General features: G+C 55.9%; 87 protein-coding genes. 32 read left to right on the forward strand and 55 right to left on the reverse strand.

Annotation, left to right across the window (positions count from 1 at the left end; genetic code table 11):
• Positions 1–94 precede the first annotated feature (94 nt).
• From FFB58_RS21040 to FFB58_RS21050, 3 genes are all read left to right on the forward strand, one after another.
• Complete coding sequence (locus tag FFB58_RS21040) at positions 95–1,000, forward strand: DMT family transporter (protein ID WP_138370919.1); 906 nt, start codon at positions 95–97, stop codon at positions 998–1,000.
• A 258-nt stretch (positions 1,001–1,258) separates the two neighbouring features.
• Positions 1,259–2,794, forward strand: a complete 1,536-nt coding sequence (locus FFB58_RS21045) for a hypothetical protein (RefSeq protein WP_138370920.1) — start codon at positions 1,259–1,261, stop codon at positions 2,792–2,794.
• Positions 2,791–3,897, forward strand: coding sequence for a T6SS immunity protein Tli4 family protein (locus FFB58_RS21050; protein ID WP_138370921.1), 1,107 nt, complete (start codon positions 2,791–2,793; stop codon positions 3,895–3,897). The genes FFB58_RS21045 and FFB58_RS21050 overlap by 4 nt, the downstream gene beginning before the upstream one ends.
• A gap of 105 nt (positions 3,898–4,002) precedes the next feature.
• Here the strand turns inward: FFB58_RS21050 and nepI are convergent, their stop codons facing one another.
• The 7 genes from nepI to rbsK (FFB58_RS21085) all read right to left on the reverse strand — a co-directional run bounded on the left by nepI (position 4,003) and on the right by rbsK (FFB58_RS21085) (position 11,057).
• On the reverse strand, positions 4,003–5,193 hold the full coding sequence (gene nepI / locus FFB58_RS21055) for a purine ribonucleoside efflux pump NepI (protein ID WP_039032268.1): 1,191 nt from the start codon (positions 5,191–5,193) through the stop codon (positions 4,003–4,005).
• 168 nt (positions 5,194–5,361) lie between these two features.
• Positions 5,362–5,871, reverse strand: a complete 510-nt coding sequence (locus tag FFB58_RS21060; protein ID WP_039032267.1) for an SRPBCC domain-containing protein — start codon at positions 5,869–5,871, stop codon at positions 5,362–5,364.
• Between the two features lie 97 nt (positions 5,872–5,968).
• Positions 5,969–6,421, reverse strand: a complete 453-nt coding sequence (locus tag FFB58_RS21065; protein WP_039032266.1) for a DUF1198 domain-containing protein — start codon at positions 6,419–6,421, stop codon at positions 5,969–5,971.
• A gap of 182 nt (positions 6,422–6,603) precedes the next feature.
• Complete coding sequence (locus FFB58_RS21070; RefSeq protein WP_138370922.1) at positions 6,604–7,608, reverse strand: alpha/beta hydrolase; 1,005 nt, start codon at positions 7,606–7,608, stop codon at positions 6,604–6,606.
• A 160-nt stretch (positions 7,609–7,768) separates the two neighbouring features.
• Positions 7,769–8,779, reverse strand: a complete 1,011-nt coding sequence (locus tag FFB58_RS21075) for an aldose 1-epimerase family protein (RefSeq protein WP_138370923.1) — start codon at positions 8,777–8,779, stop codon at positions 7,769–7,771.
• Between the two features lie 11 nt (positions 8,780–8,790).
• Positions 8,791–10,107 carry an L-fucose:H+ symporter permease gene (fucP, locus tag FFB58_RS21080; protein WP_039032262.1) on the reverse strand — a complete coding sequence of 439 codons (1,317 nt, stop codon included), beginning with the start codon at positions 10,105–10,107 and terminating at the stop codon, positions 8,791–8,793.
• Between the two features lie 29 nt (positions 10,108–10,136).
• A complete protein-coding gene (gene rbsK, locus FFB58_RS21085) occupies positions 10,137–11,057 on the reverse strand; it encodes a ribokinase (protein WP_039032261.1) in 921 nt (306 codons plus the stop codon).
• A gap of 323 nt (positions 11,058–11,380) precedes the next feature.
• Between rbsK (FFB58_RS21085) and FFB58_RS21090 the strand changes: the two genes are divergently transcribed.
• On the forward strand, positions 11,381–12,172 hold the full coding sequence (locus FFB58_RS21090) for a DeoR family transcriptional regulator (RefSeq protein WP_039032260.1): 792 nt from the start codon (positions 11,381–11,383) through the stop codon (positions 12,170–12,172).
• A gap of 1 nt (position 12,173) precedes the next feature.
• Here the strand turns inward: FFB58_RS21090 and ilvN are convergent, their stop codons facing one another.
• The 5 genes from ilvN to FFB58_RS21120 all read right to left on the reverse strand — a co-directional run bounded on the left by ilvN (position 12,174) and on the right by FFB58_RS21120 (position 15,848).
• The gene (gene ilvN / locus FFB58_RS21095) at positions 12,174–12,461 is read right to left on the reverse strand and encodes an acetolactate synthase small subunit (protein WP_039032259.1); all 288 of its coding nucleotides are present in this window, start codon (positions 12,459–12,461) and stop codon (positions 12,174–12,176) included.
• Positions 12,462–12,464: 3 nt separating this feature from the next.
• Complete coding sequence (gene ilvB / locus FFB58_RS21100) at positions 12,465–14,153, reverse strand: acetolactate synthase large subunit (protein ID WP_138370924.1); 1,689 nt, start codon at positions 14,151–14,153, stop codon at positions 12,465–12,467.
• Positions 14,154–14,252: 99 nt separating this feature from the next.
• Positions 14,253–14,351: an ilvB operon leader peptide IvbL gene (ivbL, locus tag FFB58_RS21105; protein WP_138370925.1), complete on the reverse strand. Its 99-nt coding sequence runs from the start codon at positions 14,349–14,351 to the stop codon at positions 14,253–14,255.
• A 107-nt stretch (positions 14,352–14,458) separates the two neighbouring features.
• The gene (tssD, locus tag FFB58_RS21110) at positions 14,459–14,938 is read right to left on the reverse strand and encodes a type VI secretion system tube protein TssD (RefSeq protein WP_138370926.1); all 480 of its coding nucleotides are present in this window, start codon (positions 14,936–14,938) and stop codon (positions 14,459–14,461) included.
• A gap of 196 nt (positions 14,939–15,134) precedes the next feature.
• Positions 15,135–15,848: a hypothetical protein gene (locus FFB58_RS21120; RefSeq protein ID WP_138370928.1), complete on the reverse strand. Its 714-nt coding sequence runs from the start codon at positions 15,846–15,848 to the stop codon at positions 15,135–15,137.
• A gap of 700 nt (positions 15,849–16,548) precedes the next feature.
• Here FFB58_RS21120 and tisB point away from each other — a divergent pair.
• The 4 genes from tisB to emrD all read left to right on the forward strand — a co-directional run bounded on the left by tisB (position 16,549) and on the right by emrD (position 19,407).
• Positions 16,549–16,638 carry a type I toxin-antitoxin system toxin TisB gene (gene tisB / locus FFB58_RS21125; protein WP_039032257.1) on the forward strand — a complete coding sequence of 30 codons (90 nt, stop codon included), beginning with the start codon at positions 16,549–16,551 and terminating at the stop codon, positions 16,636–16,638.
• A 66-nt stretch (positions 16,639–16,704) separates the two neighbouring features.
• Entirely contained in the window at positions 16,705–17,151 is a 447-nt protein-coding gene (locus FFB58_RS21130; RefSeq protein ID WP_039032256.1) for a GNAT family N-acetyltransferase, read from the forward strand.
• 62 nt (positions 17,152–17,213) lie between these two features.
• Positions 17,214–18,047, forward strand: coding sequence for a DMT family transporter (locus tag FFB58_RS21135; protein WP_138370929.1), 834 nt, complete (start codon positions 17,214–17,216; stop codon positions 18,045–18,047).
• 175 nt (positions 18,048–18,222) lie between these two features.
• Positions 18,223–19,407, forward strand: coding sequence for a multidrug efflux MFS transporter EmrD (gene emrD / locus FFB58_RS21140; protein ID WP_138370930.1), 1,185 nt, complete (start codon positions 18,223–18,225; stop codon positions 19,405–19,407).
• Here emrD and dsdC read toward each other — a convergent pair whose 3' ends face one another.
• On the reverse strand, positions 19,408–20,334 hold the full coding sequence (gene dsdC / locus FFB58_RS21145) for a DNA-binding transcriptional regulator DsdC (protein ID WP_138370931.1): 927 nt from the start codon (positions 20,332–20,334) through the stop codon (positions 19,408–19,410). It lies immediately after the preceding gene.
• A gap of 211 nt (positions 20,335–20,545) precedes the next feature.
• Between dsdC and dsdA the strand changes: the two genes are divergently transcribed.
• Positions 20,546–21,847: a D-serine ammonia-lyase gene (gene dsdA, locus FFB58_RS21150; protein ID WP_138370932.1), complete on the forward strand. Its 1,302-nt coding sequence runs from the start codon at positions 20,546–20,548 to the stop codon at positions 21,845–21,847.
• Position 21,848: 1 nt separating this feature from the next.
• Here dsdA and FFB58_RS21155 read toward each other — a convergent pair whose 3' ends face one another.
• From FFB58_RS21155 to ibpA, 6 genes are all read right to left on the reverse strand, one after another.
• Positions 21,849–22,343, reverse strand: coding sequence for a radical SAM protein (locus FFB58_RS21155; RefSeq protein ID WP_039032252.1), 495 nt, complete (start codon positions 22,341–22,343; stop codon positions 21,849–21,851).
• Positions 22,340–22,702, reverse strand: a complete 363-nt coding sequence (locus FFB58_RS21160; protein ID WP_039032251.1) for a DUF202 domain-containing protein — start codon at positions 22,700–22,702, stop codon at positions 22,340–22,342. The genes FFB58_RS21155 and FFB58_RS21160 overlap by 4 nt, the downstream gene beginning before the upstream one ends.
• Positions 22,692–23,039, reverse strand: coding sequence for a YidH family protein (locus tag FFB58_RS21165; RefSeq protein ID WP_039032250.1), 348 nt, complete (start codon positions 23,037–23,039; stop codon positions 22,692–22,694). Before FFB58_RS21165 ends, FFB58_RS21160 begins: the two co-directional genes overlap by 11 nt.
• A 72-nt stretch (positions 23,040–23,111) precedes the next feature.
• The gene (locus FFB58_RS21170; RefSeq protein WP_138370933.1) at positions 23,112–24,773 is read right to left on the reverse strand and encodes a putative transporter; all 1,662 of its coding nucleotides are present in this window, start codon (positions 24,771–24,773) and stop codon (positions 23,112–23,114) included.
• Positions 24,774–24,967: 194 nt separating this feature from the next.
• Entirely contained in the window at positions 24,968–25,396 is a 429-nt protein-coding gene (gene ibpB / locus FFB58_RS21175) for a small heat shock chaperone IbpB (protein ID WP_039032248.1), read from the reverse strand.
• A 137-nt stretch (positions 25,397–25,533) separates the two neighbouring features.
• Positions 25,534–25,944, reverse strand: coding sequence for a small heat shock chaperone IbpA (gene ibpA / locus FFB58_RS21180; RefSeq protein ID WP_039032247.1), 411 nt, complete (start codon positions 25,942–25,944; stop codon positions 25,534–25,536).
• A 308-nt stretch (positions 25,945–26,252) separates the two neighbouring features.
• Between ibpA and FFB58_RS21185 the strand changes: the two genes are divergently transcribed.
• On the forward strand, positions 26,253–26,585 hold the full coding sequence (locus FFB58_RS21185; protein ID WP_039032246.1) for a YceK/YidQ family lipoprotein: 333 nt from the start codon (positions 26,253–26,255) through the stop codon (positions 26,583–26,585).
• Here the strand turns inward: FFB58_RS21185 and FFB58_RS21190 are convergent, their stop codons facing one another.
• From FFB58_RS21190 to dnaA, 11 genes are all read right to left on the reverse strand, one after another.
• On the reverse strand, positions 26,586–27,812 hold the full coding sequence (locus tag FFB58_RS21190; RefSeq protein ID WP_171029983.1) for a DUF3748 domain-containing protein: 1,227 nt from the start codon (positions 27,810–27,812) through the stop codon (positions 26,586–26,588).
• Positions 27,813–27,863: 51 nt separating this feature from the next.
• Positions 27,864–29,201, reverse strand: a complete 1,338-nt coding sequence (locus FFB58_RS21195) for an MFS transporter (protein WP_138370935.1) — start codon at positions 29,199–29,201, stop codon at positions 27,864–27,866.
• A 180-nt stretch (positions 29,202–29,381) separates the two neighbouring features.
• Positions 29,382–30,530 (reverse strand): galactonate dehydratase, encoded by a 1,149-nt coding sequence (dgoD, locus tag FFB58_RS21200; protein ID WP_138370936.1) that lies wholly within the window; start codon positions 30,528–30,530, stop codon positions 29,382–29,384.
• Positions 30,527–31,144, reverse strand: coding sequence for a 2-dehydro-3-deoxy-6-phosphogalactonate aldolase (locus tag FFB58_RS21205; protein WP_039032242.1), 618 nt, complete (start codon positions 31,142–31,144; stop codon positions 30,527–30,529). Before FFB58_RS21205 ends, dgoD begins: the two co-directional genes overlap by 4 nt.
• Positions 31,128–32,006: a 2-dehydro-3-deoxygalactonokinase gene (locus tag FFB58_RS21210; protein ID WP_138370937.1), complete on the reverse strand. Its 879-nt coding sequence runs from the start codon at positions 32,004–32,006 to the stop codon at positions 31,128–31,130. The genes FFB58_RS21205 and FFB58_RS21210 overlap by 17 nt, the downstream gene beginning before the upstream one ends.
• Positions 32,003–32,692: a D-galactonate utilization transcriptional regulator DgoR gene (dgoR, locus tag FFB58_RS21215; protein WP_064324218.1), complete on the reverse strand. Its 690-nt coding sequence runs from the start codon at positions 32,690–32,692 to the stop codon at positions 32,003–32,005. The genes FFB58_RS21210 and dgoR overlap by 4 nt, the downstream gene beginning before the upstream one ends.
• A 250-nt stretch (positions 32,693–32,942) precedes the next feature.
• Positions 32,943–33,755, reverse strand: a complete 813-nt coding sequence (gene yidA / locus FFB58_RS21220) for a sugar-phosphatase (RefSeq protein ID WP_138370938.1) — start codon at positions 33,753–33,755, stop codon at positions 32,943–32,945.
• Positions 33,756–33,974: 219 nt separating this feature from the next.
• Positions 33,975–36,389 (reverse strand): DNA topoisomerase (ATP-hydrolyzing) subunit B, encoded by a 2,415-nt coding sequence (gene gyrB, locus FFB58_RS21225; protein WP_039032238.1) that lies wholly within the window; start codon positions 36,387–36,389, stop codon positions 33,975–33,977.
• Positions 36,390–36,417: 28 nt separating this feature from the next.
• Positions 36,418–37,491 (reverse strand): DNA replication/repair protein RecF, encoded by a 1,074-nt coding sequence (gene recF / locus FFB58_RS21230; RefSeq protein WP_138370939.1) that lies wholly within the window; start codon positions 37,489–37,491, stop codon positions 36,418–36,420.
• Positions 37,491–38,594, reverse strand: a complete 1,104-nt coding sequence (gene dnaN / locus FFB58_RS21235; RefSeq protein WP_103177630.1) for a DNA polymerase III subunit beta — start codon at positions 38,592–38,594, stop codon at positions 37,491–37,493. Before dnaN ends, recF begins: the two co-directional genes overlap by 1 nt.
• A 4-nt stretch (positions 38,595–38,598) precedes the next feature.
• Positions 38,599–39,999 carry a chromosomal replication initiator protein DnaA gene (gene dnaA / locus FFB58_RS21240; protein WP_039032235.1) on the reverse strand — a complete coding sequence of 467 codons (1,401 nt, stop codon included), beginning with the start codon at positions 39,997–39,999 and terminating at the stop codon, positions 38,599–38,601.
• Positions 40,000–40,603: 604 nt separating this feature from the next.
• Here dnaA and rpmH point away from each other — a divergent pair.
• The 12 genes from rpmH to FFB58_RS21300 all read left to right on the forward strand — a co-directional run bounded on the left by rpmH (position 40,604) and on the right by FFB58_RS21300 (position 51,429).
• Entirely contained in the window at positions 40,604–40,744 is a 141-nt protein-coding gene (gene rpmH, locus FFB58_RS21245) for a 50S ribosomal protein L34 (RefSeq protein WP_003849659.1), read from the forward strand.
• A 16-nt stretch (positions 40,745–40,760) separates the two neighbouring features.
• Positions 40,761–41,120 carry a ribonuclease P protein component gene (rnpA, locus tag FFB58_RS21250; RefSeq protein ID WP_014072458.1) on the forward strand — a complete coding sequence of 120 codons (360 nt, stop codon included), beginning with the start codon at positions 40,761–40,763 and terminating at the stop codon, positions 41,118–41,120.
• Entirely contained in the window at positions 41,084–41,341 is a 258-nt protein-coding gene (gene yidD, locus FFB58_RS21255) for a membrane protein insertion efficiency factor YidD (protein WP_072036746.1), read from the forward strand. Before rnpA ends, yidD begins: the two co-directional genes overlap by 37 nt.
• A 2-nt stretch (positions 41,342–41,343) precedes the next feature.
• Positions 41,344–42,987 carry a membrane protein insertase YidC gene (gene yidC, locus FFB58_RS21260; RefSeq protein WP_039032234.1) on the forward strand — a complete coding sequence of 548 codons (1,644 nt, stop codon included), beginning with the start codon at positions 41,344–41,346 and terminating at the stop codon, positions 42,985–42,987.
• Between the two features lie 103 nt (positions 42,988–43,090).
• Positions 43,091–44,455, forward strand: coding sequence for a tRNA uridine-5-carboxymethylaminomethyl(34) synthesis GTPase MnmE (gene mnmE / locus FFB58_RS21265; RefSeq protein ID WP_039032233.1), 1,365 nt, complete (start codon positions 43,091–43,093; stop codon positions 44,453–44,455).
• A 194-nt stretch (positions 44,456–44,649) separates the two neighbouring features.
• Entirely contained in the window at positions 44,650–44,727 is a 78-nt protein-coding gene (gene tnaC, locus FFB58_RS23170) for a tryptophanase leader peptide (protein ID WP_138370951.1), read from the forward strand.
• Between the two features lie 229 nt (positions 44,728–44,956).
• Positions 44,957–46,372: a tryptophanase gene (gene tnaA, locus FFB58_RS21275; protein ID WP_138370940.1), complete on the forward strand. Its 1,416-nt coding sequence runs from the start codon at positions 44,957–44,959 to the stop codon at positions 46,370–46,372.
• 85 nt (positions 46,373–46,457) lie between these two features.
• Positions 46,458–47,714: a low affinity tryptophan permease TnaB gene (tnaB, locus tag FFB58_RS21280; RefSeq protein ID WP_072036744.1), complete on the forward strand. Its 1,257-nt coding sequence runs from the start codon at positions 46,458–46,460 to the stop codon at positions 47,712–47,714.
• A 113-nt stretch (positions 47,715–47,827) separates the two neighbouring features.
• Entirely contained in the window at positions 47,828–49,003 is a 1,176-nt protein-coding gene (locus FFB58_RS21285; protein WP_039032230.1) for an MFS transporter, read from the forward strand.
• The gene (gene yidZ, locus FFB58_RS21290; protein WP_138370941.1) at positions 48,972–49,934 is read left to right on the forward strand and encodes an HTH-type transcriptional regulator YidZ; all 963 of its coding nucleotides are present in this window, start codon (positions 48,972–48,974) and stop codon (positions 49,932–49,934) included. Before FFB58_RS21285 ends, yidZ begins: the two co-directional genes overlap by 32 nt.
• A 143-nt stretch (positions 49,935–50,077) precedes the next feature.
• On the forward strand, positions 50,078–50,824 hold the full coding sequence (locus tag FFB58_RS21295; RefSeq protein WP_039032228.1) for a 4'-phosphopantetheinyl transferase: 747 nt from the start codon (positions 50,078–50,080) through the stop codon (positions 50,822–50,824).
• A gap of 38 nt (positions 50,825–50,862) precedes the next feature.
• A complete protein-coding gene (locus tag FFB58_RS21300) occupies positions 50,863–51,429 on the forward strand; it encodes an NADPH-dependent FMN reductase (RefSeq protein WP_039032227.1) in 567 nt (188 codons plus the stop codon).
• A 114-nt stretch (positions 51,430–51,543) separates the two neighbouring features.
• Here FFB58_RS21300 and adeP read toward each other — a convergent pair whose 3' ends face one another.
• Positions 51,544–52,878 carry an adenine permease AdeP gene (adeP, locus tag FFB58_RS21305; protein ID WP_138370942.1) on the reverse strand — a complete coding sequence of 445 codons (1,335 nt, stop codon included), beginning with the start codon at positions 52,876–52,878 and terminating at the stop codon, positions 51,544–51,546.
• Positions 52,879–53,047: 169 nt separating this feature from the next.
• Here adeP and yieH point away from each other — a divergent pair, with 169 nt between their 5' ends.
• Positions 53,048–53,713 (forward strand): 6-phosphogluconate phosphatase, encoded by a 666-nt coding sequence (gene yieH / locus FFB58_RS21310; protein ID WP_039032225.1) that lies wholly within the window; start codon positions 53,048–53,050, stop codon positions 53,711–53,713.
• 90 nt (positions 53,714–53,803) lie between these two features.
• On the opposite strand, the gene phoU is transcribed toward yieH, so the two are convergent.
• The 7 genes from phoU to glmU form a co-directional block, all read right to left on the reverse strand.
• Positions 53,804–54,529, reverse strand: coding sequence for a phosphate signaling complex protein PhoU (gene phoU, locus FFB58_RS21315; RefSeq protein ID WP_039032224.1), 726 nt, complete (start codon positions 54,527–54,529; stop codon positions 53,804–53,806).
• Positions 54,530–54,543: 14 nt separating this feature from the next.
• A complete protein-coding gene (gene pstB, locus FFB58_RS21320) occupies positions 54,544–55,317 on the reverse strand; it encodes a phosphate ABC transporter ATP-binding protein PstB (RefSeq protein ID WP_039032223.1) in 774 nt (257 codons plus the stop codon).
• A 47-nt stretch (positions 55,318–55,364) separates the two neighbouring features.
• Positions 55,365–56,255, reverse strand: a complete 891-nt coding sequence (gene pstA, locus FFB58_RS21325; RefSeq protein ID WP_039032222.1) for a phosphate ABC transporter permease PstA — start codon at positions 56,253–56,255, stop codon at positions 55,365–55,367.
• Positions 56,255–57,214 carry a phosphate ABC transporter permease PstC gene (pstC, locus tag FFB58_RS21330; RefSeq protein WP_032615515.1) on the reverse strand — a complete coding sequence of 320 codons (960 nt, stop codon included), beginning with the start codon at positions 57,212–57,214 and terminating at the stop codon, positions 56,255–56,257. The genes pstA and pstC overlap by 1 nt, the downstream gene beginning before the upstream one ends.
• Positions 57,215–57,342: 128 nt before the next feature.
• Positions 57,343–58,383 carry a phosphate ABC transporter substrate-binding protein PstS gene (gene pstS / locus FFB58_RS21335; protein ID WP_039032221.1) on the reverse strand — a complete coding sequence of 347 codons (1,041 nt, stop codon included), beginning with the start codon at positions 58,381–58,383 and terminating at the stop codon, positions 57,343–57,345.
• Positions 58,384–58,683: 300 nt separating this feature from the next.
• The gene (gene glmS / locus FFB58_RS21340) at positions 58,684–60,513 is read right to left on the reverse strand and encodes a glutamine--fructose-6-phosphate transaminase (isomerizing) (protein ID WP_039032220.1); all 1,830 of its coding nucleotides are present in this window, start codon (positions 60,511–60,513) and stop codon (positions 58,684–58,686) included.
• Between the two features lie 189 nt (positions 60,514–60,702).
• The gene (gene glmU, locus FFB58_RS21345) at positions 60,703–62,070 is read right to left on the reverse strand and encodes a bifunctional UDP-N-acetylglucosamine diphosphorylase/glucosamine-1-phosphate N-acetyltransferase GlmU (protein ID WP_039032219.1); all 1,368 of its coding nucleotides are present in this window, start codon (positions 62,068–62,070) and stop codon (positions 60,703–60,705) included.
• Positions 62,071–62,413: 343 nt separating this feature from the next.
• Between glmU and FFB58_RS21350 the strand changes: the two genes are divergently transcribed.
• Complete coding sequence (locus FFB58_RS21350; RefSeq protein ID WP_138370943.1) at positions 62,414–64,504, forward strand: right-handed parallel beta-helix repeat-containing protein; 2,091 nt, start codon at positions 62,414–62,416, stop codon at positions 64,502–64,504.
• A 340-nt stretch (positions 64,505–64,844) separates the two neighbouring features.
• On the opposite strand, the gene FFB58_RS21355 is transcribed toward FFB58_RS21350, so the two are convergent.
• The 13 genes from FFB58_RS21355 to asnC all read right to left on the reverse strand — a co-directional run bounded on the left by FFB58_RS21355 (position 64,845) and on the right by asnC (position 76,332).
• Entirely contained in the window at positions 64,845–65,264 is a 420-nt protein-coding gene (locus FFB58_RS21355) for a F0F1 ATP synthase subunit epsilon (RefSeq protein WP_039032217.1), read from the reverse strand.
• A gap of 20 nt (positions 65,265–65,284) precedes the next feature.
• On the reverse strand, positions 65,285–66,667 hold the full coding sequence (gene atpD / locus FFB58_RS21360) for a F0F1 ATP synthase subunit beta (RefSeq protein ID WP_039032216.1): 1,383 nt from the start codon (positions 66,665–66,667) through the stop codon (positions 65,285–65,287).
• 26 nt (positions 66,668–66,693) lie between these two features.
• On the reverse strand, positions 66,694–67,557 hold the full coding sequence (atpG, locus tag FFB58_RS21365; protein ID WP_039032215.1) for a F0F1 ATP synthase subunit gamma: 864 nt from the start codon (positions 67,555–67,557) through the stop codon (positions 66,694–66,696).
• A 50-nt stretch (positions 67,558–67,607) separates the two neighbouring features.
• Positions 67,608–69,149 carry a F0F1 ATP synthase subunit alpha gene (gene atpA, locus FFB58_RS21370; protein WP_039032214.1) on the reverse strand — a complete coding sequence of 514 codons (1,542 nt, stop codon included), beginning with the start codon at positions 69,147–69,149 and terminating at the stop codon, positions 67,608–67,610.
• Between the two features lie 12 nt (positions 69,150–69,161).
• Positions 69,162–69,695: a F0F1 ATP synthase subunit delta gene (atpH, locus tag FFB58_RS21375; protein WP_039032213.1), complete on the reverse strand. Its 534-nt coding sequence runs from the start codon at positions 69,693–69,695 to the stop codon at positions 69,162–69,164.
• Positions 69,696–69,709: 14 nt separating this feature from the next.
• The gene (atpF, locus tag FFB58_RS21380) at positions 69,710–70,180 is read right to left on the reverse strand and encodes a F0F1 ATP synthase subunit B (RefSeq protein ID WP_032615498.1); all 471 of its coding nucleotides are present in this window, start codon (positions 70,178–70,180) and stop codon (positions 69,710–69,712) included.
• A gap of 52 nt (positions 70,181–70,232) precedes the next feature.
• Positions 70,233–70,472, reverse strand: a complete 240-nt coding sequence (gene atpE, locus FFB58_RS21385; protein ID WP_000429386.1) for a F0F1 ATP synthase subunit C — start codon at positions 70,470–70,472, stop codon at positions 70,233–70,235.
• Between the two features lie 49 nt (positions 70,473–70,521).
• On the reverse strand, positions 70,522–71,337 hold the full coding sequence (gene atpB, locus FFB58_RS21390) for a F0F1 ATP synthase subunit A (RefSeq protein WP_039032212.1): 816 nt from the start codon (positions 71,335–71,337) through the stop codon (positions 70,522–70,524).
• An 8-nt stretch (positions 71,338–71,345) separates the two neighbouring features.
• The gene (gene atpI, locus FFB58_RS21395; RefSeq protein ID WP_039032211.1) at positions 71,346–71,726 is read right to left on the reverse strand and encodes a F0F1 ATP synthase subunit I; all 381 of its coding nucleotides are present in this window, start codon (positions 71,724–71,726) and stop codon (positions 71,346–71,348) included.
• Between the two features lie 615 nt (positions 71,727–72,341).
• On the reverse strand, positions 72,342–72,965 hold the full coding sequence (rsmG, locus tag FFB58_RS21400; protein ID WP_138370944.1) for a 16S rRNA (guanine(527)-N(7))-methyltransferase RsmG: 624 nt from the start codon (positions 72,963–72,965) through the stop codon (positions 72,342–72,344).
• Between the two features lie 105 nt (positions 72,966–73,070).
• The gene (gene mnmG / locus FFB58_RS21405) at positions 73,071–74,960 is read right to left on the reverse strand and encodes a tRNA uridine-5-carboxymethylaminomethyl(34) synthesis enzyme MnmG (RefSeq protein ID WP_138370945.1); all 1,890 of its coding nucleotides are present in this window, start codon (positions 74,958–74,960) and stop codon (positions 73,071–73,073) included.
• A gap of 373 nt (positions 74,961–75,333) precedes the next feature.
• Complete coding sequence (gene mioC / locus FFB58_RS21410) at positions 75,334–75,783, reverse strand: FMN-binding protein MioC (RefSeq protein ID WP_039032208.1); 450 nt, start codon at positions 75,781–75,783, stop codon at positions 75,334–75,336.
• 90 nt (positions 75,784–75,873) lie between these two features.
• Positions 75,874–76,332, reverse strand: coding sequence for a transcriptional regulator AsnC (asnC, locus tag FFB58_RS21415; protein WP_032615488.1), 459 nt, complete (start codon positions 76,330–76,332; stop codon positions 75,874–75,876).
• A 150-nt stretch (positions 76,333–76,482) separates the two neighbouring features.
• Between asnC and asnA the strand changes: the two genes are divergently transcribed.
• Positions 76,483–77,475 (forward strand): aspartate--ammonia ligase, encoded by a 993-nt coding sequence (asnA, locus tag FFB58_RS21420; RefSeq protein WP_138370946.1) that lies wholly within the window; start codon positions 76,483–76,485, stop codon positions 77,473–77,475.
• Here the strand turns inward: asnA and viaA are convergent, their stop codons facing one another.
• Together viaA and ravA are read right to left on the reverse strand one after the other, a co-directional pair.
• Positions 77,476–78,927, reverse strand: a complete 1,452-nt coding sequence (viaA, locus tag FFB58_RS21425) for an ATPase RavA stimulator ViaA (protein ID WP_039032206.1) — start codon at positions 78,925–78,927, stop codon at positions 77,476–77,478.
• A complete protein-coding gene (gene ravA, locus FFB58_RS21430; RefSeq protein WP_138370947.1) occupies positions 78,921–80,417 on the reverse strand; it encodes an ATPase RavA in 1,497 nt (498 codons plus the stop codon). The genes viaA and ravA overlap by 7 nt, the downstream gene beginning before the upstream one ends.
• Before the next feature lie 222 nt (positions 80,418–80,639).
• Between ravA and kup the strand changes: the two genes are divergently transcribed.
• The 7 genes from kup to rbsR all read left to right on the forward strand — a co-directional run bounded on the left by kup (position 80,640) and on the right by rbsR (position 88,575).
• On the forward strand, positions 80,640–82,508 hold the full coding sequence (kup, locus tag FFB58_RS21435) for a low affinity potassium transporter Kup (RefSeq protein ID WP_039032204.1): 1,869 nt from the start codon (positions 80,640–80,642) through the stop codon (positions 82,506–82,508).
• 213 nt (positions 82,509–82,721) lie between these two features.
• A complete protein-coding gene (gene rbsD, locus FFB58_RS21440; RefSeq protein ID WP_138370948.1) occupies positions 82,722–83,141 on the forward strand; it encodes a D-ribose pyranase in 420 nt (139 codons plus the stop codon).
• A 7-nt stretch (positions 83,142–83,148) separates the two neighbouring features.
• Positions 83,149–84,654 (forward strand): ribose ABC transporter ATP-binding protein RbsA, encoded by a 1,506-nt coding sequence (rbsA, locus tag FFB58_RS21445; RefSeq protein WP_138370952.1) that lies wholly within the window; start codon positions 83,149–83,151, stop codon positions 84,652–84,654.
• A 4-nt stretch (positions 84,655–84,658) separates the two neighbouring features.
• Complete coding sequence (rbsC, locus tag FFB58_RS21450) at positions 84,659–85,624, forward strand: ribose ABC transporter permease (protein WP_138370949.1); 966 nt, start codon at positions 84,659–84,661, stop codon at positions 85,622–85,624.
• 27 nt (positions 85,625–85,651) lie between these two features.
• Positions 85,652–86,542, forward strand: a complete 891-nt coding sequence (rbsB, locus tag FFB58_RS21455) for a ribose ABC transporter substrate-binding protein RbsB (protein WP_039032200.1) — start codon at positions 85,652–85,654, stop codon at positions 86,540–86,542.
• Between the two features lie 107 nt (positions 86,543–86,649).
• Positions 86,650–87,579 carry a ribokinase gene (gene rbsK, locus FFB58_RS21460; protein WP_138370953.1) on the forward strand — a complete coding sequence of 310 codons (930 nt, stop codon included), beginning with the start codon at positions 86,650–86,652 and terminating at the stop codon, positions 87,577–87,579.
• 3 nt (positions 87,580–87,582) lie between these two features.
• Complete coding sequence (rbsR, locus tag FFB58_RS21465) at positions 87,583–88,575, forward strand: ribose operon transcriptional repressor RbsR (RefSeq protein WP_138370950.1); 993 nt, start codon at positions 87,583–87,585, stop codon at positions 88,573–88,575.
• On the opposite strand, the gene mdtD is transcribed toward rbsR, so the two are convergent.
• Positions 88,541–89,968: a multidrug transporter subunit MdtD gene (gene mdtD, locus FFB58_RS21470; RefSeq protein WP_039032198.1), complete on the reverse strand. Its 1,428-nt coding sequence runs from the start codon at positions 89,966–89,968 to the stop codon at positions 88,541–88,543. The genes rbsR and mdtD overlap by 35 nt on opposite strands.
• A gap of 20 nt (positions 89,969–89,988) precedes the next feature.
• On the reverse strand, positions 89,989–90,681 hold the full coding sequence (locus FFB58_RS21475; RefSeq protein WP_039032197.1) for a FadR/GntR family transcriptional regulator: 693 nt from the start codon (positions 90,679–90,681) through the stop codon (positions 89,989–89,991).
• Positions 90,682–90,857 lie beyond the last annotated feature (176 nt).

Raw genomic sequence — 90,857 nt, forward strand, 5'->3', positions numbered from 1 at the left:
CTACTAAATTCGTAGGCCGGGTAAGCGTAGCGCCACCCGGCAAGACCCGTGTTATGCTGCTGGCCTTTGAAAAGCCAATATTGCAGGGGAGAACATGGGTGCCACAAAAAAAGGGATGCTGAACGTCCTGATCGCCGCCATTTTATGGGGCAGTTCGGGGGTTTGCGCGCAGTACATCATGGAGAAAAGTCAGATCCCTTCGCCGTATCTGACCATGATCCGCCTGCTGTTTGCCGGCGTGATCCTGCTGACACTCTCATTCGTCCACGGTGACAAGATTTTCACGGTCATCAAAAATCGCAAAGACGCCCTCAGCCTGCTGATTTTTTCCCTGTTCGGGGCGCTGATCGTCCAGCTCACCTTCCTGGTGACGATTGAAAAATCCAACGCCGCTACCGCCACCGTGCTGCAGTTCCTGTCGCCGACCATTATCGTGGCGTGGTTCGCGCTGGCGCGCAAAAAGCGACCGGGCATCTTTGTGCTGGCGGCGATCATGACCTCGCTTATCGGCACCTTTTTACTGGTCACCCACGGCGATCCCACCTCGCTGACCATCTCCCCAGCCGCGCTGGCCTGGGGTATCGCCTCCGCCTTCGCCGCGGCGTTTTATACCACCTACCCGTCCACGCTGATCGCCCGCTACGGCACGCTGCCGATTGTCGGCTGGAGTATGCTGCTGGCCGGGTTAATGCTGACGCCCTTCTATGCCGGGCGCGGCACCACCTTCGTCATCGACGGCAGCATACTGCTGGCGTTCTTCTATCTGGTGGTGATCGGCACAGCGGTGACCTTCAGCCTGTATCTGAAAGGCGCCCAGATGATTGGCGGGCCGAAAGCGAGCATTCTGAGCTGCGCCGAGCCGCTGAGCAGCGCTCTGCTGTCGGTAATTTTACTGGGCGTGGCGTTTACCCTGCCGGACTGGCTGGGCACGCTGCTGATTGTGTCGTCGGTGGTGCTGATTTCGATGGATTCACGCAGACATGGGCGGACATCAGCGTAGCTGGATGCCCTTACCCAAAAAGCGTTCTCTTATACATAATCCCCTGCATTTATCGCTGGGGATTTTTTTATTCTGTTTGTCTCTGAATACCCCACCTTGTAGCACCCTAAATTGACTCTTAAAGCATAAATCATGGGTAATACAAAGGTTCACAAGCGAACAATAACAAAGCGAAAGTAAGTTGATTTTGGTTAAGTTGTAAGTGTCGATATTGTGAGCTAATGCTTTTCACCACCAGGAATATCAGGCATTTATTACATGGATGACTACAAAAGCGATAACCGATCTTATCATCGGCCCTTATGGGATGAAAACGGTCAGGTTCATTACAAAATAACCCCTCAGGCAAAAGAAAAAAATTACGTGGCAGTCTGCCTCATGCCCCCCGTGAAGGTGATCCCGGTGATTTTTATTCCGGGGGTTATGGGGTCAAACCTGAAAAATGAGGACGATGAGGTCTGGCAGTTCAGCGCTTCGTCGCTAAAAAAATGGCCGCTTGCTAACGCAAAAAAAAGAAAGCAGCTTCTGGATCCAAAGACCACGACGGTTGATGACTCGGGGGAAATTTTAAATGACGGCGCGGATGGCAATAAATTCCCGTCCCGGCGGGCGCGTGGATGGGGAAGCGCCTTCTACAAGAGCTACGGGGAGGCGCTCGACCGATTGCAATACCTGCTCAGCGACGACGACATCCTGCTGGATAACTATTTCAGGGAAGCGCAGATGCAGACGGCACGGCAGCGTTTTACCGGCGTCAGGATAGGCGACGAGCCGGCAGAACAAGTGCTGACGGAAGCAGAAACGGCGCACGGCCATCAGTTTTTATACCCGCTGCATGTGTTTGGTTACAACTGGCTGCAGTCCAATGCGGACTCAGCGATACGGCTGGGCGCGTATATCCGCAAGGTGCAGGGGGATTATCACGGCCGTCTGGCGGTGAACAAAGTCATTCTGGTCACCCATTCCATGGGAGGGCTGGTTGCCCGGCACTACTCGGAAAACATGGACGGACAGAAAAACATTCTGGGGATTGTGCACGGGGTAATGCCCGACCTCGGCTCACCAGCGGCGTACCGGCGGATGAAAACCGGTGAGCGGGGCGTGATCGGGATGATTATCGGGGATAATGCAGAAAAGCTGATGCCGGTACTGGCCCAGTCCCCTGGTCCCCTCCAGCTATTGCCAGGCATAGCCTACGGTCCGGGCTGGCTGAGAATCGAGGGAAGCAATACCAAAATGTCCCTGCCGGTTGATGATCCGTATAAGGATATTTACCTGAACAAAACCGCCTGGTGGCGGCTGTGTGAGCAGGATTTGCTGCTGGGGGATACGGAAAAAGAGTGGGGTACATATCAGGATCGGATAAAAGTCGATGTTAAAAAATTCATTGAAAAATTGAACGGTAAATACCACCCGCAGACCTGGCTCTTTTACGGTGCCAGTGCGGACAATCCGTCTGATGCGTTCTTGACCTGGAAAGAACGTCTCCCTCAGCGAGTAAGGGAGGCGCAGAGGGTCCGGGAGGACGCCGGCGAACGTCTTGAGCTGTCCCCGTTGAGAACTCATGCGCTAATTTCCGGCGGGACACCCGGCGATGGCACGGTGCCTGTGACGGCCGTCCGGACCGTCTCCCCCCATATTCGTGGTGTGCTGGCGACCGATGTTGACCATGAAGGTGCCTATGCCGTTGCTCCAGTGGATCGCTCTCGTTCGGTTTACAGCGACCTGTCTGATGCCCTGGTGTTCACGGTCCGCTCGGTGATGAAAATCGTGCAGCAGGTGCCGACACCATGAAAAAATCCCCTCTTCCCTGGCTTATCCCGCTGGCGATGGTACTGCTGGCGGCAGCATTCTATATTCACAACTATGTGACGTTTGTGCATACGCCACCGGCGTTAACGGACAAGGAAAAACGTATGGTCGATACTCTGTTTGCCACCACCAAAGTCCAGTGCGTGGGGCGCTACGTATTTGAGGTTCCCGCCTCTTTTGAAAACACACTGACGGACCGCGCCCGCATTAATGAGGTGAGCATCAGCAGCAAGCGGCTCTACCGTCCGGCGTTTGCGCAGCGTATCCGGTTGCGGGAGGAAGAGCTGCAGAACAGCCGCACGGTTGATCCAATAGATCAGCCTTTTCTCAAGCAGGTGTACCGGGTCAGTGAGAATGCGGTGATATTTGACCGTAATAAAAATGAGAGTGCTGCGGGGTTTGGTCGTGTTTTGGAAGGGCATCTGTACGTTGACGGGGTGGCGTTCATTGTTTCCTCGGAGATAAGAGATGTATCCGACCTAAAATATAAGCAGGAGCGAACCGAATATTTGAATGGAGGAATGGCTGAATATCAACTTAACACCAAACCCCAGAAACTTGCGGAGCTACAGGACTTAATGTCCCGCCTGAGCGGGCGAAAAAATGATGAAATTCCGACACAGCCAGGAACCTGTATTGCTGAGGGTTTTATCCGCGACGGGCAAGAGAAACCAAAGGAAGATATAACCTTCATTTATCGGCACAATCCGGTCTTTTCCCTGTCGGTTTCCACAAACACTTTTCTTGGCGATCCAAAGAGCATGCTGGAGCGGAGCCATGAAATTCAGCCTTATCTGACAGAGGTTAAGGCGAATACGCTGCGGAAGGGTAAAACACAGATAGCCAGCTTTGAAGCAGATGAATGGCTTAACACCGCCCCGTCAGAAAAATTTCCTGATAATCCAACCGGGCAGCTACTTTTTAACGTCATCGCTAATGAAAAAATAGTGGATTTCCGGCATCCGATTATTGATCTGACATTACGTAACCATGCCCTGCCCCCACCTTCCTACAGCGATGCCGAACTGGTGGAAATCTGGGATCGCATCACCCGTTCTTTCCGCATTCGGAACGGGGCATTCTGAGGTGAATTTCATGCCTGCAATAGTAACCCCGCCTTATGGCGGGGTTATCTCAGAGTCAGGGAGGCTGGTACGTCAAATATAAACCAGCATAAAAAGCAGGCTCCGCTATTGCGCCTTCACTTTCCCCGCCACCAGCAGGGCCGTCAGCAGCATCAGCGTACCGGAAATCACCAGCGGTGATGTCAGCCCCAAATTATCCAGCGCGATACCGCCCACCGCCGCGCCGCAGGTGTTCGCCAGCTGGATCACCGCCACCTGAATGGAACCGGCTTTTTCGGCCTGATCGGCAAGGGAACGGGTGATCCACGTCGACCAGCCCACCGGGATCAGCGCAAAGGCAAAGCCCCAGATAATGGCAATCGCCGAGGCCACCCACTTGTCACTCCCCCACAGGATCAGCACGGCAGCGCTAATGGCCAGTACCAGCGGTGCGCCCGCCAGCGCCACTTTCAGGGAGCGTTTCAGGAACTGCGCCGAGAGCGAAGTGCCGACAAAGCTGGCGATACCGAAGCTTAAAAGCACCAGCGTCAGGCCGTCGACGTTAAATCCGGCCAGGGTCGTAAACACCGGGCGGATATAGGTAAAGAAGGCGAACTGCCCGGCGAAGGCCATAAAGATGGCGGTCATCCCCGCCAGCACGCCGGGGCGTTTCAGCAGGCTGAACATGTTCTGCTTGTGATGCGCGGCTTCGCCCGGCAGCGACGGCAGCGCTTTCCACACCCACAGAATACAGAGCACGCCCATCACCGCCGCGCCGTTAAAGACGTTGCGCCAGCCGATGATGCCCCCGAGGAAACTGCCCAGCGGCGCGGCAATCACCAGCGCGATGGAGACAGCACCGAAGATCACCGACAGCGCTTTTGGCACGGTACGCGCCGGCACCAGGCGCATGGTGAGCGAGGCGGACATCGCCCAGAACCCGCCGAGTCCCAGCCCGAGGCAGGCACGCCCTAACAGCAGCAGGGTGAAGTTATCGGCAAACGAGACCAGCAGACAGGAGAGCGTCAGCAGGACAGAAAAGAGGATCACCACCTTGCGGCGATCGGTGGTACCAATCGCCTGAGTGATGAACAGGCTGGCAAACATGGCGACAAAGGCGGTAACGGTGACGGACTGACCCGCCAACCCTTCGGAAATGCCCAGATCCTGCGCCATCGGCGTCAGCAGGCTGACCGGCAAAAACTCCACGGTAATCAGGCAGGCGACGCAAAACGCCACGGAAAAAACCGCCGACCAGTTTGGGCGGGAGACCGCCTTGGCGTGGGGCGAAGGGGCGGATTGGATCTGTTCTGTCATGGCATCACCTGAGGAGAAAACGAGCGGGAAAGCCGTGCAGTTTAACAGTTAAAGTGTGATCTATTTAACGTTTAGACAACTTTTGGCACTTTTTGCCGGGCGGCGCTGCGCTTGCACCGGCCTACAGGTCTCGTAGGCCCGGTAAGCGTAGCGCCACCGGGCAAAAAATTACCCTCGCGCCGCCTTCGCCAGCCCGACAATCCACTCCTGATGGCCGTTGATCATCGGATTCGGCACGGTGCGCGCCAACTCCTGCGCCGGAACGCCTTTCTGCGACTCCTGGGTCAGGATGCGTACCCGGTTGCCGGGCAAGTCTTCAAACAGCCAGGCGTGGATAACGTCGAGGCGCGAATTCGCATCCCCTTCCACCCAGCCGTGCCAGGCAATACGCGCGGCCTGCCCTGCCACCGGCGGCACGTATTCAGTGATCTGCGCTTCTACCGGGAAGCCAAAGGTAGTGAAGCGAAAGCGGGCGTTGGCGCTTAACGCCGGGCCGCTGCCGTCGTGAAAGCGAATGTCTTCGGCATTGCTGTAGTATCCCGGCCACCGGGAGGTGTCATTGAGCTGATCCCAGACTGCCTGGGCGGTCAGCCCGGCGACGATGATTTCGTTGGATGCAAAGTTGTCGGTCGTGCCTGGCAGGAAGTCCTGCGGCCAGATAATGGCTGATTGTTTCATGGTTCACCTCATCCTGTTGTTGATGAGGCAATGGTGCGCCGGGCAGTGGTATAAATCTAATGACGATGATTTATAATCCTCATCACGGTTGGTGATATCAGTGCAGGAAAAAGACCCCCTCTTCCGGCAGGAAGAGCTGGTTATAGCGCAGCTGGAAGGCGTTAAGGTCGTACGGATCGGGCTCCATTTCGCGCATAAAGCCGAGCGCCAGGCGAACCTGGGCATCGGTGATGGGCGCGGCGAGACGCGCCTTGCGCAGCAGGCGATACCAGGTAAGAAGATTATTTTCGCTGCTGTCGACAATGCACACCTGCCAGATCAGCAGCACCTGGGCGGCATTTTGCAGATGCGCTTCGTCGGGGCGTTCAAGGTAGCGGATAAACTCATTGCCGGCGCTTTTGCCAAACTGGTCGATCATCGACTCCAGCGGCACAGGGGTGATCCCCAGACGTTCGCTGAGACGACGAATGGCGCGCCGGGAACCCGACGTCATTACGCGAAAGCCCACCACAAACACCACGGCAAGCGTAGCCAGCATTATCCAGACCATGCACTCTCCTTACGATTAGGCGAGCATAATATCGGGAAACGCAGCGCGTCGACAGCGTACAAAGTCGTATTAATGCGCACAAAACAGGTGGTACAAGGCGATGAAAACGGATATCCGCACCCTGGAAGAACGCACCGCAATCCCGCGCAGGCGTGGCTGCGCGGGTTGCTGCTGGAGACCAGTCAGCGCGTCTGAAGCCCCTTCAGCAGCGCCTCATGGAAACGCGAAGGATCCTGCATCTGCGGGGCGTGACCCATATCGTTAAACTCGACAAGCGTGGCCTGTGGGATCCGCTTCGCCGTCTCTTTGCCCAGCACCGCGTAGTTGCCAAGGGTTTTGCGGATCTCAGGCGGGGCGAGATCTTTTCCGATGGCGGTATTGTCCTTCGTGCCGATCATCAATAACACCGGCATCTTCAGCTCGCTGAATTCATAGATAACCGGCTGGGTGTAGATCATGTCGTAGAGCAGCGCCGAGTTCCAGGCCACGCGCTCTTTGCCCGGCCCGTTATTCAGCCCGGCGAGCATAGTGACCCAGCGTTCATATTCCGGCTTCCACTCCCCGGCGTAGTAGGTGTTTTTCTCGTACTGGCGGATGCCGTCGGCGCTGGTTTTCAGCTCGCGCTGATACCACTGGTCAACGGTGATATGCGGCACGCCGCGCGCCTTCCAGTCCTCAAGGCCAATCGGGTTGACCATCACCAGTTGCTCTACCTGCTGCGGCCACATCAGCGCATAGCGGGTGGCCAGCATGCCGCCAGTGGAGTGCCCGATGACGGTGACACGATCGATACCCAGCTCTTTCAGCAAGGCATGGGTGTTATCCGCCAACTGCTGGAAAGTGTACTGATACCGCTCGGGCTTGGTGGATTTGCAAAAACCGATCTGATCGGGAGCCACCACGCGGTAGCCGCTGGCGGTAAGGGCCCGGATGGTGGCATCCCAGGTACCGGCGCAGAAGTTTTTACCGTGCATCAGCACTACGGTGCGGCCGTTGGCTTTTTCCGGCTTCACGTCCAGATAAGCCATATCCAGAGACTGGTTTTGCGAGGTAAAGGTGAAGTGTTTCACCGGCCAGGCGTAGTCAAAACCTTCCAGCTTCTCGCCGTAGGCGGGGGTATCCGCAGCCATCGCGGGTGAGGCAAGCGCCACCAGCAGCGCCAGGCAGGACAATCGTCGGGTCAACATGCAAGCTCTCCATTAGCAAAGGGGCTAAGGCTGCGCGAAAGGCGGCAGCGAAATAAAACTGTAGAGCATGAGGCAGGGCGGGTGTGTAAAGCGGGGTAAAGCCAGGGCAAGGGTGTGAAAGCGCCGGATGGCGGCGTAACGCCATCCGGCACTGTCGCCGTCAGAGGATCCCGGTTGTCACCGTAAAACGGCGGGTTTCAGCCGGAGCCAGTTCAATAAGGCTGCCGCTACGCCGGGCCGCGAGGAACCCTTCCGGACGACAGGTGGCGGGGAGCACGAAGGCCGCCACCTGCTGGTCGCCGTTGTAGAGGATCCAGCGGGTGGCGTAATTCAGCTCCGCGCTGGCAAAGCGGGTCACGAACGTGACGCCATCCGGGGCGGTCATGCGAAACTCCGGTTGTGCGGTGTAGCGATCGAGCCTGTCGGCAAAAAAGACGATTTCCGGATCGTAATAGTGCGGCTCGTCCAGCGCCTTCAGGGAGGCTTCGCCCTGCTGCAAACGCTGATTGAACGCCAGCCACTGTTCTGTGGGCTTCACGTGTGCCGGAATCGACTCCCGCAGCGCGATCGCCTCATCCGGCACGTTCTGGCTGAAGGTCGCCCCCGCCACGTAGGCATAGTTCATGTGGCACATGTACTGGAGCGGCATCGGCACCGACGCCAGGTTGGTTACTGACATGGCGATATCGAACAGGGCGCTGTCCTTGCGCAGCGTGACGGCGGGCTGCGCCTGGTAGTGATGACCAAATCCCATCACATACTCATAGCGCCCGGTCACCGTCAGGCTGTCGTCGGTCAGCACCAGCCAGGCTTCATCCATGGGCGCACAGGGCATTTCGCCGTGCAGCGGATGGCTGTCCTCCGGCGACGGGCAGCCATTCGCCAGCAGGCCAGAGTGGAAGGCGAAGCAGCCATAGGTTTCGACCACCTCTTTTGCCGCTTTAGGCTGGCTGAACATATTGCGCATCGTCAGGTCGTGGCCGTCGAACTCCGCATCCCAGATCATCTGCCCCAGCCAGGGCAGGATCACCAGATGACCGCGGCGGTTTTGCACCCGCAGCCCCTCCACGCCATTGGCGTAGCGAAACGCCGTTACCGTGAAGTCATCGTTTTGCAGCAGGGTGCGCGGCTGTTCGGTAAAGAGCGCGCGCCACAGGGGAAGTTGCGTCATGGTGATCCTCCTCAGGAAGCGGTGGCTTCGGTCAGCTCGCGGCGCACTTTGCTCTCACGCCAGAAGTAGAAGCCCACATAAACAAAGCACAGCATCGATACCAGGAACGAGGCCTGCAGGGAGTGGAACAGATCGGCCACATAGCCCTGCACCGCTGGCACTACCGCCGCGCCGACAATCGCCATTACGATCACCGCCCCGGCCATTTCAGTATGCTCGTTGTCCACGGTATCCAGGGTCCCAGCGTAGATGGTTGCCCAGCATGGCCCGAAGAGAATGCTCACCAGCACCGCGACATAGACCGCGCTGAAGCTCGGGGCCAGCGCCACGTAAGCCAGGAACAGCGCGCCGATCACCGAGTACATGATCAGCACCTTCGCCGGGTTAAAGCGGGTCATCAGAATGTTGGCGACAAACTTGCCGATGAAGAAGCAGGCAAAGCTGTAGACCATGAAGTTAGAGGCGTCGCGCTCGTTGATATCGCCCAGCTCCAGCGCCAGACGGATGGTGAACGACCACACCGCCACCTGCATGCCCACATAGAGGAACTGCGCCACAATACCGCGACGGAAGCGGGCATTGGTGGCGAGGTAGCGCAGGGTATCCATCGCCGACGGCCGTTTATGCTCCGCGGTTTGCGCCACTTTGCAGGTCGGGAAGCGGGTTAACAGGAACAGCACCATCACCACCACCAGGACCATAATCATGTACCTGTAGGGCTCCAGGGTGTTCTCCAGCATCAAAATCTTAAAGTTGTGGATCTGCTCAGCATTCATGCCCGCCATCTGTTTTTCCAGACTGTCGCCTTCGGAGAAGACCAGATATTTACCCAGCAGGATGCCTGCGGCAGCGCCAATCGGGTAGAAGGTCTGGCTGACGTTCAGGCGCAGCGTAGCGTAGGCTTTCGGGCCGATCATCGAGCTGTAGGTGTTAGCCGCCGTTTCGAGGAAGCTCAGACCGATAGCGATGGCAAAGATCGCCGCCAGGAACATGGTGTAGGTTGCCATGTGCGAGGCGGGGAAAAAGAGCGTGCAGCCCACAATATAAAGCGTTAAGCCGATTAAAATCGCCACTTTATAGCTGGTCTTTTTAATGACCAGCGAGGCAGGAATAGCAATAAGGAAATAGCCGCCATAAAACGCGCTTTGCACCAGCGCTGAAGCAAAATTACTCAGTGCAAAGACGCTTTTAAATTGCGTAATTAAAATATCATTTAAAGCAGCAGCGCATCCCCATAACGGGAATAAGCAGGATAACAAAATAAACTGGAACAGAGGGGTTTTATTCAGATAGCCGTCAGGCATCTGAATGATGTTTTTATCGTTCATAGTGCTACCTTTTATTTCGCAGGGTTTTATTATTCGTTCAATGCCAGGAACTCATTGAATTGTTCAATGCTGGGGTAAGACGACTGAGTACCTTTCCCGGTGACGCTGAACGCGGCAAAGAGAGCGGCTTTTTTCATGGCGGCTTCGACGTTGCCGCTCTGGACGTAATAGTGGGCAAAACAGCCAATAAAGGCATCGCCCGCTCCGCTGGTGTCGACGGCATTCACTTTAAAGGCCGGGACCACGACTTCTTTATCACGGGTGAGCCACAGCGCCCCTTTTTCACCCATGGTGACGATAATATTGTTCAGCCCTTTATCCACCAGCGAGCGGGCAGCCAGGCAAATATTCTCGTAAGTGTTTACCGGCATACCGGTCAGAATTTCCAGCTCGGTTTCATTCGGCACAAAGAAATCACATTTACAGGCGTAGGACATGTCTAATTCACGCAGCGCCGGGGCCGGATTTAATAACACCTGAATACCGTGCTTTTTACCAAACTCAATGGCGTGATAAACCGTCTCAAGCTGCACTTCGAGCTGCAGGACAATAAGCTGACACTTTTTCAGATCGTCTGCCGCGCGGTCGATATCTTCCGGCGAGAGGAATTTATTGGCACCCTTCACAATCAGAATGCTGTTGCTGGAGTTGGCGTTCACAAAGATGGGCGCCACGCCGCTGCTGGTGCACGGCACTTTTTCCACATAGGTGGTATTGATGCCCCAGGATTCCAGGTTACGGATGGTGTTATCGGCAAAGATATCGTCACCGACTTTGGTGAGCATCATCACTTTTGAGTTGAGCTTGGCCGCTGCCACCGCCTGATTCGCCCCTTTGCCGCCACAGCCAATCTTAAAGGCCGGGGCTTCGAGGGTTTCGCCCTCTTTCGGCATCTGATTAATGTAGGTGATGAGATCCACCATGTTGGAGCCGATAACCGCGATATCCATGTTTACTACCTCTCTGAAACAATCACATAACAATGATATTATCGTAACATTATCATGTTATTTCCGTATCATTTGTGACTGCGATCGCGATTAGCAGATCCATTAACGCTGTTTAATGATTAATCAACTCGCGGAGTAGAAAGTGAGATGGAACGACGGGAATTCAAAATTAAACCATTAATTACAATAGATTGAGCGATAAACGCAGTTTGAGAAGTGACTTTTCTTTCCGGCCGGGCGGCAGTATAGTATGACGCAACAAAAATGTTCCTGACGCATCATCAATGTGTTTTAAGGAACATCACACCGTGCGGAGAGGGTGAATGGAGACGAAGCAAAAAGAACGAATCCGGCGTCTGGTTGAGCTGTTAAAGAAAACCGACCGCATTCACCTGAAAGATGCCGCCCGGATGCTGGAAGTCTCCGTCATGACCATCCGACGCGATCTCAGCCCGGACAACCATGATACCGTCCTGCCCCTCACCCTGCTCGGCGGCTATATCGTGATGGTCAATAAACCGGCCACCGCCCCCACAGCACCCGTGGTGCGCAGCCAGACGCATCATCCCGACGACCTGCCTATCGCCATTCTGGCGGCGGGCATGGTGGCGGAAAACGATTTAGTGTTTTTCGATAATGGCCCGGAAATGCCGCTGGTCATCAGCATGATCCCCGACGACATCACCTTTACCGGCATCTGCTATTCCCATCGCGTGTTTATGGCGCTCAATGAGAAACCGAACGCCACCGCGATCCTGTGCGGCGGCACCTACCGGGCAAAAAGCGATGCGTTTTACGACACCAGCAACCCGTCGGTGCTGGACTCCCTCAACCCGCGCAAGGTGTTTATCTCGGCCAGCGGCGTGCATGAGCACTACGGCGTGACCTGGTTTAACCTTGACGACCTGGCCACCAAGCGCAAAGCCATTCAGCACGGTATCCGTAAGATCCTGCTGGCCCGCTACGCCCTGTTTGATGAAGTGGCGCCCGCCAGCATCGGGCCGCTGTCGGCGTTTGACGTGCTGATCAGCGACCGCCCGCTTCCGGCAGACTATCCGGCCCACTGCCGGAACGGTTTTGTGAAGATTATTACCCCGGACGCCGCCGGGGAGTAAGTTACTCGAAGAACACCGCAATTTTGTTAAACATGGTCGGATCGGACTGGTTACGTACCACTTTCACCACGTCTTCCAGCTTGTCGATCTGGGCCATCATCTGCTCCAGACGCTGATCGTCATTCACCAGCAGCCAGATGCGGCTGTGCTCGCTGCCCTGAATGGGCAAACAAAGAATGCCTTCCACGTTGAACGCCCGGCGGGCAAACAGCCCGCAGACGTGGGTCATGACGCCAGGGTGGTTGCGGACGGTGAGTTCCAGAATGACGTTATCATTTTGCTTCTGCATGGCTTATTCCCCCACCATTTCTGTATTGGCCGCACCCGGCGGTACCATCGGATAAACTTTTTGTTGTGGATCGATACGCACGTGGATCAGGGCCGGGCCCGGACGTGAAATCGCCTCCTGCAGCGCGGCCTGTGCATCCGCTTCGGCGTTCAGATCGCAGGTGTAAAGGCCAAACCCGGCGGCAATCTGCATAAAGTTGATCGTGCCCGGATAGGTGGCGGCAAACACCCCCTGCTTGTAGAACAGGCTCTGCTGCTGATGCACCAGGCCCAGCGCCTCGTTGTTCATCAGGATGATTTTCACATCCAGCTGGTTTTCCGCCGCGGTGGCCATCTCCTGAATGTTCATCATCAGGCTGCCGTCGCCGGAGAAGCAGATCACCTTGCGATCCGGGTTCGCCAGCGCCGCACCCACCGCCGCAGGCAGGCCAAAGCCCATGGTGCCCAGACCGCCGGAGGTCAGCCACTGGCGCGGACGGTTCAGCGGATAGGCCTGGGCAGTCCACATCTGATGCTGGCCCACATCGGTGGTGATGATGGCGCTGTCGTCCACGCAGGCGGCTACGGCGTTAATCAGCCCGTAGTGGCTCAGCGGATCGTCTTCGGTCGGGATAGCGCCCGGGAACTCCTGCTGCAGGCCGGTCACCTGCTCACGCCACGCGGTGCGCGGGGTGGCATCAATGTGCGGCAGTAGCTGCGCCAGCACCTCGTTAACATCGCCCTGGATCGCCACGTGCGGTTGCTTGATTTTACCCAGCTCCGCGCGGTCGATATCCACGTGAATGATTTTGGCGTTCGGGCAGAACTGCTCGGTTTTGCCAATCGCCCGGTCATCAAAACGCGCCCCGAGAACGATCAGCAGATCGGCTTCCTGCAGAATAAAGTTGGTGCTGCGCGCGCCGTGCATCCCGAGCATGCCCAGCGACAGCGGGTGCGCTTTTGGCAGCATGCCCAGCGCCATCAGGGTCATGGTGGTCGGCAGATTCGCTTTTTCAGCCAGGCTGCGCACCGCGTCAGGCGCATCAATCACCCCGCCGCCCAGATAGAGCACCGGGCGCTGCGCGGCGTTAATCATGGCTGCGGCTTCGCGCACGCTGTCAGCGCTGAATTCCGGCGATGGCGCGCGGGTGCCCGGCTCAGGCAGCACGTCGATCTCAATTTCAGCGGTCTGCACATCCTTAGGAATGTCTATCCACACCGGACCCGGACGACCGGACTGGGCGATGCGGAATGCATCGCTGATAACCTGCGGTAATTCGCTGATATCACGCACTAAGTAGTTGTGCTTGGTGATGGGGATAGAGATGCCGTAGGTGTCTACTTCCTGAAACGCGTCGGTGCCGATCATCGAGGCGGGCACCTGGCCGGTAATGCAGACTAACGGAATGGAGTCGAGGCGCGCATCGGCGATGGCGGTCACCAGGTTGGTGGCCCCTGGCCCGCTACAGGCCATACAGACCGCCGGTTTGCCCTGCGTACGCGCCATGCCCTGGGCGATAAAGCCTGCGCCCTGCTCGTGTCGCGCCAGCACGTGGCGGATCTGCGTGCTCTGGCTTAAAGCGTCATACAGCGGGAGTACCGTCCCGCCAGGAATACCCGCAACCGTGGTAATGCCCTGACGTTCCAGCAGATGAACGATTAACTGCGCGCCTGTGAAACGCGTCTTGTGTGATGTTGTGCCCGAACTTGCCATGCTCCAGTCCTTCTTATGGGCCGACTTTCCGGGAGGCTTTAAACAAAAACCCCGCCGGTTTGCGCCGGCGGGGTTTGGAATCGTGTGTTGATCCAGTCCCTACGGCGCATTGCCGACGACGACCACCACACGCACGACGACCACTGCGGCTGGGTGCGCAGTTTTTAGTAGGGTCGAAGTCAGCATGGAAGAGGTCATTAGGAACCTGTCTCTGGAATCATTGAGTGGATTTATACAAGCACAGGTTTACAGACGAGACAATGGAATTATTTTCATCTGCCTGAAAATGCGTCAGGGATCACGTTTCAGTACGTTGCTCGCTCATTCCATGCGTCACTATAGATGACATTGCCATCGCAATGCTTCCAGGTGATTTTTTCATAGCGCATCAGAACCGTTTCAAGGTGTGTTCCGGTGTTTGCGCCTGGATACAGATCTGGTGTGATTGAGGTTATTTTTACATTCTCCAGGAGGATATTAAAATACTCGTGTTCTAAACCTGCCTCATTAATCTGGTACATCTTAATCGTGGCTGACTGTAGCGTTTTCCCTGTACTTAACGCCCGAAATAAAATCGGGGTTACACGATCAAATTCCTTCTGAAACATGACGGGCATATGTATGCGCGTGCCCGTCAACTTCCCGGTATTCCCGTCGACTGGGATATTAACATTATGAGTGAACGATTTGAGCTCAATAGCACCTTCACGCCCTGAAACAAAGCAAGAGCCAACCATTTGAGAACCATTTTCATCGGTTAGAAATAAATAAGCCGGGTTTGACATAAAAACTCCTTTTTATAAAATTCAATCATACTTATCAAATCGTCCGAAAATTATCGGATGAACAATGACAAATACTACGATTGCAATGAAGGTTAGTAATACCCAGTGGTTAGGTACCAACCACAGGAACAAAGAGGCGCATGCAAAAATATAAACGGGGAATAAAAAATCTGAAAATAGAATCGAGAGCAGGCTCTTAAACATGTCTCTTGTCCTTTAAATCGTTATAAATTTCATCAAAATTCTTATAGAATCCCATTTTCACCTTCTTAATAATTTCAGAAAGGAAAGGATCAATAAAGTAGTAAAGCATCTCCAGTTGTGCAGCATAGAGGGTCGCGTAATAATTAGGGTCCAATGTTTTCAGGCGACGGGCAGCAAGAGCGCATTTCTGTTCCGTGCCAATAAGTTGAAGAGCCATAACAACGTTAGGTATGCGTCGAGCCAGTCGTTCAACGACGATTTCTGAGAGTAGGCCGGATTCGGAAAGAGATTTTGCCAGTCCCCATGCTATTGCTAAGCGCGTTGCCTTGCTTGTCGATATAATTGTAACAAGCCCGGTTACTTTTGAATCCATTTGACGAACGCGATTTTGTTCATTTTCCTTTTGAGAATCGGTTATAACGCTTGCAAAATAAAGATAGAGCATATGAGCTATTACATCGCGATAGCGATAAAGAGATACAATGGACAGGTACATCCTCTTTTCTTCTGAGAGAAGCTCATCACACACATCGTGATAGCTGGGGATTACGCATGATGAGTACCAACTTACACGCTCAATTCCTGAGTAAATATCAGTGCCAATCCCCTTTAATGCTTTCCATGTTCCTGCAACGCCTTGCTGGCCATAAATAGCCAATTGCCTGTCGCTCTGGAACTTCATCTTTAAATAATCGGATGCTTTCATAACGTATACGCACAATATGTAAGGTTATGGGAACATACATTGAAAAGAAGAGTGACTCAAACAATTGAGATTTATTTTAATATATATTCATGTCAAAAATGATTTGAGCCAATGTTATTTATTACTGTTATACGCGATACAGCATGAATTTATGATAGGTATTAGTAGTTTATTTTGCATCTTATAATCATGTTAAATAAATAATATCTATGTAGAAATTATCAAATGAATAATTAAAGAATAACGCATACCAACCGCATCCATTTCCAATAAGTCTACAGGCATTTTTTTAGGTAGGCCAAAAACAAAAAACCCCGCCGGAGCGAGGTTTTTTTACAGCGTTTGCGGTTGGTGACCGCAGAGCACACTGTGTTACGTCAACGCACGAAGTATACGCGATCGCACAGGAACGCGCAATTTTCGGCACGAATTTTGACGCATTTGAGTATGGATCGCGCTTCAGATTTTGTCCATAAATTACTGTTCATATATACAGTATTTATCTATACTGGGTGTGTTCACAGGGTGTGAGGGGAGCCGCTCGTAGTACACCGGCGCAACGAAGTCCTGGCTGAAACGGGTGGTGCCGTCAGCGCCTCCACTCCCCACCTGAGCACACTGTGTTACGTCAACAAAGGTGCTGGTCACAGGCGGCGGAAAGGTACGCCAGCATCGTGCTCCTTAACCAGAGGAGACGCGTATGAGCGTAGTGGATATGGTTGTACTTATCCTCAAACTCATTGTTGCAGCACTGCAACTGCTTGATGCTGTCCTGAAATACGTTAAGTGATTCAGGTTCAAGCCGCACCGAAGAGGGGCGGGAAACCGCCCCTCTTTAATAACGAAGGAATGCGCTATGTTGCGTTTGTTAATTGAGCCTGTCACGCCGGATGAACCGGGGTATATCGCGCTGAAAACCGAGAGCACCGCGCTCAACTTCAATATGCTGCGCAGGCTCGAAGAGAACTGGGAACGGGGTGAAAATCGCTTTAACGCCCCGGGTGAAAAGCTGCTGGGGGCGTTTCTGAACGGCAAACTGGTGGGAATTTGCGGGCTAAACCGCGATCCGTTCAGCCAGCAGCCGCGGGCTGGTCGTATCCGCCATCTCTATATCAGCGAAAGCTGCCGGGGACTGGGTATCGGCAAACAGCTGCTCGCCGTGGTGATGGCCGATGCCAGCGTCTGGTTCGATTTTCTCAATACCCATGCGCCCCAGACCGCCTGGACTTTCTACCAGCGGGCTGGCTTTACGCTGGTCGTGGATGAGCCGCGCGTGACGCACCGCCTGTTCTGCGCGGTGTAACTGGCTGGCACACCTCAGCCATGAATGTTAAGTTCTGGTGACAATACATCACCAGACACGCCATGACCCTGACCGTTTTCTGCATTCTGCTTTTTGCCGCGCTGCTGCACGCCAGCTGGAACGCCATCGTCAAAGCCGGGACGGACAAACTCTACTCCGCCATCAGTGTGAGCGGCTTCGCAACGCTTATCGCCCTGATCTGCCTCCCTTTCTCTCCCCAGCCCTCAATGGTCAGCTGGCCTTATTTGATCGTCTCCTGTGCACTGCAGGTGGTCTACACGGTGCTGGTGGCGAAGACCTATCAGGTCTCCGATATGAGCCAGACCTACCCGCTGATGCGCGGCACCGCGCCGCTGCTGGTGGCCTTGATTAGCGTGTTTACGCTGGGCGATACGTTATCCGGGCTGGCATGGACCGGCATCGCCGTTATCTGTCTGTCGATTCTGGTGATGGCGATAAACGGCCGAATGCAATCGCGCAAGGGGATCTGGCTGGCGCTGATTAACGCCTGCTTTATCGCCGGGTATACCCTGGTGGACGGCACCGGAGTACGGTTATCGAATACCGCCCTGGGCTACACGTTCTGGACCTTCTTTATGAACGGCTTCTGCCTGCTGTGCTGGGCGATGGTGACGCACCGCCGGGAGGCGTCCGGCTACCTGCGCCTGCACTGGAAAAAGGGGCTGCTCGGCGGCGTGGCCACCATGGGCTCCTACGGGCTGGCGCTCTGGGCGATGACTCAGGCACCGCTGGCGGTAGTGGCGGCCTTGCGTGAAACCTCAATCCTTTTTGGCGCGCTTATCGCTTTTATACTTTTAAAAGAGCGGGTTGCCGCACTGCGCATCGCGGCAGCGGTGGGCACTGCCGCTGGCGCAATGCTGCTGCGCCTGGCCTGATCCGCTGGCAACATTAGTTGCCGTTCTTGTTTACTTATCCTGCCTTTCTGCCCTCCTCCATTCACCACCGCAAGGCTTAACTTGTCATCTCACTGTGGTAGATTCCTCGCGCATTTATGGGAATGCGCAGTCACTTATTCTTTATTTCTCACTTTTGGCAAAAGTATTCAGCGACATGAAAAGGCAGCGGAACGTTAATTTACTCTTGATGTTGATCTTGCTGGTGGCCGTCGGTCAGATGGCGCAAACCATCTATATCCCGGCCATTGCGGACATGGCGAAGGAACTCCAGGTGCGTGAAGGGGCGGTCCAGAGCGTGATGGGCGCCTATCTGCTGACCTATGGCGTGTCGCAGCTCTTTTACGGCCCGCTCTCGGATCGCGTCGGCCGCCGTCCGGTGATCCTGGTCGGGATGACCATTTTTATGGTAGCTACGGTCATCGCCATGACCACCCACAGCCTGAGCGTGCTGATTGCCGCCAGCGCGCTGCAGGGCGTTGGCACCGGCGTCGGCGGCGTGATGGCGCGCACCCTGCCGCGCGATCTCTATGAAGGCAGCCAGCTGCGTCATGCCAACAGCCTGCTGAACATGGGCATTCTGGTCAGCCCGCTGCTGGCCCCGCTGATTGGCGGCCTGCTGGATACCGCCTGGTCCTGGCGCGCCTGCTATGGTTTTCTGCTGGTGCTGTGCGTCATCGTCACCTTCAGCATGGCGCGCTGGATGCCGGAAACCCGGCCCGCCGAAGCGCCGCGCACAAAGCTTCTCACCAGCTACAAAATCCTCTTCGGCAACGGGGCGTTTAACTGCTACGTGCTGATGCTGGTGGGGGGCCTGGCGGGTATCGCGGTATTCGAAGCCAGTTCGGGCGTGCTGCTGGGTGCCGGGCTCGGTCTCAGCAGTATGGTGGTGAGCATTCTGTTTATCCTGCCGATCCCGGCGGCGTTTTTCGGCGCCTGGTTTGCCGGTCGCGCCAACAAAAGGTTCTCCACCCTGATGTGGCAGTCGGTGCTGAGCTGCCTGCTGGCGGGGCTGATGATGTGGATCCCGGGGCTGTTCGGGGTAATGAACGTCTGGACCCTGCTGATCCCGGCCGCGCTGTTCTTCTTTGGCGCGGGGATGCTGTTCCCGCTGGCGACCAGCGGCGCAATGGAGCCGTTCCCGTACCTCGCGGGTACCGCCGGGGCGCTGGTGGGGGGTTTGCAGAATATCGGCTCCGGCGCGCTGGCCTGGCTCTCGGCGATGATGCCGCAAAACGGCCAGGCGAGCCTCGGGCTGCTAATGTTGCTTATGGGCCTGCTGATTGTGCTCTGCTGGCTGCCGCTGGCCTCCCGCGCCTCGCACCACGAGCAGGCGGTGTGATCAGCCAGCTTTTTCCTTGAGCCAGTGGATAAAGGCATCAATCTTTGGCCACTGGCGCCCGGGGAGCGTGGAGACGTAATAGTGCTGGTGGCATTTCAGCGTCTTCTCGCCAAAGGGCGCAATCAGTTCCCCGCGCTCAAGATGCTTTTGCACCAGCCGCTTGCGTCCCATCGCCACCCCGACATGATTTATCGCCGCGCTGACTGCCAAATCGGAACGATCGAAACCCATCCCCGATGATGGCGGCAAATTCACCGCATAATGACGCGCCCAGCTACACCACTCGTCCGTACCGGAATCGTTGCTCCATGCCTGTCGGTCATGCAGCAGAGTGCAGTGACGTAGATTATCCAGGCTGGCGAGCAGCTGATGCTCCCGGGCATATTCCGGTGAGCAGACCGGCAGGATTTCCTCGTCCATCAAAAAGTGATGGGAGAGCTGGTTTGGCGGCATATCGTCGAAATAAATCGCCAGATCGACCCCGGTTCGCTGCATATTGACGTAATCATTGCCGGTCAACAGCGTGAGAGAGATCGACGGATAGCGGCGGGTGAAGTCTCCCAGCATGGGCACCAGCCAGCACTGGGCGAGTGACGGACGTGAGTAGACGGTCAGGCTGCCGGACAGGGCCTGGTTCCTGATGTCGAGGATCTCCTGATTCAGCGTATCCAGCGACGATTTCAGGGTCCAGTAAATGCGTTTTCCCTCCTGGGTCAGCTCCACTTTGCAGTGCAAGCGAATAAACAACGCAATCCCCAACTCCTCTTCCAGCAGGTTGATTCGGTGGCTTACCGCGCTCGGGCTTAGGGAAAGCTCTTCCGCCGCCAGCGCGAACGACTCATGGCGTGCCGCCACCTCAAAGGTATGCATCTTCGACAGCTGCCAGCCGTTCAGTAAGCGATTCTTCGCCTCTCTCCCCTCGTTCATCACGCCGCCCTCCTTCCTCTCTTTATCGCGCACAGAATAGCGGTTCAGGGTGAAAAAATGTGACCCAGCGACGATAAAAATACATTTTTTATCGCAGTGTTATTCTTTTGATTCAATCTGGCTCATGTGAACCGCCATTAATATCGTTTGTCATCCCGGTGCCATTGGCTGCACGATCCTGCTTTCATTTTCTGGCGCGAAGAGATCTCGTATGGAAAACGCAAACATCACCACCTTAATCGCACAGTATCCTCTGGTTGAGGATCTGATCGCCCTGAAAGAGACCACCTGGCTTAACCCGAAAGCCACTACCCTGGCCGAAGGGCTGCCGCATGTCGGCCTGACCCAGGCCGATGTGGATGATGCCCATGCGCGCCTGGCGCGCTTTGCGCCGTATCTGGCGAAGGCGTTCCCGGAAACGGCGGCCACTCAGGGGATTATCGAGTCTGAACTGGTGGCTATCCCGGCAATGCATAAACGGCTGGAGGCGGAGTTCGATATCCTCCTTCCCGGCACGCTGCTGCTGAAAAAAGACAGCCATCTGCCGATCTCCGGCTCCATCAAAGCTCGCGGTGGGATTTATGAAGTGCTGACCCACGCGGAGAAACTGGCCCTGGCCGCCGGGTTGCTCAGCGTCGACGACGATTACAGCATTCTGCTGGAGCCGCGCTTTAAAGACTTCTTCAGCCAGTACAGTATTGCCGTAGGCTCGACCGGGAACCTGGGGATGTCCATCGGCATTATGAGCGCCCGCATCGGCTTCAAGGTGACGGTGCATATGTCCGCCGACGCCCGGGAATGGAAAAAGGCCAAACTGCGCAGCCACGGCGTGACGGTGGTTGAGTATGAAGAGGATTACGGCGTGGCGGTGGAGCAAGGACGCAAAGCGGCAGAGAGCGATGCCAACTGCTTCTTCATCGACGATGAAAACTCCCGCACCCTGTTTTTAGGCTATGCCGTGGCAGGCGCACGACTGAAAGCGCAGTTTGCAGCGCAGGGCCGCGTGGTGGATGCGGATCATCCCCTGTTTGTGTACCTGCCGTGCGGCGTGGGCGGCGGCCCTGGAGGGGTGGCGTTTGGGCTGAAGCTGGCCTTTGGCGACCACGTCCACTGCTTCTTTGCCGAACCGACCCACTCGCCGTGCATGCTGCTGGGGGTGTATACCGGGCTGCATGACCAGATTGCGGTGCAGGATCTCGGCATTGATAACGTGACGGCAGCGGATGGCCTGGCGGTTGGCCGTGCGTCCGGTTTTGTCGGCCGCGCCATGGAGCGCCTGCTCGACGGGTTCTACACCCTCTCGGATCGGAGCATGTACGACATGCTGGGCTGGCTGGCGCAGGAGGAGAATATCCGTCTTGAACCGTCCGCGCTGGCGGGCATGGCCGGGCCGGTACGCCTCTCCGCATCCGGACACTATGCGCTGGATAACGCCACCCACCTCGTATGGGCGACCGGCGGCGGCATGGTGCCGGAAGAGGAGATGGCGACGTATCTGGCGAAGGGGCGGTAACTTACTGGCTCTGGCGTAACAGGGCCATGAGTTCCATGGGCGAGCGGTGATGGCTAAGCAGATCGCGCATCACCCGCATATGCGGGGCTGAGTGGCGGAAAAATGCCTGATACCCCGCACAGAGCGCGCTTTTGCCTTCTTCAGCCGTTGAGCCGTCGCCGCAGCACAGATACCGCACCGGGCAGGCCCGGCATTCGTCAGGCGGGGAGAAATCATCCGGCTGTGGTGGCTGGCCTCGCCATATTCCCAGCGTCGAATCAAAGGGTTGCACAAAGACGCGGCCAATATCTTCCCGCACCCAGACATCAAACACGCCTGTGAGAAAATCGCCCCACTGCCGATCGGTGATCGATTCCGGGTTATCGCCCGCCTGTAACGGAATAAAATGCAGGTACGGCGTGCCCAGATCGCGCAGATAGCGGTACATCTGCTCCGGCTGATGACAGTTATGGCGGTTAATAACCGTGACGAGCACTCTGGCCTGACATCCGATCATGCAATATCCCTGATAAAGATAATGAGATGGTGAACATGACTGGCAGCAAACAGTAATGCGAGGGATAACACTGCGAGGGAGATCATAAATTTAATACGTACGGGTCGGGATGCTGAAAAATCGTACAGCGAGACGTCCATCTTTGCGCGGCTGCGGGTGTAATGCCAGAGCAGTAGCGCCACCGTCGCCAGTACGCCCAGCGCCACCCAGAACAGCGGGCCCGCCTGCTGCCAGTTATGCCTGACCGCCAGCACCATCAGCGCACCGTAGCCCAGCAACGTGCGCAGCCAGGCCAGCGAAGTGCGTTCCGGCTGTAGCCCCGGATCGGCCAGACGGCGGGCTTTACGGCTATCCGCCATACAGCACCAGGCCCATCGCAACCCCCGCGACCACCATCAGGATCAGGCTGATAATCAGCAGGCTGCGGGTATAGGGCAGATCTTCCTTCAGGCGCATCGCCTTTTCGTTACGCAGCCAGCGCAGGTAGCCGTAAATTGCCAGCCCACCGGAAAAGAGACACAGCAGCAGCGCCAGCAGCTGGCGGATCACAGGCGTTGCGAAATCGGGGGCCAGTTGGTCAAGACCCACGCCGGCCGCCAGGAAACCCAGCGCGGTGCGGATCCACGCCAGGAAGGTACGCTCGTTTGCCAGCGAGAAGCGATAATCCGGCGCTTCGCCGAGGCGGGAAATTTTCATGACTACTCCTGTCTGGCTAACATCGTACAAAACTCCGGCAATGTTAACGCATCCAGGCGCGTAATGCCTGCCCTAACCCATCCCCCAGAACAGCACTGCCAGCAGTTGCGGGGTGATAATGCGCATAAACATCACCAGCGGATAGACCGTGGCGTAGGAGAGCGCCGCCGCGCCGCTGGTGGCATGCAGGTTGTTGGCGAAGGCCAGCGCCGGGGGATCGGTCATCGAACCGGCCAGCATGCCGCACAGGGTCAGGTAGTTCATCTTCGCGAGCAGCCGCGCCAGAAGCCCCATGGTGATCAGCGGGACAGCGGTAATGAGGATGCCGTAGCCAATCCAGCTCACGCCGTCGCCGCGAGCCAGCGTCTCGACAAAATCGCCGCCCGATTTGAGCCCCACCACCGCCAGAAACAGCACGATCCCCAGTTCACGCAGGGCGAGGTTGGCGCTCGGGGGCATAAACCAGTAGAGCTTACCCACGCAGCCGATACGTCCGAGGATCAGCGCCATAATCAGCGGTCCGCCAGCCAGCCCCAGCTTGAGCGCCACCGGAAATCCGGGCACGTACAGCGGGATGGAGCCGAGCAGGACGCCGAGCCCGATGCCGATAAACACCGGCAGCATCTGCACCTGCTGCAGTTTTTGTTGCGCGTTGCCCACCATATTGGCGACGGCGTCGATGGAGGCCGGGCGTCCGACGAGGTTGAGGATGTCACCAAACTGCAGGCTGGCATCCGGGCTTGCCACCAGCTCGATCCCGGCGCGGTTCAGGCGGGAGATCACCACGTCATAACGCTCTTTTACCTGCAGTTCGCGGATTTTCTTGCCTAAAACCTTCTCATTGGTGACCACTACGCGCTCGACGCGCATATCGGTGCCGCGGGTGGAAAGCGAGGTATCGACCTCCTGACCAATCACCAGCTGTGCATTGTGCAGGTCTGCCGGCTGCCCGACCAGGTGCAGCAGGTCCCCCGTCTGGATCACCGTGCCGGGCAGGGGCACCATCAGCGTCTCATCCCGCTTCAGCCGCGAGCAGATAATGTTGGCGCTGTTGAGGATCGGCACATCCTGGATCGGCATGTTGTTCAGATTGGGGTTTTCAACGCGGATGTTGATGGTCTTAATCAGCGCCTGTCCCTGGGTGAGAGTTGATTCGTGTTCCCGGGCTTCCTGCTCGACGTCCACGCGAAAGAAGATGCGCATCAGCCACATGGTGAGCAGGATGCCGCAGATGCCGAACGGGTAGGCCATGGCGTAGCTCATGCCCATCTGATCCACGATGTCGGGCGCGATGCCCAGATCGCGCAGGATTTGCTGCCCGGCACCCAGCGCGGGCGTGTTGGTGACCGCCCCGGAGAAGATGCCAAGCACCACCGGGAGCGGGATGGCGAAGAGTTTGTGCAGCAGGGCGGTGACCAGTCCGCCCATCACTACAATGCCCATCGCAAAAAGGTTCAGGCGCAGGCCGGAGACGCGAAGCGAGGCGAAAAAGCCGGGCCCGACCTGAATGCCGATGGTGTAAACGAAGAGGATCAGGCCAAATTCCTGAATGAAGTGCAGCATTTCCGCGCTGAGCGTGATGCCCAACTGGTCGGCAAAGTGGCCGACAAAAATTCCGCCAAACAGCACGCCGCCAATGCCAAAGCCGACGCCCCGGATTTTGACATTGCCTATCCACAACCCGACCACCGCAACCAACGCCAGAATACTGACAGTTAACGCTATATCACTCATGACGGCATCCCTGTGAATAACATTATTATTAGCAGGGATTCTCGCAGAGCACAGGCGGGTTGTATGGGCGATGGCGCACAAAAAAGCCCGAGGTAAAAGCAAAACGGCCACCCGAAGGTGGCCGTTTTTGGTGTTTGCGCCCTCTCCCTGTGGGAGAGGGTTGGGGTGAGGGCATCAGGCCGCACAAACCCAAATTAACTGTTCAACGCCGGGCGTTCGCTGATGGCGATCCGCTGCGGAGCAACCTCATCCGGCACGTTACGGGTGATATCGATATGCAGCAGCCCGTTGGTGAAGGTGGCGCCCGTCACCTCCATATGTTCAGCAAGGGTAAAGCTCAGGCTGAACGGCTGGGTCACCAGCCCCTGATGCAGCCATTTGGTTTCGGTTTCCGGTTTTTCCGGAGTGCCTTTCACCGTCAGGCGCGTGCCTTCCAGCTGAATATCGAGGTTCTGCTGGCTGAAGCCGGCCACCGCGAGCGTAATGCGATAGTGGTTATCGTCGCTCTTTTCAATGTTATACGGCGGGAAGGTCTGGCTTTCGGTGGTGCTTTGCAGCGCGGAGGCCAGTTTGTCAAAACCGATCCACTGACGCAGCAGCGGGGATAAATCGTAATTACGCATACTAAATCTCCTTCTGAGAAGCGAGTTCCGTACAATTTATTTTTGTACGCAGTTGTTCCTGCAAATCCGAATGGATTCACATATGCTCCCGATATCGGCAAGCATTCCTGTTTGGGCCGCAGCGGCGACCCGGATAATTAATTAATTTCGATACGGCGCGGTTTTTTCGCTTCCGGAATCACACGTTCCAGATCGATATACAGCAGGCCGTTAACCAGGTTCGCGCCGTGAACGTGAATGTTCTCAGCTAACTGGAACTTACGTTCAAAGTTACGTTCCGCGATGCCCTGATACAGGTAGGTACGTTCTTTCTGCTCGCCCGCATGCGCGCCTTTCACCACCAGCAGGTTGTCCTGGGCGGTGATCTCCAGTTCGCTTTCCGCGAAACCGGCCACGGCAATCGCAATGCGGTAGTGGTTTTCATCAACCAGCTCAACATTGTATGGAGGGTAGCCATTGCTCTGGCTTTGGTTGTTTTCTAAATGACTGAACAGACGGTCGAAACCAATGGCTGAACGATAAAGCGGAGAAAGATCAAAGTTACGCATACAGTTAAAACTCCTGAAATCAGCAAGAATTGTCGCCTTCCACCGTGGACAGGCTGGGGTATCACAAACGCCCCTAAGGCACGCTTGTTCATCGATACACTTTTAAAATGGGTCCGCTTGCGGCCTTTTCAAGCGTGCCGATGCGAGATTTTTTTGCACTTTGCGGGTACTGGAATAGACTGAGTCCACAGCACGTAAGGTTAAATTGCGATAGGTGCCACAGAGCGGTACTTTTCAACTATTCATTTTAAGAATGGCCCGTTATAAACCGGGTTGCAGGTCTTACTGCCATTAATGATGACTGACTAATGATGAAAAATGTTCTGATAAAGCTGACGACGTTCAGTACGGTGGTTTTACTTTGCGGGTGTTCGAGCGTGATGTCTCACACCGGCGGTAAAGAAGGAACCTATCCCGGGACGCGAGCCAGCGCGAACATGCTGGCCGATGACGACACCAACTGGGGCACCAAATCCCTGGTAGTGCTGGATATGCCGTTTACGGCGGTTGTTGATACCCTGCTGCTGCCGTGGGACTTCTTCCGTACCGATAGTTCCGTTCGTTCCCGCGTGGAGCAGAGCGAGCAGGAGACGCTGGCGACCAACGCCGTGATCCCGCCCGCCGGAATGCCCGCGCGCTGATTAGCGTCCGGTCTCTGTTACCCACAGTTGCCGGAAACCGTCTGTCTCTTCCATCCAGGCAATGGTGTGCCCGTCCGGGGAGTAAACCACCGCATCGCCCGACGGCGGATTGCCGTGATCGGACGTCAAAAACGTCACCGCGCCGGACGCCGCATCACAGGTCGCAATGCGATCTTCCAGCACAAACCCCAGCGAATGACCCGCCGGATGCCAGTTAAAGGCCGACTGGATATCACTTGCGTTATGGGTGAGCTGACGGGGCTCTCCCCCTTCTGGCGCAATCAGCCACAGCTGCACCACGCCGTTATCATCCCGCATCAGAAACGCGATTTGCGTCGCCTGCGTATTGCTGCGCACCCAGTGGCGCGGCACGTTCACCAGCCCCGGATAGCGGCTGTCGTGGGTAAAGGTTAACCGGCGCTGCATCACCCCGGCAGGGGGAGCGGGCATACGATCCGCTGTACCCTGAAGCGGTAAATCCCCCGCCTGTTTCCAGCCCTGTTCGTCTTTTGGCAGATCGACGATAAACAGCTCTGGCACTTTGTCGCCGCTGGCGGAAAGGGTATCGCCGATAAAGGCCAGACGGCTGTTACCCACCCAGCCCTCCTCATAGGCGCGGTTTATCTCATCGCTGCCCGGCTGCGGCGCAGGCGTGGTACAGCTGATCAGCACGCTCCAGTGCGTTCCGGCATATTCTCGCGGATGGTGGCCCGCAGGCGTCACCGGACCAAAAGGCGCGGCCACCCCCACGTTGCGTAAATCGAGCTTAGGATCGCGCTCATGCAGCACATGGTCGTTATAGGTAAAGCTGACGAACTGCCCGTCCGGGCTGTACACATGGACATGGCTGCCGCCGCGCAGCGCGCCGGGGGTAAAGGGCGCGGTGATATCCATCGCATCGAGATTGCTCACCTGCCCGTGCGCTGCAATCACCCCCTGGCGGTGGTGAAAATCGTACTGCCAGTGGGCATCAGGGTGCTGGGGGCCGTGGATGAAAACATACTTATTGTCCGTTGGATGGACGGTGACAACCCCCACATGGGCACCGTTGCTGGCGCGATAGATCACCTCGACCTCGCCCGTGTCGACATTAACCCGCTCAATGGTTTCGCCGGTAAAGGACGCCCCGGAAGGACGGACGTCAAAGGCCAGCCACTGGCTGTCTGCACTCCAGGTGCGGGTGTTGGTAAGCTGATGGTTGCGGGGTGCGAAAGTGATTTGTTTCATGAGGATACCCTGATGCGCGGATGTCGCATCAGGGTATAGCATTGCCGGGGATTAGCCTACCCGTTTCACGTCGCCCACCAGCAGGATGTAGGAGAGCGCGCCGATCAGGGCTACCGCAGAGATATAGACCAGCGCCGGACCGAAACCGTAGTCCTGCGCCAGGTAGCCAATCACCAGCGGAACGGTGATCCCGCCCAAGCCGCCAACGAAGTTAAACACGCCACCGGTCAGGCCGATCAGACGCATCGGCGCCAGGGACGACACCAGCGACCAGGTAATAGAGGCAAAGCCATTACCAAAGAAGGCGACCGCCATCAGGGTCATAATCCACACCGGATCGTTGGTGTAGTTTGCGCCCATGATGCAGGTGGAGATCAGCAGCCCGCAGATGATCGGCGTTTTACGCGCCACGCCGAGGGAGTAACCTTTTTTCACCAGCTTGTCCGCCAGCCAGCCGGAGAGCAGCACGCCAAAGAAGGCCGCCAGGAACGGCACGGTGGTCATGAAGCCCGCCTTCAGCGCGGTGATGCCTTTCTCCTGGGTCAGATAGTTCGGGAACCAGGTAAGGAAGAACCACAGCGTGGAGGTCACGGCGAACTGGCCCAGGTACACGCTCACCAGCTTACGGTGGAACACCAGCTTCCAGTCAGCTTTGGTCAGCGGCTGACGCGCCTCTTTTTTCACCGGCGCATCGCCATCCACCAGGCCGCCGCCGTCGCGGATGTAATCCAGCTCGGCTTTGCTGATGCTTTTGGTCAGACGGGGCGGCTGATAGACCTTAATCCAGATAAACGACCAGATGATGCCGATCCCACCGGTGACGATAAACACCCAGTGCCAGCTCAGCAGCTCCTGGATCCAGATCAGCAGCGGGGTCAGGAACGCGAGGCCCACAAACTGGCCGGAGGTATAGAACCCGACGGCAGAGGCGCGCTCATGTTCCGGGAACCAGCTGGTCACCATGCGGTTATTGGTCGGGAACGCCGGTGCCTCAAAAATCCCGGTGATGGCGCGCAGGCCAATCAGCGACATTAAGCCGGTAGCAAAACCCTGGAACAGGGTCGCCACGGACCAGCCGAAAATGGCGATAAAGTAGGTCAGGCGCGAGCCGACACGGTCGAGGAACCAGCCGCCCGGGATCTGGCACAGCGTATAGAGCCAGGCAAACGCCGAAAAGACGTAGCCCATCTCCGCTTTGGTAATACCGAACTCTTCCTGAATATGGGCCGATGCCACGGCGAGGTTGGCGCGGTCGACATAGCAGATGACCACGGTAATAAAGATCATAATCAGCGTCAGGTAACGGCGACGCCCGGTTTTGGTAGCTGTAACTGGAATATCCATCGCAATCTGTCTCCAGATTTTGGGCATAGCGAAGCCGCTCACCATGCCCTGTAATTTACAGAGGGTGTGTTTGATTTTTTTTAATTAAAAACGTAACCGGAATGCGCTAAATAATTCGTGTCGGGGGAAGGCGGTAAGTTTTCGCATCCCCGGGAGCATACAAAAGTATGTGACCGGGGTAAGAAAACGCAGCCAACGCACCACCGGCGCGAAGTATGACGCGCATTACCACTCGGCTACGGAGCCGTCTTCATGACGCCATAAAGGATTACGCCAGTCCGGCGCATTTTTACTCAGCTCAATGACTTTGGCTTCGTCGATGTCCACGCCAAGGCCCGGCTTCGTTAACGGTCTAAAGAAACCGCCTTCCATGTTGAAATCTTCTTTGTTCTTCACAAAGTCGAGCAGCTCCGCGCCCTTGTTGTAGTGAATGCCCATGCTCTGCTCCTGGAACACCGCGTTGCGCGAGACAAAGTCCACGTGCAGACAGGCTGCCAGCGCAATCGGGCCCAGCGGGCAGTGCGGCGCCAGCGCCACGTCATAGGCTTCTGCCATCCCGGCAATTTTGTAGCATTCGGTGATGCCGCCCGCGTGGGAGAGATCCGGCTGCAGGATGGCAATCCCGCCTGCTTCCAGCACGCGTTTGAACTCGAAGCGCGAGAACATACGTTCACCCGCTGCGATAGGAATATGGGTCTGTTCCGCCAGTTTCGGGTAGTACTCTGCCTGCTCGGCCAGCACTGGCTCCTCGATAAACAGCGGACGATACTGCTCCAGCTCTTTGATCAGCACTTTCGCCATCGGCGCGCTGACGCGACCGTGGAAATCGAGTCCAAACTCAATCTCATTGCCGAAGGCTTCGCGGATTTGCGCTACGGTATTCACCGCCCGATCCACCGCCCGCGAATTGTCGATAACGCCCATCTCTTCGCAGCCGTTGAGCTTGAAGGTGTCGAAACCGATGCCGCGCAGCTTGTTGATACCGTCGATCACCTCTGCCGGACGGTCACCGCCCACCCAGCTGTAGGCTTTAATCTTGTCGCGTACCAGGCCACCCATCAGCTGCCAGACCGGGGCATTCAGCACTTTGCCTTTGATATCCCACAGCGCCTGGTCGATACCGGCGATGGCGCTCATCAGGATCGGGCCGCCGCGGTAGAAGCCCGCACGGTACATCACCTGCCACAGGTCGTTAATGCGCGCCGGATCCTGACCAATCAGGTATTCGCCCAGCTCATGCACCGCCGCTTCCACGGTGCGCGCGCGGCCCTCAATCACCGGCTCGCCCCAGCCAACCACCCCTTCGTCGGTTTCGATTTTCAGGAACATCCAACGCGGCGGTAAACGGTAGGTGGTGAGTTTGGTTATTTTCATTGCATTGCCTCTCGATACGCTTTTACAAATGCTGCCGCCTGCTGCGCGGTACGTTCAACGGACTGCCCGGCGCGATAGAGATCGCTGCCGAGGCCCGCACCCACACAGCCAGCTTTCATCCACTGGGCCAGGTTTTCTGGCGTGACGCCGCCCACGGCAAAGACCGGTACGCTGGCGGGTAACACCGCTTTCAGCGCTTTGATGTAATCCGGGCCAAAGGCCGACGACGGGAAAATTTTCAGCGACTGCGCGCCCGCATCGAGGGCAGTAAAGGCCTCTGTCGCCGTGGCGCATCCCGGGCAGACGGTCATGCCGTAGCCCACCGCGCGGCGGATCACCTCAGGGTTGATGTTAGGCGTGACGATAAGCCTGCAGCCCATCTTCGCCAGGCGGTCCACCTGCTCCGGTTTCAGCACCGTGCCCGCGCCGATCAGCGCTCTGTCGCCATACGCGTCCACAACCGCCGGAATGCTTTTTTCCCACTCCGGGGAGTTGAGCGGGATTTCCACCGCGTCGAATCCGGCGTCAATCACCGCGCCAACGTGGGCTAAGGCCTCGTCAGGGGTGATGCCGCGCAGGATCGCGATAAGGGGGAGATTAGTTTGCCACTGCATGAGCGATGCTCCTTATACCAGCCTGAAATGCCGTGTCGCCCTCCACCGCTTTCACGTCCCGGCCGATGGCATGGAACGCCTGGCGGTAGCGTGCGGTCAGCGATGAACCCGCGACGAGGGTGATGGCCTGCTGCCCGGCGAACTGCTCGCTCAGGGTGGCGACTTCTGCGCCAATCAGCAGGCCCGATAAAAATTCGCTCACCTGCTCGCGGGGAAGGTTTCCCAGCACGTGCGAGGCGCGAACCTCAAAAAGCTGCGGCAAAACGGCAGGGGAAGCGATCCCGCGCTCAAGCCCGGCGGCAAATGCCTCCGGTGAGGCTGACTGCTCCGGCAGACCGGCACCCACCAGCGAGTGCTTAAGCAGCAAATGGTGCAGTTCGCCGGTCATCACGGTGCGAAAATCAACGATCTGCTCGGTATCGGCCTGCACCCATTTGCAGTGTGTACCGGGCATGACGTAGACAGAAGAAGGAGAAAGCGTGCGCGCGCCGAGCAGTTGGGTCTCTTCGCCGCGCATCACGTTATGGTTATCGTCGCGAGAGACACACAGCCCTGGAACGATCCAGATATTGTCGCCAACGGACGTTAACTGTTCGCCAATGGCAGAGAAATGGGCAGGAACCGGCAGATAAGAGGCTATCTTCCAGCCCACGTTGCTGCCAACCATCCCCGCCATCACCACCGGCATGGCGCTGTCGCGCCAGTTTTGCGTCACTTCTGCTAACACCGCTTCAGGAGATCTGCCGTTCAGGCGCGTGACGCCTGCTTCTGATTGCCTGCTCTCCAGGCATTGATCGCCCTGATACAGCCAGGCGCGCAGATTGGTCGATCCCCAGTCAATTGCGATGTAGCGAGATGTCATGTGATTTCCTTCAACCTTCGTGTCGAGCTGGCGATCATGGTGAGCGCCGCCTGCTCTGCCGCATCGCTGTCCTGATGGCGTATCGCATCGAACAGCGCTTTATGTTCCTGGAGCGTCTTCGGCATGTTGGCCTCATCACCCATCCAGGTTCGTTCAAATACTGCTCGCTGTAGCGAGCTGATCGCCACGCTCAGCTGCTGTAACACCGGGTTATGCACCGACTGCAGCACCGCTTCGTGGTAACGGATATCCGCCTCGTTAAAGGCATCCCGGTCCTGGTTGTTGGCGATCATGTCGTTCAGGGCCGACTCAATCTGCGCCAGGTCGCCTGAGGTGGCGCGTTCTGCCGCCCAGCGGGCTATCGCGGGCTCTACCAGGTTTCGTACCTCACTCATCGCCCCGATGAGTCGCGGGTCATAGTCGTTTTCCAGCACCCACTGCAGGACGTCGGTATCGAGGTAGTTCCACTGGTTACGCGGGGCGACAAAGGCACCGCGATAACGCTTCATTTCAATCAGCCGCTTCGCCATCAGCGAGCGGAACACTTCCCGGATGATGTTGCGCGAGGTTTCAAACTCTTCGCACAGCTCGGCCTCTGCGGGCAGCGGTGACCCGGGAACGTACTTGCCACCCACAATTTGGGTGCCCAGCGTGATGACGATGCGATCGGTTTTATTGAGAGTCATGGAGAGTCCTTGTGCTCTGTAGGTCCACCACTACTTTACCGCGACCGCTGAATTTCGCCTCAATTTTGCAGTACAAACGTGATGCCATTCGTCATTGCCGTGGTTGTAATGTAGTACAATCACATTGTGTTGTACTACAATCTGGATCACAAAAAGAACAATCAGTGAAAGGAATGTTAAAGAAAGGTTCCTGCGGGGATAAAAAAACCCGCAACGGGTGCGGGTTATGGGACGCGCATTTTGCGGGGTCTTAATTCAGAACAAACTTCTCAATGGCATACGCCACGCCGTCCTCGAGGTTAGATTTGGTAACGAAGTTAGCCACCTCTTTCACCGACGGGATTGCGTTTTCCATCGCCACACCTAAGCCAGCATATTCCAGCATCGCAATGTCGTTTTCCTGATCGCCCAGGGTCATGATCTCTTCCGGCTTGATCCCCAGCGTTTCGGCCAGCGACTTCACGCCGGTGCCTTTATTGACGCGTTTATCGAGGATTTCGAGGAAGTACGGCGCACTTTTCAGCACGGTGTACTTCTCTTTGACTTCTTCCGGGATACGGGCGATAGCTTTGTCGAGGATCTCTGGCTCATCAATCATCATCACTTTCAGGAACTGGGTGGCCGGGTCCATCTTCTCTGCTTCGCAGAACACCAGCGGGATGGTGGCAACGAAGGATTCATGCACCGTGTAGTAGCTGATGTCGCGGTTAGCGGTGTAGAGCGTGTTGCGATCAAGCGCGTGGAAGTGTGAGCCCACCTCGCGGGAGAGTTGTTCCAGATAGCGGTAATCGTCATAGCTCAGCGCCGTTTGCGCCACGGTGCTACCGTCGGCCGCTTTCTGCACCAGCGCGCCGTTGTAGGTAATGCAGTAATCACCCGGTTCATTCATGTGCAGCTCTTTCAGGTAGTTATGAACACCTGCGTACGGACGACCGGTGCACAGCACCACGTTCACGCCCTTGGCACGGGCTGCGGCAATCGCGCTTTTAACGGCGGGAGAGATGGTGTGGTCCGGCAGCAGCAGGGTGCCGTCCATATCGATTGCAATGAGTTTGATAGCCATGGGATCCCCGGTTGGAATGAGTCTTTCCTCATGCTAACGCGATTCCGCTCAAAAAACAGTAAAGAAAAGGGGGATGGGGTTCAGAGGAGGATTCCTCTTTTGCGCAGCATTATTCCCTTCACCCCGGCCCTCTCCCCATAGGGGCGAGAGAGCAAAGACCGCACCGGGCAGTCCCCTCTCCCCTATGGGGAGAGGGTTAGGGTGAGGGGAACAAACGACTTAGATGTCGATATTCGCCGCTTTCAGGGCGTTCTCTTCAATGAAGGCACGACGTGGTTCAACCGCATCGCCCATCAGGGTGGTGAACAGCTGATCCGCAGCAATGGCGTCTTTCACGGTCACGCGCAGCATGCGGCGGCTTTCCGGATCCATGGTGGTTTCCCACAGCTGATCCGGGTTCATTTCGCCCAGACCTTTATAACGCTGAATGGAGAGGCCACGACGGGACTCTTTCACCAGCCACTCCAGCGCCTGCTCGAAGCTGGCAACCGGCTGACGGCGTTCGCCACGCTCGATGAAGGCATCGTCTTCGATCAGGCCGCGCAGCTTCTCGCCGAGCGTACAGATACGACGGTACTCCGCACCGGTCACAAACTCGTGATCCAGCGGGTAGTCGGTATCCACACCGTGGGTACGCACGCGGATCACCGGCTCGAACTGCTGCAGCTCGGTGTTCTCGTTGATATCGAACTTCCACTGGCTGCCGTGCTGCTCGTTCTCGTTCAGATCGGTCACCAGGGTGTTCACCCAACGGGTCACGGCCTGCTCGTTACCGAGGTCGGCTTCGGACAGCGTCGGCTGATAGACCAGCGCTTTCAGCAGCGTGCGCGGGAAGCGACGCTCCATGCGGCCAATCATCTTCTGGGTCGCGTTGTACTCAGACACCAGACGCTCCAGCGGTTCACCCGCCAGCGCCGGGGCGCTTGAGTTGGCGTGCAGGGTCGCGCCATCGAGGGCGATAGCGATCTGGTACTGATCCATCGCTTCGTCGTCTTTGATGTACTGCTCCTGCTTGCCTTTCTTCACTTTGTACAGCGGCGGCTGGGCGATGTAGACGTGGCCACGCTCAACGATTTCCGGCATCTGACGGTAGAAGAAGGTCAACAGCAGCGTACGGATGTGCGAACCGTCGACGTCCGCATCGGTCATGATGATGATGCTGTGATAGCGCAGCTTGTCCGGGTTGTACTCGTCACGGCCAATGCCGCAGCCCAGAGCGGTGATCAGCGTCGCCACTTCCTGCGAAGAGAGCATCTTGTCGAAGCGCGCTTTCTCAACGTTGAGGATTTTACCCTTCAGCGGCAGGATCGCCTGGTTCTTACGGTTACGGCCCTGCTTCGCAGAACCGCCCGCGGAGTCCCCTTCCACGAGGTACAGTTCGGACAGCGCCGGGTCGCGTTCCTGACAGTCCGCCAGTTTGCCCGGCAGGCCTGCTAAGTCCAGCGCGCCTTTACGACGGGTCATTTCACGGGCTTTACGCGCCGCTTCACGGGCACGCGCCGCATCGATAATTTTGCCAACGACAATTTTAGCGTCGGACGGGTTTTCCAGCAGGTATTCGCTCAGCAGTTCGTTCATCTGCTGCTCAACCGCCGATTTCACCTCAGAGGAGACCAGCTTGTCTTTGGTCTGAGAGGAGAACTTCGGATCCGGCACTTTTACCGAGACCACAGCGATCAGGCCTTCTCGGGCGTCGTCACCGGTGGCGCTGACTTTCGCTTTTTTGCTGTAGCCTTCTTTGTCCATGTAGGCGTTCAGGGTACGGGTCATCGCCGTACGGAAGCCCACCAGGTGCGTACCGCCGTCGCGCTGCGGGATGTTATTGGTGAAGCAGTAGATGTTTTCCTGGAAACCGTCGTTCCACTGCAGCGCCACTTCCACGCCGATACCGTCTTTCTCGGTGGAGAAATAGAAGATGTTCGGGTGAATGGGCGTTTTGTTCTTGTTCAGGTACTCAACGAACGCCTTGATACCACCTTCGTAATGGAAGTGGTCTTCTTTGCCGTCGCGCTTGTCGCGCAGGCGGATAGAGACGCCGGAGTTCAGGAATGACAGCTCGCGCAGACGCTTGGCCAGAATGTCATATTCAAACTCGGTGACGTTGGTGAAGGTTTCGAGGCTTGGCCAGAAACGGACCTGAGTCCCGGTCACGTCAGTTTCACCGGTAACCGCCAGCGGAGCCTGAGGTACGCCGTGGACGTAGGTTTGCTGATGCACTTTGCCTTCGCGGCGGATCAGAAGCTCGAGCTTCTGCGACAGGGCGTTAACCACAGAGACGCCCACGCCGTGCAGGCCGCCGGACACTTTATAGGAGTTATCATCGAACTTACCGCCTGCGTGCAGGACGGTCATGATCACTTCCGCCGCAGAGACGCCCTCTTCCGGGTGAATACCGGTCGGGATGCCACGGCCATCATCGGTAACGGAGACGGAGTTGTCGGCGTGGATGGTCACCACGATATCTTTACAGTGACCCGCGAGCGCTTCGTCGATAGCGTTATCTACCACCTCAAATACCATGTGGTGCAGACCGGTGCCGTCATCCGTGTCGCCGATATACATACCCGGGCGCTTACGCACCGCATCCAGCCCTTTCAGGACTTTGATACTGGAGGAGTCATAAGAATTCGACATCAACGTTTCTCGCTCATTTATTCTTGGGTTAATCCGTTATTTTACCCTTTTCCACGTTAAACATCTTCGAATTTTCGTCCGACATGTCCATTACGTGTTCAGCGCTAATCGCGCTGACGAAAACCTGCGACTGTGTGGCTTTTAAGCGGCTGGCAAGCAGTCCGCGCCGCGCGTCGTCAAGTTCCGAGGCAAAATCATCAATCAGATACAGACAGCGTCGCCCGCTTTCACGGGTTAAGTACTCGCCCTGCGCCAGGCGCAGCGCGCACATCAGGAGCTTGAGCTGCCCGCGTGATAAGGTGTCCTCTACCGGCGCACCGTCGGCACGAATGCGGAAATCCGCCTTGTGCGGGCCGTGCGCGGTGTAGGTCAGCATGCGATCGCGCTCGAAGCTTCGCTCCAGCACCTCGGCATAATCCGTCTCTTTCTCCCAGCCGCGCTGGAAGGAGAAGCTCAGGGAGAACTCGGGTAAAAACTGCTGGCAGGTATCCGCCATGTCTTCCGCGATCCCGGCGCTGTACTCCGCACGCCAGCGGCTGATCTGCTCCGCCAGCGGGATAAGTTCTTTGTCCCACGCCCGCAGTTGGGCATAGCGGGTCACCTGGCGCAGCGCGGCATTGCGCTGTTTCAGCAGCCGCTTGAGGTTGCTCCAGGCGGTGAAGAAACCCGCTTCGTTATGGAAGCATCCCCAGTCGAGGAAAGCTCTTCTGTATTTGGGGCCGCCGTTGAGTAAAGTAAACCCCTCGGGGGTGATTAGCTGCATCGGCATCAGCAGCGCCAGCTCGGCCACTTTGTGGCCGTCGGTGCCGTCGATGCGCACCTTGCTGTCGCCATGCTTGTCTTTGGTCAGCCCGATGGCCGTCTCGTGCTCTTCGCCGCGTAAACGACCATGAAGCACAAACGCTTCCTGCTCGTGGCGAATAACGCGACCAATCTGCAAACTGCGAAACGCCCGGCCATGGCCGAGCGTATAGATGGCTTCCAGCACGCTGGTTTTGCCGCTGCCGTTGGCGCCAACCAGAAAATTAAAGCCGGGGGATAAAGCAAGATCCGCGCTTTCGATATTGCGAAAGTCGCGGATCAACAGGCGGGTGAGCGACATTACAGTCTCATTGGCATGACAACATAAGCCGCGCTTTGGCTGGCCGCATCTTCAATTTGTACGCTCGACACGGAGTCGGTCAGCAGAATACGCACATTTTCGCACTTCAGCGCGTTCAGCACATCCAGCACGTAACTGACGTTAAAGCCGATTTCCATTTCGGTGCCCGCCGCATAGGTGACATCCAGGATCTCTTCGGCCTCTTCCTGCTCCGGGTTGTTCGCCGTGATTTTCAGCTGGTTTTCGCTCACGTACAGACGCACGCCGCGGAACTTCTCGTTGGAGAGGATCGCCGCACGGGCAAACGCCTGCTTGAGGATATCGCAGCCCGCTTCCAGCGTTTTGTCCGGGTTCTTCGGCAATACGCGGCGATAATCCGGGAAGCGACCGTCCACCAGTTTAGAGGTAAAGATGAAATCACCGACGTGGGCGCGGATGTTGTTGCTGCCAATCTGCACGCGCAGCGGGGTTTCGCCGCCGTCGAGCATACGCATCAGCTCAATCACGCCTTTACGCGGTACGATCACCGAATGGTTCGGCAGCGTCACGCCAACCGGCATGGAGCAGACCGCCAGGCGGTGGCCGTCGGTGGCCACGGTACGCAGCTCTTCCCCTTCGGTTTCGAACAGCATGCCGTTTAAGTAGTAACGAACGTCCTGATGCGCCATGGAGAATTGAGTGGCTTCGATCAGGCGTTTCATGGTGGCCTGCGGCAGGGTGAATTCGACTTCACTCTGCCAGTCGTCCAGGTTCGGGAAATCAGCAGCAGGCAGCGTGGAGAGCGAGAAACGGCTGCGGCCGGAGCGCACCAGCATGCGGTCGCCTTCCAGCTGCACGGCAATTTCTGCCCCTTCAGGCAGGCCACGGCAGATATCAAAGAACTTACGCGCCGGAACGGTGGTTGCGCCCGCTTCGTGAGGCTGGGAAAGCGTCACGCGTGCGACCATCTCCATCTCGAGGTCGGTGCCGGTCAGCGACAGCGTGCCGTCTGCGACCTGCAGCAGCAGGTTACCGAGGATAGGCAGCGTCGGGCGGCCGCCTAAGGGGCCACTCACCTGTTGCAGCGGTTTTAATAAGTGTTCACGTTCAACGGTAAATTTCATAGCATCACGATGATAATGTTCTGATTAAATTGGAGAAGTCTTCTTTTATGTCGTGGCTTTCTTCACGCAGCTGCTCAATCTTACGGCAGGCGTGCAGCACGGTGGTGTGGTCACGGCCACCAAACGCATCGCCGATCTCCGGCAGACTGTGGTTGGTTAATTCCTTTGCCAGCGCCATCGCCATCTGACGCGGTCTCGCTACCGAGCGGGAACGGCGTTTCGACAGCAAATCTGCCACTTTAATTTTGTAGTACTCCGCCACCGTCTTCTGAATATTGTCGATGGTGACCAATTTTTCCTGCAGCGCCAGCAGATCGCGCAGCGCTTCACGTACGAAATCGATGGTGATCGCCCGTCCGGTGAAGTTGGCGTTAGCAATGACGCGGTTCAGCGCGCCTTCCAGCTCACGAACGTTGGAACGCAGACGCTTGGCGATAAAGAACGCTACCTCGCCCGGCAGGCGAATGTCGTTCTCGTCCGCTTTTTTCATCAGGATCGCCACGCGGGTTTCCAGCTCCGGCGGCTCGATCGCCACGGTCAGACCCCAGCCGAAGCGGGATTTGAGACGATCTTCAACGCCGTTGATCTCTTTAGGATAGCGATCCGAGGTCAAAATGATCTGCTGATTGCCTTCCAGCAGCGCATTGAAGGTGTGGAAAAACTCTTCCTGGGATCGTTCCTTATTAGCAAAGAACTGAATGTCATCGATCAGCAGCGCATCAACGGAACGGTAGTAGCGTTTAAACTCTTCGATCGCGTTGTTTTGCAGGGCTTTTACCATGTCCTGAACGAAGCGCTCGGAGTGCATATACACCACTTTGGCATTGGGCTTGCGCGCCATGATGCCGTTACCCACCGCGTGCAGCAGGTGCGTTTTACCCAGACCGGTACCGCCATAAAGGAACAGCGGGTTATAGGCGCCGCCCGGGTTATCCGCTACCTGACGGGCGGCCGCGCGGGCCAGCTGGTTCGATTTACCTTCGACGAAGTTATCAAAGGTGTGTTTGACGTTAACGTTAGAGCGGTAGGTCGGCTCTGCCGGTGCCGGGACGTTATCCCAGCCAGCCCGCGGCGCAGGCGCGACGCGCGGCATATGAACCTGCGCGGTTTGCGCGGGTGCAGCGGCGACGTTAACGGTCTCTTTGAGGGTTTGGGTGACCGGCTTAGTGCCCACTTCAAAACGCAGCTGTGGGGCATCGGCACCGCAAAATTCGTTTAGCAGTCCATTGATGTTATTGAGGTATTTGTCCCTGACCCAATCGAGCACAAAACGGTTTGGCGCATACAAAGCCAGCGTGTTATCGCTCAGTTCCGCCTGCAACGGGCGGATCCACATACTGAATTCTGTGGCTGGTAACTCATCCTGCAATCGGGCAAGACACTGCTGCCAAAGCGAAAGTGACACGGCGGACTCCACTCGAACATAAAAAGAAAGCTATTGAATAGTCGTGATTGTAGACACACGTCGAAAGAACCCGGCGTTAAGGGGGACGTGCGAACCGCTATCTGCGGTTTTTTTACCTGCTCTGGATCCTGGGATCGCGATCAGGACCGCGGATCATAGCCTAAACTGCGCCAGAGATCTTCTGTTTCTCACAGTTTCTTCCCGATTTATCCACAGGAGGATCCGAAACCGGGTAAGTGTAAACGATCCTGGCGAAGCGACCCCGCGATTTAGGCCGCATATTGGAAAAATTAATGAGTAACGACAATTTTTTGCTTAAATGATCTAACGAAGATCCTGGACGATCCTTGCGATTTGCCCTGGAGCCCGTATAATTCCCCACCCGGCGCGTGGGACTCGATTTCCTGCGTCTGACGCAGCTCAATTTGCACGCTAAAAACGTGCGGAAAGACGCGGGAAATAAGGAAAGAGAATTGACTCCGGAGTGTACAATTATTACAATCCGGCCTCTTTAATCACCCATGGCTTCGGCGTCCATCGTTCGTTATTCGTTCGGACTCCATAAAAAGTCATTGAATTTATTCAAGTTTAGGTAGAAATCGCCATGAAACGCACTTTTCAACCGTCTGTACTGAAGCGCAACCGTTCTCACGGCTTCCGTGCTCGTATGGCTACTAAAAATGGTCGTCAGGTTCTGGCACGTCGTCGTGCTAAAGGCCGTTCACGTCTGACCGTTTCCAAGTAATTAAGCTAACCCCTGAGTGGTTAAGCTAGCATTTCCCAGGGAGTTACGTTTGTTAACTCCCACTCATTTCACTTTCGTCTTCCAGCAGCCACAACGGGCTGGCACGCCGCAAATCACCATCCTCGGCCGCCAAAATTCGCTGGGGCATCCCCGTATCGGTCTCACTGTCGCCAAGAAAAACGTTAAGCGTGCGCATGAACGCAACCGGATTAAACGTCTGACGCGTGAAAGCTTCCGTTTACGTCAACATGAACTGCCTTCAATGGATTTCGTGGTGGTGGCTAAAAAAGGGGTTGCCGACCTCGATAACCGTGCTCTCTCGGAAGCGTTGGAAAAATTATGGCGCCGCCACTGTCGCCTGGCTCACGGGTCCTGATCGGCCTTATTCGGGTCTATCAACGCCTGATTAGTCCGCTACTCGGGCCACACTGCCGTTTCAGACCGACCTGTTCGCAATACGGAATTGAGGCATTGCGCAGGTTTGGAGTGATAAAAGGCAGTTGGTTGACGGTGAAACGCGTATTAAAATGCCACCCTTTACACCCAGGTGGAGACGATCCCGTCCCTCCAGGACCTTTTGATACCAGAGAACACTAACGATGGATTCGCAACGCAATCTTCTTATCATCGCTTTGTTGTTCGTGTCTTTCATGATCTTCCAGGCTTGGGAGCAGGACAAAAATCCTCAACCTCAGCAGCAGGTCACGCAGACAACGACCACCGCAGCGGGTAGCGCCGCCGACCAGGGCGTACCGGCCAGTGGCCAGGGTAAACTGATTACGGTTAAGACCGATGTGCTTGAGCTGACTATCAACACCCGTGGTGGTGATGTTGAGCAGGCGCAGCTGGTGACTTACCCGAAAGAGCTCGGTTCTAACGAGCCGTTCCAGTTACTGGAAACCACGCCGCAGTTTATCTACCAGGCACAGAGCGGCCTGACCGGTCGTGATGGCCCGGATAACCCGGCTAACGGCGCTCGTCCGCTGTATAACGTCGATAAAGATGCGTTTGTGCTGGCCGATGGCCAGAACGAAATCGCGATCCCGATGACTTACACTGATGCGGCCGGCAACACCTTCACCAAAACCTTCACCCTGAAACGCGGTGAATATGCGGTGAACGTGGGCTATAGCGTGCAGAACACCGGTGCGAAACCGCTGGAGCTCTCCACCTTCGGTCAGCTGAAGCAGTCCATCAATCTGCCGTCTCACCGTGACACCGGAAGCAGCAACTTCGCGCTGCACACCTTCCGTGGCGCGGCGTACTCCACGCCAGATACCAAGTACGAGAAATACAAATTCGACACCATCGCCGATAACGAAAACCTGAACGTCAGCTCGAAAGGCGGTTGGGTGGCGATGCTGCAACAGTATTTCGCGACCGCATGGGTACCGAATAACGCGGGTTCCAATAATTTCTACACTGCGAACCTCGGTAACGGTATTGCCGCGATCGGCTATAAGTCTGAGCCGGTTCTGGTTCAGCCGGGTCAAACCGGTAGCCTGGCCAGCACCCTGTGGGTTGGTCCGGAAATCCAGGACAAAATGGCTGCCGTGGCACCGCACCTGGATCTGACCGTAGACTACGGTTGGTTGTGGTTCATCTCTCAGCCGCTGTTCAAACTGCTGAAGTGGATCCACAGCTTCCTGGGTAACTGGGGCTTCTCCATCATCGTTATCACCTTTATCGTTCGTGGCATCATGTACCCGCTGACCAAAGCGCAGTACACCTCCATGGCGAAGATGCGTATGCTGCAGCCGAAGATTGCGGCGATGCGTGAGCGTCTGGGCGATGACAAACAGCGTCAGAGCCAGGAGATGATGGCCCTGTATAAAGCCGAGAAAGTGAACCCACTGGGTGGCTGCTTCCCGCTGCTGATCCAGATGCCAATCTTCCTTGCGCTGTACTACATGCTGATGGGCTCCGTTGAGCTGCGCCATGCGCCGTTCGCTCTGTGGATCCATGACCTGTCCGCACAGGACCCGTACTACATCCTGCCGATCCTGATGGGCGTGACGATGTTCTTCATCCAGAAGATGTCGCCAACCACCGTGACCGACCCGATGCAGCAGAAGATCATGACCTTTATGCCGGTCATCTTTACCGTGTTCTTCCTGTGGTTCCCGTCAGGTCTGGTGCTGTACTATATCGTCAGCAACCTGGTGACCATCCTTCAGCAGCAGCTGATCTACCGTGGTCTGGAAAAACGTGGCCTGCATAGCCGCGAGAAGAAAAATTCCTGATCCTCAGTAGGCCGGGTAAGCGAAGCGCCACCCGGCATAAAGAACAGTGATGACAGGGCGGTCTATTGACCGCCTTTTTTATTGCATTAAGAAGAGACAAACCATGAGCCATAACGACACTATCGTCGCTCAGGCAACCCCACCGGGACGCGGTGGTGTGGGCATTCTGCGTATCTCCGGCCTGAAGGCGCGCGAGGTGGCAGAAGCGGTGCTGGGCAAACTGCCAAAGCCACGTTACGCCGACTATTTGCCTTTCAAGGATAACGACGGTACGGCGCTGGATCAGGGTATCGCGCTGTGGTTCCCGGGCCCGAACTCCTTCACCGGTGAAGACGTGCTCGAACTGCAGGGCCACGGCGGGCCGGTGATCCTCGACCTGCTGCTGAAACGCATTCTGACCCTGCCGGGCGTGCGCATCGCCAAACCGGGCGAGTTCTCCGAGCGGGCGTTTCTTAACGACAAGCTGGATCTGGCCCAGGCTGAAGCGATTGCCGATCTGATCGACGCCAGCTCCGAGCAGGCCGCGCGCTCCGCGCTGAACTCGCTGCAGGGGGCGTTCTCCGCTCGCGTAAACCATCTTGTGGAAGCACTCACTCACCTGCGGATCTACGTGGAAGCGGCCATTGATTTCCCGGATGAGGAGATCGACTTCCTCTCCGACGGCAAAATCGAAGCCCAGCTTAACGACGTGATGGCCGATCTCGACGCGGTACGCGCCGAGGCGCGTCAGGGCAGCCTGCTGCGTGAAGGGATGAAGGTGGTGATTGCCGGACGTCCGAACGCCGGGAAATCGAGCCTGCTGAATGCCCTGGCGGGGCGTGAAGCGGCGATTGTGACCGACATAGCCGGTACTACCCGCGACGTGCTGCGGGAACATATTCATATCGACGGTATGCCGCTGCATATCATCGATACCGCGGGCCTGCGCGATGCCAGCGACGAAGTGGAGCGTATCGGTATCGAGCGCGCCTGGCAGGAGATCGAGCAGGCCGACCGGGTGCTGTTTATGGTGGACGGTACCACCACCGCCGCTGTCGACCCGGCAGAGATCTGGCCGGACTTTATCGCCCGCCTGCCGGCAAAACTGCCGATCACCGTGGTGCGTAACAAAGCGGACGTGACCGGTGAAACGCTGGGCCTCAGCGATGTGAACGGTCACTCACTCATTCGCCTGTCGGCGCGTACCGGCGAGGGCGTGGATGAGCTGCGCAACCACCTGAAGCAGAGCATGGGCTTCGATACCAGCATGGAGGGCGGCTTCCTCGCCCGTCGTCGCCATCTGCAGGCGCTGGAAGAGGCGGCACAGCATCTGGATCAGGGCAAAGCCCAGCTGCTCGGCGCCTGGGCCGGAGAACTGCTGGCGGAAGAGCTGCGTCTGGCCCAGCAGGCGTTAAGCGAGATCACCGGGGAGTTTACCTCGGATGATTTGCTGGGGCGGATCTTCTCCAGCTTCTGTATCGGAAAATAAGTCCGTTTCAGCCCTCTGTTAAAAAGCCGCATAACGTTCATGTTATTGCGGCTTTTTTCTTTTCTGTATTAGCTGAATAAATACCAAATATATCAGCTATATTCTCTGTGATTACAATCACAATTAATATCTCTGCAGATAGACAAATATTCTCATTCGAATAGTGTAGTAGCGTGTCTAATGAGGATAAATCAATGACGATTATCTTAAATACATACATCACCTCTAAGTGGTTCAATATTGACAATAAAATTGTCAATCACCATCCGTAATCTCCCTTCGCCTCATTTTCTCTATGCAACCTGAATAGACTAACACTCTATTTATCCGGTATGCCTGAAATCATTGCGCTTGTAAAACCGCAATAGCGCCTCTGCACGTCTGTGTTGGTGAGAATTATTCTCCCGACTGCGTGGCGTTATATCCGGCTCAGGCTTGCCGCTATTTATGGTTATTTAAAATAACCACCAGCACCGCTGCGATAAAAACAGGAATTATATAATGGAAAACTTCAAACATTTACCAGAGCCATTTCGCATCAGAGTTATTGAGCCGGTTAAACGTACCACAAGGGAGCATCGCGAAAACGCTATTATTAAATCAGGCATGAACCCGTTCCTGCTGGATAGCGAAGACGTGTTTATTGATTTACTGACCGACAGCGGCACCGGTGCGGTCACCCAAAATATGCAGGCCGCCATGCTGCGCGGTGACGAAGCCTATAGCGGCAGCCGCAGCTACTATGCGCTGTCCAACGCCGTGAATGAGATTTTCGGCTATCAATATACTATCCCAACCCATCAGGGACGCGGCGCTGAGCAGATTTATATTCCTGTCTTAATCAAAAAACGCGAGCAGGAAAAGGGTTTAGACCGCTCGAAGATGGTCGCCTTCTCAAACTACTTCTTTGATACCACCCAGGGCCACAGCCAGATAAACGGCTGCACCGTGCGCAACGTCTATATCAAGGAAGCCTTTGATACCGGCGTCCGTTACGATTTTAAAGGTAACTTTGACCTGCAGGGTCTGGAAAACGGCATCGAGGAAGTGGGTGCGAGCAATGTGCCTTATATTGTCGCGACCATCACCAGCAACTCCGCCGGCGGGCAGCCGGTGTCGCTGGCGAACCTGAAGGCGATGTATGCGATTGCCAGAAAATACGATATTCCGGTGGTCATGGATTCCGCGCGCTTCGCTGAAAACGCGTACTTCATTCAAAAACGTGAAGCGGAGTATAAAGACTGGACCATCGCCGAGATTACCCGCGAAACCTACAAGTATGCGGATATGCTCGCCATGTCGGCGAAAAAAGATGCCATGGTGCCGATGGGTGGACTGCTGTGCATCAAGAATGACGACTACTTCGACGTCTATACCGAATGCAGAACCTTGTGCGTCGTTCAGGAAGGCTTCCCAACCTACGGCGGCCTTGAAGGGGGCGCCATGGAGCGTCTGGCTGTCGGCCTGCATGACGGCATGGGCCAGGACTGGCTGGCATACCGCATTAATCAGGTGCAATACCTGGTCGACGGTCTGGAAGCCATCGGCGTGGTTTGCCAGCAGGCGGGCGGCCATGCTGCCTTTGTGGATGCGGGCAAGCTGTTGCCGCATATTCCGGCAGAGCAGTTCCCGGCGCAGGCGCTGGCCTGTGAGCTCTATAAAGTCGCAGGTATTCGCGCAGTTGAAATCGGTTCGTTCCTGTTAGGCCGCGATCCGAAAACCGGCAAACAGTTACCCTGCCCGGCAGAGTTGCTGCGTTTAACCATTCCGCGCGCAACCTACACGCAATCCCATATGGATTTCATCGTCGAAGCCTTTAAGCACGTTAAAGAAAATGCGATGAATATTAAGGGATTAACCTTTACCTACGAACCGAAAGTATTGCGCCACTTCACTGCAAAACTCAAAGAAGTTTAACGTCTCTCCCCGGGTGGCTAAATAACGTTAGCCACCCGCAAAAAACGATTAACAACGTCAAGCTTGCCACATTGATGGGGGCACCATGGAACAGACTTTAGAGTTAGAGACTAAACACTCCTCGGTGTGGGGTGTCATGGTTATAGCAGGTACGGTTATTGGCGGGGGGATGTTTGCTTTACCCGTGGATTTGGCAGGGGCGTGGTTTTTTTGGGGCGCGTTTATTTTAATTATTGCCTGGTTTTCGATGCTTCACTCCGGGCTGTTATTACTGGAAGCAAATTTAAATTATCCTGTCGGCTCAAGTTTTAATACGGTCACCAAAGATCTGATTGGTAACAAGTGGAATATAGTCAGCGGTTTAACGGTTGCATTTGTTCTTTATATCCTGACGTATGCCTATATTTCCGCCAACGGCGCAATAATCAGCGAAACCATCGCCATGAATCAGGGGACGCACGTCAATCCCCGCATTGTGGGTGTCAGTACAGCGCTCTTCGTCGCTGCCGTATTGTGGTTTAGCTCATTAGCCGCCAGTAGAATTACCTCGCTGTTTTTAGGCATTAAGATCATCGCCTTTATCGTTGTATTTGGCTCCTTTTTCTTCCAGGTTGACTACTCGATATTAAGAGATATCAACGTCACCTCAGCCAGCAACAACTCCTACTTCCCCTATATCTTTATGGCCCTGCCCGTCTGTCTGGCGTCCTTTGGTTTTCATGGCAACATTCCCAGTCTCATCATCTGCTATGGCAAGCGGAAAGATAAGCTGATCAAAAGCCTGGTGTTCGGCTCGCTGCTGGCGCTGTTTATCTACCTGTTCTGGCTGTACTGCACGATGGGGAATATTACCCGCGACAGCTTCAACGAGATCATCTCGTCAGGGGGCAACGTCGATTCACTGGTGAAATCCTTCCTCGGTACCCGGCAGCACGGGGTTATCGAATTTTGCTTACTGGTTTTCTCCAATTTAGCGGTGGCCAGCTCCTTCTTTGGCGTCACATTGGGGTTATTCGACTATCTTGCCGACCTCTTTAAGCTCGACAATTCCCCGTCAGGTCGTCTGAAAACAGTCATGCTGACCTTCCTGCCCCCTACGATTCTGTACCTGATCTTCCCGAACGGGTTTATCTACGGTATTGGCGGCGCAGGGTTGTGTGCGACCATCTGGGCGGTGATTATCCCAGCGGTTCTGGCGTTGAAAGCGCGAAAGAAGTTCCCGAATAAGATGTTTACCGTCTGGGGCGGGATGATGATCCCCTCGCTGGTGATCCTGTTCGGGGTCGCGGTCATTGTTTGCTGGTTCGGCAATGTCTTTAATTTCCTGCCGCGCTTTGGTTGAGCCCGCCCCTTTTCTGAGGTGATTTCCTGCGAGGAAATCACCTTTGTCCAAATGGCAACTCGCTAATAACGCTCTCTCCCCCTATTCTTCTTGCCTGCATTTATGGGGGTTTTATGGCTCGTTTTCTGTTTTGTAGTTTTGCGCTGGTGCTGCTTTATCCATCAGGCATCGATATGTATCTGGTGGGGCTGCCGCACATCGCCCGGGATCTGGGCGCCAGCGAAGCGCAGCTGCATATCGCGTTTTCAGCCTACCTTGCGGGGATGGCGTCATCGATGGTGTTTGCCGGGAAGATTGCCGACAAAGCCGGGCGACAGCCCATCGCCATTACCGGTGCCGTGATTTTCGCCCTCGCCTCGGTGCTCTGTTCAATGGCGCAGGAGAGCACCCTGTTCCTGTCCGGGCGCTTTATCCAGGGCATCGGCGCGGGCGGTTGCTACGTGGTGGCCTTTGCGATTTTGCGCGATACCTTAAGCACCCAGCGCCGCGCCAAAGTGCTCTCCATGATGAACGGCATCACCTGCATTATCCCGGTGCTGGCGCCGGTGGTGGGCTACCTGATCATGCTGCAATTTCCGTGGCAGAGCCTGTTCTGGACGATGGCGGCAATGGGGATGCTGGTCTTTATCCTGTCGATCGCGGTGCTGAAAGAGACCCATCCCGGGGCACAAAACCGGGGCCATGCCGCGTCGGTGCCGCCGGAAGAGAAGCTGCTCAACCGCTTCTTCATCAGCCGGTTGCTGATCACCACCCTGAGCGTGGCGGTGATCCTGACCTATGTAAACGTTTCCCCGGTGTTATTAATGGAAATCATGGGTTTTGATCGCGGGGAATATTCCACGGTGATGGCGTTAACCGCCCTGGTCAGCATGGCCGTATCCTTCTCGACGCCGTTTGCGCTGAATATCTTCAGCCAGCGCACGCTGATGCTCACCTCTCAGGTGCTGTTCCTGGCGGCAGGCATGCTTCTGGCGACCGCCAGCTCATCAGCCCTGATGCTGGCAGGTATCACCCTGATTTGCGCCGGGTTCTCGGTGGGCTTTGGCGTGGCGATGAGCCAGGCGTTAGGCCCGTTTGCGCTGCGCGCGGGCGTGGCCAGTTCGGTGCTGGGCATCACTCAGGTCTGCGGCTCGTCGCTGTGGATTTGGCTGGCAGCAATAATTGGGCTGAATGCATTGAATATGCTGATCGGGGTTCTGATTGGCTGTAGCATGCTCTGCATCATCCTACTTATGGTCATCCGGCCCGCAGCGCAACATGAAGAAGCCCCTCAGCAATCTCGATCTTAACCTGTTGTTGTGCCTGCAGCTTTTGCTGCAGGAGCGCAGCGTCACCAAAGCCGCGAAACGGATGAACGTCACGCCGTCCGCGGTGAGTAAATCGCTGGCGAAGCTGCGCGACTGGTTCGACGATCCGCTGTTTGTGAAGACCCCGCTGGGGCTGCTGCCGACTCCGCTGACGGTGAGTCTGGAGCAGGATCTGGCCGACTGGATGCAGATTGGCAATCAGATCCTCGATAAATTCCACCATGACTCCCCCGGCGGCCTGACCTTTGAACTGGCGGCGGAAACGCCGCTAATGCTGATCCGCTTTAACGCCCTGCTGGAGCAGGTTAATCAGCGTTATCCCCAGGCGACCGTGAAGATGCGCCACTGGGATTACGATTCGCTGGACGCTATTACCCGCGGAGAGGTCGACCTCGGTTTTACCGGCCGTGAAACGCACCCCCGCTCCCGCGAATTGCTGAAGCTGATGCCGTGGTTTCTTGATTACGAAATTCTGTTCAGCGACCGTCCGTGCGTCTATCTGCGCGAGGATCACCCGGTTCTCCAGGAAGAGTGGAACCTGGAGACATTCCTGCGCTACCCGCATATCAGCATTTTCTGGGAGCGTAGCGACACCTGGGCGCTGGATGAGGTGCTGAGAGAGATGGGGCGGACGCGAAATATCGCCATGAGCTTGCCCGGATTCGAGCAGTCGATGTTTATGGCGGCGCAGCCGGGTCATAACTACATTGCGACGGCACCGCACTACTGCCATCACTATAACCAACTCCACCAGCGTAAGCTGGTTACCCTGCCGATCCCCATTGATGAAGCGCAGGCGCAAAAGCTCACCGTGCCTTTTACCCTGATCTGGCATAAGCGTAACAGCCACAACCCCAAAACCCTCTGGCTGAGAGAAACCATTAAGGCGCTGTATGGTTCGCCGTTGCGCTAAATGTCTGGTTTTTGGCTAAGAAAATGTAAAGTTCCGCCGCAAAACTTCCATTACCCCCATTTAGCCATTAAAACAGTAAGCAAGTTAAGCGATAATCATGTAACCGTTTAACCTGACGACTAACCATTATCATGGAGTGAAAAATGGCTACGCATTTTGCAAGAGGGACGCTGACCGAGGGATGGGTGGTTTCGACCAGGCTCTCGCCATCCTGCCACAACGAAGCGCGAAAGCTTCCTGAACATCGTCGAATACGTTTTTTGGCCTCCCGGGCGCTGCTCGCGGAGCTGATGTTTATGCTGTACGGCACCAGCGAGCTGCCGGAAGTGATTACCGAACCAGAGGGTCGCCCGGTGTTTGCCGATCCAGAGCTTCCCCGTTTTTCCATTGCCTATGCCGGCAATATCGTGGGCCTGGTGCTGACCACCGAGGGCGACTGCGGTCTGGATATGGAGCTGCAGCGAACCATTCGCAGCCTGGATGGTACCCACGCGCATGACACCTACCCGCTGTCCAGCAACGAGAACTTATGGGTGCGTAATCAGAACGACCCCAATGAAGCCAGAGCGCAGCTGATTACCCTGCGCCAGTGCATCCGTAAGCTGTCAGGCGAGGCCAACGACTGCGCCAGCCTGCTGCAACTGTTACCGGGCTCCGGTCGTCTGCGGGCCTCCAGAGCCGCGCAGGTCGAAGCCTTAAGCGACGCCGAAGACGTGCTGATCTGGTCGATTGCCGTCACCCCGGCCATTGAAAGACTAAAAATCTGGGAGTTCGACGGCCGCCTTGGATGGCAAAGCCTGCCGGACGTTCCCGCCCGCGCCAACGAACCGGCGGCTCGCCTGATGCGGCTGACCAGTCTACCGGCGGAAAAAGCGATTATCCTCACCTGACCCTTCAGCAGGGCCATCATGATGAAGAAGGAGTAGTGATGTCTGATACGTTGAATGTTGTTACGTTACTGGGAAGCCTGCGCAAGGGTTCATTTAACGGGATGGTTGCCCGCACCCTGCCGAAGCTGGCACCTGAGGGGATGGAAATTACCGCCCTGCCGTCGATCGGTGATATTCCGCTGTACGACGCGGATGTGCAGCAGGAAGAGGGATTCCCGGCTGCGGTAGAAGCGCTGGCAGAGCAGATCCGTCAGGCAGACGGCGTGGTGATTGTCACCCCGGAATACAACTATTCCGTGCCGGGTGGCCTGAAGAACGCCATTGACTGGCTCTCTCGCCTGCCGGAACAGCCGCTGGCGGGTAAACCGGTGCTGATCCAGACCAGCTCAATGGGGGCTATCGGCGGCGCGCGTTGCCAGTATCACCTGCGTCAGATCCTGGTGTTCCTGGATGCGATGGTGATGAACAAGCCGGAGTTTATGGGCGGTGTGATTCAGAACAAGGTCGACCCACAGACGGGTGAAGTTGTTGACCAGAGCACGCTGGATCATCTGAGCGGCCAGCTGAGCGCATTCGGGAAGTATATTCAGCGGGTTAAAGCGTAAGGTGGGTTCGAGGTAAGGGGTGGGTGCGGCCTGATGCCCTCACCCCCGGCCCTCTCCCACAGGGAGAGGGTGCAAACACTAAAAACAGCAACTTACGTTGCTGTTTTGCTTTTGTTAAGCATCAATAAACGCAATCTTCAGAATGAACAGCAGCGCAACGACCATCACGCACGGGCTGATTTCGCGCCAGCGTCCGGTCCCCGCCTTCATCACACAGTAAGAGATAAAGCCCAGCGCAATCCCTTCGGTAATGGAGAAGCTGAACGGCATCATTACCGCGGTAATAAAGGCCGGAACCGCTTCGGTCAGGTCATCCCACTTCACGCGCGCCAGGCTGGAGGTCATCAGCACGCCCACGTAGATCAGCGCACCGGCGGCAGCGTATGGCGGCACCATACCGGCCAGCGGGGAGAGGAAGATCACCAGCAGGAACAGCAGGCCAACAACCACCGCGGTCAGACCGGTACGGCCACCGACAGAAACCCCGGAAGAAGATTCGATGTAGGCGGTTACAGAGGATGTACCGATAAAGGAGCCGGTCACGGAGGAGATACTGTCCACGAACAGCGCCTGCTTCATGCGCGGGAATTTGCCTTTTTCATCCGCCAGACCGGCTTTGTCAGTCACGCCAATCAGCGTACCGGAGGAGTCAAACAGGTTCACCAGCATGAAGGAGAAGATCACTCCAGCCAGACCCAGGTTCAGCGAGCCCGCCAGATCGACATGGCCAATCACCGTGGTGACGCTCGGCGGCGCGGAGACGATGCCGTTATAGTGCACGTCGCCCAGCATCCAGCCCAGCAGGGTGGTGACAATAATCGACACCAGCACCGCCGCGTGGATATTACGCGAGGCCAGAATAGCGATGATGAAGAAGCCCAGCACGCCCAGCAGCACGCTGTGGGAGGTCAGTTTACCGATGCTGACCAGCGTTTCCGGGTTCGCCACGATCACACCGGCGTTTTTCAGTCCCATCATGCCGATGAACAGGCCGATACCGCTGGTGATGCCCACGCGCAGGCTGACCGGGATATTGGCAATCATCCAGTAACGCACGCGGAAAATGGTCAGGATCAGCAGACCGACGGCGCCCCAGAAGATAGCGCCCATGCCCACCTGCCACGGCAGGCCCATCGCCTGAACCACGACGAAGGCGAAGAAGGCGTTCAGACCCATCGCCGGTGCCAGCGCAACCGGCAGGTTAGCGAACAGCCCCATCAGGATGCTGCCGAAGGCGGCGATAAGACAGGTAGTCACGAAGACGGCGCTGGTATCCATGCCAGCAACGCCCAGAATTTGTGGGTTCACGAAAACGATATAGACCATCGTCAGGAAGGTAGTGAAACCGGCGATCACTTCGGTGCGTGCCGTCGTGCCGTGTTCGCGCAGTTTAAACACGCGCTCAAGCAAACCCGCGCCAGAAGACTGGGTAGTGTGTTGTTGACTCATCATCTATTTCCGAACAAGGAGGGAAAATCCGTCGCTATCCTATACCAAAATGCGACAATAAGGGCGGTTGAGAGGCACTTTTTTTCATTGAATTTGCTTATACGGCAACGATTGCGTCTCAACGTTATGTAGTACGTAAACGTTAAACTTGTTAAAAAAAGGGAAATGCATGTCTCAGATTGAAGCGGTATTTTTCGACTGCGACGGTACGCTGGTCGACAGTGAGGTCATCTGTTCCCGGGCGTATGTCACCATGTTCCAGGAATTTGGTATCACGCTCGATCTCGAAGAGACGTTCAAACGCTTTAAGGGCGTGAAGCTCTACGAGATCATCGACATCATCAACGCTGAACACGGCGTTAGCCTCGCGAAAGCGGATCTGGAGCCTGTTTACCGCGCCGAGGTCGCACGCCTTTTCGACTCCGAACTGGAAGTCATCGCAGGTGCGAACACCCTGCTGGATGCCATGGCGGTGCCGATGTGCGTGGTCTCTAACGGCCCGGTCAGCAAAATGCAGCACTCCCTTGGCAAGCTGCAGATGCTGCACCATTTCCCGGAAAAACTGTTCAGCGGTTACGATATCCAGCGCTGGAAGCCGGATCCGGCGATGATGTTCCATGCGGCGAAAGCGATGAACGTCAACGTGGAGAACTGCATCCTGGTGGATGACTCCAGCGCAGGCGCGCAGGCGGGGATCGCCGCAGGCATGGAGGTATTCTACTTCTGTGCCGATCCGCACAACCCGCCGCTCGACCATCCAAAGGTCACTGTCTTCACCGAGCTGGCGCAGCTGCCGGAACTGTGGAAAGCGCGCGGCTGGAATATCACCCGCTAAAAAAACAAAGCCGGATAGCGTTAGCGCTTATCCGGCCTGTGAATGATGTCAGCCCGGTTAGCGCAGCGCCGCCGGGCATGTTAAAGCAAGTTACTCTTTCGGATCTTTGCCCGCGAGCATTTTATCCAGTTCATCCCCGCCAACGTGACGGAAATCCTGCCCCTTCACGAAATAGAAGATGTATTCGCAGATGTTCTGGCAACGGTCACCGATACGCTCGATAGAGCGAGCGCAGAACAGCGCGGTCAGTACGCTTGGAATGGTGCGCGTATCTTCCATCATGTAAGTCATCAGCTGACGCACAATGCCCTCATATTCCTGGTCGACTTTCTTGTCTTCGCGGTAAATACGCACCGCTTCATCCAGATCCATACGCGCAAAGGCATCCAGCACGTCATGCAGCATCTGCACGGTGTGGCGGCCCAGCGACTCCAGGCTCACCAGCAGCGGCTGGTGCTGCTGGGAGAATTTTTCCAGCGCAGTACGGCAGATTTTGTCCGCCACGTCGCCAATACGTTCCAGCTCGGCGATGGTTTTGATGATCGCCATAACCAGACGCAGGTCGCTCGCCGTTGGCTGACGCTTGGCGATGATGCGCACGCAGGCCTCATCGATAGCGACTTCCATCATGTTGACGTTTTTGTCGCCTTCCACCACGCGCTTCGCCAGCTCGCTGTCCTGGTTGTGCATCGCGGTGATCGCGTCAGAGAGCTGCTGCTCTACCATACCGCCCATGGTCATCACCTGGGTGCGGATACTTTCCAGCTCGGCGTTAAACTGGCCGGAAATGTGTTTATTAAGATTGAGATTATCCATTGCGCACTCCTGAATCAGCCGTAGCGTCCGGTGATGTAGTCTTCTGTTTGTTTCTTCGCAGGCTTGGTGAACAGGTCGTCCGTTTTACTGAACTCAATCAACTCGCCCAGGTACATAAATGCAGTGTGGTCGGAACAACGGGCAGCCTGCTGCATGTTGTGCGTCACGATCACCACGGTGTAATCCGCTTTCAGCTCGGTGATCAGCTCTTCGATACGCCCGGTGGAGATCGGGTCCAGCGCTGAGCACGGCTCATCCAGCAGCAACACTTCAGGACGGATAGCGATACCGCGCGCAATGCACAGACGCTGCTGCTGACCACCGGAGAGAGAGTACCCGCTCTGGTGAAGTTTATCTTTGGTTTCGTTCCATAATGCGGCCTTGGTCAATGCCCACTGCACGCGCTCATCCATATCGGCGCGGGAGAGCTTCTCAAACAGGCGCACACCAAAAGCGATGTTGTCATAAATGGACATCGGGAACGGCGTCGGTTTCTGGAACACCATACCCACTTTCGCGCGCAGCAGGGCGATATCCTGGGTATTGGTGAGAATGTTGTCGCCATCCAGCAGGATTTCGCCTTCGGCACGCTGCTCCGGATAGAGCGAATACATTTTGTTAAAGGTACGCAGCAGCGTGGACTTACCGCAGCCAGACGGACCGATAAACGCCGTTACCTGGTTTTTGGCAATATCCAGATTGATGTTCTTCAGGGCATGGAACTTACCGTAGTAAAAGTTCAGATCACGAACCGAAAGAATACCCGGGGCAGTATCAACCATACTCATTGACTCATTTCCTCATCCGGCGCCGCAGAGTGCCACGCCGTCAATAATTAACCGTGTTTCTTCTTCGCGAAAATCACGCGCGCCAGAATGTTCAGTAACAGTACGCACAGGGTAATAATCAGTACCCCGGCCCAGGCCAGTGACTGCCATTCGGCAAACGGGCTCATCGCAAATTTAAAGATCGTCACCGGCAGGTTGGCGATCGGCTGCATCATGTCCGTGCTCCAAAACTGGTTGGAGAGCGCGGTGAAGAGCAGCGGGGCCGTTTCACCGGCGATACGGGCAACGGCCAGCAGCACGCCTGTCAGGATCCCCGAGACGGAGGCTTTCAGGGTGATGGCAGAAATCATCTTCCACTTTGGCGTGCCCAGCGCGTAGGCCGCTTCACGCAGGCTGTCCGGCACCAGTTTCAACATGTTCTCGGTGGTACGGATGACGATAGGCACCTGCAGCAGCGCCAGCGCAATCACGCCCGCCCAGCCGGAGAAGTGTTCCATCTGCGCCACTACGATGGTGTAAACGAACAGGCCGACCACAATCGATGGGGCAGAGAGCAGGATGTCGTTGATGAAACGAATCACCTCCGCAATCCAGGATTTACGGCCGTACTCCGCCAGATAAATCCCCGCCATGATGCCAAGCGGCGTGCCGAAGACGGTCGCCCAGAGGATCAGCAGGCCGCTGCCCGCCAGGGCGTTAGCCAGACCGCCACCCGCCGTATTCGGCGGCGGCGTCATCTCGGTGAACAGCGCCAGGGACATACCGTCGATACCGCGCGTCACCGTGGAGAACAAAATCCAGATCAGCCAGAACAGACCAAATGCCATGGTTGCCATGGAGAGCGTCAGGGCGAGGCGGTTTTTCATGCGGCGTTTAGCCTGCATTTTGCGGCGAGATTCCGCCAGCGCCACGGTATTTTGCATTTCGAGCGTAGCCATCAGCGTGCCCCCTCATTTTTCGCCAGGCGCATGATCATCACTTTAGAGATCGCCAGAACGATGAAGGTGATAACAAACAGAATTAAGCCCAGCTCCATCAGCGCAGCAACGTGCAGGCCGGATTCCGCTTCGGCGAATTCGTTAGCCAGCGCCGAGGTGATGCTGTTACCCGGCATATAGAGCGAGGCGCTGTCGAGCTGGTAGGTATTACCGATGATAAAGGTCACCGCCATGGTTTCACCCAGCGCCCGACCCAGACCCAGCATAATGCCGCCGATCACCCCATTTTTGGTGAACGGCAGGACGATACGCCAGATAACTTCCCAGGTGGTGCAGCCGATACCGTAGGCCGACTCTTTCATCATCACCGGGGTCTGTTCAAAGACATCGCGCATAACCGCCGCAATGTACGGAATAATCATGATGGCGAGGATCACGCCTGCCGCCAGGATGCCGATACCGAAAGCCGGACCGGAGAACAGGGCGCCCACGAACGGGATAGCGGAAAGGACGTTGCCCACCGGCTCCTGGAAGTAGGTTGCAAACAGCGGGGCAAAAATAAACAGGCCCCACATGCCGTAAACGATACTTGGGATCGCCGCCAGCAGCTCAATGGCGATACCGAGCGGACGCTTCAGCCAGTTCGGCGCCAGTTCGGTCAGGAACAGGGCGATACCGAAGCTCACCGGCACTGCAATCAGCAGGGCGATAAACGAGGTGACCAGCGTGCCGTAGATCGGCACCAGCGCACCGTAGATATCGTTCGGCGCATCCCACTCTTTGGTCCACAGGAAGGAGAAACCAAATTTCTGGATGCTCGGCCAGGAGGAGAAAATCAGGGACACGATAATGCCGCCCAGCAGCAATAGCACAATCAGCGCAGCCAGTTTTACCAGCGCGCTGAAAATCATGTCACCTTTTTTACCCGGAGGGTTAAATGCAGGCTTGGTTGCAGCCATAAATTACTCTTCTGTTTGAGACGTCTTACGAATATGCCCGGCGGCGCTGGCGCTTACCGGGCCTACAGTCGGAACCATAGGGCGGGTTAGCGTTAGCGCCACCCGCCATCTTCGTCAAAAATATCCTGTTAGTACAGCGCTTTACCGCTGCTGTCTTTCACGTTGGTTTTCCATGCAGCACGAATCTGCTCAACCACGCTGTCCGGCAGGCTGGCGTAGTCCAGGTCATTAGCCTGTTTGCCGCCGTTTTTGTATGCCCAGTCGAAGAACTTCAGCACTTCAGCACCCTGCTCTGGCTTCTTCTGATCTTTGTGGACCAGGATGAAGGTGGTAGAGGTGATTGGCCATGCGTCTTCGCCTTTCTGGTTCGTCAGATCCTGAGCGAAAGATTTGCTCCAGTCAGCGCCTTTGGCAGCGTTAGCAAAGTTCTCTTCGGTCGGGCTGACAGGTTTGCCGTCGGCAGAAACCAGTTTGGTGTAGGCCAGGTTGTTCTGCTTGGCGTAAGCGTATTCTACGTAGCCGATTGAGCCAGGCAGACGCTGTACGAACGCGGCGATACCGTCGTTACCTTTACCGCCCAGACCGGTCGGCCAGTTAACGGTAGAGCCAGAACCGACTTTGGATTTCCACTCTTCGTTCACTTTCGCCAGGTAGCTGGTGAAGACGAAGGAGGTACCGGAGCCGTCAGCACGACGAACCACAGCGATGTTCTGCGAAGGCAGTTTCACGCCCGGGTTCAGTTTAGTGATGGCTTCGTCATCCCATTTTTTGATTTTGCCGAGGTAGATATCACCCAGGGTTTTGCCATCGAGCACCAGCTCGCCGGACTTCAGGCCAGGGATATTCACCGCCAGCACAACACCACCGATAACGGTCGGGAACTGGAACAGGCCTTCCTGCGTCAGTTTTTCATCAGACAGCGGAGCGTCAGATGCGCCGAAATCAACGGTATTTGCGGTAATTTGTTTAACGCCACCGGAGGAGCCGATACCCTGGTAGTTCACCTTGTTACCAGTCTCTTTCTGGTAGGTGTCAGCCCATTTGGCATACACCGGCGCAGGGAAGGTTGCACCAGCGCCAGTCAGGCTTGCCTCTGCAAACACAGAGAACGCGCTCATCGATAAGGTCGCGGCGACAACAGTTGCGACAGTGGTACGCATAACTTTCATAATGTCTCCTGCAAGATTTTCGTAAATCGTTGTTTAGTGGCTACGATGAGCAAAATAGGACAAAGAGGTGACAGATAAATGTACGAATTATGACAGTTTTATGACAGCGAGAATTTCGCTTTGGGAATATTAAAATAACTTTTTAATATCAGTATCTTGAGCATCATTATGACATTAAGATTTCAGAAAAATTTTCTTTCTGTGACACTGAAAAAGTTAGCTGAAGATGACAGTTTGTCATTAAAAAAGGCGGGATAAAGCGGATAAAAAAGCTCCACCCAAAGGTGGAGCCTGAAGGGATTACTCTACGGTCACGGACTTCGCCAGGTTACGCGGCTGGTCGACGTCGGTGCCTTTGATCAGCGCGACGTGGTAGGCCAGCAGCTGCAGCGGAACGGTATAGAAGATTGGCGCAATCACCTCTTCCACATGCGGCATCTCGATGATGTGCATGTTGTCGCTGCTGGTAAAGCCGGCATCGCTATCGGCGAAGACATACAGCACACCGCCACGGGCACGCACTTCTTCGATGTTGGACTTCAGTTTTTCCAGCAGTTCGTTATTCGGTGCCACAACAATAACCGGCATATCCGCGTCGATCAGCGCCAGCGGGCCGTGTTTCAGCTCGCCTGCCGCATAGGCTTCTGCGTGGATATAGGAGATCTCTTTGAGCTTCAGCGCGCCTTCCAGGGCAATCGGATACTGATCGCCACGTCCGAGGAACAGAGCGTGATGCTTGTCGGAGAAATCTTCCGCCAGGGCTTCAATGCGCTTATCCTGAGAGAGCATCTGCTCAATACGGCTTGGCAGCGCCTGCAGACCATGAACGATGTCATGCTCAATCGCCGCATCCTGGCCTTTCAGACGGGCCAGTTTCGCCACCAGCATCAGCAGTACCGTCAGCTGGGTGGTGAACGCTTTGGTGGAGGCCACGCCGATTTCGGTGCCGGCTTTGGTCATCAGCGCCAGGTCGGATTCACGCACCAGCGAGGAGCCCGGCACGTTACAGATTGCCAGCGAGCCCAGATAACCCAGCTCTTTAGACAGACGCAGCGCCGCCAGGGTATCAGCTGTTTCGCCGGACTGAGACAGGGTGATCATCAGGCTGTTACGACGCACGGCCGATTTGCGATAGCGGAATTCAGAGGCGATCTCCACATCACAGGGTACGCCAGCCAGGGCTTCGAACCAGTAGCGGGAAACCATACCGGAGTTGTAGGAGGTGCCGCAGGCCACGATCTGAATGTGCTCAACGTTTGCCAGCATTTCGTTGGCGTTAGCGCCCAGCTCGCTCAGATCCACTTCACCGTGGCTGATGCGCCCGGTCAGGGTGTTTTTGATGGCGTTCGGCTGTTCGTAAATCTCTTTCTGCATGTAGTGACGGTAAGCGCCTTTGTCGCCCGCGTCGTACTGCAGGTTGGATTCGATATCCTGACGTTTTACCGGCGCGCCAGATTTATCAAAGATTTTAACGTCGCGACGGGTCACTTCCGCAATATCGCCCTCTTCCATGAAGATAAAGCGACGGGTCACCGGCAGCAGCGCCAGCTGATCGGAAGCGATAAAGTTCTCACCCATCCCCAGACCAATCACCATAGGGCTGCCAGAGCGGGCTGCCAGCAGGGTGGACGGATCGCGGCTGTCCATGATCACGGTGCCGTAGGCGCCGCGCAGCTGTGGGATAGCACGCAGTACGGCTTCACGCAGCGTACCGCCCTGCTCCAGCTCCCAGTGAACCAGGTGGGCGATCACTTCGGTGTCGGTTTCAGAGACGAAGGTATAACCACGCTCGGTAAGCGCTTCGCGCAGCGGTTCGTGGTTTTCAATGATGCCGTTATGCACCACCACAATGTGTTCAGAGACGTGCGGGTGCGCGTTGCCTTCCGAAGGTTCACCGTGGGTCGCCCAGCGGGTATGGGCAATGCCTGTGCCACCGTGCAGCGGGTTCTCTTCTGCGGCCTGCGCCAGCATGTTTACTTTACCGAGGCGACGCAGACGGGTCATATTCCCTTCTGCATCCACCACTGCCAGACCGGCAGAGTCATAACCACGGTATTCCAGACGACGTAACCCTTCGAGAAGGATTTCAGCAATATCACGCTGCGCGACTGCGCCAACAATTCCACACATAGTTAGATTTCCTGATTTTGGCATTATGCCATGCGTTGTCGCTGACCTGTTTTGCCCGTTTTACGGGCGCCCCGAGCCTTGTAGAGAGTGGGGTTATATTTTTAGTTACTGCTTTTGGGCGGGGGATTATGTTATCCCCTCAACCCTGTCTGCCTGATGCAGCTACGCCTTATCAGGCTTACAAAAATCTTACTTCTTCAACGGACGTTTCCAGCCCTGCTTGTGCACCTGCGGCACACGGCTGAGCACCAGTTCGTTATCCGCCACATTGCGGGTGACGGTGGTCCCGGCGGCAATGGTGACCCCTTTACCGATGGTCACTGGCGCCACCAGCTGGGAATCTGAACCCACAAACACGTCGTCACCGATGATGGTCTTAAACTTGTTCGCGCCATCGTAGTTACAGGTGATGGTGCCCGCGCCAATATTAACGTTGTCGCCGATCTCCGCATCCCCCAGATAGGTCAGGTGCCCGGCTTTGGAGCCTTTGCCCAGACGCGCTTTTTTCATTTCAACGAAGTTGCCGACGTGTGCGCCTTCCAGCAGCTCAGCGCCCGGACGCAGACGGGCGAACGGCCCAATGGTGCAAGCGGCTTCCAGATGGGCATCTTCCACCACGCTGTACGGGCTGATTTCGCAGTCATCGCCAATCACGCTGTTTTTGATCACGCAACCAGTACCGATTTTGACGCGGTTACCCAGCGTTACGTTGCCTTCCAGAATAACGTTAGTATCGATTTCGACGTCGCGCCCGTGGTTAAGCACCCCACGCAGATCGAAACGCGACGGATCGCGCAGCATAACCCCAGCCAGCAGCAGTTTTTCAGCCTGCTCGGACTGGTAAATACGTTCAAGACGGGAAAGCTGGAGGCGGTTATTCACGCCGTCCGTTTCGCTGATGCGCGCCGGATGAACGGCAACGATCTCACGCCCTTCCTGATACGCCATCGCGATGATATCGGTGATGTAGAACTCGCCCTGGGCGTTGTTATTGTTCAACTGCGACAGCCAGCGCTTCATGTCTGCGCCGTTGGCGATCAGAATACCGGTGTTAATTTCCTGGATTTCACGCTGCGCATCGGTGGCATCTTTATGCTCGACAATGCCCGTCACTTTGCCGTTTTCACGCGTGATACGGCCATACCCGGACGGATCGTCCAGCTTGACGGTCAGCAGACCAATGCCGCCCTGCGGCTTCGCGGCACGCAGGCGAACCAGCGTCTCGACGGAGATCAGCGGCACGTCGCCGTAGAGCATCAGAATGTCTTCGTCGTCGGAGAAGAACGGGGCAGCCTGCTGCATGGCGTGGCCGGTACCCAGCTGTTCAGCCTGCAGCACCCAATTGAGCTTGTCATCACGCAGCGTCTGCTTCAGCAGATCGCCGCCGTGGCCGTAAACCAGATGCACCTGGCTCGCGCCCATTTCATTAGCGGCATCAATAACATGCTGCACCATCGCTTTCCCTGCCAGGGTGTGCAGCACTTTAGGAAGATCGGAATACATGCGGGTGCCTTTGCCTGCGGCAAGAATGACCACGCTCATTGCAGTGTTCAACATACACGTCCTGACTGTAATTTGAGTGAAAAGTAAAACCCTTTGGCGTTGAAAATTCTACATATTTTGCGCCATAAAATGGAGTGGCGGTAAAGCGCGCAATGTCGCCTGCTTCGGGCGTTATAAAGGTTCTTTTTACCGCAAATTAAGGGGCTTTGCCTGTGAAATATAGCCTCCTTTAGCGAAGTCTCCAGCCCTCACAACACGTTAGTGATTTTTTCGTAGCAGAAATAAAGCCTTCCGTAACCAAAACGCTGTTTTAATTATCGAAATGTGTGACGCGTAAAAAAGAAACACCGTTTTATTCTGATAATAATAGCGCTCAATTATTACTCAGGAGAATAAGATGAAGTCTACAATACCTCTGGCCCTGATGATGTGTAGCGCCTTTTCCGCGATGGCAACGGAACAACCGCATGTCTGGAAAGCCATTGCCTTTGGGCAATCAACGGATCTGAATTTTTCCTCGAACGTCCTGCCCGAAAAAATCGGCACTAACGATGTCACCATCGACGGGAAAAAGCTTTCCGTGCAGGAGAGCGCCGATCTGACAAAAGCCATTACCCTGGAAAGTCGGGGCGGCAAAATCGCCAACTCCCACGACGGATTAACCTTTTTCTATACCGAGTTACCTGCGAGCGAGAATTTCGTGTTGCAGGCCAATATTCGGGTCGACCAGTTTGGACCGGAGAACGGCGCAAAACCCGCCGCGCAGGAAGGCGCCGGGTTGCTGGTACGCGATGTCCTCGGCAACCCGCGTCAGGAGCCGTTGAAAACCGGCTATGAAGAGTTCCCGGCGGCATCGAACCAGGTGATGAACGCCATCATGACCCAGGATAAAAAAGATCATCAGCGGGTGAAGCTGCAGGCCATCACCCGGGAGGGGATCAGCCATCCCTGGGGAGATGCCGGGGCCGCGATTAAAAAACAGAGTTACAAGGAAGAGGTGGACCTGAGCCAGACACCAGAGTTTCGTCTCAAACTCCAGCGAACCGACGACGGGTTTATTACCGCCTGGGCTCCGCTGGACAGCGACGCCTGGGTCAGCAAGAGCGTGCCGCGCGCCGACCTGATTTCGGTGCAAAATAAGGATCACTATTACGTCGGCTTCTTTGCGTCCCGCAATGCCAAAATTACGGTGACTAACGCCTCGCTGACCACCACCAGCGCCCATACCGTGCCTTCCGCGCCCTGGCAGGCAGAGCCGCTGCCGGTCGTGGTGCAGCTGGCGTCCGGCACCGTGAGTACTTCGCCAGATTATCTGCTGCAGGCACGCGCCAATGAGGACGGGGTATTCAGCGTAAGACAAAACGAAGTGGTGATCGGTAATGAGAAAGCGGTGAAAGCGGGTGAGATGTACACCCTGCCAGCCCGCGTCGAGCAGACCAGCACCTTTACGCTGACCTTCACCCCTGCTGACGGAAAATCCGTAAATCAGCAACTTACCGTGGAACGCGTTGCGGACAGAGATACGACGCTCCTGTATGCCGCCCCGGAAGGCAAAGCAGATGCGAAAGGCACAGCCGATGCGCCACTGGATCTCGCCACCGCCATCACGCTGGTGGCGCCCGGCGGCAAACTGATGCTGAAAAGCGGCGATTACCCGCGCAGCGAAATCCCGCTCTCTGCCAGCGGCACCCGCGACAAGCTCAAAACGCTGGAGGCTGACGGGAAAGCGGTGATCCACGGTCTGCTGCTGGATGCCAGCTACTGGCATATCAAGGGTATCGACGTCACCGGGAAAAGCCTGCGCGTCCAGGGCAGCCATAACCTGATCGAGCGCGTCACGGCATACCGCAATGACGACACCGGGATCCAGATCTCCTCTCCGGAGAAGATCGGCCGGCCACTATGGGCGAGCTACAACCGGGTCGTGGATTCCGAATCTTATGCCAATGAGGATCCCGGCAAGATTAACGCCGATGGCTTTGCGGTGAAGATGCGGGTCGGGGAAGGCAACCGGCTGGAGCGTTGCTATGCCCACGATAATATCGACGACGGTTTTGATCTGTTCAACAAGATTGAAGATGGCGCAAACGGCGTGGTGGTGATCGAGAACTCGGTGGCCAGCAATAACACCAGTAACGGCTTTAAGCTCGGCGGGGAAGGGCAGCCGGTGGCGCACCAGATCCGCAACAGCAAAGCCACGGGCAATCACCTGGACGGTTTCACCGATAACTTTAACCCCGGCAAGCTGGTGGTGGAGAACAACATCGCTGTGGATAACCAGCGCTTCAACTATATCTTCCGCCCGAGCCCGTACGGAGATGTCTCAACCCAGGGAATCTTTACCGGCAACCTGTCGATTCGTAATAAGCCAGGCGAGTATGACGATGCGGTGGTGGGAACCGTTGATAACACCAACTACTTTATTGCGAAGGGTAAAAGCGTGAACAGTGACGGGAAGGAACTGGATAAAACGCAGGTAAAAATGTAATCGCCAGAGAGGCGCTTCGCTTATCACACTACGGTAAGCGTGGCGCCACCCGGCATATCAGCACTTAGTTATTGAACGTACCGAAAGAGACGTTCATGTTGCTGAAAAGGGCGATGATTTTGTTGATGGTTTTCATGATGGCATCCTGATATTTTTGGAGTTCAGTTATGTGACATTCATCACAAAACGAAGTCTACTCCTGACCATTTCGCCGATCAATCTTTTTGTGACATAAATCACAAAATAATAAAACATCGTTTTAGTTTCAGGTTTAGTGAAACGGAACCATAAAAAAAGCCAGTCTGGAGACCAGACTGGCTTTCGTACTTTCAAGCCGGTGTTACATCGCTTTTTTGGTCAACTCGATAACGCGCAGTTTCGCGATCGCTTTGGCCAGCTCTGCAGACGCCTGAGCGTAATCCACGTCGCCATGAGAGCTCTTAATGTGCTCTTCTGCTTTACGCTTCGATTCCAGAGCTCGCGCTTCGTCGAGATCCTGGCCACGAATTGCGGTATCAGCCAGTACGGTCACGCTGCCAGGCTGCACTTCAATAATGCCGCCAGACAGATAGATAAACTCTTCATGACCGAACTGTTTAACGATGCGGATCATACCAGGCTTAATGGCGGTGAGCAGCGGGGCGTGACCCGGGAAAATACCCAGTTCACCTTCGCTACCCGTTACCTGGATTTTCTCGACCAGACCAGAGAACATTTGTTGCTCTGCGCTGACAACGTCCAGGTGGTAAGTCATTGCCATATCACCCTCCGATTAAGGCGTTAAAGTTTTTTGGCTTTTTCCACGGCTTCGTCGATGGAACCCACCATATAGAACGCCTGCTCCGGCAGGTGATCGTATTCGCCTTCCATGATGCCTTTAAAGCCACGGATGGTGTCTTTCAGCGCAACGTATTTGCCCGGGGAACCGGTAAATACTTCTGCTACGAAGAACGGCTGGGACAGGAAGCGCTGGATCTTACGCGCACGTGCTACCACCAGTTTGTCTTCTTCAGACAGTTCATCCATACCCAGGATGGCGATGATGTCTTTCAGTTCCTGATAACGCTGCAGCAGGGACTGTACGCCACGCGCGGTGTCGTAGTGTTCCTGACCAACGACCAGAGGATCCAGCTGACGGCTGGTGGAGTCCAGCGGGTCAACGGCCGGGTAGATACCCAGAGACGCGATCTGACGGCTCAGTACCACGGTTGCATCTAAGTGAGCAAAGGTGGTTGCTGGAGATGGGTCAGTCAGGTCATCCGCAGGTACGTATACCGCCTGAACGGAGGTAATAGAACCGGTTTTGGTAGAGGTGATACGTTCCTGAAGAACACCCATCTCTTCCGCCAGCGTTGGCTGATAACCTACCGCAGAAGGCATACGACCCAGCAGTGCGGATACTTCCGTACCGGCCAGGGTATAACGGTAGATGTTGTCAACGAACAGCAGTACGTCACGACCTTCGTCACGGAACTTCTCAGCCATGGTCAGACCGGTCAGCGCAACGCGCAGACGGTTTCCTGGTGGCTCGTTCATCTGGCCGTAAACCAGGGATACTTTGTCCAGAACGTTGGAGTCGGTCATTTCGTGGTAGAAGTCGTTACCCTCACGAGTACGCTCACCCACGCCTGCAAACACGGAGTAACCGGAGTGCTCGATCGCGATGTTACGGATCAGCTCCATCATGTTTACGGTTTTACCTACACCCGCACCACCGAACAGACCAACTTTACCGCCCTTCGCAAACGGACACATCAGGTCGATAACTTTGATGCCGGTTTCCAGCAGTTCCTGAGAGCTTGACAGCTCTTCGTAGGAAGGTGCTGCGCGGTGGATAGCCCAACGCTCTTCTTCGCCGATATCGCCTTTCATGTCGATCGGCTGACCCAGGACGTTCATGATACGACCCAGGGTTGCTTTACCTACTGGTACTTCGATTGGGTGTTCGAGGTCTTTAACTTCCAGACCACGACGCAGACCGTCGGAAGAACCCATGGCGATGGTACGCACGATACCGCCGCCGAGCTGCTGCTGAACTTCCAGCACCAGGCTCTCATTACCATTCTGAACCTCAAGAGCATCGTACACGCGCGGTACGGCATCCTGAGGGAATTCGACGTCAACCACGGCGCCGATTACCTGGACAATTTTTCCAGTAGCCATCTTGAATCCTCTACGAATTAACCTGGTTATACCGCGGATGCACCACCGACGATCTCGGTGAGTTCCTGAGTAATGCTGGCCTGACGAGCTTTGTTGTATACCAACTGCAGCTCTTTAATCAGGCTGCCGCCATTGTCGGTCGCGGCTTTCATCGCCACCATACGTGCGGCCTGCTCGCTGGCCAGGTTTTCTACCACGCCCTGATAAACCTGGGATTCAACATAACGACGCAGCAGGGTATCCAGCAGCGGTTTTGGATCCGGTTCATACAGGTAATCCCAGGATTTATGCTTCAACTCTGGCTCGTCTGACGCCGGTAACGGCAGCAGCTGAGTGAGGGTCGGAGCCTGAGACATGGTGTTAATAAATTTGTTGCTGACAACGTACAGCCTGTCCAGACGGCCTTCATCATAGGCCTGCAACATCACTTTAACCGGGCCGATCAGTTCGGACAGGGACGGGTTATCACCCATACCGGTCACCTGGGCGACAATATTGCCACCTACGGAATTAAAGAAAGAGACGCCCTTAGAGCCGATCATCGCGATATCGCTCTGAACGCCTTTATCGGACCAAGCTTTCATATCCGCCAGCAGCTTTTTGAACAGGTTAATGTTCAAGCCGCCGCACAAACCACGGTCGGTCGACACCACCAGGTAGCCCACGCGCTTAACGTCGCGTTCTTCCAGGTAAGGGTGCTTATATTCCAGATTACCGCTCGCAAGGTGACCAATCACTTTGCGCATGGTATCTGCATAAGGACGGCTGGCCGCCATACGCTCCTGCGATTTACGCATTTTGGAAGCGGCGACCATCTCCATCGCTTTAGTGATCTTTTGCGTGTTCTGGACGCTTGCGATCTTACTACGTATCTCTTTTGCGCCGGCCATGAGCTTCTCCTCAATGCCTTGCGGTCTGCCCTAAGACAGACCGCCAGACGTTACCAGGACTGGGTTGCTTTGAAGGAATCGAGCAGGCTCTTCAGCTTGCCTTCGATTTCGTCGTTATAGCCACCGGACTGGTTAATCTCTTGCATCAGTGAAGCATGGTCACGGTCAGCGTAAGCCAGCAGAGCGGCTTCGAAGCTACCGATTTTCGCCAGTTCTACATCCCCCAGATAACCACGTTCTGCTGCGAACAGTACCAGACCCTGCTGTGCGACTGACATCGGGGCATACTGTTTCTGTTTCAGCAGTTCGGTCACTTTCTGACCGTGGTCAAGCTGTTTACGGGTTGCATCGTCAAGGTCGGATGCAAACTGGGAGAACGCTGCCAGTTCACGATACTGTGCCAGCGCGGTACGGATACCACCGGACAGTTTCTTGATGATCTTGGTCTGCGCTGCACCACCAACACGGGATACGGAGATACCCGGGTTAACCGCCGGACGAATACCGGAGTTAAACAGGTTGGTTTCCAGGAAGATCTGACCATCGGTAATGGAGATTACGTTGGTCGGAACGAACGCAGAAACGTCACCCGCCTGGGTTTCAATGATTGGCAGGGCGGTCAGAGAACCGGTTTGGCCTTTCACTGCACCTTTGGTGAAGTTCTCAACGTATTCCGCGTTAACGCGGGATGCACGCTCCAGCAGACGGGAGTGCAGATAGAATACGTCGCCCGGGAATGCTTCACGTCCTGGTGGACGACGGAGCAGCAGGGAAACCTGACGGTAAGCAACGGCCTGTTTAGACAGGTCATCATAAACGATCAGTGCATCTTCACCGCGGTCACGGAAGTATTCGCCCATTGCGCAACCGGCATACGGTGCCAGGTATTGCAGTGCAGCAGATTCAGAAGCGGTCGCCACAACAACGATGGTGTTGGACAGCGCGCCGTGCTCTTCCAGTTTACGAACCACGTTAGAAATGGTGGACGCTTTCTGGCCGATAGCCACGTACACACATTTGATGCCGGAATCGCGCTGGTTGATGATCGCATCGATTGCCATCGCGGTTTTACCGGTCTGACGGTCACCGATGATCAGCTCACGCTGGCCACGGCCGATTGGGATCATGGCGTCGACGGATTTATAACCGGTCTGAACCGGCTGGTCGACGGACTGACGGTCGATTACGCCTGGTGCGATAACTTCGATTGGCGAGAAGCCATCATTATCAACCGGACCTTTACCGTCGATTGGTGCACCCAGGGTGTTCACCACGCGACCCAGCAGGCCACGGCCAACTGGAACTTCAAGAATACGGCCAGTACACTTAACCTTCATGCCTTCGGCGAGGTCAGCATACGGACCCATCACAACTGCACCTACGGAGTCGCGCTCCAGGTTCAGTGCGATAGCGTAACGGTTACCCGGCAGGGAGATCATTTCACCCTGCATACAATCGGCCAGGCCGTGGATGCGGATAACACCGTCGCTTACAGAAACAATAGTACCTTCGTTGTGAGCTTCACTCACAACACTGAACTGAGCAATGCGCTGCTTGATCAGTTCGCTGATTTCGGTGGAATTCAGTTGCATGCTCCAGTCCCCTTAAGACTGCAAGACGTCTGCAAGGCGCTCAAGACGGCCGCGTACGCTGCCATCAATGACCATATCACCCGCTCGGATGATTACGCCCGCCATTACAGACTTATCGATATTGCAATTCAGCTTCACTTTGCGTGACAGACGTTTTTCCATCGCGGCGGTGATTTTCGCAAGCTGTTCGTTACTCAGTTCAGTCGCAGAAGTTACATCAACTTCAACGGTGGCTTCACTGAGGGCACGCAGGTGCTCGAACTGCTCGAGAACATCCGGGAGCGCTTTCAGACGACCATTTTCAGCCATTACCCGAATCAGGTTCTGGCCGTTGGCGTCCAGCTGCTCACCGCAAATGGCGATGAACGAATCGGCGAGGGTTACAGGCGCCAGGGCGCCAGAAAGCATCTCAGCCATGTGTTCGTTTTTCGTTACCTCAGCGGCAAACGCCAGCATGTTCTGCCAGCGATCGACATTTTGGTGTTCGATAGCAAAGTCAAAAGCTGCTTTGGCGTAGGGGCGAGCTACCGTAACAAATTCAGACATCAGCCCCTCCCTCCTTACAGTTCAGCGACAAGTTTGTCCACGATGTCGCTGTTAGCAGCTTCATCCACGGAACGTTCGATGATCTTCTCGGCGCCAGCAACAGCCAGAATCGCGACCTGCTTACGCAGCTCTTCGCGAGCACGTTTACGCTCGGCATCAATTTCTGCCTGCGCTTGTGTCACGATTTTAGTACGTTCCTGTTCTGCTTCAGCTTTCGCTTCGTCCAGGATCTGAGAACGACGTTTGTTCGCCTGCTCGATGATTACCTGGGCTTCCGCTTTCGCTTTTTTCAGCTGGTCGGTCGCGTTGGCCTGTGCAAGGTCCAAATCTTTCTTAGCGCGTTCTGCAGAAGCCAGACCGTCAGAAATTTCTTTCTGACGTTTTTCGATGGCAGCCATTAAAGGCGGCCATACATACTTCATGCAGAACCAGACAAAGATAACAAACGCGATGGCCTGGCCGAGGATTGTTGCGTTCATGTTCACAGCACAATACCTCTTTAAATTTACAACTGTGGCTTAGGGTTTAAACGACTTACTACGCGACAGCAAACATCACGTACAGACCCAGACCTACAGCGATCATCGGGATAGCATCCACCAGACCCATAACGATAAAGAACTGAGTACGCAGCAGAGGAATCAGATCCGGTTGACGCGCTGCGCCTTCCAGGAATTTGCCCCCGAGGATGCCGATACCGATCGCAGCACCGATAGCCGCCAGACCCATCATCACAGCGGCAGCCATGTACAGCAGATCCATATTCAGGTTTTCCATGACAGTCTCCAGTTTGTTTCAGTTAAAACGTAGTAGTGTTGGTAAAGAATCAGTGCTCTTCAGACGCCATCGACAGATAGACGATCGTCAGAACCATGAAGATAAAGGCTTGCAGCGTAATGATCAGGATGTGGAAAATGGCCCATGGCACATTCAGAACCCACTGTGACCACCACGGCAGAAGACCCGCGATCAGAATGAAAATCAGCTCACCCGCATACATGTTGCCGAACAGTCGCAGACCGAGGGAAATCGGTTTGGACAGCAGGCTAACGCCTTCCAGGATCAGGTTGACCGGAATAAACGCCCAGTGGTTGAACGGCTGCAAGGTAAGCTCTTTCACGAAGCCGCCTACGCCTTTCATTTTGATGCTGTAGAAAAGAATCAGGATGAATACGCCCAGTGCCATAGACAGGGTGATGTTCACGTCAGCAGACGGCACCACACGCAGGGCAGGCAGACCGAAGATATGCTCGCCGATAAACGGCAGCAGGTCGATCGGCAGCAGGTCCATCAGGTTCATCAGGAAGACCCAGACAAAGACGGTCAGCGCCAGCGGTGCAATCACCTTGCTCTTGCCGTGGTACATGTCTTTGACGCTACCGTGGACGAAGCCAATGATCATTTCGATGAACGTCTGGAATTTCCCTGGAACGCCGCTGGTCGCACGTTTCGCAACGCCGCGGAAAATGGCCAGGAACAACAGACCCAGTACCACCGAGAAGAACATGGAGTCGATATTAATCGTCCAGAAGGTGGCTGGGGGGTTATGCGGATCCACCAGCGAGAATGTACGTAAGTCCAACTGAAGGTTGTTCAGATGGTGACTTATGTAATCCTGCGGCGTCATATTTTCTGAAGCCATGATGCCTTTTACCCTTTGTTATTGATTACAGCTGGCGCCAGAATTTGTACCACCAGCACCAAAACCCACGTCACTATCAGCGGCAAAAATACCACTTTAAAAACCGCCAGCGCCACCACCAGAAGGGCAAAGGTCAGCAACACCTTACACACTTCGCCGAGGGCGAAGGACCAGGCCACGCGGCCTTTGGCAGGTGTATGCGCCTGATGACGCCAGGCAAAAATCATAAACAACATGTTTGGCACAACCACTGCCAAACCTCCGCTTACCGCAGAGATGCCCCAGAAGGGGTCTTTGAGGCAGAACAGCAATCCGCTTGCTATCACCGCCAGAAACTGAATGAACAGAAGCTTACGAGCAACGTTTCGACTCAAGAGCGACACTGACATCACGTTTTTACTCCTGCTCACTTCGAGGTATGTCGCGTGTCGTATAAAACGTCCTTTAGGGCTCAGAGTCAAGCAGCAAAAAGCGGACAAATTATACGGTGCGTCCCCGTGATTTCAAACAATAAGTAGCGAAAAGGTGAATAAATGTTTAAATATTTTTCCCCGGCGCTATTTCTTAACTTTTCGACAAACGAAGAATGAGACGTGAAAACTGCAAACAACGCGGAAACGTTGACGATAAAGCGTGCACGAGATCACAAAATACACATTTACGATAAGGTCGAATAAATCAAAGCAGTAAATCGTTATATTTCATCTTTTTGATATTAAAGATTAATTTCAGCAACTATTCTCAAAACAGCCCTGTATACAACAAAAACCTTTTATTGACATTTTTAATAAATATTTAACATTACAATCTGGTTACTCTGACCTACTTTTAGCAAGCTGATATTTTCATGGTTTATTATATTTTGGGTTAACTACAGGCCCTGGTTAACCCAAAGAAAATCCATAGTAAAAAAGCGGTTAAATTAGTGCTGTTTATTTCTTAGCCTGCCGCGTAATTTTTAACATACTAAGAACAGCACAAATTCCACATTTTTTATTATATTTTTAAAAATTGTTTGGCTTAACTATCACCAGATGACGCTCACCTTCCAGCTGCGGAACGTACAATTTGATCGCGTCCTCAACCACAAAGCCTTCAGGCATCTGCGCAATCTCATCTTCCGGTAACACGCCTTTCAGGGCATAAAAGCGACCATTTTCCGCAGGCAGGTGCTTACACCAGCTAATCATGTCATCAAGTGAGGCAAAGGCCCGGCTGATCACGCCGTCAAACGGCGGCTCGGCGGGAAACTCCTCTACCCTGCTCTGCACCGGATGAATATTTTCCAGCTTCAGCTCATGCTGAACCTGGCGCAGGAAGCGTACGCGCTTACCCAGGCTGTCCAGCAGCGTGAAATGGCTCTCAGGACGCACGATAGAGAGCGGAATGCCAGGCAGGCCCGGACCAGTACCCACATCAATAAAACGCTCCCCTTTGAGATGTGGCGCCACCACGATGCTGTCGAGGATGTGACGAATCAGCATCTCGTTCGGGTCACGAACCGAGGTGAGGTTATAGGCCTTGTTCCATTTGTTCAGCATGTCGACATACCCCACCAGCTGATTTTTCTGGTGATCGGTGAGCGAAATACCGGCTTGATCCAGCAGTCGAGTGAGTTTGTTGAGCACGGTGAATACCTGTTGAGATAGGTGTTGGCGGGTGGCGCTACGCAGACCCGCCCTACGGAGTTCTGTAGGCCCGGTAAGCTCAGCGCCAGCGGGCAATTTTACACATTATGCGCTGCGGCGCAGCATACCCTGTTTTTTCAGCCACACCAGCAGAATGGAGATAGCCGCAGGCGTGACGCCTGAAATACGCGACGCCTGGCCGATGGACGACGGTTTATGGTCATTCAGCTTGGCGATCACTTCGTTGGAGAGGCCGTTAACCAGGCGGTAATCCAGCGTGGCCGGCAGGATCGTGCTCTCGTTACGCTGCTGCTTCTCGATCTCATCCTGCTGACGGGCGATATAGCCTTCGTATTTCACCTGGATTTCAACCTGCTCAGCAGCCTGAACGTCCTCCAGACCCGGCGCGAATGGCGTCATCTGGATCAGCTGGTCGTAGGTCATTTCCGGACGACGGAGCAGATCTTCCCCGCTGGCTTCACGCGACAGCGGCGCAGACAGGTGAGCATTCACTTCGTCTACAGACTCGGCAGTTGGGTTGACCCAGGTCGACTTCAGGCGCTGACGTTCGCGCTCGATGTTCTCCAGCTTCTCGTTGAAACGCGCCCAGCGGGCATCGTCCACCAGACCCAGCTCGCGACCGATTTCGGTCAGGCGCAGGTCGGCGTTATCTTCACGCAGCATCAGACGATATTCCGCGCGAGAGGTAAACATGCGATACGGCTCTTTGGTACCGAGGGTGCAGAGGTCGTCCACCAGCACGCCCAGGTAAGCCTGAGAACGACCCGGCGCCCAGCCCTCTTTCTCGGCAGAGAAGCGGGCGGCGTTCAGACCGGCCAGCAGTCCCTGCGCGGCGGCCTCTTCGTAACCGGTGGTGCCGTTGATCTGGCCCGCGAAGAACAGCCCCTGGATAAATTTGCTCTCCAGGGTCGGCTTCAGGTCGCGCGGATCGAAGAAGTCATACTCAATGGCATAGCCCGGACGGACGATCTTCGCATTTTCCATCCCCTGCATGGAGCGGACGATCTGCATCTGCACGTCGAACGGCAGGCTGGTGGAGATACCGTTCGGGTAGATCTCGTTGGAGGTCAGCCCTTCCGGCTCCAGGAAGATCTGGTGCTGGTTACGATCGGCAAAGCGCATCACTTTGTCTTCGATCGACGGGCAGTAACGTGGGCCGATCCCTTCGATCACACCGGCATACATCGGGCTGCGATCGAGGTTACTGCGGATCACGTCATGGGTTTTCTCGTTGGTGTGCGTGACATAGCACGGCACCTGACGCGGGTGTTGATCCACGTTGCCCATGAACGAGAAGACCGGCATCGGGTTATCACCGTGCTGTTGAGCCAGCACGCTGAAATCGATAGTACGGGCGTCGATACGCGGCGGCGTACCGGTTTTCAGGCGGCTGACGCGCAGCGGCAGCTCGCGCAGACGGCGCGAAAGCGGAATAGACGGCGGATCGCCAGCACGGCCACCGCTGTAGTTGTCCAGTCCAATATGAATTTTGCCATCGAGGAAAGTCCCGACGGTCAGCACGACGGCTTTGGCACGGAACTTCAGACCCATCTGGGTCACGGCGCCGACAACACGATCGTTTTCAACAATCAGATCCTCAACCGCCTGCTGGAAGATCATCAGGTTAGGCTGGTTCTCCAGTGCGGTACGTACGGCCTGGCGATAGAGCACGCGGTCGGCCTGAGCCCGGGTCGCACGAACGGCGGGGCCTTTGCTCGCGTTTAGTATCCTAAACTGGATGCCCGCATGATCGATCGCGGTTGCCATCAGGCCGCCAAGTGCATCCACTTCTTTTACCAGGTGTCCTTTCCCAATGCCGCCAATCGCCGGATTACAGGACATCTGTCCTAGCGTGTCGATATTGTGTGTCAAAAGCAGGGTCTGTTGACCCATTCGCGCCGCGGCCATTGCGGCCTCGGTGCCTGCATGACCCCCGCCAATGATGATGACGTCAAAAGGATCCTGATAAAACATGGTGGTCTGCCTCGCGTAAAGCGGTAAGAAAATGGATTGAAGCCCGGGCCGTGGATTCTACTCAACTTTAGTCGATCGAGAAAGCACTGGGATCCTGGCTATTAAAAAGAAGATCTTTTTATTTAGAGATCTGTTTTATTGTGATCTCTTATTAGGATCGCGGGTTTCTGTGGATAAGCCGGATCTCCCAAAGAAGATCATGTGCTTAGAGAGGATCGTTTGCTGTGAATGATCGGTGATCCTGCAACGTATAAGCTGGGATCAGATCGCGATGTTATACACAGCACAAAAAGTAATCAAGGGTTGTTCTTGGGATAACTACCGGTTGATCCAAGGTTTTAACCAGAGTTATCCACATCTGATCGCACGATCTTTAATCGTTTTTGAGTAAATTTTTCCATTCAGCCAGCCAAAGTTCCGCTGGATCTTCCGGAATATCATGATCGAGGATGTTGATCTTCAGCGTTTCACCGATCTGTTGAGCCCCACAGGACTTCAGTTCGGTCTCAACCTTCTCAACCGCACCGCAGAAGGTATCGTACTCCCGGCTGCCAATGCCGATGGCGCCAAAGCGGACGTTCGCCAGGTCAGGCTGCTGCTCTTTTAACTCTTCATATAAAGGAAGAAGGTTATCCGGAAGATCGCCCGCGCCGTGCGTGGAGGTGATCAACAGCCAGATCCCGTCGAGCGGGAGATCCTCTAATAACGGTCCGTGCAGCGTTTCAGTAGAAAAGCCTGCGTCTTCCAGCTTTTCGGCCAGGTGTTCCGCGACATATTCAGCGCCGCCAAGGGTGCTGCCGCTAATAAGAGTAATGTCCGCCATTGATCGCTCGCTCAGATAAACAGGCGAACATTGTACGCTGTGAGCGAGCTGGGATCTACCTGTGGAAAATGTGGTAATTATTTTGCCCTGTTACGGGCGGATGGTACGCATGATCGGGTTCTGCAGGGAGATCAACGTCTCGGTGGACTGAATTTCATCGATTGTTTGGATCTTGTTGATAAGTACCTGCTGCAGGGCGTCGATCGATCGGCACATCACCTTAATAAAGATGCTGTAGTGGCCGGTGGTGTAGTAAGCCTCGGTCACTTCATCCAGCGCGTTCAGCTTCGCCAGTGCGGAAGGATAGTCTTTGGCGCTCTTGAGGATAATGCCAATAAAGCAGCAGACATCGTAACCCAGCTGTTTCGGGCTGACGTCGATATGGGCACCGGTGATGATTCCCGCCTGCTTCATCTTCTCTACGCGCACGTGAATGGTTCCTGGGCTGACGCCAAACTGTTTGGCCAGTTCGGCGTAGGCGGTACGGGCATTAGCCATCAGGGCCTCGAGAATGCCGCGGTCCAGATTGTCGATCTGATAATTTTCCATAGCTTTTTCTTATGAAGATTAATGAATCACTCTATTTTAGCGGGTAATTTTATCGATTTAAAAGTGAGGCGGGAGTTTTATTGTTGGATTATTGAAAGAGACTCTTTTTTGTTGCTTAATCAATGCCAACAGGACGCAGGAGTATAAATAATGAAAACCGCTTACATCGCACAACAACGCCAGATCAGTTTCGTAAAATCCCACTTTTCCCGCCAGCTTGAAGAGAAGCTGGGCCTGATTGAAGTCCAGGCTCCTATCTTAAGCCGCGTGGGCGACGGGACGCAGGACAACCTGTCTGGTTGCGAAAAAGCGGTACAGGTGAAAGTGAAAACACTGCCAGACGCCCAGTTCGAAGTGGTTCATTCACTGGCGAAGTGGAAGCGTCAAACCCTGGGACAACACGACTTCAGCGCGGGCGAAGGGCTTTACACGCACATGAAAGCTCTTCGCCCCGATGAAGACCGCCTTACCGCTATTCACTCTGTATACGTTGATCAGTGGGACTGGGAACGCGTAATGGGTGATGGCGAACGTCATACCGGTATGCTGAAAGCGACGGTAGAAACCATTTATGCCGGGATCAAAGAAACCGAAGCGGCGGTCAGCAAAGAGTTTGGTCTGACCCCGTTCCTGCCGGAGACGATCCACTTTGTCCACAGCCAGGAGCTGCTGAGCCGCTTCCCGGATCTGGATGCCAAAGGCCGTGAACGTGCGATCGCCAAAGAGCTGGGCGCCGTGTTCCTGATTGGGATCGGCGGCAAGCTGTCTCACGGTCAGCGCCACGACGTTCGTGCGCCGGATTATGATGACTGGAGCAGCGAGGGTGAAAGCGGCCTTGCCGGCCTGAACGGCGATATTCTGGTCTGGAACCCGGTTCTGGAAGATGCGTTTGAGCTCTCTTCTATGGGGATCCGCGTGGATGCCGACGCGCTGCAGCGTCAGCTGGGGATCACCGGTGACGAAGATCGTCTCAAGCTGGAGTGGCACCAGGCGCTGCTGCGTGGCGAGATGCCGCAGACCATCGGCGGCGGTATCGGCCAGTCTCGTCTGACCATGTTACTGCTGCAGCTCTCCCATATCGGCCAGGTTCAGTGTGGCGTATGGCCGCAGCAGGTTCGTGACAGCGTCGACGCCCTGCTGTAATTAGCGTTTCCAGCGCCGCAGCAGGCGGCTACGCAACCCGGTATCAAAGCGCCAGATATGATCGAAGATGCGCATGATGCCGGGTTTTCCATGTGTGGACATCGCCACGGCATGAAAACGATGCTGATGGACCTGCTGCAGCACCTTTACCTTGCCTACCACCTCATCCGGCAGCCGCTGGGCAATAAAGTCTGAGATCACCACCGCATCGGCGTCATACCACTCTCCGCCCTGCATCCGCTCGATAATGGCGCGAAAACAGCTGGCGAGATCGGTCCCGCCACGAAAGCGCTGGCTCAGAAAGCGGATCGCCTGCTCCAGACCGTGCTGGCCCGAGAGTTCGTAGCCCACCACCTCGCTGGAAAACAGCATGATAAAGCAGCGCCGCCTGTCGGCGAGCGCCACCCGCATCAGCGCCAGACAAAAGGCTTTGGCGCACTGCTCATTGAAACCGCCCATCGAACCGGACGTATCCACGCAGACGATAAACGGCCCGCGGGGCTGTTCGTCGAAATCCTGATGCACCGCCGGGCGCTGGCTCACCTTCTCGCGCCAGGCATCGCCGTGCAGACGGTAGGTAAGAAGCTGCTTCTCCACCAGCCGACGGTAAAATTCGTACTCAAGCTCCGTTATGCCGAGGGTGGCCAGCTCGGGCGGCAGCAGGCGCAGAATGTCATCGCTCTGCTGCAGGCCGTCGACCTGCTCCGGCACCGTCGCCGGTTCGCGTACCAGGGTGCGGAAGGTTTCAAGCGGGGCATCCTTTTTTGGCACCGACTTCGCCTCCCGCGAACGGCCCAGCTGTTCCGCCAGCTGCATCAGCTCCGGCTGCTGCGCCAGAAAGTCGCCATAGCGGACGATAAGCTGATAATCCCCCCGCTTAAGCTGGCCGGCGCTCATATCCCAGAGGCGGCCAGCGGCGTTTTCGTTCTCCACCAGCACCGGCTCCAGCGCTCCGGCCAGGGTCATGCGCTCCTGCACTTCGCTGAGCAGCTGTTCGCGCTCCTCTTCCAGCAGCTGCTGATTAAGGGACGTGGCCTGCACCACCAGGCTCAGCCGCCAGCGCTGTAAAAACAGGGTATGCAGGGCGGGAGTAAAAGTGGCGTTGTCCACCACCAGCTGCCGCGCCTGGCTGGCGAACGGGGAGTGAACCTTATCCAGCAGGGTTAAAATCTGCGGCAGCTGGACGATCAGTTGGGGCGTAGAGAGCAACTGGCTCTGCTGATAGCACATCACCTCCTCGGTGAGCTCCGGCGGTACGCGGGTATCTTTCAGCCTTTTGCGTAAATTTTCCCGCCAGCGCGGGAGATCGTCGGTAATAGCGGTTTTAAGCCGGGGAAATTTTTCGAAAAAGATCGCCAGCTGCGGCGAGGCCAGCAGGGTGAGGATGATCTCTTCGATCAATCCCTCCTCGCCGACGGCAAGCATGACGTTGAGGGTGTCCAGCGTCAGCATTGACGCGCCTGTTTGATCTGCGCGCTCACATCCTGCAGGCTGGATTCAATCCGTCCCAGCCAGTCGCTGTGGATAAACAGGCATTTTTGCTGCTCGCTGAAGCGCGTGTGCTGCAGATGCCACTGGTTATCCAGCGCTTCCAGCTGCTGTTTGATCTCTTCCGGCACGCTTTCAGAGGCGGTGCCGGGCAGGGCAAGGCGCGATCCCTGCAGGCTGACGTCGCGGATCACCAGATGCAGGCTGCCGTCCACCTCCATATTAAGCTGCTGGGCAAAACCGATGCCGTTGAGTTTGCCGCGGATCTCACCGCCTTTGCTCAGCCACTGGGCCAGGGCTTCACGCTCGATGGTGATATGAATAACCTGCATATCGTGGAGCTTAAGCGGCTGCTGGAGAAGCAGCGTCAGCGTGGTATCGCTCAGTTCGGCCGGTAATTCGTAGTGCGGACGACGGGCGAACATGCCGCTCTGACGACTGACGCGCAGGGCGGTTTTATCGCTTTGCTGCTGCTGGAGCTGAAGACGGCGCTGGGTAATGGCCCCGAGCTGGTTCAGCATCTCCTGCTGCCCCCATGCGTGCCCGGTCATCAATACTTCGAGCTGCTGCTGCATCAGATTCATGCCGCTGGCGTCATGCCAGAGGCAATCTTTCAGCAGGATCAGATCGATAGGGGCAACCGCGTCGCGACCGCTGAACAGGGCGCTGGCCTGCAGCAGGCGAATAGCTTTCTTCCAGCGGCGATCGGAGACGTAAGGCGCACCCGGCAGGGCATCCAGCTGCTGGCGTAGCATAAACACCAGATCAAACACCGCATCCGGCAGTTTGATTTTGCCGATATCCTGTTGCCACTGCTGATACTCCTCGTCGGTGACCTGCAGCCCGGCAGGCACCGGGTTATCGTTCTCATCCTGCTGGCTTATCAGCAGCGAGCGGAAATTGGCTTTATCCTGCACCTTGTCGAGCCACAGGCGAATCAACATGCGGTCGTAAAGCGCCTCCAGGCTGCTGTCGGCTTCAGGCAGTTCGTTGGAGGCCGCCACCAACAGGCGCATCGGGATTTTCCCCTCATGCGCCCCGTTGCGGAACCGGCGTTCGTTAATGGCGGTGAGCAGGGTATTGAGGATCGCCGGGCCGGCTTTCCAGATCTCATCGAGAAAGACGATTTCCGCTTCCGGCAGATAGCCTGCGGTTAAACGTTCGTACCGCCCTTCATCTTTTAACGCCTGAATAGAGAGCGGGCCAAAGACCTCTTCCGGCGTGGAAAAACGGGTCATCAGGTATTCAAACGCTCTGGCGTGCTGAAAGGCGAACTTCAGCCTGCGGGCAATCAGACTTTTTGCGATGCCGGGCGGCCCCAGCAGAAATACGCTTTCGCCGCTCAGGGCCGCCAGTAAACAGAGGCGAATGGCGTGGCTACGTTCGTAGAGCCCTTTCTCCAGTGCGCCGCTGAGGCGGGAAATTCTTTCTGCTAATAAATGAGTGTGAGCCATAATTGTTTTGCATCCTTTCGCCGTAACCCCGGCTAATTGAAGCGAGTATAGACGTTTCGTTCCGGGCTGGTAATAGACTGAACTGCGGTGCTATTTTCTTTGCGCTACGTTAATGAGGTTGCATTTAGGGGTACGATTCTAAGATTAATCGTGCATACTGTGCGCTTTTTGTGGGCCAAGGGACTAAGCACACATTTGTTATTCAAACGAAAAGACTAGTCTATGAGCACTGATAATAAGCAATCATTACCCGCAGTTACGCTCGCGGCGATCGGGGTTGTCTACGGTGATATCGGCACCAGCCCGCTTTATACGTTGCGTGAATGTCTGTCCGGCCAGTTTGGTTTTGGCGTTGAACGCGACGCTGTGTTTGGTTTTCTGTCCCTGATTTTCTGGCTGCTGATCCTGGTGGTTTCCGTTAAATATCTCTCCTTCGTCATGCGCGCAGATAACGCCGGTGAAGGTGGGATCCTGACCCTGATGTCGCTTGCCGGGCGCAATACGTCCGCCAGGATGACCTCGTTCCTGGTCATTATTGGCCTGGTAGGGGGCAGCTTCTTCTATGGCGAGGTGGTGATCACCCCGGCCATCTCGGTGCTCTCGGCGATAGAGGGGCTTGAGATTATCGCGCCGCAGCTCGATGAATGGGTGGTCCCGCTGGCCATCATCGTTCTGACCCTGCTGTTTGTCATTCAGAAACACGGGACCGGGCTAGTGGGCAAACTCTTCGCCCCGATTATGCTCTCCTGGTTCCTGATCCTGGCGGCGCTGGGGTTACGCAGCATTATTGCTAACCCGGACGTGCTGCACGCGCTCAATCCAATGTGGGCGGTGCACTTCTTCCTTGAATATAAAGTCGTGTCGTTTGTGGCGCTGGGCGCGGTCGTGCTCTCTATTACCGGCGTTGAAGCGCTGTATGCGGATATGGGCCACTTCGGCAAGCTGCCTATCCGCGTGGCGTGGTTTATTGTGGTGCTGCCGTCGCTGGTGCTGAACTACTTTGGCCAGGGCGCGCTGCTGCTCAAACACCCGGAAGCGATTAAAAACCCGTTCTTCCTGCTGGCGCCGGACTGGGCGCTGGTACCGATGCTGATCCTCGCCACGCTGGCAACGGTGATCGCCTCCCAGGCGGTAATTTCCGGGGTCTTCTCCCTTACCCGTCAGGCGGTGCGCCTGGGCTATCTGTCGCCGATGCGCATCATCCACACCTCCGAGATGGAGTCGGGCCAGATCTACATACCTTTCGTTAACTGGCTGCTCTACTTCGCGGTAGTGATTGTTATCGTCAGCTTCGAGCACTCGAGCAACCTGGCGGCGGCGTACGGTATTGCCGTCACCGGTACCATGGTGCTGACCTCAATCCTCTCTACCACGGTGGCGTACCGGAACTGGCACTGGAATAAATTCCTCGTGGCGATGATTCTGGTCGGCTTCCTCTGTATTGACGTGCCGTTGTTCTCCGCCAATCTCGACAAGATTGTCTCCGGCGGCTGGCTGCCGCTGACGCTGGGTCTGGTGATGTTCATTGTGATGACCACCTGGAAGAGCGAGCGTTTCCGCCTGCTGCGCCGGATGCACGAGCACGGTAACTCTCTGGAGGCGATGATTGCCTCGCTGGAGAAATCGCCGCCGGTACGCGTGCCGGGCACCGCGGTCTATATGTCCCGCGCGCTGAACGTGATCCCGTTTGCCCTGATGCATAACCTCAAGCACAACAAGGTGCTGCACGAGCGCGTGATCCTGCTGACCCTGCGCACCGAAGATGCGCCTTACGTGCATAACGTCCGTCGCGTGCAGATAGAGCAGCTGTCGCCTACCTTCTGGCGCGTGGTGGCCAGCTACGGCTGGCGTGAGACTCCGAACGTGGAAGAGGTATTCCACCGCTGCGGTCTTGAGGGCTTAAGCTGCCGGATGATGGAGACCTCGTTCTTCATGTCGCACGAGTCGCTGATTGTCGGCAAACGGCCATGGTATCTACGCCTGCGCGGTAAGCTCTATCTTATCCTCCAGCGTAACGCCCTGCGTGCGCCCGACCAGTTCGAAATCCCGCCTAACCGCGTGATCGAGTTAGGAACCCAGGTCGAGATTTAACCCTTCAACATGCCGGGTGGCGCTTCGCTTACCCGGCCTACCATACCCGTAGGCCCGCGCAAGCGGAGCGCCGCCGGGCAAATTCTCCGGTTCGCATTTCACTTAGCGAAACGTTTCGACGACGATCACAAATCTGCAACGCCATGGTGGTTTTCTGCGCATCGGTACGATTAAACTGACGTCAGCGAAACGTTTCGCTAGTGGAGCAAGAATATGAAGAAAGGCAAGGTACTCAACTCTGAAGTCTCATCGGTCATCTCCCGTCTCGGGCATACCGATACGCTGGTGGTATGTGATGCGGGTTTACCCATTCCCCACAGCACAACGCGTATTGATCTGGCATTAACGCAGGGCGTGCCCACGTTTATGCAGGTGCTGGATGTGGTGACAACCGAGATGCAGGTTGAGGAAGCCATTCTCGCTACGGAAATCCAACAACATAATCCGCAGCTCCACGAAACGTTGCTTGGCCATATCAAGCAACTGCAACAACACCAGGGAAACACCATAAAAATAAGTTACATAACGCACGAGCAGTTCAAGAAAAACACCGCTGACAGCCAGGCGGTTATCCGCAGCGGGGAGTGTTCCCCGTATGCGAATATCATTCTCTGTGCTGGCGTCACCTTCTGAGGCCACCATGGACGCACTACTGCAACTGAAAGGGATCGATAAATCGTTCCCGGGCGTCAAAGCCCTCTCCGGCGCAGCGCTGAATGTCTACCCCGGCCGCGTCATGGCGCTGGTGGGCGAAAACGGCGCAGGCAAATCCACGATGATGAAAGTGCTTACCGGTATCTATCAACGCGATGCCGGTTCGCTGCTGTGGCTGGGAAAAGAGACCACCTTTAACGGCCCGAAATCCTCCCAGGAAGCCGGGATCGGCATCATCCACCAGGAGCTGAACCTGATCCCGCAGCTGTCCATCGCGGAGAACATCTTCCTGGGGCGCGAGTTCGTGAACCGCTTCGGCAAAATCGACTGGAAGCAGATGTATGCCGAAGCCGACAAACTGCTGGCGAAGCTGAACCTGCGCTTTAAAAGCGATCGTCTGGTGGGCGAACTCTCTATCGGCGATCAGCAGATGGTCGAAATCGCCAAGGTCCTGAGTTTTGAATCCCGGGTTATCGTGATGGATGAACCGACCGACGCCCTCACCGATACCGAAACCGACTCCCTGTTCCGCGTCATCCGTGAGCTGAAAGCGCAGGGGCGCGGCATTGTCTATATCTCTCACCGCATGAAAGAGATCTTCGAGATTTGCGATGACGTCACCGTTTTCCGCGACGGGCAGTTTATTGCCGAGCGTGGAGTGGCGACGCTGACCGAAGACACGCTGATTGAGATGATGGTGGGACGTAAGCTGGAAGACCAGTATCCACGCATCGATAAAGCCCCGGGCGATATCCGCCTGAAGGTCGATAACCTGTGTGGTCCTGGGGTGAATGATGTCAGCTTTACCCTGCGCCAGGGGGAGATCCTCGGCGTGGCCGGGCTGATGGGGGCCGGACGTACCGAGCTGATGAAGGTGCTGTATGGTGCGTATCCACGCACCAGCGGCTATGTCACCCTCGATGGTCACGAAGTTGTCACCCGCTCTCCGCAGGATGGTCTGGCGAACGGCATCGTCTATATCTCCGAAGACCGTAAGCGCGATGGCCTGGTGCTGGGCATGTCGGTGAAAGAGAACATGTCCTTAACCGCGCTGCGCTACTTCAGCCGCAGCGGCGGAAGCCTGAAGCACAAAGATGAACAGCAGGCCGTTAGCGATTTTATCCGCCTGTTTAACGTCAAAACGCCGTCGATGGAACAGGCCATCGGGCTGCTCTCCGGCGGCAACCAGCAGAAGGTGGCGATTGCCCGCGGTCTGATGACCCGTCCGAAGGTGCTGATCCTCGATGAACCGACGCGCGGCGTGGACGTTGGCGCTAAAAAAGAGATTTATCAGCTCATTAACCAGTTTAAGGCTGACGGGCTGAGCATCATTCTGGTCTCTTCCGAGATGCCAGAAGTATTAGGCATGAGCGATCGCATTATCGTCATGCATGAAGGGCATCTCGGCGGTGAATTCAGTCGCGAGCAGGCCACCCAGGAAATTCTGATGGCTGCCGCTGTGGGCAAGCTTAATCGCGTGGATCAGGAGTAAGAAGATGACTACCCAGGCTGTTTCTGGACGCCGTTATTTCACTAAGGCATGGTTGATGGAACAAAAATCGCTGATTGCCCTGCTGGTGCTGATCGCGATTGTTTCCACCATGAGCCCGAACTTTTTTACCGTTAATAACCTGTTCAACATCCTCCAGCAGACATCCGTGAACGCCATTATGGCGGTGGGCATGACGCTGGTGATCCTGACCTCGGGTATCGACCTGTCCGTCGGTTCCCTGCTGGCGCTCACCGGCGCGGTGGCCGCTTCGATCGTCGGGATTGAAGTCAACGCGCTGGTGGCCGTTGCAGCTGCGCTGGCGCTGGGCGCGGCGATCGGTGCGGTCACCGGGATGATCGTGGCGAAAGGCCGCGTTCAGGCCTTTATCGCCACCCTGGTGATGATGCTGCTGCTGCGCGGTGTGACGATGGTGTATACCAACGGCAGCCCGGTCAACACCGGCTTTACCGACAACGCCGATCTGTTTGGCTGGTTTGGTATCGGCCGCCCGCTGGGTATCCCGACGCCGGTCTGGATCATGGGTCTGGTCTTCCTGGCGGCGTGGTACATGTTGCATCACACCCGTCTGGGTCGCTATATCTATGCCCTGGGCGGTAACGAAGCGGCAACGCGTCTGTCCGGCATCAGCGTCAATAAAGTCAAAATTATCGTCTACTCCCTGTGCGGCCTGCTGGCTTCGCTGGCGGGGATTATCGAAGTGGCGCGTCTCTCCTCTGCGCAACCGACGGCGGGTACAGGCTATGAACTGGATGCCATCGCCGCGGTCGTGCTGGGCGGCACCAGCCTGGCAGGCGGTAAAGGTCGTATCGTGGGGACGCTGATCGGTGCGCTGATCCTCGGCTTCCTGAACAATGGTTTGAATTTGTTAGGTGTTTCTTCCTATTACCAGATGATCGTCAAAGCGGTAGTGATTTTGCTGGCGGTACTGGTAGACAACAAAAAACAGTAACTGACGACACTACAGGACATCTTTGATATGAACATGAAAAAACTGGCTACCCTGGTTTCTGCTGTCGCGCTGAGCGCAACTGTGAGTGCAAACGCCATGGCGAAAGACACCATCGCGCTGGTGGTTTCTACCCTGAACAACCCGTTCTTCGTCTCCCTGAAGGATGGCGCGCAGAAAGAAGCCGACAAACTGGGCTACAACCTGGTGATCCTCGACTCCCAGAACAACCCGGCCAAAGAGCTGGCTAACGTGCAGGACTTAACCGTTCGCGGCACCAAAATTCTGCTGATCAACCCGACCGATTCCGATGCGGTAGGTAACGCCGTGAAGATGGCGAACCAGGCGAACATCCCGGTGATCACCCTGGACCGTCAGGCGAACAAAGGCGAAGTGGTGAGCCACATTGCGTCTGACAACGTGCTGGGCGGCAAAATCGCCGGTGACTACATCGCTAAAAAAGCGGGTGAAGGCGCCAAAGTTATCGAACTGCAGGGCATTGCCGGCACTTCCGCAGCGCGTGAGCGTGGCGAAGGCTTCCAGCAGGCCGTTGCGGCTCACAAATTCAACGTACTGGCCAGCCAGCCGGCAGACTTCGACCGTACTAAAGGTCTGAACGTTATGCAGAACCTGCTGACCGCGCATCCGGACGTTAAAGCAGTATTCGCCCAGAACGACGAAATGGCGCTGGGCGCGCTGCGTGCCCTGCAGACTGCGGGTAAATCTGATGTGATGGTGGTTGGATTTGACGGCACGCCTGATGGTGAAAAAGCCGTAAACGATGGCAAACTGGCTGCGACCATTGCTCAGCTGCCGGAGCAGATCGGCGCGACTGGCGTGCAGACTGCTGACAAAGTGCTGAAGGGCGAGAAAGTTCAGGCTAAATACCCTGTTGACCTGAAGCTGGTCATCAAGCAGTAATATGCGATTCAGGCGGTCGTTAGCTGCCTGAAGGACAACATATAAAGAAAAGAGTGGCATACGCCACCGGGGCATCCCGGTGGCACTCTCTGATGGACATCTCCAATATGAAAACCGCAGGCAAGCTCGTCGTCCTTGGCAGTATTAATGCCGATCACATTCTCAACCTTGATACTTTCCCTACTCCGGGCGAAACCGTAACCGGCAATCGCTACCAGGTCGCCTTTGGCGGCAAAGGCGCTAACCAGGCGGTCGCCGCCGGGCGCAGCGGGGCAAACATCGCCTTTATCGCCTGTACCGGCGATGACGATACCGGGGAGCGCGTTCGCAACCAGCTGGCAAGCGACAACATCGACATTGCGCCAGTGAGCGTGGTCGAAGGCGAATCAACCGGCGTGGCGCTGATTTTTGTCAACGCGGAAGGTGAGAATGTCATCGGTATTCATGCGGGAGCAAACGCGGCGCTGACGCCAGATCGTGTGGTGGCGCAAAAGGCGCTTATCGCCGGTGCCGACGCCCTGCTGATGCAGCTGGAATCACCGGTAGAAAGCGTGCTGGCTGCAGCTAAAATTGCGCATGAAAATCATACCACTGTCGTACTAAATCCCGCGCCGGCCCGTGTATTATCAGACGAGCTTCTGGCGCTGGTGGACATCATCACCCCGAATGAAACCGAAGCCGAAAAGCTGACGGGCATTCGCGTTGAAAACGATGAAGATGCGGCCCGTGCGGCGAAAGCCCTGCACGATAAAGGCATCAACACCGTTATCATCACCCTTGGCAGCCGTGGCGTATGGGCCAGCGTCGAGGGAGAAGGTCGCCGCGTTCCTGGCTTTAAGGTGAAAGCGGTCGATACCATTGCCGCGGGCGATACCTTTAATGGCGCGCTGGTGACGGCGCTGCTGGAAGGCGAGCCGCTGGATACCGCGATTCGCTTTGCCCATGCGGCGGCAGCCATTGCGGTCACCCGCCCGGGCGCGCAGCCTTCTGTTCCATGGCGCAATGAGATCGATGAATTTTTAAGTCAGCAGAGGTAACGCTTGGCCACAATGAAAGATGTCGCCCGCATGGCGGGCGTCTCTACTTCGACGGTCTCCCACGTCATCAATAACGATCGCTTCGTCAGCGACGCGATCCGGGAGAAGGTCGAGGCTGCCGTTAAATCCCTCAATTATGCGCCTTCCGCCCTGGCACGCAGTCTGAAGCTCAACCAGACGCGCACCATTGGCATGCTCATTACCGCCAGTACTAACCCCTTTTACTCCGAGCTGGTGCGCGGCGTGGAGCGCAGCTGTTTTGAGCGCGGCTACAGCCTGGTGTTATGCAATACCGAAGGTGACGAACAGCGTATGAACCGCAATCTGGAGACGCTGATGCAAAAGCGCGTCGACGGATTGCTGTTACTGTGCACCGAAACGCATCAACCCTCCCCCGAGATTATGCAGCGCTACCCTTCTGTTCCCACGGTGATGATGGACTGGGCGCCGTTCGACGGTACCAGCGATCTGATCCAGGATAACTCGCTGCTGGGCGGAGACATGGCGACGCAGCATCTGATTGATAAAGGCCACACCCGCATCGCCTGCATTACTGGCCCGCTGGATAAAACCCCCGCCCGCCTGCGGCTGGAAGGTTTTTTGGTTGCTATGGCGCGTGCCGGTTTGCCGGTGCCTGAAGGGTATCAAATTACCGGTGACTTCGAATTTAGCGGCGGGTATGAGGCGATGCAGGCGCTACTGGCGCAGAAAGAGCGCCCGCAGGCGGTCTTTATTGGTAATGATGCCATGGCAGTGGGCGCTTATAAGGCGCTGTATCAGGCGGGACTGCGTATCCCGGACGATATCGCCGTGGTGGGTTATGACGATATCGAACTGGCGCAGTATATGACGCCGCCGCTCACCACCATTCATCAGCCTAAAGATGAACTGGGCGAGCTGGCGATTGATGTGCTGATCCACCGTATCGCCCAGCCCGCCCTGCAACAGCAGCGGCTGCAGCTTACTCCTGTTCTGATGGAACGGGGGTCTGTTTAGGTTTGTGGCGCTCTTTGATGAGGTTGCGACCGTCTTTCGGTTTTAACAGCATAAACACCAGGGCAGAGACAACCGTCAGTACGCCCATGGTGATAAAGGTCGAGTGAAACTGTTCGACAGTATTCGTGCTGTCGAACCCTTCGTAAAAACGCAGGACCGCTGCACTCACCGCCACCCCCAGACTGATCGACAGCTGCTGCGTGACCGCCAGGACGCTGTTACCGCCGCTGGCATTCTCATCGTTGAGATCGGCAAGAGTAATAGTGTTCATCGAGGTGAACTGGATCGACATCGCCATCCCCAGCACAAACAGCGGCAGGATCAGCATCCACACCGGCAGTGCAGCCGACTGCAGTGAGAACTGCGCAATCATCACCCCGATAAATATCGTCACCCCAACCAGCGTCCTGCGATAGCCCATCCGGCGTAACAGCTGCGTCACGCCGGACTTGGCCAGGATCGAACCCACCGCCGTAGGCGCCATCATGCAGCCCGCAATCAGCGCCGGATAACCAAACCCGACCTGCAGCATCAGCGGCATAAGGAAAGGAACGCAGCCGGTACCCAACCGCGAAGCGATGTTGCCGGCAATACCTACCGAGAAGGTGCGGGTGTTAAACAGCGAGAGGGAAATGAGCGGCGTCGGGTGGCGGCGTGCATGACGTATATAGAGAAGAAAAAGAAGAATGCCGCTGAAGATAATGGAGATGGCCAGCCAGGTGGCCACTACTTTTTCACCGAACAGTTCCATACCGCTGGAGAACAGCACCAGGCTCAGGCCAAACAGGAAGAACCCGCCCATATCGAATTTACGCCGTGGGGTGGTGAAGTTCGGCATAAATTTGCGGGCATAGAAAATCCCGGCGACCCCAATGGGAATATTAATCAGGAATATCCAGTGCCAGCTGGCCCAGGTAACCAGCACCCCGCCCAGCACCGGCCCGAGGATCGGCCCGACCAGGCCCGGCATGGTGACAAAGTTAAGCACCGGCAGCAGTTCGCTACGTGGATAAGCACGTAACAACGCCAGACGCGCGACCGGCATCATCATCGCGCCGCCAATCCCCTGAATCACACGAAAGACAACCAGCTCGCCCAACGAACTGGAAAGGGCGCAGGCCAGTGAGCCCAGCGTAAACAGAGATACCGCCAGCATAAAGACACGGCGGGTGCCGAAACGATCGGCCAGCCAGCCGCTAACCGGGATCAGCATCGCCACGGTCAGGGTATAACTGATGATGGCCGACTGCATGGCCAGCGGAGAACGGTTCAGGCTTTGGGCTATTGCCGGAAGGGCGGTGTTAAGGATGGTCGCATCAAGCGCCTGCATAAAGAAGGCCATCGCCGCTATCCACGGCAGGCCCGCCATACTGCGTGCTTTTTTTACTGTCATTCGTATTCCTGTTGTTATTGCTACCGTGCTGGTGGGGCAAGCAGTGCCTGGCTGGCTGCCATAGCGCGTAGCCCATCACTGTCCTGAATGGCGTCGACAATTGCTTGGTGTAAATCCAGCTTCACTACCTCATCCTGAGTAATAGAGGTAAAGTAGGTGTGATAAACAGAGTGAAAGAGCGAGGCAAAAGAGGTCAGGAACGGATTACCGCTCATCTCATAGATATGTTCGTGCCAGGCCATATCCACATCTATCCAGCGTTCCCGATTGAAGTTCTTCTTCAGATGAACCATCTCATCCATCAGGGTATTTAAGCGGGCCTTCTGCTCAGCCGTTCCGAGCGTGGCGGCCAGCAGGCAGGCCTGCGGCTCGAGGCTGCTGCGCATGACAAGGAAATGCTCTATGACCTGCTGGAAGTTATCTTCTGTCATCCACCAGGAGAGCAGCTCCTGATCGAGGAAGTTCCAGTTACCCTGGGGCATGACGCGTGTACCGATGCGCGGACGGGGAAGTACCATCCCTTTCGCAGTCAGGGTTTTCACGGCTTCACGGACGGCGGTTCGGCTCACGCCAAACTGTTCACCCAGTTCCAGCTCGCCCGGCAGGATGCTACCTGGTGCGTAAACACCTTCCAGGATCCGCTGGGCCAGCTTTTCTGCCAGCACATAAGAGAGGTTTTTTTGGGCCGCCAGCTGTTGCGCGCTTAAAGGCATAACGCAGATTCCTTAAGTCTTGATGCCAGTAAGTATGCCACCTGCAGGCGGGTTGTGGTTGCTAAAACGACAATTAGGGTGATTTCTGGCTAAAAGATGAGGCTTTTGGTGAAAAAAAGCACGGTCGGTAATTTATTTTAATTTTGCTCTTGTCAGCGCCGGAGAACTCCCTATAA

The sequence above is a fragment of the Enterobacter sp. MF024 genome (assembly GCF_005843915.1).
Lineage (GTDB): Bacteria > Pseudomonadota > Gammaproteobacteria > Enterobacterales > Enterobacteriaceae > Enterobacter > Enterobacter barmai.

Excerpts from the sequence above, each read along its gene's own strand:
- FFB58_RS21040 (WP_138370919.1), top strand. The coding sequence starts at position 95 with ATGGGTGCCACAAAAAAAGGGATGCTGAACGTCCTGATCGCCGCCATT.
- FFB58_RS21045 (WP_138370920.1), top strand. The coding sequence starts at position 1,259 with ATGGATGACTACAAAAGCGATAACCGATCTTATCATCGGCCCTTATGG.
- FFB58_RS21050 (WP_138370921.1), top strand. The coding sequence starts at position 2,791 with ATGAAAAAATCCCCTCTTCCCTGGCTTATCCCGCTGGCGATGGTACTG.
- nepI (WP_039032268.1), bottom strand. The coding sequence starts at position 5,193 with ATGACAGAACAGATCCAATCCGCCCCTTCGCCCCACGCCAAGGCGGTC.
- FFB58_RS21060 (WP_039032267.1), bottom strand. The coding sequence starts at position 5,871 with ATGAAACAATCAGCCATTATCTGGCCGCAGGACTTCCTGCCAGGCACG.
- FFB58_RS21065 (WP_039032266.1), bottom strand. The coding sequence starts at position 6,421 with ATGGTCTGGATAATGCTGGCTACGCTTGCCGTGGTGTTTGTGGTGGGC.
- FFB58_RS21070 (WP_138370922.1), bottom strand. The coding sequence starts at position 7,608 with ATGTTGACCCGACGATTGTCCTGCCTGGCGCTGCTGGTGGCGCTTGCC.
- FFB58_RS21075 (WP_138370923.1), bottom strand. The coding sequence starts at position 8,779 with ATGACGCAACTTCCCCTGTGGCGCGCGCTCTTTACCGAACAGCCGCGC.
- fucP (WP_039032262.1), bottom strand. The coding sequence starts at position 10,107 with ATGAACGATAAAAACATCATTCAGATGCCTGACGGCTATCTGAATAAA.
- rbsK (WP_039032261.1), bottom strand. The coding sequence starts at position 11,057 with ATGGATATCGCGGTTATCGGCTCCAACATGGTGGATCTCATCACCTAC.
- FFB58_RS21090 (WP_039032260.1), top strand. The coding sequence starts at position 11,381 with ATGGAGACGAAGCAAAAAGAACGAATCCGGCGTCTGGTTGAGCTGTTA.
- ilvN (WP_039032259.1), bottom strand. The coding sequence starts at position 12,461 with ATGCAGAAGCAAAATGATAACGTCATTCTGGAACTCACCGTCCGCAAC.
- ilvB (WP_138370924.1), bottom strand. The coding sequence starts at position 14,153 with ATGGCAAGTTCGGGCACAACATCACACAAGACGCGTTTCACAGGCGCG.
- ivbL (WP_138370925.1), bottom strand. The coding sequence starts at position 14,351 with ATGACCTCTTCCATGCTGACTTCGACCCTACTAAAAACTGCGCACCCA.
- tssD (WP_138370926.1), bottom strand. The coding sequence starts at position 14,938 with ATGTCAAACCCGGCTTATTTATTTCTAACCGATGAAAATGGTTCTCAA.
- FFB58_RS21120 (WP_138370928.1), bottom strand. The coding sequence starts at position 15,848 with ATGAAAGCATCCGATTATTTAAAGATGAAGTTCCAGAGCGACAGGCAA.
- tisB (WP_039032257.1), top strand. The coding sequence starts at position 16,549 with ATGAGCGTAGTGGATATGGTTGTACTTATCCTCAAACTCATTGTTGCA.
- FFB58_RS21130 (WP_039032256.1), top strand. The coding sequence starts at position 16,705 with ATGTTGCGTTTGTTAATTGAGCCTGTCACGCCGGATGAACCGGGGTAT.
- FFB58_RS21135 (WP_138370929.1), top strand. The coding sequence starts at position 17,214 with ATGACCCTGACCGTTTTCTGCATTCTGCTTTTTGCCGCGCTGCTGCAC.
- emrD (WP_138370930.1), top strand. The coding sequence starts at position 18,223 with ATGAAAAGGCAGCGGAACGTTAATTTACTCTTGATGTTGATCTTGCTG.
- dsdC (WP_138370931.1), bottom strand. The coding sequence starts at position 20,334 with ATGAACGAGGGGAGAGAGGCGAAGAATCGCTTACTGAACGGCTGGCAG.
- dsdA (WP_138370932.1), top strand. The coding sequence starts at position 20,546 with ATGGAAAACGCAAACATCACCACCTTAATCGCACAGTATCCTCTGGTT.
- FFB58_RS21155 (WP_039032252.1), bottom strand. The coding sequence starts at position 22,343 with ATGATCGGATGTCAGGCCAGAGTGCTCGTCACGGTTATTAACCGCCAT.
- FFB58_RS21160 (WP_039032251.1), bottom strand. The coding sequence starts at position 22,702 with ATGGCGGATAGCCGTAAAGCCCGCCGTCTGGCCGATCCGGGGCTACAG.
- FFB58_RS21165 (WP_039032250.1), bottom strand. The coding sequence starts at position 23,039 with ATGAAAATTTCCCGCCTCGGCGAAGCGCCGGATTATCGCTTCTCGCTG.
- FFB58_RS21170 (WP_138370933.1), bottom strand. The coding sequence starts at position 24,773 with ATGAGTGATATAGCGTTAACTGTCAGTATTCTGGCGTTGGTTGCGGTG.
- ibpB (WP_039032248.1), bottom strand. The coding sequence starts at position 25,396 with ATGCGTAATTACGATTTATCCCCGCTGCTGCGTCAGTGGATCGGTTTT.
- ibpA (WP_039032247.1), bottom strand. The coding sequence starts at position 25,944 with ATGCGTAACTTTGATCTTTCTCCGCTTTATCGTTCAGCCATTGGTTTC.
- FFB58_RS21185 (WP_039032246.1), top strand. The coding sequence starts at position 26,253 with ATGATGAAAAATGTTCTGATAAAGCTGACGACGTTCAGTACGGTGGTT.
- FFB58_RS21190 (WP_171029983.1), bottom strand. The coding sequence starts at position 27,812 with ATGAAACAAATCACTTTCGCACCCCGCAACCATCAGCTTACCAACACC.
- FFB58_RS21195 (WP_138370935.1), bottom strand. The coding sequence starts at position 29,201 with ATGGTGAGCGGCTTCGCTATGCCCAAAATCTGGAGACAGATTGCGATG.
- dgoD (WP_138370936.1), bottom strand. The coding sequence starts at position 30,530 with ATGAAAATAACCAAACTCACCACCTACCGTTTACCGCCGCGTTGGATG.
- FFB58_RS21205 (WP_039032242.1), bottom strand. The coding sequence starts at position 31,144 with ATGCAGTGGCAAACTAATCTCCCCCTTATCGCGATCCTGCGCGGCATC.
- FFB58_RS21210 (WP_138370937.1), bottom strand. The coding sequence starts at position 32,006 with ATGACATCTCGCTACATCGCAATTGACTGGGGATCGACCAATCTGCGC.
- dgoR (WP_064324218.1), bottom strand. The coding sequence starts at position 32,692 with ATGACTCTCAATAAAACCGATCGCATCGTCATCACGCTGGGCACCCAA.
- yidA (WP_138370938.1), bottom strand. The coding sequence starts at position 33,755 with ATGGCTATCAAACTCATTGCAATCGATATGGACGGCACCCTGCTGCTG.
- gyrB (WP_039032238.1), bottom strand. The coding sequence starts at position 36,389 with ATGTCGAATTCTTATGACTCCTCCAGTATCAAAGTCCTGAAAGGGCTG.
- recF (WP_138370939.1), bottom strand. The coding sequence starts at position 37,491 with ATGTCGCTCACCCGCCTGTTGATCCGCGACTTTCGCAATATCGAAAGC.
- dnaN (WP_103177630.1), bottom strand. The coding sequence starts at position 38,594 with ATGAAATTTACCGTTGAACGTGAACACTTATTAAAACCGCTGCAACAG.
- rpmH (WP_003849659.1), top strand. The coding sequence starts at position 40,604 with ATGAAACGCACTTTTCAACCGTCTGTACTGAAGCGCAACCGTTCTCAC.
- yidD (WP_072036746.1), top strand. The coding sequence starts at position 41,084 with ATGGCGCCGCCACTGTCGCCTGGCTCACGGGTCCTGATCGGCCTTATT.
- yidC (WP_039032234.1), top strand. The coding sequence starts at position 41,344 with ATGGATTCGCAACGCAATCTTCTTATCATCGCTTTGTTGTTCGTGTCT.
- mnmE (WP_039032233.1), top strand. The coding sequence starts at position 43,091 with ATGAGCCATAACGACACTATCGTCGCTCAGGCAACCCCACCGGGACGC.
- tnaC (WP_138370951.1), top strand. The coding sequence starts at position 44,650 with ATGACGATTATCTTAAATACATACATCACCTCTAAGTGGTTCAATATT.
- tnaA (WP_138370940.1), top strand. The coding sequence starts at position 44,957 with ATGGAAAACTTCAAACATTTACCAGAGCCATTTCGCATCAGAGTTATT.
- tnaB (WP_072036744.1), top strand. The coding sequence starts at position 46,458 with ATGGAACAGACTTTAGAGTTAGAGACTAAACACTCCTCGGTGTGGGGT.
- FFB58_RS21285 (WP_039032230.1), top strand. The coding sequence starts at position 47,828 with ATGGCTCGTTTTCTGTTTTGTAGTTTTGCGCTGGTGCTGCTTTATCCA.
- yidZ (WP_138370941.1), top strand. The coding sequence starts at position 48,972 with ATGAAGAAGCCCCTCAGCAATCTCGATCTTAACCTGTTGTTGTGCCTG.
- FFB58_RS21295 (WP_039032228.1), top strand. The coding sequence starts at position 50,078 with ATGGCTACGCATTTTGCAAGAGGGACGCTGACCGAGGGATGGGTGGTT.
- FFB58_RS21300 (WP_039032227.1), top strand. The coding sequence starts at position 50,863 with ATGTCTGATACGTTGAATGTTGTTACGTTACTGGGAAGCCTGCGCAAG.
- adeP (WP_138370942.1), bottom strand. The coding sequence starts at position 52,878 with ATGAGTCAACAACACACTACCCAGTCTTCTGGCGCGGGTTTGCTTGAG.
- yieH (WP_039032225.1), top strand. The coding sequence starts at position 53,048 with ATGTCTCAGATTGAAGCGGTATTTTTCGACTGCGACGGTACGCTGGTC.
- phoU (WP_039032224.1), bottom strand. The coding sequence starts at position 54,529 with ATGGATAATCTCAATCTTAATAAACACATTTCCGGCCAGTTTAACGCC.
- pstB (WP_039032223.1), bottom strand. The coding sequence starts at position 55,317 with ATGAGTATGGTTGATACTGCCCCGGGTATTCTTTCGGTTCGTGATCTG.
- pstA (WP_039032222.1), bottom strand. The coding sequence starts at position 56,255 with ATGGCTACGCTCGAAATGCAAAATACCGTGGCGCTGGCGGAATCTCGC.
- pstC (WP_032615515.1), bottom strand. The coding sequence starts at position 57,214 with ATGGCTGCAACCAAGCCTGCATTTAACCCTCCGGGTAAAAAAGGTGAC.
- pstS (WP_039032221.1), bottom strand. The coding sequence starts at position 58,383 with ATGAAAGTTATGCGTACCACTGTCGCAACTGTTGTCGCCGCGACCTTA.
- glmS (WP_039032220.1), bottom strand. The coding sequence starts at position 60,513 with ATGTGTGGAATTGTTGGCGCAGTCGCGCAGCGTGATATTGCTGAAATC.
- glmU (WP_039032219.1), bottom strand. The coding sequence starts at position 62,070 with ATGTTGAACACTGCAATGAGCGTGGTCATTCTTGCCGCAGGCAAAGGC.
- FFB58_RS21350 (WP_138370943.1), top strand. The coding sequence starts at position 62,414 with ATGAAGTCTACAATACCTCTGGCCCTGATGATGTGTAGCGCCTTTTCC.
- FFB58_RS21355 (WP_039032217.1), bottom strand. The coding sequence starts at position 65,264 with ATGGCAATGACTTACCACCTGGACGTTGTCAGCGCAGAGCAACAAATG.
- atpD (WP_039032216.1), bottom strand. The coding sequence starts at position 66,667 with ATGGCTACTGGAAAAATTGTCCAGGTAATCGGCGCCGTGGTTGACGTC.
- atpG (WP_039032215.1), bottom strand. The coding sequence starts at position 67,557 with ATGGCCGGCGCAAAAGAGATACGTAGTAAGATCGCAAGCGTCCAGAAC.
- atpA (WP_039032214.1), bottom strand. The coding sequence starts at position 69,149 with ATGCAACTGAATTCCACCGAAATCAGCGAACTGATCAAGCAGCGCATT.
- atpH (WP_039032213.1), bottom strand. The coding sequence starts at position 69,695 with ATGTCTGAATTTGTTACGGTAGCTCGCCCCTACGCCAAAGCAGCTTTT.
- atpE (WP_000429386.1), bottom strand. The coding sequence starts at position 70,472 with ATGGAAAACCTGAATATGGATCTGCTGTACATGGCTGCCGCTGTGATG.
- atpB (WP_039032212.1), bottom strand. The coding sequence starts at position 71,337 with ATGGCTTCAGAAAATATGACGCCGCAGGATTACATAAGTCACCATCTG.
- atpI (WP_039032211.1), bottom strand. The coding sequence starts at position 71,726 with ATGTCAGTGTCGCTCTTGAGTCGAAACGTTGCTCGTAAGCTTCTGTTC.
- mnmG (WP_138370945.1), bottom strand. The coding sequence starts at position 74,960 with ATGTTTTATCAGGATCCTTTTGACGTCATCATCATTGGCGGGGGTCAT.
- mioC (WP_039032208.1), bottom strand. The coding sequence starts at position 75,783 with ATGGCGGACATTACTCTTATTAGCGGCAGCACCCTTGGCGGCGCTGAA.
- asnC (WP_032615488.1), bottom strand. The coding sequence starts at position 76,332 with ATGGAAAATTATCAGATCGACAATCTGGACCGCGGCATTCTCGAGGCC.
- asnA (WP_138370946.1), top strand. The coding sequence starts at position 76,483 with ATGAAAACCGCTTACATCGCACAACAACGCCAGATCAGTTTCGTAAAA.
- viaA (WP_039032206.1), bottom strand. The coding sequence starts at position 78,927 with ATGCTGACGCTGGACACCCTCAACGTCATGCTTGCCGTCGGCGAGGAG.
- ravA (WP_138370947.1), bottom strand. The coding sequence starts at position 80,417 with ATGGCTCACACTCATTTATTAGCAGAAAGAATTTCCCGCCTCAGCGGC.
- kup (WP_039032204.1), top strand. The coding sequence starts at position 80,640 with ATGAGCACTGATAATAAGCAATCATTACCCGCAGTTACGCTCGCGGCG.
- rbsD (WP_138370948.1), top strand. The coding sequence starts at position 82,722 with ATGAAGAAAGGCAAGGTACTCAACTCTGAAGTCTCATCGGTCATCTCC.
- rbsA (WP_138370952.1), top strand. The coding sequence starts at position 83,149 with ATGGACGCACTACTGCAACTGAAAGGGATCGATAAATCGTTCCCGGGC.
- rbsC (WP_138370949.1), top strand. The coding sequence starts at position 84,659 with ATGACTACCCAGGCTGTTTCTGGACGCCGTTATTTCACTAAGGCATGG.
- rbsB (WP_039032200.1), top strand. The coding sequence starts at position 85,652 with ATGAACATGAAAAAACTGGCTACCCTGGTTTCTGCTGTCGCGCTGAGC.
- rbsK (WP_138370953.1), top strand. The coding sequence starts at position 86,650 with ATGAAAACCGCAGGCAAGCTCGTCGTCCTTGGCAGTATTAATGCCGAT.
- mdtD (WP_039032198.1), bottom strand. The coding sequence starts at position 89,968 with ATGACAGTAAAAAAAGCACGCAGTATGGCGGGCCTGCCGTGGATAGCG.
- FFB58_RS21475 (WP_039032197.1), bottom strand. The coding sequence starts at position 90,681 with ATGCCTTTAAGCGCGCAACAGCTGGCGGCCCAAAAAAACCTCTCTTAT.